Genomic DNA, 112,521 nt, shown 5'->3' with positions numbered 1-112,521 from the left:
CGACACCGCGACCTGGTACGTCGACAACGTCCTCACCGACTACAACCCCGCCCCCGAGACCCTCCCCCTGACCAGCGTCCCCGACATCACGGGCCGTCCCGCGACCACCTTCGCGGAGTGGGCCGCCGCCAACGCGTCCCGCTTCGCCTAGTACGGGGCGGGCGGGAGCGAAATCGCGTTGCGACCGAGGCGTCAGGTCGGCCACGCTGGGGAGATGGACTGCACGCCGCCCCCAGCCCTGCCGCCGGGTGTCGGCCCGCCGGAGCGGATCATGCTCGGTGACATGGTGATCCGTCGCTGGCGGCCCGACGATCTGGACGCGAAGTTCGCGGCGCTCAGTGCGTCGTTCGACCATCTCCACCGGTGGATGCCCTGGGCCGCCGAGCCGCCCGACCTCGACACGCTGCGGGTCGAGCACGACAGACAGGTCGCCCACTGGCCCACGCCCGACGGCGGTTTCACCTACGGCATCTTCGACGGCACCGGCGCCGTGCTCGGCGCGGTCGGCCTGCACGACCGTGTCGGTCCGGCGACCCTGGAGATCGGCTACTGGTGCCACGTCGACCACCTCGGCCGCGGCATCATCACCCGCGCGGCCGGCTCGTTTGACCACCGTCGGCGGTTCGCTGCCCGGCATCACCCGTCTCGAAATCCGGTGCGACGCCGCCAACCTGCGCAGTGCGGCGGTGCCGCGCCGTCTGGGCTACCGGTTGGAGAGCATCGGCCCGCGTGAGCGCCACACGCCCGGCGAGTCGGGCCGGGGCATGCGCTGGGTGAAGGAGATCCCCCGAACACGCGCAGGCCGCTGATCAGCCGACGTCGCGGCGCAGCCAGGTGACTTCGGCTCCGACGCAGTCGGTTCCCTGGCGGTAGGCCTCGAGATCGTCGTCCCATGCCGTGCCGAGCGCGCGGTCGATCTCGGCGGACAGGTCGTAGGTTCCGTGACCGCCCAGTTCTTTGGCGGCTTGCAGTAAGGCACGTAATCGCATCTCGCCCAGCATCACATCGCCGTTGGCGCCGGTGGAGCCGTGCCACAGGCCGAGGGCGGGGACGAAGCTGTAGCGCTCGCCGTCGACGCCCTCGCTGGGGTCCTCGGTCACCTCGAAGCGCAGAACCGGCCAGGCGCGCAATGATTGGGCTATCCGCGACGCGGTGCCGACCGGCCCGATCCAATCGCTGCTGGCGCGCAGTTGTCCGTCGGTGGGTTGCACGGTCCAGCGCAATTTCGCGGGCGCGGAGAGCGCGGTGGCCAGCGCCCATTCGACGTGCGGGCACAACGCGGCGGGCGATGAGTGGATGTAGACCACACCCGCCGTCGCATCAGCGAACTGACTCGATGCGCGCACTACACAACACCTCCAGCCTCGACAAGGAGCGTCTTCCCCAACGACCCGTCGGACTGGCGTGGCCCGAGTGTACTGAAGTGCTCGGTGTTGCGGGTGTTACTTCACAGCGTGTTGTGTGTCTCTGCGATCACGGAATCGCTGAATTTCGGCCACGCCGCTCGGGCCCAGTCCCCGAAATTCTCGTCGCTCAGCGCGATCGTCGCCACCCGGATTTCGGGGTCGACCCAGAGGAACGTGCCGGACTGGCCGAAGTGCCCGTAGGTGCGCGCGGAATTGGTGTCCCCGGTCCAATGCGGGGTTTTCCCGTCGCGGATTTCGAATCCCAATCCCCAGTCGTTCGGGCGCTGGGAACCGAATCCGGGCAGGATGCCGTCGCGGCCGGGGAATTGCACCGAGGTCGCCTCGTCGAGGGTTTGCGGAGATATCAATCGGGGTGTCAGCAACTCGGCGGCGAATCGGGTGAGATCGTCGACCGAGGCGCGGCAGGCGTGGCCGGCGGAGCCGTCGAGGACCGCGTCGCGCATACCGAGCGGTTCGAACACCGCTTCGCGCAGGTAGGCCGGGAAGGCGATGCCGGTGCTCGCGGCGAGGAAGTCGGCGAGCAGTTCGAAACCGGCGCTGGAGTAGATGCGACGGGCGCCCGGCTTCGCGATCACCTCCGGGGTGGCGAAGGCGACGCCGGAGGTGTGGGCGAGCAGGTGCCGCACGGTCGATCCGGGCGGCCCGGCGGGCTGGTCCAGTTCGACCGCGCCCTCCTCCACGGCCACCAGCGCGGCGTAGGCGACGAGCGGCTTGGTGACCGAGGCCAGGCGGAACACGCGCGCGGTGTCGCCGGTGGTGGAGACGCCGTCGGGAGTGACGACCGCGGCGGCGGCGTTGGCGACCGGCCAGTGCTGTACCTGTTCGAACGAGCGCATATCGGCAGCGTACGAGACGCCGCTACGATCGTGGTCACCATGAGTCCCGCACCATCGATCCACGGCGACGTGGCGGCCGGTTTCGGCCCCGTCGCCGACGCGTTCCGCCGCAACTTCACCCACCACGCCGAGATCGGCGCCGCCGTCGCGGTCTACGCCGGTGACGAGCCGCTGGTGGATCTGTGGGCCGGGCACCGGGACCGCAGGCGCGAGGTGGCGTGGGAGCGCGACACGATCGTGCCGGTGTTCTCCTCGTCGAAGGGGATGTCGGCGTTCGCGATCGCCACCGCCGTCGCGCGCGGGCTGCTCGACTACGAGACGCCGGTCGCCACGTACTGGCCGGAATTCGCCGCCAAGGGCAAGGAGCGGATCACCGTGCGGCAGCTGATCGATCATCAGGCCGGGCTCTCGGGCCTGGACCGGATCGTCAAGCTGGGTGAACTGGCCGACCGCGACACCCTCGCGACGGTGCTCGCCGCGCAGAAGCCGGCGTGGCGGCCGGGTACGCGGCACGGCTATCACGCACTGACCCTCGGGCTGTATCAGAGCGAACTGCTGCGCCGGGTGGATCCGGCGGGCCGCAGCCTCGGCCGGTTCTTCGCCGAGGAGATCGCGAAACCCGTCGACGCCGACCTGTTCATCGGGCTGCCCGAGTCCGAACCGATGGAGCGGGTCGCCCAGCTGTCGGCGACCAAGGGCCTCGACATCCTGCGCTACGAACTCGCCGACATCCCGCTGCGCATCGGCGCCGAGGTGTACGCCAAACGCGGGCTCTCCTATGCCGCGCTCACCAATCCGCGTCCCGGCGCTCCGGCGCGTGCCGCGCGGCGGGAATTCCTCCAGATCGAATGGCCGGGGATGAACGGTGTCGGCAATGCCCGTGCGCTGGCCCGCGTCTACGGCGCGGCGGCGGGACGGACCGGCGCGCTGCCGATCAGTGACGCGGTGCTCGATCAGCTCGCGGCGGCCGAGACCGCCGAGGAGGTGCCCGCCGAGGACCTCGTGCTGCACACCAAGAGCCGGTATCACCTCGGCTTCCGCAAGTCGCGCGGCAGCTTCCGCTTCGGTTCGGACAAGCGCGCCTACGGCACCACCGGATTGGGCGGCTCGTTCGGTTTCGCCGATCCCACAACGGGACTCGGCTTCGGCTACAGCATGAACCGGCTCGGCATGGCCATCCTCGACGACGTCCGCAGCCGCAATCTGCGCGAGGCGGTCCTGCGCTGCGCGAGGTGATCGGCCGCCGGGGAGCGCCGGTCAGCGCACCGAATGCGGTGAGCACGACAGTGCGCACCGGGTTCGGATCCCCGGTGCGCACCACTGTCGCGTCGATCAGTGACCGGCGACCACGCCGCTGATCTCGTTGGGTGCCGCGGCCAGAGTCGCGGTGGCCGTGACCTTTCCGTCGGCCAGGTCCACCCGGTGCACCTGCTTGGTCGCCGGGTCGGAAACGTAGGCGATGCCGCCGCGCACGAACAGCGCGGGGCGCGGGTCCTGCCAGTCGAGCGGTTCCTGCCAGGTGCCGAGCACCGGGATGGTCCGGGTGACGGTGCCCGCGACCGGGTCGATGACATGGATCTTGCCGTCGGTGCCGAGCACCAGCGCCTCACCGGCCGGGCCGCGGCCCAGCGAGCGGAAGGTGTAGCTGGTGCCGATGTCGACCAGGCGCAGCGACCCGTCGGCGGTGTTCACCAGCGAGATGCGCTGCGGCCGTTCGAGTTCGGCGTCCTTGTCGACCTTGTAGTCGCCCAGCACGATCGGTGAGACCTCGCTGCCGGACATGTTGCCGATCCGGCCGTAGGCGTCGGGGCTGGCGACCTTGGTGAACTTTCCGTCGCGGAAGACCAGCGCGCCGGTCTGGCAGCCGATCACCACGGCCTCGCCCTCGGCGGTCGCCTCGCCGTGCACGCCGGGGCAGTCCTCGTTGCGCGCGATCTCCTTGCGGGCGCCGTCGAGCGCGACGGCGCCGACGCGCTTGTCCTCGGTGCCGAGGGTGACGATCAGCTGCTCGGTGCTCAGTTCGATGGCGACGCCGTGGTGCGGGGCGGCCGCCCGGTACACCTCGGTCTCGGGCTTGCCGCCGACCTTGTCCGAGTCGAAGACGGTCACCTCGCCGGAGCCGTCGGCGAACAGGACGGTCTTGCCCGCGTGCCGCACGACGTGGCCGGGCTTGCTCGCCGGGAAGTCGGTGCCGGTGAATTCGCGGTCGTAGGCGTCGAAGACGCGGAAGCCGTCCTTGGTCGAGACCAGGAGGTGATCGTCGTCGCCCGCGGGGTTGAGCCGGTTGAAGCCGTCGAGCTTCACCTCGCCCTGCTGTGCCAGGCTCGCTCCGTCGAGGACGTAGATGCCGCCATCGTAGGTGAGCGCGATCGGCTCGGCGCCCGGCGTGTGCTCGTGCTCGTGGGTGCCGGAATCGTCGGCGCCACAACCACTCAGGGCGACCATCGCGGCGATGGCCACCACGGTGGCGGTCCGTGACCTGTGCATGTACTACTCCATTCTGCTGCGTGAACTACGGCGTCGGCCCGGACAGACCACGGGCGATGGCCTCGGTGTTGGTGCGCGCCATCTCCAGATAGGTGGCCGCTCCGCCGCCGGGCTCGGAGAGCGACTCGGTGTGCAGCCCGATCACCTGCACGTGCAGGCCGGTATGTTCGGCGAGCACACGCGAAAGCCGGTCGGGCTGAGCGGAATCGGCGAAGAGCGCGCTCACGCCCGCGGCCCGGATCGCCGACGCGAGGCCGTCGAGATCCGCGGCGCTCGGCGAGGCCAGGGTGGTACCGCTCGGGATGACGGCGCCGATCACCCGGAAGCCGAAACGCTGGGCGAGATAGCCGAAGACGTGGTGATCGGTGACCAGCTGCCTGCGCTCGGGCGGGACGGCGGCGAAGCGGTCGGTCATCCAGCGGTCCAGCTGGTCGAGCTCACCGAGGTAGCGGTCGGTCGACGCGCGCACCGACGCTTCGTCGACCCCGTCGACCTCGGTGAGCACGGCGGTCCTGATCGCCTCGACCGCCTTGCGTACCCGCTGCGGGTCGGTCCAGAAGTGCGGGTCCGGTTTGCCGGCGGACTCGTCGGAGGTGTACTCGATCGGGTCGACGTGGTCGGCCACGGCCAGCGTGGGCACACCGGCCTCGCTCGCCGCCCTGACGTGCCGGACGATGCCCTCTTCCAGCCCGAGGCCGTTGTGCACCACCAGTGCCGAGCGTTCGAGATCGGCGGCCTGGCGAGCGGAGATCCCGAACGAGTGCGGATCGGTGCCTGCCTGCATGAGGACCGTCACCGGGACGGCGTCACCGACGACCGCTCTGGTCAGGTCGCCGAGGATGTTCGTGGTGACCACGATGCCGGAACGGTCGCCGTCCGCGGAACACGCGGCGACCAGCGGCAGCATCGCCACCAGCGCCGCGATCACCGCCAGGACCGCCCGTAGCGGAGTGCCGGCTGCGACGCGCTTCCGCCGTGGGGCCGGGTCGCCCTCCTGACGGTGGGGGCCAGGTGCGGTCACGGCGACGAACCGGTCGCCGACGCGTGGACGCGGGCCGCGCGCGGAAGAACCTCGGCCGCAGGGTGTTTCGTCGCTGGTGTTCACAGTCCGGTCTCCACGATCTGCGAGGGCGCGACGTCCAGCGGGAAGCTCCGGGCGGCGCGCAGGTTGTCGTTGTAGGCGATCTCGTGGACGGTGCGGGCGCGGGAGTCGTTGACGTAGGCACGATCCGGGTCGACCCGGATCGCCGCGGACGAGTCGACCGGGCCGGTGAGCAGCGCGAGACGTGCCGTCTCCGCGCCGGTTTCGGGGTCGAGGCCGTGCAGCACGCCGTCGCGGGTGAGGACGAGAACCGACGCCCCCTCGCCGGCGGTGTTCACCGCCACCGGATCGACGACAGCCGTTCTGGTCCAGGTCTTCTTCCTGATGTCGAGGGTCCACACACCGTCGCGGCCGGCGAGCGCGGTCAGCGTGGTGCTGCCCGGTCGGTGCGTGAACGCCGTGGCACGGTCGGCGGTGGGCGCGGGGTAGGCGATCTTCTCCGCGACGAGGTCGCCGTCGTGCTGCGCCACCACCAGTGCGCCGTCGGCACATCCGAAGACGACACCGCGCCGGGTCACCGCCTGGCCGCGCGGCTGCGGGCAGGGCTCGGTCAGGGTCTGCCCGGCCGCTCCATCGCGGCCACGGGCTTCGACACGTCCGCTGCCGTCGGCCACGAGGAGTCGTTCGGCGTATGGCACGGCGATGCCCTCGACGCGACGCGGTGCCCGCACCTCGCCCTGATCCAGAGCGGTGCGGTCGAAGGCGAGAGACTGCCCGCCGTCGAGAACCACGGCCGCCAGGGCCGGGTCGCTGTGCGCCGCGACGACCGCGCCGGGCGCGTCGACGGTGCCGATCGCGCGGATGGGCGCGGCGTAATAGTGCTTGTGATCGTCGTGGTCGACCGTCCACGCGCCGCTGTCCACGATCGCGAGTTGCCCGCCCGCGGACACGTAGCCGAACCGGCCGTCACCGGCGAGTCGCACACCGGCGGCCGAATCAGGCTGCGGGAAGGCACCTTCCAGCTCGATCGGCGTGACCTTCTCGCCGAGCAGGTCGACGACGCGCACCGCACCGGTCTGCGCGTCGGCGACGATCAACCGGTGCTGCGCCTCCGGCATCTCCTCGGCCCCGGCGACGAATCCGTGCGGGGTCTCCGCCACCACCGGCGGGGTCTCCCCCGATCCGCACCCGACCAGCGGCAGCGCCGCGAGCGCGGCCACCGAGGCCGCGCCGACCCGGCGGGCGCCGAAGCGATCGCGCAGCGCGGCCAGAATCGCCGACAGGAAGAAGAAGCCGACCGCGACCGCGGCGATGGTCGCGCCCGCCGCGGTTCCGGCGTGCCAGGAGACGAGCAGCCCCACCGCCGTGGACAGCCCACCGATCACCGCGGCGATCAGCATCACCAGCGGAATCCGGTCCGACCAGTACACCGCCGCGGCGGGCGGCGCGATGAGCAGCCCGAACACCAGCAGCGTGCCGACGACGTGGAACGACGCCACGATCGCCAGCGTCACCAGCCCGACCAGCGCCACCTGCGCGGCCCTGGGGTGCAGGCCCAGCGTGTGCGCCTTGCGCGGATCGAAGGTCGAGGCCACGAACGCGCGATGCCCGAGCACCGTCACCACCAGCGCGATCGCCAGCGCCACACCGAGGTACAGCAGATCGACGGTCCGCACCGCGAGCACGTCACCGAACAGGAACCCGGTGAGGTCGACGGCGAAGGACTGCGAGCGCGACACGATGATCACCCCTGCCGCGAGCATCCCCACGAACAGCAGCCCGATGGCGGTGTCGGGCGCGAAGCGCTTGCTGCGCCCGAGCACCGAGACGCCGAAAGCCATGGCGGTGCAACTGATCGCGGCGCCGATCAGCAGATTCCCGCCGAGCAGCGCGGCCACCGCGACACCGGGCAGCATGCCGTGCGCCATCGCGTCACCGAGAAAAGCCATGCCGCGCACGACAACCCACGTTCCGGCGAGGGCGCAGACGCACGAGACGAGCAGTCCGCCCCACAGCGCCCGTTGCACGAAGGCCACCTCGAACGGGGTCATCAGCCAATCCATAGCGCGGAACGATATACTGAAAACGATTATCGTTTCAATTGAGGTGAGATGCAACACACTGAGGGCACAGCGGTCGAGATCGAGCAGGTCACAGCGGGCTACGGCGCGACGCCGGTACTGATAGAGGTGTCGGCGACGATCCCGCGCGGGCAGATCACCGCGATCGTGGGACCCAACGGATCGGGGAAGTCGACACTGCTCGGCGTCCTCGCCGGGACGGTGCCGATCCAGTCGGGCACCGTGCGCAACACCGTCGCCGGGCGCGCGGCATTCGTGGTGCAGCACACCGCGATTCCGCCGACGCTGCCGATCACCGTCGGGGAGACGGTCGCGATGGGACGGTGGGCGCATCGCGGACTGTGGCGCCGCCTCACCCGGGCGGATCGCGCGATCGTGCGCGGGGCACTCGAGCGGATGGATCTCGTCGCGCTGGCGTCGCGGCGGCTCGACACCCTCTCGGGCGGCCAGCGCCAGCGCACACTGCTGGCCCAGGCACTGGCCCAGCAGTCCGAGCTGCTGCTGCTCGACGAACCGGCGGCGGGCCTGGACGCGGCCTCGCAGAAAGCCATCTCCACCGCCTTGCGCGAGGTGGCCGCCACGGGAGTCACCGTCGTGCAGGCCACGCACGATCCGGCGGAGGCCGAGCGGGCCAAGCAGTCCCTGCGGCTCGAGCACGGTCGCCTGACCGCGAGTCGGCCGGATGAGGTGGCCGCGCGGACTTAGAATCGCCGGGCACGCAGGTCACCGGCGCAGCGCGCAGCAGGAGGACAACCATGGCCGCGACACCGACCTCGGTCGAGGAGTACCTGGCCGCCCAACCGGCCCCCGCTCGCGCCGTGCTCGAGCGGATGCGCGAGACGATCCACCGCGCCGTGCCGGGTTCCGGCGAGAAGATCAGTTACGCCATGCCCGCGGCCACCCTCGACGGCCGGGCGTTCATGTCCTTCGCCGGATGGAAGGCCCATGTGAGCGTGTACCCCATCCCGAGCGGGGACGAGGCGTTCGACCGTGCCGTCGCGCCGTACGTCGCGGGCCCCGGCACGTTGAAATTCCCGCTCGGTGAACCGATTCCGTACGACCTGATCGCGCAGATCGCGGTGCGGCTCGCCGAACGGGAACGACGGGGCTGACCTACCAGTCGGCCTCGGTGTAGCGGATGATGCCGCGAATGTTCTTGCCGTCCAGCATGTCCTGGTAGCCCTGGTTGATCTCCTCGAGCGAGTAGCTGCGGGTGACCATGTCGTCGAGGTTGAGCTGACCGGACTTGTACAGCGACAGCAGGCGCGGAGCGTCCTGCCGGGCGTTGCCGCCGCCGAAGATGCAGCCCTTCACCGTCTTCTGCAGCATGGACAGCAGGAAGCTGTTCATCTTGACGTCGCCTGCGTCCATGCGGCCCATCGAGGTGACGACCAGGGTGCCCGCCTTCGCAGTGAGGATCAGGCCCTCTTCGACGTAGTCGCCGTGCATCTCGCCCATGGTGAGGATGACCTTCTCGGCCATCCGGCCCTCGGTCGCGTCCATCAGCGGCATGATCGCGGCGGCCATGCTCTCGTAGGTGTGGGTGGCGCCGAACTTCTGCGCCTGCTCCCGCTTCCACGGATTCGGGTCGATCGCGACGACCTTCGAGGCGCCCGACAGCACCGCGCCCTGCAGCGCGCTCATGCCGACGCCGCCGATGCCCGCGATGACCACGGTCTCGCCCGGCTGCACCTCGGCGACGTGGGTCGAGGAGCCGAAACCGGTCGGCACGCCACAGCCGACGAGGCACGCGACCTCGAACGGAATGGTCGGGTCGATCTTCACCACCGAGGTGTGGTGCACGGTCATGTACGGCGCGAAGGTGCCAAGCAGGCACATCGGGATGACGTTCTCCCCGCGCGCCTGGATGCGGTAGGTGCCGTCGGAGATGGCCTGGCCCATGAGCAGGCCCGCGCCCAGATCGCACAGCGCCATGTGGCCCGCCACGCAGGCGGGACAGCGGCCGCAGGCGGGGATGAACGACAGGATGACGTGGTCGCCCACGGCCAGGTCGCTCGGGCAGTTCGGGCCCAGCTTGGTGATGACGCCCGCGCCCTCGTGGCCGCCCATCACCGGGAACGCCGGCATCGGCGTGGCGCCGGTGACGATGTGATGGTCGGAGTGGCACATGCCCGCCGTTTCCATCCGGATCTGCACTTCACCGGCGACGGGGTCGCCGACCTCGATCTCCTCCACCGACCACTGCTGATCGGTGCCCCACAGGATCGCGCCCTTCGTCTTCATCTCGTGTAGACCTCTCGCCAAGCTGGTGCCTCGTTGTGACTGCACTCACCCTAACGAAGAATCGGCCAATTCTGAAACACGTTCTAGAAATATTGCCGAGAATTATCTATCCGCGCACGTCATGCACGTGATGGACGAGGTCGTGCAGGAAGTAGCGAGCCAGCGAGGTGACGGTGAAGAGCGATCCGTCGCTGCGCGCGCCCCGCAGCCCGAGGCTGTCGGCCGGGACCGCGGCGAAGGCGGCGGCCACCGTCTCGGCCGCCACCGCGAGCTCGCCCGCGACGGTCGCCGGATCCTGCTCGCCGTAGCGGTCGGCGACGGCGGTCGCGTCCTGATCCCAGTTCTCGAAGGTCGGCGGCGCCACGCCGTCCCCGGCGCGGATCAGCGCCAGGCGCGTGTCGAAGATCCGGCACACATCGCGCACGTGGGCGCCGTACTCGAGGACCGACCAGGTCGCGTCGTCGGGGCGCGAGCGCGCGCCGGACCGGGTCAGCGCGGCGCCGATGCGGGCGGCGCTGTCGAGGGTGCGCTCCGGCACGCTCGCGTAGGCGATCGCCTCGGCGTCGAAACCGCATTCGGCGCAGGGGCGTTCGAGGACCCAGGTCCAGTTCTTGATGTCGGGAACGATCATGCGGTCAGCCTAGGGTGTCCGCATTTTGTGATCCATCAATATTGCGCCAAGTTCCGGCGAGATCCGGCATCACTCGATCAGGCGGTTGGCCTTCTCGAACAGTTCCATGGTCACCGCGTGCAGGAAATCGCCCACCGGCTTGGGCGCCTTGCCCGCGAAGGCACGCGCGTGCGTGCCCTCGAGCACGATGCCCAGCTTGAAGCAGGCGAGCACCTCGTACCAGGTGACAGCACCCAGATCGCGGGTGGAGAACTCGGCGTAGTGCGCGATCATCTCCGCCGGCGTCGGCAGCCCGCCGACGGTGCCGAGCGTGCCCATCAGCCCGGCGCCGACCGTGCCCGGCACGGGCCTGGTCGCCAGCTGCCAGCCGAGGTCGAGCAGCGGGTCACCGATGGTCGACATCTCCCAGTCGACCATCGCCGCCACCTGCGGGCCGTCGTACTCGAACATCATGTTGGCCAGGTGACAGTCACCATGCATGATGCCCGGCGTCCACTCGGTGGGGCGGTGCTTCTCCAGCCAGTCGCCGACCCGCTCCAGGCCGGGAATCGCCGGACCCGGATAGCCCTCGTTGGCGGTGTAGGAGTCGAGTTCACGCAGCCAGCGCGGCACCTGGCGTTCCAGGAACCCCTCGGGCTTGCCGTAGTCCTCGAGGCCGAGCGCCCGGTAGTCGAGCGCGCCGAGCCGGGCGATCGCCTCGACCGCGGACAGGCCCATCCGGCGCCGGATCTCCGGGTCGTTCGCGTGCAGTTCCGGCAGCTCGGTCTGCGGGTTGAAGCCGTGGATCGGCTCCATCAGATAGAACACCGCGCCGATCACCGAGTCGTCGTCGCAGGCGGCGATCACCCGGGGCGCGCGCACCTCGGTGTCCTCGATGGCGCCGAGCAGGCGGGATTCGCGGCGGATCACGTCGTTGCTCTTGGCGCGCAGGTGCTGCGGGCCGCGGCGCAGCACGTACTCGCGGTCACCGCGGGTGAAGCGCACCATGATGTTCTGGGTGCCACCCCCGATCGGGGTGACCGCGCCGAAAGCTCCGCCGGGCAGGCCACGCTCGTCCATCCACCGCCCGATCGCCGTGAAATCCGCGATCGTCGGGTCGACCTCGACCGGTTGCGAAACAGACATGGCGATCATTGTGCCCGAGGCGAGCCGCCCGTGGGCCCGGCGTAGGGTTTCTGCCAGGATGCGCACGCTGTTGATCGACAACTACGACTCGTTCACCTATAACCTCTATCAGCTGATCAGCGAGGTCAACGGGAACGAGCCGACCGTCGTGCGCAACGACGAGGCCGCCGAGCTCGGCGAGCTCGGGCTCGACCGCTTCGACAATGTGGTGATCTCGCCGGGGCCCGGCCGTCCCGATCGCGCGCGCGACATGGGGATCTCGACCGCGGTGATCGCGGCGACGGAACTGCCGCTGCTCGGTGTCTGCCTCGGTCATCAGGGCATCGTGATCGGCGCGGGCGGCACGGTGGGCCGGGCGCCGCGGGCCAGGCACGGGTACCTCGACCGGATCACCCACGACGATCGCGACCTGTTCGCCGGTCTGCCGCAGGACTTCACGGTGGTGCGCTACCACTCCCTCGCCGCCGGGGAACCGCTGCCCGAGGTGCTCGAGGTGACCGCCTCGACCAGCGACGGCGTGGTGATGGGCGTGCGGCACCGGGAGCGGCCGCAGTGGGGTGTGCAGTTCCATCCCGAGTCGGTGTCGAGCGAATTCGGGGCGGCGCTGCTGCGTAATTTCGCGGCGCTCACCAAGGCCCGTACCCACGACGGCGCCCCGCTACTCGTGCGCGGGCCACGCGAGGCCGTGCCGCCGCTCGCGCCGCCGGAGCGGCGATTCCGGTTGCGGCACAAGGTCATCGAGCGCGCCATCGACACCGAGGTGATCTTCCTGCGCCGCTACGCCGACTCCCGCACGGCGTTCTGGCTCGACAGCGAGCACGTCGAGCCCGGCCTGGACCGGTTCTCCTTTCTCGGGGACGCGTCCGGACCCGGGGCCGAGATCGTCACCTACCGGGTCGGCGACGGTGCCGTCACGGTGACGGACGCCGCGGGCACCAGAACCGTGCCCGGCACCGTCCTGGACCATCTGGATCGCGAGCTCCGCCGACGGCACTGCGAAACCCCTGCGCTGCCTTTCGATTTCGCCGGTGGTTACGTCGGCTACCTCGGGTACGAGGTGAAGGCCGACTGCGGCGCGCGCGCGGCGCACCGCGCGGCCACCCCCGACGCGCAGTGGATCTTCGCCGACCGGCTGATCGTGGTCGACCACGAGGCGGGCCGCACCCACCTGCTCGCGCTGACCGAGGACGGGTTCGAGGCCGCCGACCGCTGGCTGGCCGAGACCGACGCCGCCTTGGCCGACCTGCCGACCTGGGCGAACCCGGCCGACCTGACCGTTCCCGCCGACCCGGACGCCGTGCCCGCCCACCTGATCCGGGGCCGGGACCGGTATCTGGCCGACATCGCGGTCTGCCAGGAGCGGTTGCACGCGGGCGAGTCCTACGAGATCTGCCTGACCGACGCGGCGGCGGTGGCCGCGACGCCCGGTGACGGCCTGGCCGTGTACCGGCGGCTGCGCCGCTGCAACCCGGCGCCCTACGCCGCCTACCTGCGGTTCGACGGGCTCGACGTGGCGTGCTCGTCGCCGGAGCGGTTCCTCAAGATCGACCGCGAGCGCGTGGTGGAGAGCAAGCCGATCAAGGGCACCGCGCCGCGCGGGCGGACCGTCGCCGAGGACGCGCACCAGCGAGGCGCGCTGGCCGACGATCCGAAGACCCGCGCCGAGAACCTGATGATCGTCGACCTGTTGCGCAACGATCTGGGCCGGGTCTGCGAAGTGGGCTCGGTGCACGTGCCGGAGCTGATGGCCACCGAAACCTACTCCACCCTGCACCAATTGGTGTCCACCGTGCGCGGCACGCTGCGCCCTGACGCGGGCGTGATCGACTGCCTGCGGGCCTGCTTCCCCGGCGGTTCGATGACCGGCGCGCCCAAGCTGCGCACCATGGAGATCCTCGACGAGCTCGAGACGCAGGCGCGCGGGATCTATTCGGGCACCATCGGGTTCCTCGGGCTCGGCGGGACCGCCGATCTCAACATCGTCATCCGCACGGCGGTCCGCTACGACGACGAGTGGCGGATCGGCGCGGGCGGCGCCATCGTCCTCGACTCCGACGCCGAGGACGAATACGCCGAGATGGTGCTCAAGGCCGCGGCGACCTTCCGTGCCGTGACACCGGCCGGGTCCTAGCGCCGAGGCCGCCTCTTCGGTTCGGGCTCGGGTGGGGGTTCCTCGCCCCCGCGGCCTGCGATCCGGCCGAGCAGCCCGACGCCGGGCAGTTTCGCCAGGGCGCCGAACAGGTCCTCGCCGAGGGAGATCATCGCCTCCAGCCGGGGCAGCAGGCGGTCGTAGGTGGCGAAGACCGGGTCGGCCAGCGCGAGGGTGCGATCGAGCCGGTCGATGGTGCTGTTGAGGCGGTCCACCGCGATCGACAGGTTCTCGACCAGGTCCGGCAGCTGCGCGGCCAGCTGCGCCGAGGCCGGTGGCAGCCGCACCGCCGCGTCGAAGGCGTATCCCGCGGTCTGCTGCGCCGCGTCGATCGCCTGCCCCGCCGCTGTCTGCGCGGCGCCGACAGCGGCCTGCGCCGCCGACAGCAGATCAGCGCCGGGCACCTTGCGCGCCTGCGGCTCCGGCACCGGCTCGCCACGCCCCCGCTTCTTCGGGTTGGTCATGACACCACTGTGCCCCACCACGGCCCGCTACGCCGGGAGGAACACTCCCCGGCCCACCGCCGACTCGGGCGCGCCCCTGCCGGCTCAGGACGGTGACGCGGGTTCGGGAGCGATCCGCAACAGTTGCTTACCCAGGTTGCGCCCCTCGAAGAGGCCGCGCAGCAGGGCGGGCGCACGTTCGAAACCCTCGGCGACATCTTCGGCGTAGACGATGCTGCCCTCGGCCAGCCAGCCGTGCAGCCGACCGAAGGCCTCGGGAAAGCGGTCGAGGTAGTCCAGGAAGATGAAGCCCTCCATGCGTGCCCGTTTCAGCCCGAGTTGCAGGTAGTTGCGCGGCCCGGGTGGTGGTTCGCCCGCGGTGTAGCCGGAGGAGACGGCGCCGCAGACCACGATGCGGGCACGCTCGGCGATGTTCGCCAGCCCGGCGTCGAGGACGGTTCCGCCGACATTGTCGAAGAACACGTCGATGCCGTCGGGCGCGATCTCGCGTAGCCGCGCCGCGACGTCCTCGGAGCGGTAGTCGACGCACGCGTCGAATCCGGCGGTCCCGGTCACCCAGGCGCACTTCGTCGCGCCGCCCGCGATCCCGATGACCCGGCACCCCAGCGCTTTCGCGATCTGGCCCGCGATGGAGCCGGTGGCCCCCGCGGCGCCGGACACCAGCACGGTGTCCCCCGCCGACGGCTTGCCGATGTCGACCATGCCGAAGTAGGCCGTCAGCCCCGTCGCGCCGAAGATCCCCAGCATCGCCTTGGGATCCACCCCCGGCGGAACGACATTCAGCCCCAGCAGACCCTGCCCCGCGGCGAGCGCGTAGTCCTGCCAGCCGACCATCCCGTAGACCCAGTCCCCCACCGCGTATTCCGCGCTGTCCGACGCGACGACCTGCCCCACCCCGCTGCCACGCATCACCGCACCCAGCGGCACCGGGTCGAGGTAGTTGGGACCGTCGTTGAGCCATCCCCGCTGCGTCGGATCGAAACCCAGCCAGACCACCCGGACGAGCGCCTCCCCCGGCCCCGGCGACGGCACCGGCGAACTCCTGAGCTCGAAACAACTGTCGTCGACCATGCCGGTCGGCCGCTCGACAAGTACCCACTGGCGATTCACGCGCCGACGCTAACCCGCGGCGGGCGAGGGTGTCATCCGCATTACCAAGGGACGGCGATCCGGAGCCGCCCGAGCCTGACCGCACTCCCAGCCCCCACGACCCGACCTCGAGGAGGGTCCGCCGCGCAGCGGCGGTCGGGACACCAGGGGGCCGCGACTCGAGCGCGCCAGCGCTCCGACAACCCTGTCGGTGTGGCGTGGCATCATGCGGGGACCATGGAACTCCGTAAGGGCGCGCACGCGCCGGTGCCGACATCGCTTCTCGCCGTGGTTCTTTCATGGCGGTCGGCGCATGCTGTCGACGCGCACGCGCTGCTGGTCACGGAGTCGGGGCTGGTGCGTGACGATCGGGATTTCGTGTTCTTCAACGCGCCGCGGCATGCCTCGCAGGCGGTGACGCTGGATCAGGAGCCCGCGCCGGGGACGGCGCGGTTGAGTGTGTCGCTGCCGCGAACGGAGGCCGGGGTGGCGCGGATCGTGGTGAGTGCCTCCCTCGACGAGGGCACCTTCGATCAGCTCGCCGAGCTCACGCTCACGGTGCACGCCGCCGACGGCCCGGTGGCGCGGTTCGTGCTGGACGGCATCGAGGACGTGCAGGCGATGATGTTCGGCGAGTTCTACCGGCGCGACGGCGGCTGGCGGTTCCGTGCGATCGGCCAGGGGTGGGCAGGCGGGTTGCCCGGGCTGGCAACCGAGTTCGGTGTCACCGTGGACGAGCCCGGCGAGGCCCGGCCCGATCCCGGTGCGCATCGTGCCCATCGCGGACCGGCGACGCCGTTCGCGCAGACACGCGCGCACGATCCGCGCGCCGGATCAGCGGAGCGCGGCGGACACGACCGCCCGCGCGAAGCTCGGGTGGGATCGATGCCCGAGCACTCGTGGGAACCCACCCGCTCGGTGGGGACCGAGCACGCGGCGGAACCCCCCGGAGAGTTCGACGAACAGCGTGGCCTGCGGTATGCCTCACGCACCGCGGGATCAGCGGTCGATCACGAGTCTCCGGAAGACGCCCCGCACCTGTCGGCGCCTGCTCCCACGGCGGCAGTTCCAGAACCTGATCCCGACCCGGCCCACCGGAATCCGGCGCGTCCCCCGGCGCTGACCCGGCGCGTCATCGATCTCCCGCCGCCGCCCCCGCCGGATCCGGAACTGGCCGACTGGCATCCGGACCCGCAGGTCCCCGACCGGCTGCGCTGGTGGGACGGCGAGGAGTGGACGACGAGCACCCGCCCGCACATCCAGGATCACCGGGTCCGCTGTGCGCGCTGCACCGCCCCGCTGCGCCGCAAACTCTTCGGCGGCCACGGCCCCTGCAAGTCGTGTGCCGGCGAGGTGGAGGAGTTCCTCACTCATTGGCGCACCAGGGCGCGGCGGGTGCTCACCGGTCCCGGCACGCTGTCGGAGGAGTGGCTCGCGGTCTGGGCGTCGTTGCGCTACCAGCGCATCGACGAGGAGCGCGGGCGCGCGGTCCTGCGCGAGGCCGGCCTGACCCAGGTGGAGCGGATGGTCGCGTTCGCCTTCGCCGACGGCGAGGTGTTCGCCGACGAGCTCGACGCGTTCGAGCACGTGGTGAGCGAGCTGGCCCTGTCGGGCCCGATCGTCGACGATCTGCGCAGGCGGATGCACCGCGGCCGCACCCTGTCCCGGCTACGCGCGGGCGAACTGCCCACCATCGACACCCCCGGCCTGCATCTGGACCCCGAGGAGCGCGTGCACCTCGATCTGCCCGCGGTGCACATCAGAATGCTGGCGCGCGGACCGCGCAACACCGAGGGCCGGTTGATCGGCAGCTCCAAGAAACTGCGGTTCGTCGGCGACGGCACCGGAATCGAGCTGCCGTGGAATCGGGTGGTGTCGGTGCACCCCGAACACGGCACGGTGGTGCTCGCCGCCACCTCGGCCCGCGGCGGCGCGACGTTCGGGGTCACCGATCCCGACTATGTGGCGGCCGCGCTGGAAGGTGCGCTGCGCGTGGCGAAACGCCTGGTCCTGACGCCGGGCCAGCGGGACAGCCGCAGCATCCCGCAGGACGTGAAGGCCCAGGTGTGGCAACGCGACGGTGGTCGCTGCGTCGAGTGCGGCGACGGCCACTACCTGGAGTTCGACCACATCATCCCGCTCAGCCGCGGCGGTGCGACGAGCGCGGCGAACCTGCAGATCCTGTGCCGGGCCTGCAACCGCGCCAAGGGTGCCCGGATCTAGCCGAGAATCGCGTTCATGATGGTGCCACCGCTGGTGGCCACCACGCCGCCGATCATCGCGCCGGCGATCATCTTGGGCGACTCCATGGCGCTGCCGTTCCACTTCTCCCAGGCGAACTTTCCACCGGCGACGGTGATGGCGAGCACACCGGACAGGATCATGAACCAGGTCAGGTACTGGACCATCTGCATGATCTTGTCCGACAGCGGTGGCGCCTCGGGCGTGGGGTTGCCGACCTGCGCGAACGTCGTGACGGTCTCGGCCATCGACGTCAGAATGATGCTCATAGCCTGCTCCCCTTTTCGCGTGATGCGAACTGCGTTCCAGCACTGTCGTATTCGAACGAGTCCAGGATAAGGGCGCGAACCCCCAGCACACCAACAAAACCGCGTGGTCCGCTCCGGGTGGGCGGCTGCGGCGCCCGATTCGACCGGATACCATCAGCCTCAGCAGTCCGTCGCCGTTCCTCCGAGTACCGAGTGAGAGCAAACATGATTCTGGCCGCCGTCACCGATACCTTGGCGCAGATCGGCAATCCGACGCCCGAAGCACCGCCGATGTCGGACAAGATCCTGCAACTCGTGCGCTATTTCACCTGGTTCATTCTGCTCTCCGGTGTGATCGCCATCACATACGCGGGTGGTAAGTTCGCCTGGGAGAAGTGGACCGGCGGCGGCCTCGAATCGCCGAAGATGATCGCGGGCGCGATGATCGGCGGCGCGGTGGCCACCAGCGCGGGCACCATCATGAACGCGATGCTCTAGATTCCTTTCCGCTCGCGACGGCCCGTGGGTGCTCCGGGCCGCCGCGACCGGCGAGGAATCGGCCCGGGTTCGATTGCGGGGCAACAGAACCCGGGTCGTCCGGGAGTTCCGGGTGTCGAGTGTCGGCGCATGGCATCTACCTCCTTGTGTTCGCGCGGCCGGGTCGGACTAGGTGTCCAGGCGATCCAGGAAGGCGTACAGGTTCTCGCGGACCCGCTGCGCCTTCTCCTCCGCCGTCAGGTCCTCGCGGTACCTGCTGCCCAGCGCGGGACGCTTCTTGTTCCTGGCGTACAGCGAGCACGCCAGGTCGGTGCACATGTAGCTGCCGACCGTGTTGCCGCGACGGCCCGATTCCCCGGTCTTGTTGGCGGTCATCAGCGCGACGCCGCCGCCGGTGTGGGTGGTCAGGCAGATCGCGCACATCTGCGTCTTGCCCGAGCCGCCGGTCTCGTGCCGCATCGCGACCGCGACCAGCCTGCCGTCGCGCGGCACGGCGATATAGCAGCGCCCCGCGTACGACGGGTCGGTCCAGCCGAGGAAGTCCAGGTCGTCCCAGGGGCGGTCGGCGAGATCACGCGGCACGGACAGCCGTTTGGCGTCGCCCTTCGAGCAGTTGACGAACGACGACCTGATGTCGCGTTCGGTGACGGGTTCCATGGTGGTGCCCTTTCGGTTGTCGGTGAACAAACGGTAGACACGCTAACGATGCACCCTGACCACTGACAACCGAGTTTCTACCCGCCGACGATCCCCGCGGTGCGCGCGGCGCGGAGCCAGTCGGGGAATTCACCGAGCAGGCGGCGGTAGAGTTCGGCGTCCTCGACACGGTCGATGTCGTCGATGGCGAAGAAGCCCGCGTTGTCGACGACGCGGCCGTCGAGTTCGTCGAGGGTGCGCAGCACGCCGAAGTTGCCGGTGCCGAGGCCGATGAACTGCCAGAACGCGGGCAGGTGCGCGGCTTCGCGCATGAGGGCGGCGATCTCGCGCTTCTTGGCGAAACCGCCGTCGGTGAAGAACAGCACCAGCGTCGGCTCGATGGTGCCGGCGAGGGTGTCGATGACGGCGCGCATGATCGGCAGCTCGTCGTTGCGCCCGCCCATGGCGTCGTAGTCGATGCCGTCGTGGGTGCCGGTCAGGTGCAGGTAGGTCTGCGCCCAGTGGTCCCCGCTCGCGACGGTGATGTCGGGCAGCCGCGCGTAGCGCAGTGCGTACAGGTAGGCCTCGAGCGTGCCGTCGTCGTCGAGCTGGGTGGCGATGGGGATCATCCGTTCGACGACCCGGTGCACGGTGCCGCCGCGATACAGCTTCTGCATGCTGCCGGTCTTGTCGATCACCAGCACCACCCGCGCCCGCACCCCGAACGCGCTCTTGTCGATGAGCACCTTGGCGACTTCGCGCTTGCGCAGATCGAGCCGCTCACGCTTCTCGAACGACAACGCCGCCTCACCCGGCACCGTCCGCACCTGCGGCGGGGCAGCCACCGCAGGCGGCGCCACAACCTCCGGCTGCGCCGCCGCGACCGGCTCGTCGTCGACACTCACGCCGTGATCGGTGACCAGGTCGGCGAATCCGCCCGCGTAGCCCTGCCCGACCGCACGCACCTTCCACTGCTCACCGCGCCGATACAGCTCCACCGCGATCACCACCGACTCGCGGTCGAGCCCGTCGATCACGTACTCGTACAGCGGGTTCCCCGTCGCGTCGGCGACCGACGCGACGGGTGCGACGGACCCGCCGAAGGTGTCACCCTCGGTCGCGACGGTGAGCACCGCGCGGATCTGCGCGATCTCGGCGGGCACGGCGGCGAACGTCACGGCCAGCGCCGTACCGTCGAGCCGGACACCCGGCGCCGCGGGCTGATTGAAGAACACGAAGTCGGCGTCCGAGCGCACCTTTCCGGCGGCGGTCACCAGTAGCGCCGACAGGTCCGCCGCGACGCCGCCGCGCACGCTCAACACCACCTCCGGTGGCGTCGGCCCGGCGTTCTGACCCTTCACCAGCGCAGCAGTCACCGCTACTCCCTCATCCGTCGGCCGTGCTGCCCACACCCTAGACCGCGGCGAGCTCAGATCCAGCCCTTCTCCCTCGCTTTGAGGGCGGCCTCGTAGCGGTTGGCGACCCCGAGCTTGCTCATCGCGGAGGACAGGTAGTTGCGGGTGGTGCCCGGCGACAGATGCGCGCGGCGCGCGATGTCCTCGACCGAGGAACCGTCGGCGGCGAATTCGAGCACATCGGCCTCGCGCGCGGTGAGCACGGTGTCGCCTGCGCTGATCGCCTCCGCGGCGAGTTCGGGATCGACGTAGCGGCCGCCGGCGTGGACGCTGCGGATCACCTCGGCCAGGGTCGCCGCGGAGGTGGTCTTCGGCAGGAATCCGCGCACGCCTGCGGCGAGCGCGCGTTTGAGATAGCCGGGCCTGCCGTGACTGGTGACGATCACCGTGCCCGCGCCCGGCGTGATCCGCTGCAACTCCACGGCGGTGTCGATGCCGTCGATGCCCGGCATCTGCAGATCGATGACAGCCACGGCGACCGGCTCCCCCGCCGCCGCGCGCCGCCGCCAGAGCTCGACCAGTTCGGTCCCGGAGCCGACGTGGGCGATGACCGCCAGGTCGGCCTCCAGGTCGAGCATGGTGGCCAGCGCGGCCCGGATGAGGGTCTCGTCGTCGGCGAGGTAGACCGGAATCACAGTTTCTCCCAGTGGATTTCGAGGGCGAACTCGTCGCAGGTCGCGGTGACGTCCAGGGTCGCGCCCACGGCGGCGAGCCGTTCCCCGAGGCCGCGCAGCCCCGACCGTTCGCCGATCGCGGCGTGCGGGTGGTCGTTGCGCAGCGACATCCCGGCGCCGCCGAGTGCCAGGGTCGCCACCGAGGCGGCCGAGTGTTCGACGATATTGGTGGTGCCCTCGCGGACCACCCAGGCCGCCACCTCGTGGTAACGCGGTGGCACCTTGGCCGCGTCGCCTTCGACGACGAGGTCGCAGCCCACCGCCGACAGCAGCGACCGCGCGCCCGCCACCTCGCCGCGCAGGTCGATGTTGCGGTAGCCGCGCACCAGGGTGCGCATCTGGCCCATCGACTCGACCGCGAGCACGCGCACCTCCTCCATCTCGGCCTCGGCGCGCTCGTGGTTCCCCGACCGGGACAGTGCCACGGCCAGTTCGCTCTTCACCGCGATCGCGGAGAACCCGCGGCCCACGACATCGTGCAGGTCACGCGCGAAGCGCAGGCGCTCCTCGGCGACCTGTAGTTCGGCTTCGACGAGCTTGGCCCGGTCGAGTTCGTCGATGATGCCCAGGCCCCACACTGTGAGCACGGTGACCCCCACGGCGCAGGCACCGGTGAACAGGAAGACGAACGCGGCCCGCGGCCCCTCCCCCTGCGGTAGTCCGAAGACGGCCGCGGTGGCCAGGCCGAACCCCACCATCACCCACCACCGGTGCCGCACGAACGGGACGACGGCGAACATGGCGAACAGCGTCGCGAATCCACCCGCGGCGCGCGCGGTGCCCACGATCGACTCGTCGGCCGACACGAAGCTGAGCACCACGCCGATCACCCACAGGGCAGCCAGGAGCAGGGTTCCCACCGGCAGCATCCAGGGTCGCCGCACCTGCCCGCGCACCGTGGCGAACTCCGGTTGCGCCTCCACCGCCATGCACGCGGCGAGCCCGCCGAGCAGGATGACGACCACCACGGGCGCCGAGCCCGCGGTGGTCGCCGTCGCGACGATCACGCCGACGATGGCCGCCTGGTAGGCCAGCCGCGAGTACAGCCGGAACTTGGCCGCGCTCGACAGCTGGTGCCACCAGGCGGTCCACCGGCTCACCCGCGGTCGTCCCAGCGGAAGCTCTTGCGCGTCAGCGCGAACGCCAGGACGGTCCATAGCGCCAGTGTCGCAAACGGGCGGGCCGAGGCGGTGAGGGTGTCGGCGAGGCTCAGTACCGGATCGGACTCGGCCGCGGTCGCCGTCCGGCCCGCGGCGCCGAGGAAGACCAGGTCGGAGACGGCGGCGAACGGTGTCCAGTCGGCGAGGGCGGCGAGCCGATCGGGCAGGACGTTGCGCAGCGACATCATGCCGAGCATGGCCAGGATCATCACCGGCATGGAGGTGATCTGGGCGGCCTCGGCGTTCTTGGTGACCGCGCTCGTGGCCAGGGCGAGCAGCGCGAACACCACGGTGCCGCCGGCCAGGGCCGCCACCATGAGCAGCGGATTCACCGGTGCGGGCGCGCCGCTGCCGTAGACGCCCAGCGTGACGACGGCCGTGCAGCCGAGGGTCGCCAGGACCCCGGGCACCATGGGCGCGAGCTGGATCTGCCAGTCGGCGGCCTCGCCGGTGCGCAACCGTTTCAGCACGCCCTCACCGCGGCGGGTGGTCACCATCGACAGCACCGAGTAGTACTGCACGAACAGCAGGGCCATCAGCGCGAGCAGTTCGAAGGCGATCGCCGCCATCGCGGTGGTCGGCTCGTTGTCCTTGCGGACCAGGAAATAGGTGACCAGCGGGATGCCGATCGGGAACAGGGTCGCCAGGTAGACGAGGGTCTTGTTGCGCCGGAACTGCAGCCATTCGCCCTTGGCGAGGGCGGCGAGCGGGCGCGGGCGAGCCACGGTGAGGGTGGTCATCGGCGTGCTCCGATCAGTTCGGGAGTGGTCGGGCGCGCGCCCGCGATGTCGAGGAAGACCGATTCGAGGGAGGCCGCGCTGGCGTCGAGCCCGGCCAGCCCCACCCCGGATTCCCGGGCCCAGGCGAGCAATTCGTACAGGTGGCCCTGCAGATCGTCGGTGGTGACGGTGACGCGTTCGCGGGCCTCCACGCGGGCGCCGCGCAGGTGCGGCAGCGGCAGCCCGGGGTGGTCGAAGACGATCCGGGCCGGATGGCCCGCGACGATCTCGCGCAGCGTCCCGCGCCGCGCGACGGCGCCCTTGTCCATGATGGCGATGCGGTCGGCGAGCGATTCGGCCTCGTCGAGGTAGTGCGTGGTGAGCACCATCGTCACGCCCGCCGCCTTCAGGTCGGTGAGCAGTTGCCACGTGCGACGGCGGCTCTCCGGGTCGAGGCCGGTGGTCGGCTCGTCCAGGAACAGCAGCCGGGGCTGCCCGAGGAGCGCGCACGCCAGGTCGACGCGCCGCTGCTCGCCACCGGAGAGCGAGCCCACCCGCACCCCGGCGCGGTCGACCAGCCCCACCTGGGCGAGCACCGCGTCGACGGTGGTCGGGTTGCTGCACGTGCCCCGCCACATCTCGAGTGTCTCGGCGACGGTGAGTTCGGCGGGCAGCCCACCGGACTGCAGCATGATGCCGACCTGCGCCCGCACCTGCGCCCGGTCGCGCAGCGGGTCGAGCCCGAACACCTCGATCCGCCCCGCCGAGGGCGCGACGAGCCCTTCGAGCATGTCCAGCGTCGAGGTCTTGCCCGCGCCGTTGGTGCCGAGCAGCGCGAACACCTCCCCTTCGGCGATCTCGAGATCGACCCCGCGTACGGCCTCGAATGCCTGCTCCCCACGCCCGTAGCTGCGCCGCAGCCCCCGCGCGGAGACAACGATGTCTGTCATCGCGTTCCCCTTTCTCATGACCTCTACGGTCCCCGGAACGCGCGTCCGCCAGTAGTACGCGCGATCACCGGTTCCCGATGAGTTCCGCACGGGTGGGCGATGACAAAAGTCATTCCGGCTCAGCGGCCGGTGGCGCCGTCGATGAGCTCGCGGAGGATGTCGGCGTGGCCCGCGTGGCGGCCGGTCTCCTCGATCATGTGGGTGAGGGCCCAGCGCAGGGTGGGGGCCGGGCGGTTCGTCTTCGGGCGCGGGACGGCGGCGGTGAGGCCGGTGCAGCCGTCGATGACGGCGTTGGCCTCGGCGACGGTCGCGCGGTAGCGGGCGACGATGTCGTCGACGGTGTCGGTGGGCGACGGCGTGAACGTCGCCTGCCAGTCGGTCACCGTGCGCCCGAGGAACATCGCCGCCTCGACCTGGGTGAGATGCTCGAGCAGCCCGAGCAACGTCGTCCCCGACGCCACCGGCGAGGTCCGGGCCTGCGGCTCCGGCGCGCCGTCGACCTTCGCCGCGATGGAGTCACGCAGATAGTCGAGAAACCCGCGCAGCGTCTCGATCTCACTCCCCCCGGTCCGCGGCGGCGGCGTATCGCGGCGACGACCACTCGACATCGAATTCTCCTTCGCAGACGGCATCACCGACGAGCCTAGGCGCGTGGTCGCCGCGCCCGACTCGGGCCGCCGGTCAGCGGTCGCCGGCCTCGGTCGTCAGGAACACGACGAGGTCGCGGGGCAAGCCGTGCGTGTCGTGGAGGTAGTGGAAGTCGTCGTCGGTCAACGGACCGGTGAAGCGACTGTGGGACAAGATCTTTCGTCCGCGTTCGAGCAGCAGACGGAATTTGCGCTCCTCGTCGAGCAGGATCGGGCGGATCTCGCCGTGGTGGACGGTTTGCCGGAAGTGGTCGAGGGTGTGGTCGACGAGTTCGATCGGTAGGTCGGACAGGGTGCGGGTGGGGTCGTCGCGCCACAGGGTGGTGAGGGTGCGGCGGAGCAGGCGGCGCAGGATGTGCCCGCGCCCGGTCGGCGAGGGGGTGACGCCGTCACCGAGGACGACGATGCTCGATCGCAGATGGTCCGACAGCACGCGCAGCGACGGCTCGTCGAGCGGGCCCCAGATCCTGGGCAGGATGTCCATCCACGGCTGGAAGACGTCGATCTCGTAGACGGAGCGGGTGTTCCGCAGGACGCGCACCAGCCGCTCGAGCCCGAGGCCGGTGTCGATACCGGGTCTGCGCAGCGGTTCGAGGCTACCGTCCGGATGCCGGACGTAGCGCATCATGACGTGATTCCACACCTCCACCCACCGGTCGTCCGAGGTCGGGGTGCCTTGCGGCGGGCCATCGCCGGTCCATACGAAGATCTCCGAGTCCGGGCCGCAGAGCCCGGTCGGACCGTTCGACCACCAGTTCTCGTCCGTGGTCGGTTCGACCGGAACTCCCAATTCGTCCCAGGTGCGCCAGGATTCGTGGTCCGGCTCGACGCCGCCGCCCCCGCCGAACACCGTCACCGACAGCAGGTCCGGCTCGATGCCGAAGCCGTCCCGCAACAGCTCGAATCCCCAACGCAGACTTCGCGGCCCACCGTAGTCGCCGAGCGACCAGGACCCGAGCATGCCGAACACGGTGAGGTGGGTGTCGTCGCCGACCTCGTCGAGATCGGTGGTGCGCAAACACCGTTGGACGCCGGTGAGGCGCCTGCCCCGCGGATGCGGCTGTCCCATGAGGTAGGGCGTCAGCGGGTGCATTCCGGAGGTAGTGAACAGCACCGGATCCCCCGGCGGCGGAATGAGTGAGCCCCCGGGAATGTGTTCGTGCCCACATTCGCGGAAGAAGTCGAGAAAATTCTGAATGGTCTGTTCTGTGGTGATCATGGCGATTGCTCCTCGAAAGGGAAATCGACCGGAAAACGACCACACACGGCGGAACGGATACCGAAAACCGAGGCACACCAGCGGACCGTTTCCGGTCGCCGGGCGGGTGAAGAAGGTCAGGCGGCGGCAACCGGCGAGCGGAGAGCTCGCGCGGCGGCGGTGCGGCAAGTGGGATCGACCTTCATGGACGGCACGGTAGCAAGCACACGGCCCTGAGCACGACCGATTTTCGCGCGATCCGGGCACACGCGGCGTCGGCGGAAATCCCTGGGTCCACCAGCCGGAGACCCGTTCCACGCGGTCGCCATTGGCGGGATATTCGCTGGTCAGAGCAGAAAAGTGGGGCGGGTGGGGCTCGAACCCACGACCAGCGGATTATGAGTCCGCGGCTCTAACCGACTGAGCTACCGCCCCTGGCCGCGGGAGTCCGCGGGCGTGTCGCATGGTACCCGGTGGGGTGCGAGATTGACCACTCGGCGAGGGGGTGACGCACGGTGCCCGGTCGGCGCGGCGGCCGTTGCCCGCGTACCGACCGGGCACCGTGCGATCAACTCCTGTCGGCGCGCTCCCGCGCGCGTTCCCGATCACGGCGCTCGATATTTCCCCCTGGATTGCTGGCCAGCTTGATGACGCCGCCGACCAGCAGGAGAACCGCAACTATTACTGCGATAACAATCAGTCCCTGCACAGTATGAACTTATCGTGTATTCCGTTGCGGCGCACAATAAGTTACAATGACGCGCCGATCGTCAACAGGGTACGGCCCAGGGCGGAGCGGTTTTCGATGGCCGCGTGCGCGTCGGCGACCCGATCGAGCGGGAACGTCTGCCCGACAATCACTTCCACCCGGCCGTCGGCGACCGCGCGCTGCGCCCGCCGGGCGAGCGACGCCCAGTCGACCTCACCGCCGACGATGTCGAACAGCCCGAGCACCGAGACATCACGCGCGGCAGCGGCTTCGGTGTCGACCTGCGCGAAATCGCCTGCGGCGGAGCCGTACCCGAGGAACAACCCCTTGTCCGCCGCCGCGGTGAGCGCGCTGCCGCCGATCGCCCCGCCCGCCCCGTCGAAGACGACATCGGCTCCCCCGCCGGTGATCTCACGCACCTGGTCGGCCCAGCCGTCGACGGAGTAGTCGACGACCGCGCTCGCCCCGAGCCTGCGCGCAAGCGCCAGCTTCTCCGCGCCCCGCGCCGCGGCGACCACCTCGGCGCCGGCGGCCACGGCCAGCTGGGTGAGCAGGGTGCCGAGTCCGCCCGCGGCCGCGGTGATCAGGACCCGGTGGCCCGGCGCGAGGGCGGCACGGTCGAAGACCGCGAGCCCGGTGCGTCCGTCATGGGCGAGCGCGACGGCCTGCTCGGTGCTCAACCCGGATTCGATCTCGACCAGCGTGTCCGCCTTGGCGCGGGCCTGCTCGGCATAGCCGCCGATCGGCAGCCCGCCACCGACGCCGCTGGCCGCGGTCTGGGTGACGACCCGCTTGCCGAGCCAGCGCGGATCGACCTCGGCACCGACGACGGAGACGACACCGCCGACCGCGCCGCCGGGCACGTACGGCAGGCTCAGCGGGAAGAAGTCCTGCCCCCAGCCGCCGCGCAGCCTGGTGTCGAGGAACATCACGTCCGCGACCTCGACATCGACGACGACTTCCGCCGAACCCGGTCGGGGCGTGGGGATCTCACGCACCTCGAGCACTTCCGGACCGCCGAATTCCTTGACCTGCACCGCACGCATCGTGCCTCCTCCATGGTCTGCACCGGACGAAGTCCAGCATGGAACCTGAAGACAAGTTGAGGTCAACCGCGTGCGGCGTGGATCACACGATCAGGAACCGCCACCGCAGCTACTGCTGCTCCCGCCGCCACAGCTACTACTCGAGCCTCCGCCGCAACTGCTGCTCGAGCCGCCACCGCAACCGCTGCTCGAGCCGCCACCGCAACCTCCGGTGGACCCACTGCGGCAACCGCTGTTCGACGACCCGCCACCGCACCCCGGCCCGTGCTCGTGCGGCGGACTCGAGGACCCGCCGTACACCCCGTAGGTGCCCGCCGACCAGCCCGGGTCGGCGGCCTCGCGACGGCTTCTCGGGTCGGTCCGCCCGGCCAGGGAGATCACGAGCGCGACCAGCCCCGCGACAGCCAGCCCCGCGAGCAGGACGAACAGGATGATCAGCATCAACACCATCTCAGCAGGCTAGCCGCCGACGGCGACCTCGACACCACCGCGCGTAGTGGCCTTACAGTGAATTCGTGGTGCTCTCGTTCCTGCGACGCGGTCCGCGACCGATCGATCTCGATGTGGTCGACCGTGTCGTCGCCGATCTGCGGTTCCCCGACGCGATCTTCAAGACCTGCCCCTGGCAACCGCGCGAGCTCGTCGAAACCGGGCTGCGCCAATGGTTGCGCTGCTGCGGCGCGGCCCTGCGCGACGACCAGGTGATCGGCATGCCCTCGCACGCCGTCGACGAGGCCTGGCACGGATTCATCCTGTGCACCCAGCAGTACGCGGCGTTCTGCGCCGCGGCCTACGGCCGGTTCCTGCACCACTTCCCCGACGGCGCGGGCGACAGCGCACCCGACCACGGGTCGATGCTGGAACAACTCGGCCGCACGGTCGTGGCCTGGTCGCTGGTGGCCGGGCCGGACGAGCGGTGCGTGCTGTGGGATCTGGACCGCCACGTCGGCGTGGCCGAACCCTGGGGCGTGGACGCCCGGCACGTCGCCGCCGTGGAGGAGCGACGGCGCCGGGCCGACCTCGACTAGACGAGCTTCATCCGCCGGGCCGCGAGCCGGACCACACCGGGCGCGATCCGGTTAGCCCGGTACTGCAGCCAGGACTCCGGGGTCACCGGCACGATGTCGCGGCGCTTGCGCACCGCCTTCACGATCTGCGCGGCCACCCGGTCGGGGGTGTAGCCGCGCCGCTCGTAGAGCTTGTCGAACTTGGACTGCGTGGCCGCCTCCTCCTCGGCGGAGACACCCGAGATCCGGGTGGTGGCGACGATATTGGTGTGCACGATGCCGGGGCACACGGTCGAGACCGAGATGCCGCGATCGGCCAGTTCGGCCCGCAGGCAGTCGGAGAACATGAACACCGCCGACTTGCTGGTGGCATAGGCGGCCATGTCACGCTGCGGACTGTAGGCGGCCATGCTCGACAGGTTCACGATGTGGCCGCCGAGGCCGCGATCGGCCATCGCGGCGCCGAACGCGCGGCAGCCGTGCACCACGCCGTCGAGGTTGATCCGCAGCACCCGGTCGAACTCCTCGGTCGGGGTGTCGAGGAACGCGCCCGCCTGGCCGACGCCCGCGTTGTTGACCAGGATGTCGGGCACACCGTGGGTGGCGATCACCGTCTCGGCGTGCGCGCGCACCGCGTCCTCGTTCGACACATCCAGCGAATAGGGATGCGCCACACCGCCTTCGGCGGCGACCAGCTCGGCGGTCTCCTTCGCGGCGTTCTCGTTCACGTCCGAGACCACCACCTCGGCGCCGAGACGGGCGAAGGCCAGCGCCGTCTCGCGGCCGATGCCGCTGCCCGCGCCGGTCACGACCACCAGGTTGTCGTCGAACTCGCGCCGCGTGCGGCCGACCTCGGCCCTGGCCAGCCCACGCGGGACGCCGTTGCCCGCGAGCGCGTCGACGAGTTCGACGGTCGCGGTGGCCAGCAGTTCCGGATGCGAGAACGGCATCCAGTGCCCGGCGGGCACGTCGCGGCGCCACAGCCGGTCGGTCCACTTGCCCGAGTCGTCGTAGCCCGCGGGCCGCACGGCGACATCGCGGCCCGCCACGATCAGCTGCACCGGCACCTCGGTGCGCCGCTCACGAGGCGAGAGCATGCGCTGGACGATGTTGGCGCGGTAGATGAGCAGGCCGTCGACCATGTCGCGCCGGAAGGTCGGGCCGAGCCGCACATTGCTCGGCGCGGTGTCGTTCATCAGCGCGACCGCACGCTGCCAGACCTTTTCGGTGCCGATCGCGGTGAAGGTGGCGCGCGGCAGCACCGGCGTCATGAAGAAGGCGGTGTAGGCCGAGGACAGCGCCTGGGTGATCGGCTGCCAGATGTTGCGCGGAGTCGGCCGGGACAGGCGGGCCCGCACCCAGGCGGCGAGATGGTCCAGGTTGGGTCCGGACACGGAGGTGAACGAGGCGACGCGCTCGGTGGCCTGCGGCTCGCACACCGCCTCCCACACCTGCACCGAGCCCCAGTCGTGGGCGAGCACGTGCACCGGGCGGTCCGGGCTCACGGCATCGATGACGGCGTAGAAGTCGCGGGCGAGTTCGTCGAGGCGGAAGTCGGCGGTGCGCTGGGTGCGGGTGGACTCGCCGTGGCCGCGGGTGTCGTAGGCGACCACGTGGAAGCGCGTGGCCAGCAGCGGAATCACCTTGTCCCACAGGTGATGGGTGTCGGGCCAGCCGTGTACCAGCACGACGGTGTCGGCGGCGGCGTCACCGTATTCGAACACGGCGAGGTCGAAATCGCCGTTGCGGACGGTGCGCCGGTTCACGGGCGCTGGGGTATCGGCGGTCATTTCTGGTCGGACTCCTTGTCCTGGAACGGAACTCACAGGTCGAGCACCAATCGCTCACCGTGCGAACGGGATACGCAGGCGAGCATCACACCGGCGGCGTGCTCGTCGGCGGACAGCGTGTTCTCCCGATGATCGGGGTCGCCCGCCAGCACGCGCACCACACAGGTCCGGCAGAAACCCTGGCGGCACGAGTACGGCTGGTCGGGGCGGGCGGCGAGGATGACGTCGAGGGCGCTGCGGTCGGCGGGCACCTCGAGCACCGTGCCGGAGGCGGCGAGTTCGATCTCGAAGGCGGTGCCGTCCACGATGGGGGGCGGGGAGAACCGTTCGAAATGCAGCTCGACCTGGGGCATCGTGCGCACCGCGGCGACGATCGCCGAGGTCATCGGGGTCGGGCCGCACGCGTAGACGGCGGTGCCCGCGCCGACACCCGGCAGCAACGCGGCCGCGTCGGGCAGGCCGTGCTCGTCGTCGGTGCGCACCAGCACGTGCTCGCCGAAGCTCGCCAGCTCGGCCAGGAACGGGATGGTGTCGCGGGAGCGCCCGGTGTAGACCATGGTCCACGGCACGCCGAGGCGGTGCGCGAGCCGCGCCATCGGCAGGATCGGGGTGATGCCGATGCCGCCTGCCACGAAGTGCAATCGCTCGGCGGGCGAGCCGTGCCCCGGCACCGCGAACGGGAAGGCGTTGCGCGGCCCACGGACCACGAACTCGCTGCCGACCGGGAGCTCGTCGTGCACCTCGACCGAGCCGCCGCCGCCGTCGGGGATGCGGCGCACCGCGATCCGGTAGGCGCGGGTGTCGGCGGGGTCGCCGCACAGCGAGTACTGCCGCAGCCGACCCGAGGGCAGCTCGAGGTCCAGGTGCGCGCCCGCCCGCCAGGCGGGCAGCTCGCGGCCGTCCGGCGCGGCCAGCCGCAGGCTCACCACGTCCTGATCATGGGCGACGATCCGGCGCTCGGTCACCACCACGGGGAACCGCCGATCGTCGACGCGCGGACGCAGGTCGCGTCGATTGATCAGCGAGCTCCAGCGCAGCCGGGCCGTCGCGATCGCGTCGAGCACCCTGGTGCCGGGATCGTGCCGATGCTTGCCGTACAGGTCCCCTGGCAGCGCGTCCGGCACCTCGCGCACGGTCACGAGGCCGCCGCCCGCGCGGCGGGCGACTGGGCGAGGTAGGCGACGGCCTGCGCGGTCGAGCCGACGTTCTCCGGGCTGTAGCCGGGCTGGAACGTCGACAGCGCGCTGACCAGCAGCGACGGGATGCCGGGCAGCGCGCCCCGCCACATCGCGCCGAGCACCGAGGCGATGACGCGCGGATAGCCGTGATCGGGCAGTCGCGGATCCTGGTGCACCAGGAATTTCGCGCCGCGCACCACCAGGGCGATGAAGATCGGGAACACCAGCACCATCGAGGCGCAGCGCCGCACGTAGCCGACGCCGAAGTACTCGGCGACATCGTGGGCGACGTTGCGGTGCTCGACCTCCTCGGCGCCGTGCCAGCGGAACAGGTCGGCCATGCGCGGGTCGGCGCCGAACTTCTCCAGGTCGGCGTTGATCACCCAGTCGCCGAGCCAGGCGAAGAAGTGCTCGAGGCAGGCGATGAACGCCAGCCGTTCGACCAGCATCTGCCTGCCGGCGCGGTCGTCGCCGCCGCGGGGGCCCAGCGTCTTGCGGAACAGATATTCCATCTGGCGCACATAGGGTTCGGCGTCGATGCCGTTGGCGACGAGCACCTCGCGCAGGACCTTCTCATGGGTCTCCGCGTGCATGGACTCCTGCCCGATGAAGCCGAGCATGTCCTCGCGCAGTTTCTCGTCCTTCACGTAGGCCAGCGCCTCGCGGTAGGTGACGATGAACATGCGCTCACCCTCGGGCAGCAGCATGTTCAAGGCGCTGATCAGGTGTGACGCGTAAGGTTCCGCCGACATCCAGTGCAGGTCGACAGCCGACCAGTCGAAGGCCACATTGCGGGCCTGCAGCGCGACCTTTCCCGGATCCAGTTCCGGTCGCCGCGCGCTACGCCGAAGCAACTTCATCGGTACTCCTCGTCCTCCCGCGATACTCGTGCGAGTACCCGGCGCGCCGCTGCGCCGGTGATGCGGTTGGCACAATGATACACATATGTAGTATTCGAAGTAACAGTTAATTCTTCACCGCGGCGACCATCGGCCCGCGCTGTTTCCGTTCGCGATGCCCGGGTAGACGGCAGGCAGAAGCACCCGTCGAGATGTGGAGGTGTAGCGATGCCGCAGCAAGCATGGAGTGACAAGCGCGAACGGCAGTACAAGCACATCAAGGAGTCGCAGCGCGAGAAGGGCGTCGGCGAGGACCGGGCCGAGGAGATCGCGGCGCGCACGGTGAACAAGAACCGGGCGCAGTCCGGGGAGGCGAATCGGTCGAGCAAGCTCTCGCGCACCGACACCTCGCCGCAGCGGCGCGGTGGTCAGCGCGCCCATCGCAAGGGACCGCGCGGGCTCACCCGCGACCAGCTCTACGAGGAAGCCCGCCGTCGCAACATCGACGGCCGCTCGAAGATGAACAAGCAGGAGCTGGCCCACGCCCTCGGTCGCGACTGACCCCGCAACGAAAGGCGCGGCATGCAGATCGGATTCAAGTTGGCCGCCGAGGCGTTCGGCCCGAACGAGCTGGTGCGCCAAGCTGTTCGGGCCGAGGCCGCCGGCTTCGACTTCGTCGAGATGAGCGATCACTTCCATCCGTGGCTCGACGAGCAGGGCCACTCCCCCTTCGTCTGGACCGTGCTCGGAACGCTCGCCGCCCGCACCGAACGGATCGGCCTGGCCACCGGCGTGACCTGCCCGATCATCCGCTACCACCCCGCGATCATCGCGCAGGCCGCCGCGACCACCGCGCTGGTCTCCGACGGGCGCTTCACCCTTGGCATCGGCTCGGGTGAACGGCTCAACGAGCACGTCGTCGGCCGGGAGTTCCCGCCCGTGGCGACGCGGCAGGCGATGCTGCGCGAGGCGCTCGAGATCATCCGGCTGCTCTGGCAGGGCGGATATCGCAGCTACGACGGCCGCTACCTGTCGCTGTCGGACGCACGGGTGTTCGACCTGCCCGACCGGCTGCCCGACATCGCGGTGGCGGCGGGTGGCGCCGCGGCCGCGCGGATCGCGGCCGAACTGGGTGACGGGCTGTTCAGCACGGAGCCCAACGGCGAACTCGTGCGGACCTACCAGCACGCGGGCGGCACGGGACCACGCTACGCCGAACTCGGCGTCGCCTTCGCCGAGACCGAGCGCGAGGCCGCGGCGGCCGCGCTGTCGACCAATCGCTGGGCGGTCGGCGGCTGGAAGGTGATGAGCGAGCTGCCCAATCCGGCGAACTTCGCCGCCGCGACGACGACCGTGCGCGAGGACGACATGCTCGATGCCTTCGTCTGCGGCAACGACCCCAAACACTATGTCGAGGCGGTGCGGCAGTACACCGACGCGGGATTCGATCGCGTGGTCCTGATGAACGCGGGCCCGGACATGGACGCGTTCCTCGACTTCTACGCCGGCGAAGTCGATCCGCTCCTGCGCGCCGCGTCCGGCTGACCACAGGAAAGGGAGGTGACGCGGTGATCCGGGTGGGAACCTCCGGCTGGCAGTACCGCGACTGGCGCGGGCTGCTGTATCCCGACAACATGCCGGTGCGCCGCTGGCTCGAGCACTACGCCGAGTCCTTCGCGACGGTCGAGTCCAACAACGCCTTCTACCGGCTGCCGAGCCGGGACACCTTCGGCGCGTGGCGAACCCGCACCCCGAAGGACTTCCTGGTCTCGGTGAAGGCCAGCCGCTACCTCACGCACATCAAGCGCCTGCGCGACCCCGAGGAACCGGTACGCCGCCTGCTGGATCGGGCCGAGGGCCTCGGCGGCAAACTCGGTCCGATCCTGTTGCAGCTGCCGCCGACCCTGCGCGCGGACGCGCCCCTGCTCGACGACTGCCTGAGCTGCTTTCCGCGCTCGGTACGGGTGGCGGTGGAACCGCGCCACGAGTCCTGGTGGACCGACGACGTCCGCGGGGTGCTCGAATCGCACGGCGCGGCCCTGGCCTGGGCCGATCGGGACTCGCACCCGGTGACGCCGCGCTGGCGCACCACCGACTGGGCCTATCTGCGGCTGCACGCGGGCCGCGCCTACCCGCCGCCGCACTACGGTCGCCAGGCCCTCGACAGCTGGGTGCACCGGCTGCTCGACAGCTGGCCCGCCGAGGCCGACCTGCACGTCTACTTCAACAACGATCCGGGCGGGGCGGCGGTCGGCGACGCGATCACCTTCGCGCGGCTGGCCGACCGGGCCGGCGCGCCCGTCACCCGGGTGCCCGAACCGGCCAAGGCCACGGCGGGGCCGTCCCGATGACGAAGTATCCGGGTGCGGCGCAATACGTTCCACGCACCGACGACCTCGCGACGGTGCGTGCCGCCGCCGCACGGTGTCACGGGTGCGATCTCTATCGCGACGCCACCCAGACCGTCTTCGGCGCGGGCTCCACCACGGCCGACACGGTGCTGGTCGGCGAACAGCCCGGCAACGACGAGGATCTCGACGGGCACCCGTTCGTCGGCCCGGCGGGGCACCTGCTCGATCGCGCGCTCACCGAGATCGGCGTCGACCGCGACACGCTGTATCTGACCAACGCGGTCAAGCACTTCCGGTTCGTCGAACGCGGCAAGCGCCGCATCCATCAGCAACCGCGCCGGACCGAGATCGTGGCCTGCGCGCCGTGGCTGGCGACCGAACTGGAACTCATCGCTCCGAAGCTGGTGATCTGCCTCGGCGCGATCGCCACCCAGTCGGTGCTCGGCCCGCAGGCGAAGGTCACCGAGCTGCGCGGACAGGTCGTCGACGGCGAGCACCACCGGGTCGGGGTGACCGTGCACCCCGCCTCGGTCCTGCGCGCGGAGGACCGAGCGCGGGCCTACACCGCGTTCGTCGACGACCTGCGGCGCCTGTTCGCGGCAGGGTGAGACCGGGTCACCAGCCCGGATCGGTGTCCATCGGCACGTTGATCCAGCTCGGCCGCGCCGGATCGAGCTCCAGGTGCTGGGTGCGCAGGCCGCTCTCGTTCAGCAACGGCCGCAACGGGATTCCGCTGGGGAAGTTGCTCGCGAACACGTCCACGCGCAGCCGGTGGCCGGGCTGCAGCACGCCGTCGGTGGCGCGGACGCCGATGTCGATGGTGGTCGGTTCTCCCGGCACCACCGGCTGGCGGGTGTCGAGGGTGAGGATCGGATACGGATCGGTGTAGTCGCCGTTGGGCGAACGGGTCGACTTGCCGTCGTCGACCGCGCGCAGCGAGGCCATCAGCTGACCCTGGGTCCACACGGTCGAGCGACCGTCGGGGGCAACATCGTTGACCGTGACGGTCCAGTACCCGTCGGTCGCATCGAGCACGGTGTTCAGGTGCGCGGCGATCGCGCCGGAGATGCGGGTCGGCTGGGTGACCGGGGCGGAGGTGAAGGTGAGCGCGGCGCCCTCACTGATCCTGGCGTCCTCCACGCAGACATCCGGCAGCGGCACCAGGCCCGCCGTGCCCTGCGCGGCGTCGCGCGAGCAGATCGTGGTCAGGCTCGGGTCGACCGAGATCCGCTGTGCCGCACCGGGCGCGGCGACCAGGCTGCCGTCGTACCTGGCGCCCGGCGCGGTCCCCGACGGCGCGCCGTCCAGGTAGAGCCGCCGGTGCTGCATCCCCGGCCGCGGGAAGGCGACGTCGGAGGTCCACTGCTCGCTGCCCTGCTGCCACAGGGTGACCGGCTCGTACCGGTCGACGCCGTTGTCGATGCCCTTGAGCCACTTGTCGAACCAGGCCCGCTGCAACGATTCCAGCGGTGCGGGCGCACCGGCCTGGCCGAGGCCCGAGCTCACCGTCACGTGGTAGACGTCGCCCATGATGAGCTTCTTCTGCTCGGCGGGCACGTCGACGGCGTTGTAGATGCGCGGGGTCGAGTAGGTGAAGATGTCGTGCCAGCCGCCGTAGAGGAACGTCGGCACCCGCACCTGCTCGGGGTCGCCGACCCAGGCGGTGCGCAGCGGGCTCTCGTCGTCGAGGATCGAGGCCATCTCCGGCGGGATCTGCTCCACGGTCGGCGTGGTCAGCGCCGCGATGAGGACATTGAAGAAGGTGAACGGGTCGCGCACCCGGTCGGCCAGCCACTGCCAGTCGAACTTGCCGCTCAGGATGGAGACCAGATCCGGCAGCAGTTTCGCGCCGTCGACGGCGAGCAGCCAAGCGGGGATGAAGCCGATGCCGAGCGCGCCACCGGGCGCGGCGACATCGCGGATGAGGTCGCTGCCCGGCACGATCGGGAAGATCGCCTTCAGCGCCTCGGGTTGCCGCTGCGCGGTCTGCAGCTGATTGATCCCCGAGTAGGAGATGCCGCTCATGCCGATCTTGCCGTTCGACCAGCCCTGCTTCGCGGCCCAGTCGACCACCTCGACGCCGTCGAGCTGTTCGCGTTCGCCGAACACCTGCCAGGTGCCCTGGGAGAATCCGGTGCCGCGCACGTCGACGACGACCTGGGTGTAGCCGCCACGGATCAGATTGCGGTCGACACCGAAGGTGCGGGCGGCGCCGCCGGGCAGCGCCTTCATCATGTCGCTGAGGGTGCTGAAACCGAACGGGGTGAAGTCCAGATTCTGCAGCACCGGCATGAGCAGGTCCGACAGCCCTGGCACCGACAGCGTCGAGTCGGCGATGTTGGAGACCAGCTTGGTGTAGGGCGTCATGTTGACGATGGTCGGGGTCGGCTCGGTGATCGGCTGACCGTCGGCGCCCGCCGGGTGATAGACGTTGGCTTTCAATACCGTTCCGTCACTCATGGTGATCGGCACGTCCCATTCGATGAAGACGTTCGGGTATTGCTGTGGCCCGTTGTGGGTGGCGACGAACTGCGCGTCCAGGCCACCGTTGGCAGGCAATGCCCGGCCGACCGGGGCCGAGGCGACCGCCCCCACCAACACCACGACAGACGCGACCAGGGCGGCGAATCGCCCTCGATGTTTGATCATGCTTCGGTCTCAGCCCTCCACCATCGGGAACCACGACGTTCCCGTACCGGGAAGTAACGTAGCCTGCGTCACGTTCGATCGCAAGAACATGTTCCCGGCGATCCCCACGCGCGCGGCGGCCCCGAGACCGCACCTGACAGAATCGGTGTCGTGAGCGCGCCCGAACTCGATCCCGACGGACGCAGGTACCGCGGTGCCGCGCCCGGACAGCGGCAGCGGGAGCGCCGGACCCGGCTGATCGAGGCCGCGACCGAGGCCTTCGGCACCGAGGGTTACCGCAACACCACCGTCATCACGCTGTGCACCGCGGCCGGGGTCGGCAAGCGGTACTTCTACGAATCCTTCACCGACAGTGAGGATCTGCTGCTCGAGGTGTATCGCGAGGTCACCGCGCGCATGCTCGGGGCGATCCATCTCGGCATCGGCGACACCGACGCCGACATCGACACCAGGGTGCGCGGCGCGCTGACGGCGTACTTCCAGCTCATCCGCGACGACCCCCGGGTGCCGCGGATCGCCTTCTTCGAGATCCTCGGCGTGAGCCCGACGGTCGATCGCGCCTATCACGACGTCCTCGACGCGCTGGTCGACATCTGCCTGGCCCTGCTCACGCCGTATGTCGACCTGGACAACCACCCCGAGGCGAGCGTGCGGATGGTCGTCCTCGGCCTGGTCGGCGCCATCCTGATCATCGCCCAGAAGTGGGTCCTCGACGACTACCGCCAGCCGCTGGCCGACGTCGTCGACAGCGGCTTCCTCGTCGTCACCGCCGTCCTCGCACGCATCGCGTCCACCACCGAATAGTGCCGCGTCAGAACGTCGTTCGCGCGCCGATACCGTCCAGCAGCGCGGCGAGCCCGAACCGGAAGGTGCTGTCGGGAGCGGCGTTGTAGCCGGTGCCGGCGGCCCGCTCGATGCGGGCGCGCAGGTGCGGGAACTCCCCCGCGATCGCGGTCGCCTCCGCCATCGCCGCCGCCAGTGGAGTTTCCGGGTCGGCGCCGCCCTTGCTCAGCCGTCGGCGCAGCGAGACATTCGCCGCGGGGCCGGTGGCGTTGCCGAGGACGAACAGGAAGATCGCGGCCACGGCGCGATCGGCGGCATCGTCGTCGAAGCCGGCCGCCTCGAACAGCGCCAGCGCGTGCTCGTCGTGCCGGGACTTGTTGGGGCCGTACAGCAGATGACTCGCCTGGGCCTGCACCAGCCAGGGATGCCGGGCGAGCACGGTGTACATCCCGGTGGCCATCGCCTCCGCCGCGGCACGCCAGTCGGTGGCGGCGGGGTCGGGCAGGGTCATCTCGCCCCACACCTCGTCGACGGCGAGGCGAACCAGGTTGTCCTTGTTCCGCACGTGCCAGTACATGGCGGTCGGGGCGGAGTCGAGACGCTGGCCGAGGCTGCGCATGTTCAGTCCGTCGAGGCCGTCCGCGTCGAGCAGTTCGATCGCCGCGCCGACGATCTGCTCCCTGGTCAAGGTGTCGCGTGCCATGCCGCCACGATAGGCGCGCGCCGCCGACTTTCACAAAGTTCAAGCAGGCTCTTGCACTTAGTTCAAGTGAGGCGCTATGGTTCTTTTACTTAGTTCAAGTCGGATCGGAGCACCCCATGAACACCCTGGTCGCCCTCATCGAGATCGCCATCGCCGCCGCGTTTCTGAGCATGCCGGTCGTGCGGCACCGCTACGGCAAGGCCGCCATGGCGACCGCGCAGGCCGAGTTGGCCAGGCAGGGCGTGCGCACCACCGCGCTGCACGAGCACGGCATGCGCTTCGACGCCAGCGGTCACGAGAGCGCCGCCCCGCTCGGAGTCGCCGCGATCATGCTCACCGCGGCCACGCTGAACCTGGCCGGTCTCGACCTCGCCCGCCCGGTGAACTGGGTCGTACTCGGGCTGGTCCTCCTCGGCAACTGCGTGATCGTCTACAGCAATCTCACCGCGGCGAAGTCGGTGACGGCCGCGTTCGCCAGGACCGGCGATCCCGAGCTGGCCCGCATCGATGTCCCCGCCCTGCTCGACCGCGCCGAGGCCGGCTTCCCGGCCTGGACCTGGACCCTCCAGAAGGTCCGCAACACCGTGGTTTTCGGCGGCGCACTGCTCGGGCTCGCGGTCTCGATCCTCGGCTGAGTACCCGGACGACGACGCCACGGCCGCACGGCCGTGGCGTCGTCGCGTGTCGCACTAGGGCACGACGAGCACGGCCACCCCGACCACGATGTCGATCAGACCGCAGAACTCCGCGAAGCTTCCGGCGACGGTGCGGCGGGCGTGCCGGTGTTCGTAGTCCCACAGTCCGTGCCCGATCCACCCGGCCGCCACGAGCGCCCTGGCCACCCCGAGATCGGCCCGCTGGGCGAGCACGGCGACGGCGGTGAACACCACGAATCCGGCGAGCTGCAGCAGGAACACCCGATCGATCCGCCCGGTGGCCGCGGCGTACCCGACGACGAGCACCGCGATCGCCGCCAGCACGGCCGTGGTCGGCACCCGATCCCACACCCCGAGCAGCGCCACCAGCAGGGCGAGGGAGCCGAAGACGAGCCAGGTCCGGTCCGGTCTGCCGAGCGCGGCGGTGACCAGGTAGATCAGTGGGAGCACCACCAGTAGTTCGGCCAGTGCGCGCACCGTGTTCTCGGCCCCGGTGGGCCAGATCAGGACGAGCAATACCAGCGCGATCGCACTCGGCCAGCGCCGCACCAGGTGGAACCGCCGGTCCCACTGCGTGATTCGTTCCCTGGTCACCGTCATGACCCACCTCCGTCGAGCACCATGGATTCAGCCTCGCGTTCGTCGCGGCGAGCGTCCACGGCCGTGCCGGATCAGGTCTGTTTTCTTGGGATTCCCGTCGGTACGGACCAGCGCGGCGACCGCGGGACGGCCCTACACTGACGCTATGAGCACACGGACCGTCGCCGTCATCGGGTACGACGGCGCCGAACTGCTCGACCTCGCCTGCATCACCAGCACGCTCGAGGCCGCGAACCGGATCGGCGCCGAGCCGCCGTACCGGATCGAGCTGGCCACCAGGGGTGGGCGCACCATCACCTGCGATTCCGGACTCCGCCTGCACGGGCAGACCCGGCTCGAGCGCATCACCGGACCGCTGGACACCCTCGTCGTCTCCGGCGGCCTCGGCCATCAGGAGGCGGCGCGCGACACCGCGCTGCTCGCCCACGTCCGCAGGCTGGCCGCCGTCACCCGGCGGGTCGCCTCGGTGTGCACCGGCGCGAGCGTCCTGGCCGCCGCCGGCCTGCTCGACGGCAAACGGGCGACGACGCACTGGATCGCCGCCGACGAATTCGCCGCCGAATACCCCACTGTCACCGTCGATTCCGATCCGATCTTCATCAGGGACGGCCACATCGCCACGGCCGCGGGCGTCACCAGCGCGATCGACCTCATGCTCGACTTCGTCGAGGAGGACCACGGCGCCGAACTGTCCCGACAGGTCGCGCGCGGACTGGTGACCTATCTCCAGCGGCCGGGTTCCCAGGCGCAGATGAGCATGTTCATCGCGCAACCCCAGGCCGAACACGCGCTCGTGCGCCGGGTCACCGCGCACATCGCGGCGCACCTGGCCGACGACCTGTCGACCGCGGCGCTGGCCGCGCGCGAGGGGGTGAGCGCTCGCCACCTGACCCGCCTGTTCGGCCGGTACCTCGGCGTCACGCCCGGTCGACACATCCGCCGCGCGCGGGTCGAGGCGGCCGCGCAGTTGCTCGTGCACACGACGACACCGGTCGCGGTGATCGCGACGCGCTGCGGTTTCGGCACGGCGGAGTCGCTCCGGCAGGCCTTCACGCGGCAGTTCGGCGTGGCGCCCGCCCACTACCGGGCCACGCTCACGCGGCACGGCGACCAGGGATCGGTCAGAGCGTCGCCGTGAATTCGGCGAAGCGGCGGGCGATCCGTTCCGGGTACTCGCCGTTGATCGCGTGCGAGGCGTCCGGCCACACCTCCACCTGCGCGCCGGGAATCAGCCGCGCGGTCTCGGCGGCCTTCGCCGCGTCGTGCACGATGCTGCGACCGGCGAACAGGGCGAGCACCGGGACGGTGAGACCGCGCAACTGCTCCTCGGTCGGGCGCGGCAGCAGCGGCTGCGCGCCCCGGTAGTCCTTCATCCCCGACGCGATGAGCTGCCCCTCCGGCACCGTCTCGTCGACCGGGGCGCCGCCGGAGATCCAGCTCAGCAGCCGGTGGCGCAGGCCGTCCGGCATCATCGGCACGGTGCTGCCCAGCGACACCGCGATCATCTTCCAGCTCAGCGGCGCGAACGTGTTGGCCGGATCGAGCAGGGTGATCGAGGCGACGACGTCGGGCCGGTGCAGCGCCGTGTGCACGGCCAGGTTGCCCCCGATGCTCACCCCCAGCAGGTGCGCGCGCGAAAGGCCCAGTTCGGCAAGGGTTTCCGCGATCCAGGTCGCCTGGTCCCGGCCGTCGGCCACTTCGCGGTGCTGGGCGCTCGCGCCCGGTTCGCCGATGCTGTCGATGGCCCACACGGTGCGCTCGGCCCGCAGGCTCGGCAGATTCGCCGCCCACATCGGGGTGCTGGCCTGCCGTCCGGCCAGCAGCACGAGGGGGGTGTCGCCGCCGGGACCGAAACGGTAGGCGCGGACCGGGCCGAAGGACGTGGCGACCGCGGCGATGGCATCGGGGCGCGGCAACGCGGCCATGGCGGCGTTGTAGGCGGCGGCGAACCGGTCGAAGGCCCACCGATCGGGAAAGTAGCCGATCTTGATCGCCGGTCGCCCGATCACGGGGTCAAGGAACAGCGCTTCCTCCGCCATGGAAAGAGGATAGTCCGCGCAGGTGAACGGCGGTACGGCTCAGCGTCCGCGCAGCAACGCCACGATGGCGTCCTGGCCGAGGCGTTCGGCGTTCTGCGTCGCGGTGCGCCCGTCCGCGTCGCGGATCCCCGGGTCGGCGCCCGCCTCGAGCAGGGCGGTGACGGTCTCCTGGTAGCGCTGGGACCCGTCGCCGTAGACGATCGCCTCCTGCAGCGCCGTCCACCGCGGCGTGTTGACGTGGTTGACGTCGACCCCGGCGGCGATCAGCATCCGCACGGTGCTCACGTGCCCGTGCTCACTGGCGGGGATGAGCGCGGTGCCGCCGTAGCGGTTGACGCTGCGCACGTCGGCGCCGTGCGCGAGGGTGGCGGCGAGGATGTCGTCGATGCCCTCGGCGCCCGCGTACAGGTACGCCGAGTCCTGCAGATCGTCCTTGGCGTTCACGTCGGCACCCGCGTCGATCAGCACGAGCGCGGCCGCGCTCGCGCGGTTCTTGGTGGCCTCGACCAGCGGGGTGCGGCCGTCGTCGTCGCGGGCTTCGAGGTCGGCGCCGCGCGCGATCAGGTCGCGCACGCGGTCCGCGTCGTTGTCCTCGGCCGCGTCGAGCAGGTCGTCGTCGAGGCTGTGGTCGAGCTGACGGGTGGTCTGCGGCGCCTGCGCCGTCGTGCCCACGGGCGCGGGCGCCACGGCCGAGGTCGAGGTCGCCGCCGCGGGCGGCTGCGGGTCGGCGGAGCAGGCGCCGATGCCCACCGCGAGCACAGCGAGGGCGAGCACACTCGCGCGGGCGCCACGGACTGTCGATCGAGCGGGATGCATGGTTTCTCCTCTGGTCAGCTCGCTTCCACCGTGCCCACCAGCGGCGATCGCGTCCAGGACGCATCACCGATCACCTCGATCGACGCCGTCTATGGGCGACCGGGGTGACCGCGGCGTGAACAGCGGGAAAACCATCGAGGTGGCCGTATTGCCTTGCGCGCCAGCGCATATCCAGACTGGGTGCGGTACGCCCGCGCGGCCGCCCGGCGCCCGCCCGCCCCGCGCACGAGACGAAGGACACGCGATGCCGTTTCTGCTGATCTCCGGAGTTTTCGTCGCCGAGGGCGCCCAGCCCGACGGCGATTCGGTGCGCTTCCGGCCCGACGACCCGACCACATGGGACCGCGTGCCCGGCCCCCATCGCGTCAAGCGCAATGCCTCCGGCGCCGCGCAGCTGCGCCTGGACGGCATCGACTCGCTCGAGACGCACTACACGCCCCGGCACGGCACCCGCACCCACCAGCCGCTGCCCCTGGCCCACGCGGCCGCGGCGGAGCTGCTCGCCTGGCTGGGCTTCACCGGCGTGGTGCGCAACGAGGCGGAGACGGTGACCGCCACCGACCAGGACATCGTCCCCGGGTACATCCTCACGCGCGGCGCCGATCTGCACGGTCGCTGCGTCGCCTTCGCCGGTCGCGGGGCCGCCCCGCAGGCCTCGGGCAGCGAGATGTTCGTCGACGTCGCCCTGCTGCGGCTCACCCTCAACCACCACCAGCTGGCGACCGGACTGGCCTATCCGACGTTCTATCGCAGCCTGTTCCCCACCCTGCGCGCGGAGTTCGCCGCGGTCTCGGCGGCCGCGGCCACCGCGCCGACCCCGCTCGGGGTGTGGGCGGCCGACGTGACGACCACCGGCGCCGCGGTGACCTCCCCGACCTCGCTCACCGACGACGTGGTGCTGCTGCCCAAGCTCTTCCGCCGCCTGGCCGACTACCTCGAGCTCGGCGACGGCGACCTGTCGCTGGCCGGATTCCCCGCCTTTCTCGCCCAGGCCGCCGACCGCTTCTTCATCCTGTCCACCGGGCACTCCACCACCGGCCTGGACACGATCACCGTCGTCGAGGGCGACACCGTGCGCCTGACCCATCCGCCCGCCGATCTGGTCTTCGACGAGAAATGACGTGTTGACCCGGCGGGGTCAGCGGGTAACCCTGAGATATGACTACTCACGAGGATCAGCAACTCGACGAGGTCATCGAACGGTTGACCATCCGTTATCCGACAATCGCCCCCGCCGAGATCGCCGACATCGTCCAGCACGCCTACGACCATTTCGCGAAGGTGCACGTCCGGGACTTCGTGCCGCTGCTCGTGGAACACCATGTGCGCGAGGAACTCGGCACGCCGACCGGCGAGATACCACCCATCCCCGACTGAGCGAGCGGGCGCGGCGCTAGCGTGGGAGGAGATCACGCCGACCCGAGGAGTACCGCATGCCCGAGACCGTACGCGCCGTCATCGCCCGAGCGCAGGACGCGCCGGTCGAGACCGTCGACATCGTCATCCCCGATCCGGGGCCGCACGATGTGGTCGTCCGCGTCCAGGCCTGCGGCGTCTGCCACACCGACCTGCACTACCGCGAGGGCGGGATCAACGACCAGTTCCCGTTCCTGCTCGGCCACGAGGCCGCGGGCGTGGTGGAGACCGTCGGCGCCGCGGTCACCCACGTCGCCGAGGGCGATGTGGTGGTGCTGAACTGGCGCGCGGTGTGCGGGGAGTGCCGGGCCTGTCGCCGTGGCCGCCCCTGGTACTGCTTCGACACCCACAACGCGAGCGTCCCGATGACGCTCACCGACGGCACCCCGCTCACCCCGGCGCTGGGCATCGGCGCCTTCGCCGACAAGACCCTCGTGCACGAGAAGCAGTGCACCAAGGTCGATCCCGAGACCGATCCGGCGGTGGCGGGCCTGCTCGGCTGCGGCGTGATGGCCGGCATCGGCGCCGCGATGAACACCGGCGCCGTCTCCCGCGGTGACAGCGTCGCGGTGATCGGCTGTGGCGGTGTCGGCGACGCGGCCGTGGCCGGGGCCAGGCTCGCCGGCGCGGGCACCATCATCGCGATCGATCGCGATCCGCGAAAGCTGGAGTGGGCCAGGGAGTTCGGCGCCACCCACACGATCGACGCGAGCGCCGAGGACGTCGTGGAGCGGATCAAGGAGCTCACCGACGGCTGGGGCGCCGACGTGGTGATCGACGCGGTCGGCAGGCCGGAGACCTGGAAGCAGGCGTTCTACGGCCGCGACCTGGCGGGCACCGTCGTGCTCGTCGGCGTCCCGACCCCGGAGATGACGCTGGACATGCCGCTGATCGACCTGTTCTCGCACGGCGGCGCGCTGAAGTCGTCGTGGTACGGCGACTGCCTGCCCGAACGCGACTTCCCGATGCTCGTCGACCTCTACCGGCAGGGCAGGCTGCCGCTGGAGCGCTTCGTCACCGAGCGCATCGGGCTCGACGAGGTCGAGGCGGCGTTCGCGGCCATGGGCGCGGGCAAGGTGCTGCGTTCGGTGGTGGTCCGGTGACCGCCCGCATCGAGAAGGTCGTGACCTCGGGCGTTTTCGCGCTCGACGGCGGAACCTGGGAGGTCGACAACAATGTCTGGCTGATCGGCGACGACGACGAGGTCCTCGTCGTCGACGCGGCGCACGACGCCGAGGCCATCGCGGCCGCGGTCGGCTCCCGGCACGTCGCCGCGATCCTGTGCACCCACGGCCACAACGACCACGTCACCGTCGCCCCGGAACTGGCCGCGCGCCTCGACGCGCCGGTCCTGCTCCATCCGGGCGACGAACCGCTGTGGCGGATGACCCACCCCGACGCCGCGTACCGCTCCCTGGCCGACACGAACCGGATCACGGTGGCGGGCACCGACATCGACATCCTGCACACCCCGGGCCACTCCCCCGGCTCGGTCTCCCTGCACCTGCCGGAGCTGGCGGCCCTGTGCACCGGGGACACCCTGTTCGCCGGTGGACCCGGCGCCACCGGCCGCTCGTTCTCCGACTTCGACACCATCATCGATTCCCTCCGCGACCGCCTGCTCACCCTGCCGGAGCAGACCACGGTCCACACCGGTCACGGCGACACGACCACCATCGGCGCCGAGAAGCCGGCACTGGCGGAATGGATCGCGCGCGGTCACTGAGGGCGACGGGTGCCGCCCGCGTGGGTCAGCGGGCGGCATCGAGCAGGGCGCGTCCAGGAGCATCCGCGCCACAACACCGTGTGTGCCGTGAACGACGCCTTCCGTCAGGCATATTCGGGACAGAACTGGCTCTCCGCGGCGGCGACGAGATAGGCCGCGTCGTTGATCGAATAGCCCTTCTCCGCGAGGGCGGTGACCATCTCGACTTCGGAGACACCGGCCGCGCGTTCATCGCAGACCGCGGTCGCCAGGTCCAAGGCGGCCTGCCGGGACGAGTAGTAGATGCCCTGCTCGTCCAGGGTGGCGATGTACACCTGCTCCGCCAGCTCGCGGTCGAACGTCGCGTTCGGCGTCGATGTCGCGGGGCGCGGTGCGCTCGAGCGCGGGGGCGTGGTGGGTGACGGTACGCCGGGACCGCCGCTCGGCGGGGCGACCTCGGTGCTCGGGCGCTGCTCCACGCCGTCCGCGGCGACGAGCACCGCGGCGGTACAGCCGCCGAACACCAGGAACAGCACGCCGAAGACCGCGAGCAACACCCACAGTGTCGTGTTGGTCCGGCGCGGCGGCTGCGGCGGGTAGGGTCCGACCGGCCGATGTGGATACTGCGGGTGACTCACGGATCTCCTTGGGTACGAAGCGAACAGCGTGACAAGATCGCTGTTCCTCGCCGCGGTGTTATCACCCGGCCCCGGTGGATCGTCGCGTGGTCAGCGCACCTTCTTCGCGGTACGGATCGAGGTCGCCAGGCGTTCCAGGAGCGGGGCGGTGGCGGCGTGGGAGAAGCGGAAGATCGGCGACCACGGGGCGACCTGGCCGGCGGCGACCGCGGGGAGATTGCGCCAGACCGGGCGGTCGGCGAGCGCGGTCGGCTGCAGACCGGAGTCGCGGTCGTCGAGCAGGATCAGGTCGGCCGGATAGCGGTCGGCCATCTCCCAGCTCAGGGATTGGAAGTAGCCGCCGGGGTCCACCTGGTCGGGGACGACGAGGTCAACGCCGAGCTCGGTGAAATAGCTCAGATCGGCGGACGCGCGCGGGTCGGACGCGTAGAACAGCTCGGGACTGGCGGAGGCCGCGAGCACACGCACGCCGGGATTCGCCGCCACGGCGTCGCGCACGGCCTGCGAGGCGGCGGCGAAGCGCTGCTCGGCGGCCGCGACCGCCGGGGACGCGATGTCGCCGCCGAGCGCCTCGGCCAGCGCCCGGTACCGCGCGATGATGTCGGGCAGGCGGTGACCGGCGATCTCCACCGCGACCACGTTCGGGTTCGCCGACTCGATCTTGGCCAGGTTGTCGTCGGGGACGTACCAGAGCCGCCCTGGCACATAGGAATCGGTGACGAGCAGGTCGGGTTCGAGGGTCGCGTACTTCTCGATGTCGAACTGACCCCAGGCGTCTCCGATCACCGTCACCGAGGTCGGATCGAGCTCGCCCAGCAGATCCGCCGACCGCGCCTCACCGAAGATGCCCGTGATGCGCTCGCGCACGCCGTAGTCGACCAGCGCGCCCGCGGACCCGGTGAACGCCACGACCCGGCCGGGTGTCTGCCCGGCCCGAACGGTGCCACCGCGCCCATCGGGAAACTCCCAGCTCCCCGCGCCGTCGGCCGACTCGTCGGCGCCGCCCGCGCAGGCCACCAGTCCCGCGCCCAGCCCGACCGCCCCGGCCACCGCGAAGAACCGGCGGCGGCTGAGGGCACTGCCCTGTCGATCCTTGTTCGCGATGACGACCCTCCTCGATGTGGCTACCGTTCCGCGAACCCTAGGACATCGAGTAAGGCAAGGCAACCCTTATGGTGTCGCGCTGCCGATCGATCCGGCCAGGAACGGCCAGGAGGTCTTCAGATCGTCCTCCCAGTAGCCCCAGGAATGCGTGCCGACCGGGCGTTCGTCGACCGTGACCGGGATGTCCAACGCGTGCAGGCGATCGGCGAGATTGCGGGTGCACACACGCACCGCGGCCTCGATCGGCCCGCCGAAGGCGATCTGGACTGGGAGCGGAATCCGGCCGTCCTGGACGCGCGGGTCAGCCGGGGTGTCGTGCGGAGCCGCGGGAATTCCGGTGCCGGTACTGAGATAGACCGCGGTGCCGCGCAGCTTCTCCGCGTTGAGCAACGGATCGTTCGCCCGCCAGATCGCACCGCCGCGCGGCCCCCACATGTTCTCGACGCTCTGCCCACCGCCCCAGTTCTCGACGGTGATCCGCACGAACTCCTGCCCGATCGGGTCCGAGGTCTGGGCGCACCCGCTGTAGGAAGCCACCGACTTCCAGAAGCCGGGCTTGGCGATCGCCAGATTGAGCACGGAAGTGCCGCTCATCGACACACCCGCCACCGCACGGTCGCCGTTCGCGGCCAGATAACTCTCGACCACGGGTGGCAGTTCATCGTTCAGGAAGGTCTGCCATTTGTTGCGCCCGAGCACCGCGTCGTCGCGCAGCCAATCCGTGTAGTAGGAACTCGCGCCGCCGACGGGGGTGACGACGTTGACATCCTTGCCGCGCAGGAATTCCTGGGCATCGGTCTGCGCGTCCCAGCCGCTGCCGTTCGGCCCGCCCTGCGAGCCGTTGAGCAGATACAACGTCGGACGGCCGGAGTCCGCCGCCCGGATCACCTGCACCGTGATCGGTCTGCCCATGGCGGGTGAGTAGACCGCGATGTCGTCGCGGCGCTCACCGATCGAGGACACCGAGACGATGCGGGCGGATTCCGGATCCGCGTGCGCCGCCGCGGCCGGGATCAGCGCGCAGGCGATGGCTACGGCGTTCACGATGGTCAGCGGCAGCAGTGGGCGTCGTCGCTGTGTTCTCACGGCAGGGTGATCCTCTCGTCGCTGGGTGGGAGTACGTGCCGGGAACCCCGCGGTTCGGGGCGCGCGGCAGAGCGGGGTGGCGGTTCGACCGGGGACGGCCAGTCGCGCGGGACGTCCAGGATCGCGCTCACGCTCCGGATCGCCGACAGCACGGCGCGCACGTCGTCGAAGCCGTGGCCGAACGCTTCGGTGCGGTCGGCGATGCGGAACGGGCACAGGCAGGTGTGGGTGCGGTTCGGATCGCGGCGGGGGCGTCCGAGCACGACCACCACCGGACCGTGCGCTGTCTCGACCGCGCGGGCGCCCAGCGGCGGCCCGAACTCGCGGGCGTTGGGCACGTGTGCGGCCGAGTCGCCGCCGGGTCGGCGGCCCACCGGCGATTCCCGGCGGCCGTCCTCACCCCGCCGTTGCGCGAGGGCGAAAAGGACTGCGGGACTGTCGACATCGATCAGCGCCGCGTACAGGGCGGCCAAGCGGTCCGGGCCGCGCACGCGGCGCGTCCGCGTGCCGTCCACCCGGTAGGTGCACTGCCAGCCCCGGGTGGCCGCGTCCTGTTCCGGTTCGGAGATCTCTATGCCGAATTCGCGCTCGCCGTCGCGGACGGTGCTCGCGACAATGATCTCGCCCATCCAGTACTCCCTTCGGTTCGTTTCCGCCGACGTCGCGTCAGCGCACTGTCACCACCCGGTTGTGCCACCCCGTGGCGCCGTCGGGGAACGGCGGTGTCCTGGCGTCGGTCTGCACCGTCCCGGTGCCGTCGATCGCGCGCACGCGCAGCGTGTGGGTGCCGGGCGAGGCATCCCACGACCACGTCCACTGCCGCCAGGTAACCCGGGAGTACGCGGCGGCGAGGGTGGCAGGCCGCCACGGGCCGTCGTCGACCCGCACCTCGACCGCCGAGATTCCCCGTCCCTGCGCCCAGGCGACTCCGGCCACCGTCACCGGGCCCGGCGCCAGCGTCGCGAACGCCGCGGGGACGTCGATCCGCGACGCGGTCTTGATGGGCGCCTCTGCCGCCCAACCGCGTTCGGTCCAGTACGCCCGAGCGCGGTCGAACCGGGTGAGTTCCAGCTCGACCACCCACTTGGTGGCCGAGACATAGCCGTACAGGCCGGGCACGATCAGCCGCGCCGGATATCCGTGCGCGACCGGCAGCGGGGCGCCGTTCATTCCCACGGCCAGCAGCGCGTCCGGGTTGGCGAGGATCGTGTCCAGCGGTGTGCCCGCGGTGAACCCGTCGACGCTGCGCGAGAGGACCATGTCGGCGCCGGGGCCGGGTTCGGCCTCCGCCAGCAGGTCGGCGAGGCGGTAGCCGGTCCAGACGGCCGTGCCGGCGAGGTCACCGCCGACCTCGTTCGACACGCAGGTCAGCGTGATCAGCGACTCGACGGCAGTGCGCGAGGTCAACGCGTCGAAGTCGAGCTCGATCTCGCGCCGCACCATCCCGTGGATGCGCAGCCGCCACCGCGCACGGGTCAACGACGGCAGCTGTAGAGCCGTGTCGATGCGGTAGAAGCTCGCCGCCGGCGTGACCATACGGGTCAATCCGGGCACCGCGAGGTCCATCTCCGGCAGCACCGGCGCGGCCGGCGCGCTCACCCGTGGCAGGACGAAAGCCGCACGGTCGGCGGCGATATCGCGCAGTCTCGCCCCGACGATCCGTCCCGCCGCACCCGCCGCCGCGGCTCCGGCCGCGACCGCGGCCACCGCGAGCAGGAACCCGCGCCGCGTCGGCCCGTCCGCACCGCGCGGCGCCACCGGCGCCGAGACCAGCAGACCGAACGCGGCGGTCCCCACCGCCGTCCCCACCAGGGCCGGGACGGCGAACAGCGGACCAGCGCCCGGCCGCAGCAGCGCCAGACCCGCCACCGCGACGCCCAGGGCCGCGAGCACACCCGCGGCGAGCCACGGTGCACGCCGCGCGAGCAGCCCGATCAGCACCGCCGCCGCCACCATGACCACCGCCATCGTGATCGCCAGCGCGAGTTTGTCATTGGTGCCGAACCAGCGGATGGCACTGTCCTTCAACCACTTCGGCGTCCGGTCGACGACCGTGGCGCCGAGGACGAAGAACGGGGAGGCGTTCGGATCGACGAACGCCGCGACGAGGTGGCCGACGCCGAGTATCGTCGCCGCGGCCGCCGTCGCCGCCATCGCCGCCGCGGTGCGGCCGAGCTCGCGGGCACTGCGAACCATGCTGTCACTCCTGAGGTTTCGAGTGCCGGCACGGCCCGCCGGGGGCGGGTCAGCCGACGGTCATGCTGACGATCGGTGAGGTGGTCGGCCCCGGCGAGCCGCCGGCGGGTTCGACCGTCACCGCGAGGGTGTCGGCGGGATCGACGGCGGTGACCACGGAGGCTTCATCGGTCATGACGGCCACCGACTTCGGCGCGCTTCCCGTCGGGATGCGCCACAGCTGATACGCCCGGTCACCCGGCAACGCGGGCATGTCCTGGAAGGACACCGCCGCGGCGCCCAGCGTCGCGGACTGCGACACCGTCATCGCTCCGCCACCGTCGATCGGGACCGACGACTCGCGACTGTCGGGCTCGTCGAGCACCTGCTGTGCGGTGATCTCGCCGGAACCGCCGTCGGGCCGGTCAACCACCACCGCGAGCCAGGAACCCGCGCCGATCGCCACGATCAACGCGGCCGCGGCCAGCAGCCACCGCAGCGGCCACCGATCGCCGTTGTCCCGCCGGGTGAGCGGGCGTACCTGCGGGTCGAGCTGGTCGAGGGCGCGCATCAACGCGGCCTCGAGCCGGGCCGGGGGCGCCACCGCGTCGGTGACGGTCATCGCCGCCGTGGTCTCCTGGATGCGGCGAACAACGGCACGGAACTCCGCGGCCGTGTCGGGGCCCGCGGCGTCGAGCCAGTCGTCGACCGCGCGGCGCTGGTCGTCATCGAGCGCGTCGAGTGCGTAGGGATAGGCTTCGTCGAGCCATGGTCGCGGTGTCCGCCACTCTGTCTCGCTCATCGGGCGTCACCTCCGGTCAGGCAGTTCTCCAGGCGCTTCAACCCGTCCCTGATCCGGCTCTTCACCGTCGGCAACGGCACCGCCAAGGTCTCGGAGACCTCGGCGTAGGTGCGCCCGCTGTAGTAGGCCAACGCCACCGCTTGGCGTTGGAGTTCGGTCATGGTGTCGAGGCAGTCCAGCACGGATTGCTCGTCGAGCCGCTGGCCGACCTCCTCGGCCACGATGTCGTGATCGCGGCCGAGGTGCGCGTGGCCGAACACCAGGTCACGGTTGGTGGCGGACTGTTCGGCCCGCACCCGGTCGACCGCGCGGCGGTGGGTGAGCATCATCAACCAGCCGATCGGACTGGCCTTGCTCGCGTCGTACTCCCCCGCCAGCGACCACACCTGCAGGAACACTTCCTGCGCGATGTCCTCGGCGGCGCCGTGGTTGCGCACCACCCGCAACGCGAGCCCGAAGACCCGCGGGCTCGTCGCCCGGTAGAACTCGGCGAACGCGCGACGGTCACCGGCGGCCACCTCGTCCAGCAGGGTGATGAGCCGGGCCTGGACGGCGTGGTCGGGCTTGGCGACGGCGGGGCACGCGGGCGCGGGGTCGGTCACCGACCGCAGCCGGATCGGTACGGCGCGCTGCCCGTTCGTCATCGTCTGGTACCTGCTCGCATCAGCATGAGAGGGACTTCGGCCAGCGCCGTGGTTCGGATGGGCGCTGTCGGCAACTTTCTTCGCTGCCGCCATCATCCTCTCTCGTCCGACCGCCGGAGCGGTCATGCGGCAGGCGGCATGAGCACGCTGTCGATCATGTAGACGGTGGCGTTCGCGGTCTCGACTCCACCGCAGACGACCTTCGCGTCGCCGACCGCGAGCGAGTCACCGGAGCCGGTCACCGTCACCTCGGCGCCTTCGACCGTCTTGTGCGTGCCCGCGATCGCCTGGGGTGCGATCTGGCCCGGCACCACGTGATAGGTCAGGATCTTGGTGAGGGTGGCCGAATCGGTCTTCAGCGACTCGATCGTGGCCGGATCGATCTTCGCGAACGCCGAGTCGACGGGCGCGAACACGGTGAACTGGCCGCCGTTGAGCGTGTCGACCAGGTTGACCTCGGGATTGAGCTTGCCCGACACCGCCGAGACGAGGGTGGTGAGCATCGGATTGTTGGACGCGGCGACGGCCACCGGGTCCTGGGCCATGCCGCTCACCGAGCCGGGCCCGCTGGGGACCTGGGCGGCGTAGTCGGCACAGCCGGGACCGACCGGGCCCGCGGCCGCGGAGTCCATCGAGGTTGCCGGGGCCGTGGTCGTCGTGGAGGTCGGCGCCGAGGTGGTCGAGTCGTCGTCGGAACAGGCCGAGGCGCCGAGCACGGCACCGAGCAGAGCGGTCGCGGCGAGCGTGGTGCGCAGGGTTCGCATGATCGATCCGTCACTTCCGTCGAGCGGCCGAGGAGCCGCACTGGTTTGGATGCCATGGAGTTCGGCCAGCGCACCGCTGTGGATGGCCGCGATCCCGGAATACTTCGGCCCGACCGCGCTCAGCCGATCGGCGCGGGCAGCAGGCCCGCGGCGATGAACCCGTCCACATAGCGGCCGAGGACGTCCTCGTCGATGCGTGGGCACCGCACGCCGAGCTCGGCGAGGACGGCCCTGGTGGCCGTGTCGTCGACGAGCAGGGCGTCACCACCGCCCTGGAGATAGTTCTCGGCGATCAGGGCCGCGCGCATCAGGTCGGCGTGTTCGGAGAGCCGGCCGCTCAACCGGTCGGCGGCGGTCTCCACCGACACTGTCTCGATCGGGAAACCCTTGCGGCGCAAGGTGTTCAGGATGTCCCCGACGCCGGTCGGCGCACTGTTGACGAGGTGGTGCACCTCGCCGCGCGGCGGCCGGTGGGTGGCCAGCGCCACCAGGGCGCGCGCCACGTAGTCCACCGGGGCCAGGGTGACCTCGGCGTCCTCGATGTCGGGCGCCACCCCCAGGTGCGCGGCCGAGCGGATGAGCGTCCAGAACGCGTCGTCGGTGCTGATGGCGCCGCTGCCGATCGCGCCGGCGACCAGCCCGGGCCGGTGGATGGTCACCGGCAGCCCGCGTTCGACCGCCGCGACGACGAGTTCCTCGGCCACCCACTTGGTGGCCAGGTAGCCGTTGCGCGGCACCTGCGCCACGGTGATGCGGCTGTCCTCGGTGACGACACCGGTGTGCCCGGTGGCGACCGCGGCCGACACCGTGGACACGTAGTGCAGGGTCTTCACCCTGGTGTCCACCGCCAGCCGCAGGATCTCCACGGTGCCCGCGATGTTGGCGGCACGCAGCGTCGCGTACGACTCGAGATGGTTGACGCGGGCGCCGTTGTGATAGATCACCTCGACGCGCTCGGCCAGCTCGGCCCACTCGGCGTCGCCGAGGCCGAACCGGGGCGCGGCCAGATCGGCGGGCACCGGGACGACGCGTGCGAGCCCGTCGGTGGCGAGTCCGTACCGGTCGAGGGTCGCGCGGAGCCTGTCGCGCCCGCCGTCGGCGTCCTGGGCGCGCACCAGGCACCAGATCCGCGCGGCGGTGCGGTCGAGCAGTTCGCGCAGCAGATGGATGCCCACAAATCCGGTCGCGCCGGTCAGCAGCACCTCGCCGGCGTCGATCGGCGCTCGGTCGAACTCCGCGGGTGGGGCGATCGCGGGATCGAGGCGGGCGTCGGCGGTCAGGGTCGCGAGCCACTGCACGTCGGACGCCGCGATCGATTCCGCCGAGACCGCCGCCGTCACCGCGCGGGGTGTCGGCGATTCGAACAGCGTGCGTGGGTCGGCGTCGATACCGAGCTGGGCGCGCAGTTCGGCGCGCAGCGTGAACACCAGCAGCGAGGTGCCGCCGACGGTGAAGAAGTTCTCGTCGACCCCGATCGAGTCGCGTTCGAGCACGTCGGCGAAGACCCTGGCGACCGCGAGCTCGCGCACGGTGGGCGGCTCCGCAGGCGCCGCGGCCGCCTCGACGGTGGGCGCGATCGCCACCGTGCCTCGGTTCGGTGTCCCGTGTCCGGCGGCGATGCCGTCCCACAGCTGTGCGACCGTGGCGTCGGGCCGGGCGAGGATCTCGGCCAGGAGGCGCTCGAACCGCGCCGCGAAGCCCTGGACCGTCGCCGGGTCGAACAGGTCGGTGGCGAAGTGGAAGCTGCCAGCCAGCCCGTCGCTGCCCGCGTGTGCGCGCAGGGTCAGCGAAAGGTCGAAGTGCGTTGTCCCGGTAGGAGTTTCGATGATGTCCACCGATGCCGTACCCAGCCGCAGCGGCGGCGGCTCGGGGAGGTTCTCGTAGGAGAACACCGCGTCGAACAGCGGATGCCTGGTGTCGTCGCGGGGCGGGTTGACGGCCTCCACGATGTGGTCGAAGGGCACCTCGGCGTTGTCGAGGGCCGCGAGGGTGACCTCGCGCGCCTGCGACAGCACGGCGGTGAAGCGCGCGGCGGGGTCCATGGTCAGCCGCAGCGGCAGCGTGTTGACGAACATGCCGACCAGCGGGTCCAGCGCGGGATGCCCACGCCCGGCCACGGGGGTGCCGACGGTGACATCGGTCGCGCCGGCGAGGTGGCCGAGCAGCACGGTGAACGCGCTGTAGCCGACCATGAAGGGGGTCGCGTCGTGCTGCCTGGCCAGGTCGGCCAGGGCCGCCGCGGTCCGGGTGCCGATCGCGAAGTCCACTGTCGCGCCCGCCCCGCCGCCGGGTCGTCCGGCGCCGGGGGCGCGCACCCGATCGGTGGGCAGCGGCGGCCGCTCGGGCGCGCCGTCGAGCGCGCGCACCCAGTGCGCGAGCTGACGCGCGGCCAGCGACCGCGAGTCGCCGCGGTCGCCGAGTCGCCGGTGCTGCCACAGGGTGTAGTCCGCGTAGTGCAGCGGCAGCGGGTCCCACCGCGGTGGAGTTCCGGCGACCCTGGCGGCGTAGGCGGTGGTCAGGTCGGCGACGAGCGGGCCGTAGGACCAGCCGTCGGCCGCGATGTGGTGCGCGACCAGCGCGAGGACGTGCTCCTCGGCGTCCAGCCGCCACAGCGCCGTGCGGATGGGCAGGTCGGTGGTCACGTCGAACGGTGCGGCGACGATGCCCGCGAGCTCGGCGTCCAGCTCCGCCGCGGTGACCGCTCGCGCGACGAGCGGCGCGTCCGCGGCGCCGGCGGGCAGCACGCGGACCCGCGGCCCGGTGCTGCTGTCGGGATACACGGTGCGCAGCACCTCGTGCCTGCCCACCACATCGCGGGCGGCGGCGGCCAGCGCTGCCACGTCCACCGGTCCGCTCAGGCGCAGGACGAGCGGCAGATGGTAGGCCGCGGACTCGCGGTAGAGCTGGTTCAGCAGCCACATCCGCAGCTGCGCGGGGGCGGGTGCGAGAACTTCGGGTCGTGGCATCGGGGCCGGCGCCGGGGTACCGGCGGAGGCCGGGTCGTCGAGCCGCAGGGCCAGCGCCGCCACCGTCTGCGCGTCGAAGACCGTGCGGACGCCGACGCCGAGGCGGGCCGCGAGCGCGGTCGCGGTGAGCGAGGTGCCACCCAGTTCGAAGAAGTCCTCCTCCGCGCCGGGCGCCTCGATCGCGAGGACCTCGGCCACGGCAGCCGCGACGGTCCGCTCCGCCGCCGTCGTGGCGGCGCGGGATCCGTTGTGGGCGAACACCGGTGGGGGCAGCCGTCGGCTGTCGAGTTTGCCGTTGGGCGTCAGCGGCAACGCGTCGAGCACCATGTACGCGCTCGGCCGCAGGTAGGGCGGCAGGTTCTCGGCGATCCGCGCGCGCACGGCGTTCACCTCGAGCGGCCCGTCGGGCACCAGGTACGCCACCAGATGGGTACCGCGCGCGTCCTCGTGCGCGGTGACGGCCGCGCGGGCGACCCCGGACAGACCCGTGAGCGCGGTCTCGATCTCCCCCGGCTCGATCCGGTGCCCACGCACCTTGATCTGGAAATCGCTGCGGCCGTGGTAGATCAGCTCGGGCCGGTCGCCGGGCGTGATGGTGACGAGGTCACCGGTGCGGTACACCCGGCCGCCGGGCGGGCCGAACGGGTCGGCGACGAAGCGCGCCGCGGAGAGCGCGTGCTTGCCGTGATATCCGCGGGCGAGCGCGGGGCCGCCGATGTAGAGCTCGCCGATGACGCCCGGCGGCACCGGCCGCAGCCGGGCATCGAGCACCAGCGCGTGAAAACCGCGCAGCGGGGCGCCGATCGTCACCGGGCGGTCGGGCTCCAGCTCGGCGATGGTGGCGATGTCGGTGGCTTCGGTCGGCCCGTAGCCGTTGCGCATCAGCCTGGTTCGCGACCACGCGGCGACCAGGTCGGGACGGATCGCCTCGCCGCCGACCCCGAGGACGCGCAGGTCCGGCAGCTTGCCGGGATCGAGCGTGGCCAGAACGGCCGGGGTGATGATGGCGTTGGTCAGGCGTTCCCCGCGGATGAGCTCGGCCAGGTCGGGTCCGGCCATCACATAGCGCGGGGCCACGACGAGCGTGGCCGCACCCGCCAGGCCGCACAGGATCTCACCGACCGCCATGTCGAATCCGGGCGAGGCGTGGTGCAGCGTGCGCGCGCCGGGACGGAGCGCGTAGCGGTCGCGCCGTTCGGCCGCGAGGTTGGCCAGGCCGCCGTGCGTCACCAGCACGCCCTTGGGGACGCCGGTCGAACCGGAGGTGTAGATCAGGTAGGCGGGGTTCTCCGGACGGATGACGGGCCGGGCGCGGGGCGGGGCGGGCGCGGTGTCGCCGGGGCCGGGGCCTGCCGGGTCGAGCAGCGTCCACGCCACCGAGTCCGGCACGCTCGCGCGGTGTTCGGCGGTGGTCACGCCGACGCTCGCCCCGCAGTCACCGAGGATGTGGGCGATGCGTTCGGTGGGATATCCGGCGTCGATCGGCACGAACCCGGCCCCGGTCTTGGTGATGGCCCAGACGGCGCCGACCGAGGCGGCGGAGCGCTCCATGACCATGGCGACCAGGGTCTCCGGGCCCGCGCCCGCGGCACGCAGCGTCTCGGCGATCCGGTCGGTCCACGCGTCGAATTCCCGGTAGGTCCAGCGCTTTCCGTCGTAGGCGACGGCGATGCCGTCCGGGTTCTCCGCCACGGCGGCGGCGATCAGTTCGCTCAGCGTCGCCGGTGCCACCGTCCGCGGACCGCGCCACGGCACCAGCGTCTCGCGTTCGGCGTCGCTGAGGACGGGCAGGTCTAGGATCGGCACGTCGTCGGCGGCGGTGGCGAAGGCGGTGAGGAAGCCGACGAAGCGGTCGAGATGCGCCGCGACCTCGGCGTCGGTGTACCGATGACGGTTCGCCTCGAACTCGACCCGCAGCCCGGCCCCGCCGACGGGATACACATTGAGCGCGAGGTCCTCGACCGGTCCGGTCGACAGCAGGTGGATCGTGCCCCGCGCCTGCCCCAGCACCTGCTCGGTGTGGAAGTTCATGATGTTCACCGCGGGTCCGAAGCCCAGCGAGCGCGCCTGTCGGCCGCTGTCACGGAGCATGTCGGCGCCACGATAGCGCTGATGCCGCAGCGCCCCGCTCAGCGCGGCGCGCGCGGAGGCGACGGCAGCGCCGACGGTCTCGCCCGAGCAGCACAGCGGCACGATATTGGACGTCATGCCGCCGCATTCACGCAGCGCGGCAACGGTTCTCGCGGTGACAGGCAGACTGAGCGGCACCGGATCGGCGTCGGTGAGCCTGCCGAGGAACGCGGCGAAGGCAGCCACCAGGACCACGGCGTTGCCGGGCAGACCACCACGGTCGGCCAGCCGCGCGACCAGCGATTCGGGAAGGTCGGCCCGGGCGTGACGCGGGAGCGGATCGGGATCGCCAGGCCGCGCGGCGAGGCTGACCGGCGCGGGCAGCTCGCCCAGCCGCTCGCTCCAGTACCGCCGGTCGGTCTCGTGCCGGCGCGAGGCCACGTAGTCGCGTTCAGCGGCGGCCAGCACGGCCGTCGAATCGGTGGCGACCACGGGCAGTTCTTCCCCGGCCAGGGCGGCCTCGTAGTGCCCCGCCAGCAGCTGCTGCATGCGCAGGGCGCCGTAGCCGTCGAGCGCCAGGTGGTGGGCGCGCGTGTAGAGCAGGTGCCGAGTCGGACCCAGCCGCAACACGGTGGTGACGATCGGCGGGTCGACGGCGAGGTCGAACGGCGCGCACTGATCCGCGCGCATCCAGGCCGTCGCCGCGGCGTACGGGTCCGGCTCGGCGGAGTGGTCGCGCACGACGACCCGGTCCTCGATGCCGTGATCGAGCTGCTGGCCCGGCTCGCCGTCCACGGTGGTGAACCGCAGGTAGGCGCCGAGTTCCCGGGCCGCGGCGCGGGCGGCGCGCTGATACAGCTCGAGGTCGAGCGGCCCGGTCAGGTCGACGTACTGGGCCACGGTCAGCGGCACCGGCCCGAGCAGCTGCTGAGCCAACCACACCTCCCGTTGGGCCGCGGTGAGCGGTCGGCGGGCGTGGCTGGTCTCATCAGGGTGGGTCATGGTGCCTCTGGAGCTGGGAGCGCGAACCGGTGCCCGCGCGCGGGCACCGGACTGAGCGAGGGGTCAGGCGGGGTCGTCGGTGAGATAGCCACCGCGGGCGAAGAATTCGGCGCCGTCGTGCTCGGTGCCGTCGGCCGTCCTGACCCGGGTGACGACCAGCGCGGGATTGCCGCCGCGGTGCGTGTTCGCGCCGCAGACCACCGCGCCGCCGCCTTCCTGCACGATGACCCGCCCGGCGGTGCCGCCGTAGCGTGCCTCGGAGATCACCGCGTCGAGCACCTCGACGCGCTCACCGCGGTAGTGGGAGTAGGCGCGCGGGTAGGGCGCCGACAGCGCGCGCACGAACCGTTCCAGGTCGACCGCGTCCCAGGACCAGTCGATGCGGCTGTCCCGATCGGAGCGCTTGTGGAAGTAGGTGCGCTCGGCTTTGTTCTGCGGTGTCCAGACGGCGGTGCCGTCGGTCAGTGCCGCGAGCGCCTCGTGCACGGCGCCCGGGATCAGTTCCATGCCGGCGAGGACGAGTTCGGTGCCGGTGGCGTCGGCCGGGATCGGCAGCCGCTTCTGCACCAGGATGTCGCCGGTGTCGAGCTGCTCGTCCATGCGGTGCACGGTGAGGCCGAATTCCTCGGCGCCGCTGATCAGCGCCCACAGCACCGGCGAGAAGCCGGTGAACTTCGGCAGCAGCGAGTCGTGCAGGTTGAGGGTGCCGTGCGGCGGCATGTCGTAGAGCTCGGCGGGCATCCAGGTGTACCAGCTGTTCACGACGATCACGTCGGGTTCGGCCTGCTTGACCAGCGCGATGGTCTCGGCGTCGGCGCGCTCGGTCAGGTGCACCGGGATGTCGTGCTCGCGGGCCAGCTCCTCGACCGAGTCGTTCCAGATCGCCTTGTAGGCGGAGTCCGCGGCCGGGTGGGTGACCGCGAGGACCACCTCGTGCTCGGAGTCGATGAGTGCCTGCAAAGTCTTGCGACCCCAGGTTTGAAAGCCGAACGACACGATACGCATGAACTCACCTCTCGTATTTTGCGTAGGCTTACCTTACATTGCGTAGAGAAGGCTACGGACCACGGCGGAGGCCGCACCCGGTGCGGCGGTTGTCGTCGCCTGGGCCGCGAGCTGCGGATACGCGGCTACCATGGCAACGCCGATCGCCGCCACCGCGCACCGCGGTCAGGAACCGCCTGGTCGGCGAGCTCGCGAATTCCGTTCCCGACCCCACGCCGGCCACCCGGGTCGGCGGCGCATTGGGCGAGCTCGGATTCACCGACCCCGCGGTGATCGCCGCGTCGGTCCCCGTGCTGCGCCGGTTCCTCGACCGGGTGTGCCCCGGCGACGGCGCCGCCCTCGACGCCGTCCTCGGTGGCTTCGGCACCGGCTTCGCCGGCGCACTGTGCGCGGCCCGCGCCGAGAACGAGCGCTACGAGATGATCTTCCGCCACGCGACGATCGCGATCTCCGTCAGCGACGAGCACGGCCGCATCCTCGACGCCAACCCCGCCTTCGAGCACCTCACCGGCCGGAGCCTGCCCGAACTACGCGCGGCCGACAGCGGCTACGCGCTCATGGACCAGGAGCGACGGGCGGAGATGCGCCACCTGGTGCAGTCCGGGATCGAGACCTCGCACGCCGACGCCTTCACCGTCGAGGGCAGCTTCCCGCGCGCCGACGCGTCGATGGCGATCGTCGCGTGGACGATCCACCGCTGCCGGTCCGCCGACACCGACCGCGGCTACCTGCTCGCCTTCGCCGAGGGACATCACCGAACGCCGCACCGCGACCGAGCAACTGCACTGGCAGGCCATGCACGATCCGCTCACCGCGCTGCCCAACCGCCGCTATCTGCTGGACCGCCTCGCGGCGATGATCGCCGCGGCCGACCCGGACGCGGTAGCAGGCATCTGCGCCCTGGACCTCGACAACTTCAAGCAGGTGAACGACACCTACGGCCACACGGCGGGCGACCGCGTCCTGACCGCGCTGTCGGCGCGACTGGAATCCACCGCCGCGCACCACGAGTGCCTGCTGGCACGCACCGGCGGCGACGAGTTCATCGTGCTCGTCGGCCCACCGGCCGACGCGGAACGGCTCGACCGTGTCGTCGCCTCCCTGCGGGCCGCGCTGCGCGAGCCGTTCGTCCTCGACGGCACCGCATCGGTCATGACCATGAGCATCGGCGCGGTTCTCGTCCAGCTCGCCGGCGCCGAGGTGTCGACGCTGCTGGATCGATCCGACCGTGCCCTCTACGCGGCCAAGGCACCGAACAGCAGCACCCGGCGGTGAACCGAACCCCCGCCGGGTGACTGTTCGCCGGGCCTACCGCGCGGAATGCTGGACGACGGTGTCGGGACCCGGCGAGAACACCGTCTCGTGCCCGTCCTCGAACCGCACCCGGAACAGCGGCTCGCTGCCGGAGCCGAGCACCTCGATGATCTCCGCCTCTTGGTCCTGCTGACCGACGGTCCTGCCGTGCAAAACGAGCCGATCGCCTACGTTTGCCTGCATGAATTCAGTGTAGAGAGCGGACGCGGGCCGGGACCAGAGCGAACCCTCACGGCGTGACGATCGCGAAATTCGGGTCGGGGTCGTCGAGCAGACCGAGCAGTCGCTGCAACACGCCCGGATCACCGCTGTGGTCGATCCCGTCGAGCCCCTTGCCCGCGAGGATGCCGAGCAGCTGCTGCTTGGTGAGGGTCAAGGTGAGGTCGATATCGGCCTTGGATCGCGGGTCGACGGTGCGGACGAGGACGCCGTTCGACATCGTCAGGCGCATGACCGTGTCGAGATCGGTGAAATGCCATTCGATCCGGAAGGATTCGGCCGCCGCGCGCGGACCGTTCACCCGGATCGCGAGGGTGTCGAAGAGCTGGTCGATCGACAGGGCCGCGGCCATGCCACCGCCCAGATTCAGCACGGTCGGGCGGACGCCGTTGCGCAGCTCCTCGTCACCGGTGAGGTAGAAGCATCGCCATGTCGCGTTCTCGGCGCCGAACCCGAGCTGCCGGTAGGTCTGCGCGAGCGCCGCTTTCGCGTCGGCGTTGTCCGGTTCGGCGAACACCGCGTGCTTGAGCAGCTCGGCGGCGAAGCGCAGGTCGCCGCTGTCGGCATAGGCCCTGCCCTTCGCGATCACCGCGTCGATACCGCCGATGGTCTCGACGTAGCGCACGGCCTTCTCCTGCGGCGGCCACTCCCACAGCGAGCTCGGGTTGCCGTCGAACCAGCCGAGATAGCGCTGATAGATGGCCTTCACGTTGTGGCTGACCGAGCCGTAGTATCCGCGCGCGCTCCAGGCGTCGGCCAGGCTGTCGGGCAGTTCGATCGTCTCGGCGATCTCCGGGCCCGTCAGGCCGGCGTTCAGCATGCGCAGCGTCTGATCGTGCAGATACATGTAGAGATCGCGCTGCAGCGACAGGAAGGTGATGATGTTGTCGGTGCCCCAGGTCGGCCAGTGGTGCGAGGCGAAGGCGGCGTCGGAATCGACGGCGAACATCTCGATCGCCTCGTCGATGTAGTGCGACCAGACCCGCGGGTCACGCACCAGCGCGCCGCGCAGCGTCAGCACGTTGTGCAGGTTGTGCGTCGCGTTCTCGGCCAGGCAGAGGGCGCGGTGGCGCGGGAAGTAGAAGTTCATCTCCGCGGGCGCCTCGGTGCCCGGCGTCATCTGGAACGTGATCGGCACGCCGTCGACGGTCTCCTGCTGGCCGGTGTGGGTGATGTCGACCGTGGGCGGGATCAGGCCGAACGTTCCGCCCGAGGTCTGGATGCCCAGGCCGGTGCTGCACTGGCCCTCGGGTCCCGGCGTCATCCCCATCCCGTACATGTAGGTGCCGCGCCGGGTCATCGCGGTCCCGGCGTAGACGTTCTCCGACACCGCTTCGGCCATGAAGCCGACCGGCGCCAGGATCGGGACATCGCCCCTGCCGTCGGGCAGCACGCCGTCGACACCGCCGAAGTGGTCGCCGTGCGAGTGCGTGTAGATGACGCCGGTGACGGGCCGATCGCCGCGATGTTCGCGGTAGAGCTTCAGCCCGGCCGCGGCGCACTCGGCCGAGATGAGCGGATCGATGACGATGACGCCGGTGTCGCCCTCGACGATCGTCATGTTGGAGATGTCGAAGCCGCGGATCTGATAGATGCCGTCGACCACCTCGTACAGCCCGTTCTTCACGCACAGCTGGGCCTGCCGGAACAGGCTGGGGTTCACGGTGTCCGGGCAGGGGCCGTCCAGGAAAGAGTAGGCGGTCGTGTCGAAGACCGGCTCGCCCGCGGCGTCGGTGATCCGCATCGGCGTCAGTGTCGCGATGAACCCACGATCGGCGTTCTCGAAATCGGTGCGGTCGTCATAATCCAATGCCATCGGATCTCAGCTCCCTCAGCTCGGCCCACTGTGCCCCGATCATCGGCGAATCCCCCACCCCGCCACCTCATCCGCTGCGGGTGAAATCCGCGGCGGTCGCTAGCGATGGGCTCCGTCGAGGACGGTCAGCGCGAGCGCGGTGACCTGGTCGACGGCGCGCGGCCGCGACAGTTCGGGATCGATGAGGAAGGCGAGGGCGATCCGCACCACCGAGCCCGCCGCCAGCCGCGCCTCGACCGGGTCCATGGCCGGCTCGATCGCGCGGATCAGCCGCGCCACCCGGGTGCGGACCCGGTCGTCCGGCGACCGTCCTGGGCACAGTTCAAGGAAGCTCCCGTCGACGGTGTCGAACACGAACTGGAACGCGTCGCGCACCCCGTCCGCGAGCGTCGGACCGTATTCCATCGCCGCCTCGATCTCGAGGAGCAGGTCGTCGATCCGGTCGGCGGACATCCGTGCCCCGGGTCCGGTCACCGCGGCTGTCGGGACTCGCTCGACGCGGCGGCGTCGTCGATGCCGCGCCATGGCACGAACGCCGGGATGTCGGCGGGCACGCGCCCGGGGAAGTCCGGGCGACGCCGCTGCAGGAACGCGGTGACACCTTCGAGCGCGTCGGCGCTGCCCGCCAGCCCGCCGATCAATTTCGAGTCGAGCGCGTGGGCGGGGTACGGGCTGTCGAAGGCGCTCAGCCGCAACAACATCTGCCGGGTGACCGCGACCGACACCGGCGCGGTGTGCTCGATGAGCTCGCGCGCGTACGCCTCGGCGGCGGGCAGCACCTGGTCGGGTTCGACGACCTCGTGCACGAGCCCACCGGCCAGCGCTTCGGCCGCCGGGAACACCCGGCCCGACAGCATCCAGTCCATCGCCCGTCCCATGCCGACGACGCGCGGCAGATGCCAGGCCGAGGCACCCTCGGGGAAGAAGCCGCGCCGGGTGAAGACGTAGCCGAACCGGCTGTCGGTGGCGGCGATGCGATAGTCCGCGGGCAGGATGATCGTCGACCCGGCGCCGACGGCGGCGCCACGGATCGCGGCGATGACAGGCTTGGTGCTCTCGAAGATCCGGCGCGAGCACTGCCCGGCCGGTTCGAGCCACTCGTCGTCGACATCTCCGCCCGGTGTGCCGCCGGACAGGTCCATGCCGACGCAGAAGTCGGTGCCCTCGCCGGTCAGGATGATCGCGCGCACCTGCGGATCGCGGTCCGCCTCGGTGAAGGCGTCGGCGAGTTCGGCGGCGATGGTCAGGGTGTACCCGTTGCGTGCCGCGGGGCGGTTGATGCTGATGGTGGCGATGTGCTCGCGCACCGAGTACAGGATCTCTTCGTAGGCCATGACGTCCTCGGGGTGTCGAATCACTGGACCGGCAGCAGGCCGTGTGCGGTCAGCTCGGCCAGACGCTGCCGCGCTTCGGCGTATTCGCGCCTCAGCCGGTCGACCAGGGTGGCCACGGGCACGACCGCGTCGATCGGGCCGATGCCCTGGCCGGAACCCCAGATGTCGCGCCAGGCCTTGGCCTCGGTGTTGCCGCCGGAGCCGAAGTTCATCGCGGACGGATCCGAGACCGGCAGGTTGTCCGGGTCCAGACCGGCGGCGACGATGCTGCCGCGCAGGTAGTTGCCGTGCACGCCGGTGAACAGGTTGGTGTAGACGATGTCGGCGGCCGCCGAGGTGGCGATCTGCTCCTTGTAGGCGTCCGCGGCGTCGGCTTCGTCGGTGGCGATGAACGCCGACCCGACATAGGCCAGGTCGGCGCCGGCGGCCTGGGCGGCGAGCACCGAGCGGCCGTGCGCGATCGCGCCGGACAGCAGCAGCAACCCGTCGAACCACTGCCGGATCTCGGAGAGCAGGGCGAAGGGCGACAGGGTGCCCGCGTGCCCGCCCGCGCCGGCGGCGACCGCGATCAGACCGTCGTATCCCGTGTCGGCGGCCTTGCGGGCGAAACGGTTGTTGATCACGTCGTGCAGGACGATGCCGCCGTAGGAGTGCACGGCGCCGACGACCTCGGAGCGCAGGCCGAGCGAGGTGATGACCACCGGAACGCGGTGGTCGACCACCGCGGCGAGGTCTTCCTCCCAGCGCGTGTTCGACCGGTGCACGATCAGGTTGGCCGCGTAGGGAGCGCCCGCCACCGACTCGCCGATCTCGGCCAGCCACTCCCGCAGCGATGCCACCGACCGCGCGTTCAGCGTCGGGAACGCGCCGATGATCCCGGCGCGGGCCTGCGCGATCACCAGTCTCGGCTTGGAGATGAGGAACATCGGGGCCGCGACCACCGGCAGGGTGAGCGAGCGCGCGAGTTCGGAGGTGTCCAGCACGGTGTTCCTTTCCGGCACTACTGCGCCGAGACGGTGGGAGTGGGGGTTGCGCCGCGGACCTTGCGCCCGGCGGGCAGGAAACGGCCGGGCCCCCAGGCCTTTCCGAGACCGTCGGCGAAGGCGCCGTCGCGGTAGACGACGCGCCCGTTGACGATGGTCGCGGTGACCGCGCGATCGTTGCGGTTGACCATGCGGCGCAGGCCGCCGTATTCGGGGACTTCCTGTTCGGCCAGCTCGTGCACCTCGCTGTCGAGGCCATCGGGGTCGACGATGACGATGTCGGCACGGTCGCCGACGCGCAGGTGACCGGCGTCGAGGTTGTACCAGTCGGCCAGTTCCCCGGTGAGCCGGTGCACGGCGTGTTCGAGGGTGAGGAACGGCTTGCGCTCGCCCTGCGCGGACTGCACGCGCTCGAGCAGCCGCAGGTGATAGTTGTAGAAGGCCATGTTGCGCAGGTGCGCGCCCGCGTCGCCGAAGCCCATGTGCACGTTCTCGTTGGCGGCGAGCTTGTCGGCGTACTTCGGCCGGTGGTTGGCGATCGTGGTGCGCCAGCGGATCTTTCGGCCGTGCTCGACGACCAGGTCGAGGAACGCGTCGACCGGATGGATGCCGCGCTCGTCGGCGAGCTGCCCGAAGCTCTTGCCGATGTGATCGGGGTCGGGGCTGTCGACGACGGTGGCGTCGTAGAGGTTGCGGTGCCAGATCTTCGGGGTGAATTTGTTCTCGTAGTCGCGGCGGAACCAGCGCCGGTACTCCTCGCTGCGCAGCAGTTCGTTGCGCTCGACCTGGTCCTTGATGTCGAGAGCGGCCGCGCCGGAGCCGAATTCCTCGAAGACGACCAGGTCGATACCGTCTGCGTACACCGTGAACGGCACCGGCAGATGCTGCCAGCGGAACACCCCGTTGAGCAGGCGGTTGATGATCGGCGCGCCGTACATCATGAAATACACCAGCGGCGGATACGCCTTGGAGTCGGCGGCGGCGAGCAACGAGACCTTGAGGGCCTTGCGGCGGAAACGGCCACCCGCGGCCAGGAAGAACTTGGGCAGGTTGGGGGTGAGCGAGATCTCCGGCGTGCTCTGCAGGATGCGCTCACGATCGCGCAACACCTTGTTCAGCGCGCGGAATTCGCGGCGCTTGACGAAGGTGGTCGGCAGCGAGCGCGAGCGGTAGAGGTCGCCGTCGAGCTTGTCGATCCAGTTGGTCGTGGCCGACATGCCGAGGAATCCGGCGTCGAGCGCCTCGTTCAGAATCGCGATCATCCGCTCGAGTTCGGCGGCGGTGGGCTTGACCTCGTCGTCGACCGCGCGGTCCATGCCCATGACGTGGATCCGCATGTCGGACTGGCCGAGGAACGTCGCGACATTGGGCCCGATGTTCAGCTTGTCGATGGCGTGCGCGTACTCGGTCGGGGTGGACCAGGTGCGGTGCTCGCCCAGGGTGCCGATCACGATCTCGCGCGGCACCGCCTCGACCCGGCTGAAGATGTCGGCGCATTCGACATCGGTGGCCAGAATCGTGGTGAGCGAACAGTTTCCGATGACGGTGGTGGTGACGCCGTGGCGCAGCGACTCGGTCAGCGCGGGCGCGGCGAGCATCTCGACGTCGTAGTGGGTGTGGATGTCCACGAAGCCGGGCATCACCCACTTGCCGCCGGCCTCGATCACCTCGTCGGCCGCGCCGACGTCGAGCGGCCGGGAGCTGATCTCGACGACCTCGCCGTCCTTGATGCCGATATCGGCGGTGCGCGCCGCCGAGCCGGCGCCGTCGAACCAGATCCCGTCGCGGATCAGCAGATCGTAGCTACCCATATCGGACTCCCTTCATGCTTCCATGCATGTCATTCAGATCGAGACTAGAGAACCCATACAGCTCGATCACTGCGTCTAGCTGGGAACTTATGGCTTCACGATTGACGCGACGCGAAGTAACATGTAAAACCATGCACTAGTGAATGTCGAAATGCAAGGCCTGTCCCGGCCACGGACCGAAAGGGCACGCATGTCTTCGCCCACCCCGGAAACCCGACGGTTCCGGTCGAAAACCGCCGAGCTGGAGGCGCTCACCTGGGGCGACCCCCGTGATCCCGCCGCGCTGCTCGTGCACGGTTTTCCCGACAGCGCCTGGACCTGGGAGGTGCTCGGCCCTGCCCTCGCGGCGACCGGCCGCTATGTCGTCGCCCCGTTCACCCGGGGCTACGCGCCGAGTTCACTCGCGACCGACGACGACTACTCGATCGGCTCGCTGGTGGGCGACATCGTCGCCATCCATCGCGAGATCGGCGCCGACGAGCGCGCGATCGTGATCGGCCACGACTGGGGCGGCGCGATCGTCAGCGCGCTCACCGCGGCCCACCCGGACCTGTTCCACCGCAGTGTCCTGATCGCCATCCCGCCCTTGGCCACGATCAAGGCGCTGTTCGCCCCGTCGCGTGTGCGCGCCAATGCCGCGCGACTGGCCCGCCAGGCCCCGCGCAGCTGGTACATGACGCTGGTCTCGACGCCCTGGGTGTCGGAGGCGATCGGCGCCTGGGTGATCGACCGCCTGTGGCGGGCATGGGCGCCGAACTCGGTCGCGGCCGTGGCCCGGCAGCGTGAGCAGGGCCTGCTCGCTTTGGCGGGCCGCGCGCGGCGCCGCGCCGCGTTCAGCTACTACCGCGCCGTCTGGAACCCGCTCTACCGCCGCTCCCGCGCCCATCGCTACGAACAGCTGGCCGCCTTCCGCGCGCCCCAGGTCCCCACGCTGTATCTGCAAGGGGCCGAGGACACCTGCGGGCTGGTCGACACCGGCGCCGACGCGCTGGACCATCTCCCGCCGGGCAGCCGACGCCTCGTCGTCGCGGCCGCTGGCCACTTCGCCCACCTGGAACAGCCCGAGATCGTCGCTCGGCACATCATCGATTTCGTCGGCAAAGGAGCCTGACATGAAGTTGCGCAAGCGGACCCGGCCCGTGCTGGACACCGTCGACATCGGACCGCTCCAGCTCAAGGCCCGCCAGGTGGCCTTCGATCTCACCGACACTCCCCTGCACTGGATTCCGGGCCGTCCGGTCGCCTCGCACGCGGTGAGCTCGTATCACCTGCTGTTCCCCGAGGTCGAGCGCTTCTTCATCGACGCGTTCAAGGAGGCGCTGCCCGATGTGCGCGATCCGCGGCTGCGGGAGGACGTGCTGGGGTTCATCGGCCAGGAGACCATGCACGCGAACGCGCACGACGATTCGCTCGGCGACTACTTCCAGCGCAACGGCATCGACCCCGAACCGCTGCTTGCCCAGGCGCGCTTCTTCCTGCGCCGCGTACTCGGACCGCGCGCCTACCGCAATCCGCGACGCACCAGGCAGCACCTGATCAACCGGTTGGCGATCACGGCGGCGCTGGAGAACTTCACCGCGTTCCTCGGCCACTACGTCCTGAACTGCACCTGGGACGAGTACGACGCCGACCCCGACATGACCGCGCTGTTCCGGTGGCACGGCGCCGAGGAGATGGAACACCGCACCGTCGCCCACGAAATGGCCGAATACTTCGACGACAGCTATCTCCGGCGCCTGCGGACCATGCTCGTGGTGTTCCCGGTGACCGTCTGGATCTCGAGCCGGTTCATCTGGTACCTGGTCAAGAACGACCCCGCCGCGCCCGACTCCCGGCTGCGGGTGCTCTACGAGATCATCCGCGACGGGCGACGGGGGCTGCTGCCGACCCCGGCCACGGTGCTGAGCTCGGTCTGGGACTATCTGAAGCCCAGCTACCAGCCCGACGACACCGGTTCGATGGCGCAGGCGCTGTCCTACCTGGCGACCATCGAATCCCGGACCGCGGCATGAGGGGCACCGATCGCCCGCGCCTGCGCGAGATTCCCGCCCACGCGCACGGCCGCTTCCGCCACGATCCGCTGATGTGGGTCCTCGCCCGGGGCATGGAGGCGCTGAACTGGATCGACGGCTTCGCCGCGCTGCCCGACACCGGGCTCGGGCGACCGCAGCAGTTCTTCGATGTGGTGGTCAACGAACGCCGTGTGGTGGCGCGGGACGAGAACGTCGTCGCGGTGACCTTCGCCCTGCCCGACGGCGCCGACCTGCCGCCGTGGCGGCCCGGCGCGCATCTCGACGTCGAACTGCCCTCGGGCATCACGCGGCAGTACTCGCTGTGCGGTGACCCCGCCGAACGCGATCGCTACCGCATCGCGGTGCGCTTCATCCCCGACGGTCGCGGCGGTTCCGCCGAGGTCCATCAGGGTCTGCCGGTGGGTGCCCGGCTGCGGATCGGCTTGCCGCGCAACGCCTTCCCCCTCGCCGTCGGCGGCTACAACCAGACCACGACCGCGGTTCGCCTCATCGCGGGCGGCATCGGCATCACGCCGATCCTGCCGATGCTCGCGGTCCTCGACCAGGTCGGGATGCCGTGGACGATGATCTACTGCGGACGCAGCCGGGAGTCGATGGCCTTCCTGCCCGAGCTGGCGGCGTACGGGGACAAGATCACCGTGCACTGCGACGACGAGGACGGCCTGGCCGCACCGGAGCTGCTGCTGGGCGAACTGGCCGGTTCGCTCGCGGTCTACACCTGCGGGCCGCCACCGATGGTCGACGCCCTGCGCGCCGCGTTGGCAGGCCGACCCGAGGTCGAGTTCCACTACGAGCGCTTCTCCCCCGCCCCGGTGGTCGACGGCGAGCAGTTCGACATCCGCCTGGCGGGCACCGGCGAAACCCTCACCGTCGGCGCCGAGCAGACAGCGCTGGACGCCATCCTCGCCGCCCGGCCGGACGCCACCTACTCCTGTCAGCAGGGCTTCTGCCGATCGTGCGCGGTGCGGGTGCTCGACGGCACGCCCGAGCACAGGTCGACCGCCCTGAGCCCCCAGGAACTGGACGCGGGATACTTTCTCCCATGCGTGTCACGTGCCAAGGGAACTCTGACCGTCGACCTGTAGGCCGGCGATGACGGCGAGCGCGCGACGCGGACCACAGAACGAGAACGGCGTCGCCACCCACCAGCGCATCGTCGACGCAGCTCTGGACGTGCTCGCCACCCGCGGCTGGCGCAATGCCAGCGTCGCCGAGGTGGCCGAGCGCGCCGGGGTGACCCGCGGCGCGATCCAGCACCACTTCAAGGATCGCGACGGCCTGTTCACCGCGTCGGTGCAGCACATCATGGAAACCCGCGTCCAGGAGATCGAGGCTTTCCAGCACACCGTCGCGCCCGGGGCCGACACCACGCGCGAGACGGTCCACCGCGTGGTGGAGCTGCATCAGGGCCCGACGTTCAAAGCCGCCCTGCAACTGTGTATCGCGGCCTCCGGCGACCCGGTGCTGGCACCCCGGGTCGCCGCCATGGAGCTGGAGGTCGGCGCCCGCAGCTTCTGGGCGCTCATCGAGTTGCTGCGGCTGGACGGCAACAACCCGACCGTGCGGACCACCGTCCAGGCCTTCCTCGACAGCGCCCGAGGCCTCGGCCTGGCCGGCATGCTCAACGACGACTCCCGCCGCCGCGGCCAGGTCGCCGACCGCTGGGCGCAGATGCTCGACGACCTCCGCTGACCTCAGCCCACCAGTCCGCCACTGCAGGCCAGCACTTCGCCGGTGACGTAGTCGGATTCGGGCAGGCACAGCAGGTAGACCGCGCCCGCCGCCTCCTCCGGCGTGCCGAGGCGCCCGAGCGGGGCGATGTGCTGCGCCGCCTGCAGGATCATCGGATTGACACCGACCTTCAGTTCCCGGCCGTCGATGTCGATGGTGGCGTCGCCGTCGGCGGCGGACTCGGTGAGCCGGGTCTTGATCAAGCCGAACGCGACCGCGTTGACGGTGACCCGATAGCGACCCCATTCCTTGGCCATCGCCTTCGTGACGCCGAGGATGCCCGCCTTGGCCGCCGAGTAGTTGATCTGCCCCGCGTTGCCGTACAGACCGGCGAGCGAGGAGATGTTGACGACCTTGCGGGTGACGGCGACACCGTCGGCCTTCTCCTGCTTGGCCGCCGCGCTGATCACCGGCTGCGCGGCCCGCAGGATCTGGAACGGCGCCTTCAGGTGCACGTCGAGGATGGCGTCCCACTGCTCGTCGCTCACCTTCTGCACCACCCCGTCCCAGGTGTATCCGGCGTTGTTGACGATGATGTCGAGCCCGCCGAACTCCCGCACGGCCGTCTCGACGAACCGGTCGGCGAAGCCCGCCTCGGTGATGTTGCCCGCGCACGCCACCGCGGTGCCGCCCGCGGCCTCGATCTCGCGCACGGTCTGTTCGGCGGCCGCCGGGTCCAGGTCGTTGACCACGACCCGCGCGCCGTGCGCGGCGAGTTTGTGGGCGATGGCGGCGCCGATCCCGCGACCGCTCCCGCTGACGATTGCCGACTTTCCGGCGAGACTGCTCATTGCTCGGTGATTCCTTTTCCGTCGTGGTCGAACGCGCCGTGCCTGCCCGCGCCGCCGGCGAAGCGGGTCGCGCCGGCGAGGGTGTCCTGGGATATCGAGATCGCGCCGTGCTCGAATTCGTTGGCCAGCGCGGCTGTTTCGGTCAGGCCGTCTTGTTCCAGCAGCGAGAGCCGGTCCTGGCGCAGGCAGGTCTGCGGGAAAGCGGCCAGTTCACGGGCGAGTGCCTGCGCGGCGGCGGTCGCCTGCCCGCTCGGCACGACCCGGTTGACCAGCCCCATCCGCAGGGCCTCCGCGGCCTGCACCGGTCGCCCGGTGAGGACCAGATCCATGGCGTGACTCGTCCCGATCAGCCGGGGCAGGCGCACGGTGCCGCCGTCGATCAGCGGCACGCCCCAGCGGCGGCAGAAGACGCCGAGCACCGCGTCCTCGTCGGCGACCCGCAGGTCGGCCCAGATGGCCAGCTCGAGACCACCGGCGACGGCATAGCCGCTGACGGCGGCGATCACCGGCTTGGACAGCCGCAACCGGGAGACGCCCATCGGGGCGTCGCCGTCCGGCTGGAACCGATTCGGGTCACCGGCGGCCACCGCTTTGAGATCGGCTCCGGCGCAAAAGGTTCCGCCCTCGCCGCGGAAGACGGCCACCGCCGCGTCCGGATCGGCGTCGAAGGCGCGAAAGGCGTCGGCGAGCGCTTCGGCCGTCGCGCGATCCACCGCGTTGCGGGCGTGCGGCCGGTTGATACTGATGGTGGTCACTGGACCGTCGTGTGCGACGGTCACGGTGTGCTCGGTCATGTCGGCATCACCGCTCGAACTGGGCGCGCTTGTGGTCACCGTAGGGCTCGTCGCGTTCGCGTACGGCCTCCCGGAAACCGGCAGTGGCCGAACGGGTCTGGAACGCGTAGCCCTCGCGGGTGTGCCGGGAGATGCCGTCGAAGACGGTGCTGATCATGGCCGAGTTGGCGACGCCTTGGGTGTTCAGCGCGGAGTTGAGCGCGAGCTTGGCCATCATCAGCTGGTTGACCGGCATCCGGGCGATGCGCTCCACCAGTGCCTCGGTGCGCTCGTCGAGTTCCTCGGCGGGGCACGACTCCACCGCCAGACCCCATTCGGCCGCCTGCTTGCCGCTGATGCAGTCACCGGTGAACAGCAGCCGCTTGGCGCGCTGATCGCCGAGCCGGTGCGCCCACAGGCCCGCCGCCGGAATGCCCCAGACGCGGGTGGGCGGATAGCCGATCTTGGTGTCGTCGGCGCAGATGATCTGATCGGCGTGCAGCGCGATGTCGGTACCGCCCGCGATCGCGAAGCCGTGCAGCTTCGCCACCGTCGGCTTGTTGGCGTGCATCAGGCTGGCGAAACCCTTGGTGAATCTGCTCATCATGGCGAAATCGATCATCGGATCCCACACCCCCTGCGGGTTGTGGTTGATCGCGTTGACCACCGGGTCCAGCACCGTCCCGGTGACCTCGTCCGGCCCGTCCGCGCCCGCGAAACTCTGCTCGGCGAACATGTCCAGGTCGTAGCCGCCGCAGAACCCCTTGCCGCGCCCGGACACGACGATCACGTGCACGCGCGGGTCCAGGTCGGCCCGCTCCACCGCGTGCGCCAGATCCCGCGGGGTGTGCGGGGTGATCGCGTTGCCCTTGTCCGGGCGGTTGAAGGTGATCCGGGCGATCCGGCCGTCGCGTTCGTAGGTGAGCGTGGAGTACTCGCGCTCGAAGTCCGGATCGGGGCGGTGCTGCCACGGCGAGTCGGGCCCTTCGGCCCAGCTCTCGTACCAGGCCGCCGGTCGTCCGCCGGATTCGGGCTCGGGGTGGGACACAGTGCGCTCCTTCGGGTTCGACGGGTGGAGATCAGCCGGCAGCTCGGGGCGCCGGTTCACGGACCGGCTCACCGCGATAGCGCGTGGGCGGCCCATCGATGCCCGCCAGTTTCCAGACACCGCGCGCCACCGGGTTCATGAGTCCCACCTCGTGGGCGAGCGCGCGCACGTCGCCGAAGTATCCGCGCCGTTCGCGGCGCGATCCGGCCGACGCCCAGAACAACTCGCGCCGCACGTGATCGGGCACATCGAAGCGGGACCAGAACTCCCGCGAGGGCGGAACGATCAGCTCGCACGCCACCCGCATGGCCACCGGCAACAGCACCGACAGCGCGCCCCGCGCGAGGCGCCCCGACTCCGGCACGTGCCTGCGGACGAACTCGTGCGCGAACGAGATGTGGCGCGCTTCCTCGGCCACGTGAATCCGCATGACACCCTTCAGGATCGGGTGGTAGTCATCGGGATGGCCGCGCAGGAAGGCCTTCTGGATGTGATCGATCGGCTCCTCACCGGCGAGGATGCACAGGAAGAAGAAGGTCGGCGAGACCCGGGCGATCAGCGGGATCAGCGGCGCGACGCCGCGGAAGAGCCTGCCGAAGCCGACCACATCCGCCCCGGCCCGGTTGACGGCCTGCTGGAACATCAGCGTGTGATTGCACTCTTCGATGACTTCGTGAGTGGCGTAACGGAATTCGGCCGAGCCGTTGGGCAGGTTCAGCAGATACAGCATGACCCCGGACATCAGCAGCTGCTCGAACTGCAGCCCCACCTTCGCCATGCCGGCCTGCCGGTACATGCCGACCTCGATCCGCGTCGACTCCGGCAGCGATTGATACCAGGGGTGGCGGCCGATGAGGTCGGATTCGGGCAGAATCCAGCGCCGGTCGCCGGGTACCACCTGGAATTCCGGTGCGTCCCAGTCGATGTCGTGATACGGGCTGAAGCCGCGGTCGACCGAGGCGTCGGCCAGCGCGTGCAGCATCTCGGCGTAGTCGATGGCCTCGCCCGCGGCATTGCGTCCGGGTGTGATCGTCATTGATCGCGCTCCTTGTCCGGGGCTCAGGCGAGCTTCGGGGTGGATCGTTCGAGAATCGCCGCGGTGTCGATGCCGAGCGGGAGGGTGCCGAAGACGTCACCGCGGTCGCCCGCGAGCCGGGTGCGCAGGTACCCGTCAGCGACGGCCGGGTGTCCGTAGCGGACCAGCAGCGAGCCCTGCAGCACCTGCGCCATCTGCCCGACGACCCGGCGGGCCCGGTACTGCATGGTCTCGAAGTCGCCGAATTCCCGCTCGAGGCGGGCGATCGCGGCGTCGAGTTCGGCCGAGGAACCCGCCGTCGATTTCACCTCGTCCAGGAAAACGCCGAGGGTCTCGGGCTGTTTGGCCATGGCGCGCAGGGTGTCCAGGGCCGCGACATTGCCGGAACCCTCCCACACCGACATCAGCGGCGCCTCCCGGTACAGCCGCGGCATCCGCGACTCCTCGACGTACCCGTTGCCGCCCAGGCATTCCAGCGCCTCGGCGGCGTGGATCGGACCGCGCTTGCAGACGTGATACTTGGTCACCGCCAGCGAGATCCGGCGCAGCGTCGCGGCCTGCTCGTCCCCGGCCACCGCGCGGTCGGTGAGCTCGGCCAGCCACAGTCCGGCCAGCGTCGCGGCCTCGGCCTCCACGGCCAGATCGGTGAGCACGTTGCGCATCAACGGCTGATCGATGAGGGTCGCGCCGAAGGCGCTGCGGTGCGCGGCGTGATGGGCCGCGTTGGTGACCCCGACCCGCATGCCCGCGGCGCTGCCGAGAATGCAGTCGAGGCGGGTGAGGTTCACCATCTCGACGATGGTCGGCACGCCGCGGCCCTCGGCGCCGACCAGCCAGCCGACGGTGTCGTCGTATTCGACCTCGCTGCTGGCATTGGAGTGATTGCCCAGCTTGTCCTTCAGCCGCTGCAGGCGGAACGGGTTGCGGGTGCCGTCGGGCAGCACCCGGGGCACGAAGAAACAGGACAGGCCGCCTGCCGCCTGCGCGAGCACCAGGAAGAAGTCCGACATCGGCGCCGAGGTGAACCACTTGTGGCCGGTGATCCGATACGAACCGTCGGGTTGCGGCACGGCGGTGGTGGTGTTCGCGCGGACGTCGGAGCCGCCCTGTTTCTCGGTCATCGACATGCCCGCCGTGAGGCCGAGCTTGCTCGTGGGCACCCGCAGCTCGGGATCGTAGACCGCACTGGTGAGCAGCGGCTCGTAGCGTGCGGCGAGTTCGGGATTCGCCCGCAGCGCGGGCACCACCGCGTAGGTCATCGACATCGGGCAACCGTGGCCCGCGTCCACTTGCCCCCAGATGCTCATCTTGGCCGCCCGGACCAGGTGCGGCGCCGGGCGCTCGTCGGCCCACGGCGCGGCGTGCAGGCCGAAGCCGATGGCCTTGGTCATCAGCTGGTGATAGCTGGGGTCGTAGACGACCTCGTCGACGCGATGGCCGTAGCGATCGTGGGTCTTCAGCACCGGCGGGTGCGCCTCGGCGAGGTCGCCCCACTCCTGCGCCTGCGCGCTGCCCGCCAGCCTGCCGACCTCGCGCAGCTCGTCGAGGGCGTGGCCGGCGTCCGCCCGGCGCAGCGCTTCCAGCACCACCGGGTATTCGGCCGCGTCGTAGTCGACCAGCGGCGGTACCTGATTCGTCACCTCGTGGGTTGCCATGCTGATCCTTCCGGCAGTCCGTGTCGCGGCTCACTCTCGACCGATATTGCAAGTTTGCATCGCATGACGAAAATTTGCAATGCCCGGTGGCGGTGCCGAAAATTTTGATTCATCGATTAGAATTCTGACTATGGCATCAGCAGGGGTGAAGACCAGCTTCATCGAGCTGGCACGGCGGCGGCAACTCGTGGATGCCGCGATCGAGACGATCGCGGAGGTAGGACTGACGAAGGCGTCGAACGCCGCGATAGCGGCGCACGCGCGGGTGAGCCCGGGACTGATCAACTATCACTTCGGGTCCCGGCAGGGCCTGATCGATCAGATGCGCGCGACGATCCAGCAGCGAGTCGACGAAGCGATGCAGCCCGTCGAGGTGGACGACAGCTACGTCTCGGCGCTGGAAGGGATGCTGCGGCGGTTCGCCACCTACTGCCTCGACAACTTGCCTGCCATGCTCGTGTTGACCCAGTTCACTCGCCACGACCAGGCGGGTGGGGTGAGCGAGGACGCGGAGCGGGTCAAGGGCCTGACGGAATTGCACTCGTTCATCATCGAAGGACAGGACTGCGGCCAGTTCCGCCCGACAGACGCCCGCCTCGTCGCCTCGGTGCTGATGAACGCGATGACCGACCTGCCACGGGAGATCCGCGAGCGCGGCGATGTCGATCGCGCGGTGTTCGAACGCGATTGGCCGTCGCTGTTCGTCGACGGCATCGCCATGACGGTCAGGGGGACCGATCATGATGCGACGTAGTGGCCGCTTCAGCGGGCGGCGCGCGCGTTCTCAGCGCTCTTCCACGACCGCGCTGCCGGTCTCGGTACTGTTCGTGTTGTCCCCGGTGATCGGCGAAATCGTCGGGGCGGCATTTCGATTCAGCTATCTAGCCCAACCGCTGCGGGCCGTGGCGATCCTCTGCTTCTACGGTGCGGGCGCACTGCTGATCCGGGAAGTAGTGCAACGCCTTGGCCTGAACGAGTGGGGGCTGTTGCTGCTCGCCGTCGCCTTCGCCGTCCTCGAGGAAGGGCTCGGGCTCCAGACGATCTTCAATCCGCAAGGTATGGACGGTGAGACCGTCTACGGGCGGGCCTTCGAGGTGAACTGGCTGTGGGCGGTCGTTGTCACCGGATACCACGCGGTGTGGAGCATCGTCATACCGATCGTGTTGACGCACCTGATCTTTCCGGCCCAGCGGCACACCGCCTGGCTGTCGCGTTCGATGCTGAACGTCTTCGCGGGTGTGTTCGCCATCGGGTTCGCCGTGTTCGTGTTCATCTCGCTCGTTCGGTCCGATTTCCGCCTGTCCGCCGCGCAGGTCATCGGCGGTGCCACCGCGGTGATCCTCCCGGTGTGGTCGGCCTGCAGGTGCCGCCGACCGTGGGCCACCACGTCGCCGAAGCGGTGCCCCGGGCCCGCGACCGTCGGCTGGGTCGGATTCGGTGCGGGACTGGCGTGGCTGATGCTGTATCTGGTCGCCTTCATCGGCACCCCGGCACCGTTCGTGGTGTGGACGCTGGCCGCACTGGCGTTCGCCGCGGCCCTCGCCGCGATTCTGCGCCGCTGGGTGGCGCGACCGGGTTGGAGTGCACGGCATCAACTCGACGGCTGCCTCGGCGCCGTGCTGGCCCTGTGGCTGTTCGGCCTGTTCCTCGTCGCCAACGGCGGACGGACCGACGACATCGTTTTCCACTTCCTCGTTCTCGTCGCCGTGATCGTCGGCTACCTGTGGCTGCGCAGGCGGCCCCGGCGCCTGGTGGCGTCGTAGGCCGCCTCGGCCATGTCCGGGCCGGTCCGGGTCGGGCAATCAGGTGCCGATCGAGATCGGTGGCGGAGACGCACCGCCGACTGGCTACCATCGACCGATGGTGCGGAACTCGCTGCCGCTGCGCCGGCTGACGGCTCGATCGGCGATCCTGAGCGTGCTGCTCGGCGCGCACCCGGCGCAGGCGCCCGCGGCGACGATCGTGCACCTGGCGACCGAACTCGGCCTGCAGGAGTCGACGGTGCGCGCGGCGCTGACCCGCATGGTGTCGGCGGGCGACCTCGAACGCGACGACGCGACCTACCGGCTCACCCCGCGACTGCTGCACCGCCAGAAACTGCAGGACCTCGCCCTCGACCCGGTCCTGCGTCCCTACGACGGCGACTGGCGTCTGGCGATCGTCACCACCGGCGCCGAGGTCGCGGCCGATCGGACCCTGCTGCGGGAATCACTCCAGGCCAACAAGTTCGGCGAGATCCGCGAGGGCGTCTGGGGCCGCCCGGACAACCTGGGCGCCGCCCAGATCACCGCGGCCCACCGGCTGACCTACGTCACCGGCCGCCCCGACGACCCCGCCGAGCTCGCCACCCGCCTGTTCCACCCCACCGACTGGGCCGACACCGCGACGAAACTCCTGGCCGCCCTCGACACCGCCGACGCGATGCGCGACCGCCTCGAAGTAGCGGCCGCCGTCGTCCGCCACATCCTGCACGACCCGATCCTCCCCCCGGAATTCCTCCCCACGCCATGGCCCGGCGCCGACCTCCGCCACGCCTACCGCGAATTCCGCACCGAATTCACCACTTTCGCCACCACCTACGTGCCGTGACGGCACCGCGGCAGGCCGAGGGAACCTGCGAGCGGGCCGAGCCCGGCCGATCAGCGCTCCGGCAGCTAGTTGTTCGCGCGTTGGATGGAGCGCCGGACCAGGCCACGGATCCCCGGCAGCTGGATGGCGCGCAGCATCATCTCCCCCGCCCACACATGCGCGCGTGACGGCGGGGCGAATCGGCCGATTCCCCTCCGCGCCAACGCCTGTCGCTTGGTCACCTCTGGGCGCATCGTCGCCTCCCAGGACGCGAGGGCGGCGGGGATGTCGTCGCCGTGCGCTGCCAGGGCGGTGCCCAGCCGGTCGGCACCGTCGAGGGCGAGGGCGGCGCCGTAACCCGCGAACACCGTGACGCACCAGGCCGCGTCGCCGAGCAGGACGACCCGGCCCTGGCTCCAGTCGTCCATCACGATCTGGCCGACCGAGTCGAAGTAGGCGGTACCGGGCGCGGCATCGAGCTGCCGAACCGCCTCGGCGACACCGCCACCGAGATCCCCGAACGCCCGGCCGAGGGCGGGGGCGGCACCGAGCGCCAGTTCGGCGTCGGTATCGGGGCAGCGGTAGGCGAAGAACGCCGAGGACCTCGCCGGGCCCAGGTTCATCACCGCGGCCGTGCGTCCGGGACCGATGTACGTGGTGCCGACACCGTCGGGCATCTGGGCGGGCGGTTCTTCCAGCGGAAATGCGCCGACCATATGGCCCAGGTCCACGAAATACTCCGACTCGGCACCGAATACGAGTTCTCGAACCCCGGAGTGCACGCCGTCCGCACCGACGAGGAGTTCGGCCCGGAGGCGGGTGCCGTCGTCGAGGGTGACGTCGACCTCCCCTGGGGTCTGGGTGATGGCCCGGACCGTGGCGCCGAAGCGGATATCGGCGAACTCGGCGACAGCGGCGTACAGCGCCGACTCCAGATCGCCGCGGAACAAGCTCAGAGCCCGGCTCCCGACGGCGGCCTCGGCGACCGCGGCGGGAATTCTCAGCTTCTCCCGGCCGTCGGCGTGCACGAGAACGGAGGTGAAGAAGCCGATATCGCGCGGGGCCAACGCCGGAACCAGCCCGAGCCGCTCGGCCGCGTCGAATCCGGGCCCGTGCAGATTCACCAGGTAGCCACCACTGCGGCGACCGGGCGCGCGTTCGACCACGACGACATCCCACCCCTCCTGCCGCAATCTCAACGCCGCAGCCAATCCGGCGATCCCCGCCCCGATCACCGTCGCCCGCCTGCCGGAGGGTTCGGCGTGCCGACGCGGTGCGCTGTCGATGGGTTCCATGCACGACTCCTCGATTCGATGTGCTGTCGGCGAGTTCCGCTCACGCCGCCTTGCGTCAACTAGTAGTTGACGCAAAGGCAATCGTCAACCCTTAGTTGACGTACGGTTCGATCAACGACAGCGAAACGCTCACCGCGCGATAATCCGGACAGAGGGCCGAGAAGCCCGAGAAGGAAGGCGCCTACCTAGCGGTCGCTGCCCATCAACGAAATCAGGCCAGGCACATATACTGTGCCTGGCCTGCTGATTGCGCTCCCCCATCTGGACTCGAACCAGAAACCTGCCGATTAACAGTCGGCTGCTCTGCCAATTGAGCTATAGGGGAATGGTGCCCCGAGTGGTTAGACTCGGTCGGTCTGCCTTGGCGGGCTGACCGAGATGAAACTTTAGCGCATGGGATCGCCGGTTCCCAAATCGGGGCACTACCTGCGGACATGCGGCGTTTTGTGGTGCGTGGGCGGGTCGACAGGGGTGGGGCCGCTGGGGCAGGATGGAGCGCGCACACAGACGTGGGAGGAGCTCCAGGAGATGCTGCGGTTGATCATCGGCGTAGCGGCCGGTTATGTGCTGGGCACCAAGGCCGGGCGCGCGCGCTACGAGCAGATCAGTGCGGCGACCAGAGCCGTCACGGGAAGCCCGGTCACCAGGAAGCTGGTGTCGGTGAGCAGGCAGAAGCTGTCGGACAAGTTGAGCACCCGCCCGCAGCTCGAGCCCATGGAGCCGATCGACGAGCGCACCACCGTGCTGGTGCCGCACGACCAGCTGCGCCGCTGACTCAGACCCCGGCGGGGTCGGTCTCGCTGCCCATCGCCTGGGCGGCGAGGCTCTTGCGGTACTGCTCGAGCGCAACGAGGTCGCCGAACAGGGTCATGTAGGTGTCGGGTTCCTCGCTGGCCGAGAGGCGCTGCAGCTTGGATTTGAGCTCGGCGATCTGCCTGCCGACCCAGGCCTCCTGGGTGCGCGCGAGAATGCCGGTGATGAAGCGCGGCACATCGTTCTGCGAGCGCACGGGCAGCTGCTCGTTGGCGAGTTCGGAGACGAGCGCGCGGATCATCAGGTCGTCGGTGTGGTCGGCGACGGCGGCGACCCATTCGGCGCCGCCGAGTCCGGCGGCGGTACCGCCCGCCTGCGCGATCATGATGCGCACCGCGACATAGGCGGGGTGGGTGAACGCCGCCGCGTCGATGGAGTCGAAGACGGCGCCCGCGATGCCGGGGTATTGCAGTGCGGCACTGAGGGTTTGCCGCTGGGCGTAGAGCGCCGGATCGTTCGGCGCCGGACGCACCGAGGAATCCTCCGCGACCTTGGGCGCCGCGAACGGCGCGGCGCCGGGCTTTCCGGCCGGCGCGTTGGCGCCCATGCGGTTCTTCTTGGCTTCCTCGCCGACGCGGCGCACCACGAGCTGGATGTCGTCCCAGCCGACCCAGCCGGCCAGCTTGGTCGCGTAGCCCTTGCGGGTCGCGTTGTCCTTGATCTGGGCCACTACGGGCACCGTGCGGCGCAGCGCCTCCACGCGGCCCTCGACATCGTCGAGGTTGTGTTCGGCGAGCAGACCGCGAATCACGAACTCGTAGAGGGGGGTTCGGCGCGCGACCAGGTCGCGCACGGCCGCGTCACCGGAGCGCTGACGCAGCTCGCACGGATCCTGGCCGTCGGGCGCGACGGCGATGTAGGTCTGGCCCGCCAGACGCTGGTCGCCGCTGAACGCCTTCAGGGCCGCGGCTTGGCCCGCCGCGTCACCGTCGAAGGTGTAGATGATCTCGCCGCGCCAGAAGTTGTCGTCCATCAGCAGCCGGCGCAGCACCTGCAGATGCTCCTCGCCGAAGGCGGTGCCGCAGGAGGCCACGGCGGTCTTCACCCCGGCCAGGTGCATCGCCATCACATCGGTGTAGCCCTCGACGACGACGGCCTGGTGTCCCTTGGAGATCTCGCGCTTGGCGTGGTCGAGCCCGAACAGCACCTGAGACTTCTTGTACAGCAACGTCTCCGGCGTGTTCACGTACTTGCCGGGCATGGTGTCGTCGTCGAAGAGCTTGCGCGCACCGAAGCCGATCACCTCGCCGCCGAGATTGCGGATCGGCCACAGCAGGCGGCGGTGGAACCGGTCGATCGGGCCGCGCTTGCCCTGCTTGGACAGGCCTGCCGCTTCCAGTTCCTTGAACTCGAAACCCTTGCGCAGCAGGTGCTTGGTGAGCACATCCCAGCCGCCGGGGGCGTAACCGCAGCCGAACTGCTGGGCGGCGGCGCCGTCGAAGTTGCGGTCGGTGAGGTACTTGCGGGCCGTCTCGGCCTCGGGCTCGCGCAGCTGCGCCATGTAGAACTCGTGCGCGGCGGCGTTGGCGGCGACCAGCCGGGAGCGGGTGCCGCGGTCACGCTGGACCGAGGTGCCGCCGCCCTCGTAGTTGATCTGATAGCCGATCCGGTCGGCCATCTGCTCGACGGCCTCGACGAAGCCGATGTGCTCGATCTGCTGCAGGAACTTGTAGACGTCACCGCCCTCGCCGCAGCCGAAGCAGTGGAACAGGCCGTGGTTGGGCCGCACATGGAACGACGGCGACTTCTCGTCGTGGAACGGGCACAGGCCCTTCATCGAGTCGGCGCCCGCTCGCTTGAGCGCGACGTACTCACCCACCACGTCTTCGATCCGGACGCGTTCACGGATCGCCGCGATATCGCGATCTGGGATTCGTCCGGCCACGAGAGAAGTCTAGTCGGCCGGTCTCAGCGGCAGTCCAGCGAGGCGGCGACGCGCTCGAAGCGGCTCTCGGTGTAGGAGGCGATCTGGTCGATCACCACGCGGACGCGGGCGGTGTCGTCGGTGGCGGCGTTCCACCAGGGCAGCATCAGCGCGTCCAGGTGGGCGGGCGCGGTGGTGACCAGCCGGTCGGCGACGGCCTGCACCCGATCGCGCTGGGTCTGCTGCCTGGCCAGGTGGCCGCGGTCGGAGCGCACGTAGCGCAGGGCGACCGTCTTGAGCACGGCGACCTCGGCGGCGACGATCGGCGGCACGATCAGATCGGCCTGGTACCGGGTGAGCGGGCCGCTGCCCTGGTGCTCGCGGGTGGCGGCGATCGCGGCGGTGGCGAAGCGGCCGACGAGCTCGCTGGTGAGGCGCTTGAGAGCCACCGAGGCGGCGAAGGTGCCGTCGTAGTCGGCGGCGTCGGCCACCACGTCCAGTTCGGACAGGCGCTGGGCGGCGGCGGCGAGCGCCTCGATCGACTGGTCGGGGTGCTGGCCGTGGCCCTGTTCGGCGAGGGCGGCCTGCTCGGCGGGGTCGGCCATGGCGCGCAGGTCGATCCGGCCCACGATCACGCCGTCCTCCACGTCGTGCACCGAATAGGCGACGTCGTCGGACCAGTCCATGATCTGGCATTCCAGGCTCTGCTTGCGCTCCGGGGCGTCCTTGCGGATCCAGGCCAGGCGTTCGAGGTCGTCCTCGTAGGCGCCGAACTTGGTGCCGGAACCGGTTCGGCCCCACGGGTATTTGAGGGTCGCGTCCAGGGCGGCACGGGTCAGGTTGAGGCCCGCGCTCTCCCCCTCCGCGTCGAGCACCTTCGGCTCGAGCCTGGTGAGGATGCGCAGATTCTGCGCGTTGCCCTCGAAACCGCCGTATTCGTCGGCGAATTCGTCGAGCGCGCGTTCGCCGTTGTGGCCGTAGGGCGGATGGCCGATGTCGTGGGCCAGGCCCGCCAGGTCGACCAGGTCCGGGTCGGCGCCGACGCCGTCGGCGATGCTGCGGCCGATCTGGGCGACCTCGAGCGAGTGGGTGAGCCGCGTGCGCGGGGTGTCGCCCTCGCGCGGTCCCATGACCTGCGTCTTGTCGGCCAGGCGGCGCAGCGCCGCGGAGTGCAGGACGCGGGCGCGGTCGCGGGAGAACTCGCTGCGGTGGCCCTTGCCCGCGGCGCCGGGCCACGCGGTCTTACCCGGTTCGTGGACCATCCGTTCCCGGTCGTGCGGAGTGTAGCTGTCGCTCATCGGATCTCACTGTCCCGCCGTGTAAGAGAAGTCTGCCGAGAAATGGGTGAGCTGGTACCACAGCAGCGCGCCGGTCTCGCGGGCGATGCCGTGGAACTGTGATTCCCTGGTGTAGACCGCCGGTCCGGTGCGGGTCGGCGCGGTCCACGCGTCCAGTCCGGCGTCGCGAGCCATCGTCCTGGTGCGCAGTGAATGCCACGGATCGCTGACGAGTACGGCCGATGACATGTCGCGCGCCCGCATGGCGGTCGCCACCGCTTCGACGCTGCGCAGCGTGTCGGAGCCGGTCTCGACGGCGAGGATGTCCGCGCTGGGCACGCCCTTGTCCTCGAGATAGCGCTTGCCGGAGGCGGCCTCGGTGTAGAGGTCGCCCTCCTGCTTCCCGCCGACGGTGATCACCCGCGGCGCCACGCCCGCCTCGTAGAGCCGCCAGGCCTGGTAGAGGCGCGCCTCGAACACCGACGACGGAGTACCCGAGTACTGCGCGGCGCCGAGCACCACGATCGCGTCGGCGGTGGTGTAGTCGTCGATGCGCGCGACCTGCCAGACCCGGACCGCGGTGCCGGCGACCAGCACGATCCCCATCAGCACCGCCCCGGCGATCAACCGGCCGATCCAGCGCGACACCGAGGACCCGAACCCGCGCGGACGGGTAGCGGCCGGGGCGGGAGCGGTCGTGCGCGGGAAACCCGATCTCATCCTGATCAGTCTGCCAGGTCGGGCCGACACCCGATGAGGCCAGCGGTCACCGCCGGGTTCCGGTCCGGTGAACGAGCGTCGCCGGCCCAGGACGCGGTCGCGGCCGGCGCCACAGACGAGCGCACGGGTGGCTGGGCACGCCTCGGCCGCGGACCGGCACTTCTCCTGCGCCGAGTGGACGCCTCACCAACCGCGTTCGCGCCATTCGGCCAGGTGGGGGCGTTCGGTGCCGAGGGTGGTGTCGTCGCCGTGGCCCGGGTAGACGACGGTGTCGTCGGGGTAGCGATCGAAGAGCTTGGTGGTGACATCGGTGAGCAGGGTGTCGAAGTCGGCCGGGCTGTGCGTCTTTCCCACGCCACCGGGGAAGAGGGAATCGCCCGTGAAGAGGTGGGTCCGGTTGTCCTCGTCGACCAGGGCGAGCGCGATCGAGCCGGGGGTGTGGCCGCGCAGGTGGATGACGGCGAGGGAGAGCTCGCCCAGTTGCACCGTGTCGCCGTCGGCGAGGAGGCGGTCGGGTGGGACGGGCAGAGACCCCGCGTCGAGGGGGTGGGCGGCGGTTTCCACGTCGAGAGCCGTGCTGACCTCGGCGAGGGCCTGCCAGTGGTCGGGATGACGGTGGGTGGTGATCAGCAGTTCGACCCGGCCCGGCGCTTCCTGGCCGACCAGCTCGAGGATGCGGGTGGCGTCGTTGGCGGCGTCGATGAGGACGGCGGCGCCGGTGGCCGAGTGCTGGACGAGATAGGTGTTGTTGTCCATCGGGCCGACGGACATCTTCACGATGCGGGCGCCGGGGACCTCGCGCTGCTCGGCGGCGCCGTCCGCGGTGACATGACCGGTGTAGGAACGATCGACTGTGACCATGCGCCGATCGTAGAAGCCACGCCCCGCGCCGTCGTACCCGCGTGGTCGGGCGCTGCCCGTTAGATTCGACACATGCCGCCGTCGCAGAAGAGTTCGGCCGTTCCCCTGCTGTGCGCGCTGCTCGCCGCGCTGAGTCTGCTGTGCGCGCCGACGGCCGCGGCCGAGCCGCCCTCGCGGATGGGTCCGCAGGTGGTCGACTCCGCCGAGGTGCTGAGCGGCGCCGACGAGAGCCGGGTCCTCGACGCCGTCGACCGGCTCTACCGCGATCACCAGGTGAAGCTGTGGGTGATCTACGTGCGCGACTTCGCGTCGATGGCGCCACGGGACTGGGCCGCGCGCACCTCGGAGCTGTCCGGCTTCAGCGATCGCGATCTGCTGCTCGCCGTCGCCGTCGACGACCGCGGCTACTGGCTGAACGGCACCCTGCCCACCGAGGTCAGCGACGGCGAACTGGACTCGCTGCTGGCCGGGACGGTGGAACCCGCGCTGCGCGAACGGAAATGGGCGCAGGCCGGGGTGGACACCGCCGACGGGATCGGCGCGGCGATGCGCGGCGCCGGTGTGCCGTGGGGCTGGCTGCTCGGCATCGGGCTGGCGGTCGTCGCCGTCGCGGGCGCGCTGATCCTGTTCTCCCGCAAGCGGCGCCGCGACGCCGACCGCGCCGAACTCGGCACCGCGCGCGGGCTCGACCCCGCCGATTCGGCGGGCCTGGCGAAGCTGTCGCTGCCCACCTTGCACGCGCTCTCGCGCGAGCGTCTGGTCGAGATCGACGACGCCGTGCGCACCAGCGAAGAGGAACTGGCCCTGGCCACCTCCGAATTCGGGGAGACCGCGGTGACCCCGTTCCGCACCGCCCTCGACGCCGCCCGCGCGGCGACGGCGAAGGCGTTCACGATCCGCCAGCAACTCGACGACGCCATCCCCGAGACACCCGACCAGCAACGCGCCATGCTCGTCGAGCTGCTGTCCACCGCGGGCAGGGCCGACCGCGAACTCGACGCCCAGGTCGCCGATTTCGACGCCATGCGCGACCTGCTCATCGACGCGTCCGCCCGGCTGGAGGGATTGACCCGCGACATCGTCGACCTGATCGCACGGCGACCCGCCTCCGAAGCCGAACTGGCGCGGCTGCATTCGGCCCATCCCGCGACTGTCCTCGCCCCGATCGCGGACAACGTGCGCATGGCCACCGAGCGGATCCGCTTCGCCGAGCACAACATCGACACCGCCAGGACCGCGCTCGCCCAGCCGGTGGGTCGGCAGGGCGGCGCTGTCGCGGCGATCAGGGGCGCCGAAGCGGCCATCGGTCAGGCCCGCGCCCTGCTCGACGCGGTCGACCAGGCCGCGACGAACATCCAGCAGGCGCGCGACGGACTGCCCGCCGCCCTCGACGAGCTGCGCGCCGACCTCACCGCCGCCGCGGGTCTCACCGAATTCGGCGGCCCCGAGCTGACGGCCGCGGTCACCGCCGCCACCGCGACGGCGGATCGCGCCTCGGCCACGGCCGACACCGACCCGCTCGGCGCCTTCCACGACGCCGTGTCCGCCGACGCCGCCCTGGACCGGGCGATCGCGGCGGCCTCGGATCGCAAACTCGCGGTGGAGGACCTGCGCCGCAGGCTCGAGCGCGCGCTCACCGACGCGGACGCGCGGGTGGCCGCCGCGTCGTCGTTCATCACCACCCGGCGCGGGGGTGTCGACGCCGAGGCGCGCACCCGGCTCGCCGAGGCGCAGCGCCACCTCGACGAGGCGCGCGGGCTCGCCGCGGCCGCCCCGGATCGCGCGCTGACCAGCGCACAGACCGCCGCCGAACTGGGCGGGCGAGCGCTGCAGCAGGCGCAGGCGAGCGTGCGGGCCTGGGAGTCGCGGCAACCCGTGGCGGGCGGCGGTTCGCAGGCAGGCGCGATCCTCGGCGGCATCCTGCTCGACGGTTTCCTGCGCGGCTCGATCGGCGGCGCGACGCGGCGTGGCGGCGGCGGATTCGGTGGTGGCGGGTACCGGCCGGGGTCCTACGGTGGATCCTCGGGGTCGCGGCGGGTGAGCCGGGGCGGCCGATTCTGACCGGCGCTTGACCCTGACACCGTGTGAGGTCCTACACCTGGGGAGGTCATGTTCAGTATCGGAGATTTCGCCAGACACGGTCAGGTGTCGGTGCGCATGCTGCGCCACTACGACGCGGTCGGATTGTTGCGGCCCGCCCGGGTCGATCCGGCCACCGGCTACCGGTTCTACGCGGCCGCGCAGCTGGCCCGGCTCAACCGGCTCGTCGCGCTGAAGGAGCTCGGGTTCAGTCTCGAACAGGTGGGCCGAATGCTCGATCCCGGACCCGAACTCGGGGAACTGCGCGGCATGCTCGCGTTGCGCCGGGCCGAGCTGGAGCAGCGGATCGCCGCGGACCGCGGCAGGCTGACCGAGGTCGAAGCGCGTCTTCGCATCATCGAGAAGGAGGGCGTCATGCCCGATCAGGACGTCGTGATCAAGTCGCTGCCCGCGGTGCGGGTGGCCGAATCGACCGGGGTCGCCGCGGGTTTCGAACCGGGCGCGATCAGCCCGGTGATCCAGCCGCTGTGCCATGGCCTGTGGGAACGGATCACCGAGGCGGGCATCGCGGTGGTCGGCCCGGCGATCGCCTACTACCGCGAGCTGCCCGACGGCACCGTCGGTGTCCACGCATGCCTGCCGGTGAACGTGGAACCCGCGGCGGCGCCGGGCTTCTCGATTGTCGATCTGCCCGCTCAGGAACGCGTGGCGACGACGATCCATCGCGGCAGTGTCGACGGCATCGGCGCGGCGTGGCAGGCACTGGGCCGCTGGGTGGAGAACAACGGCTACCGCACGGCGGCGCCGTTCCGCGAGGTCACCCTGGAATGGACCCCCGACCCCGCAGGCTGGGTCACCGAACTCCAGGAGCCGATCACACCACGCTGATCCGCGCCGGGCATGGGCACGGAGGGTGGATTCACCGAGCCGCAGACGCGCAACCGCATGGGCGCGGCCACCCGCGGATTGTGTCCCAGCACGGTGACGCGCTCATGACGGCGTTCGATCAGATGGTTGCCGGCAGCTAGGCGCTGGCGGCGACCGCCGCCTCGGCGTGGCCGGTCAGCTCGGCGGCGAGCGCGGGCAGCAGTTCGGTCGCCCGCGGTCCGCCGCCGAGCCTGGCCAGGGTGAGGCGGCCGAGATAGGTGTAGACGAGGAAGGTCACGGCGGCCGAGGCGCCGGTGGACGGACGGGGGTGGGCCGAGAGGTAGACGATCTCGTAGTCGTCGAGGATCAGGCCCGTGGGGGCACGAAAAGTGGGGACCGTGCCGGTGTTGGTCAGGGCGATGTGCCCGGCGGTGGAGTGCACGCGGGTGGGCCCGAAGAAGTCGGGGAAGTGCAGGACCGACTGTTCGATCACCCCGCCGGCCAGGTCGTCGTGCAGGGCGGTGCCGATCCGGCGGGCCAGCGCGACGAGGTCGTCGGTGGCGGTCACGTCGGTGGTGAAGGCGGCAAGGCCGGAGATGTTGGTGCCCGCGGCGGGCGCGAGCGGCGGGTCAAGGCGCCTGCGCAGGTCGACGGGATAGAGGCAGCCGACCTGCTCGACGCCGTAGAGCGTCGCGAACGCGCGCAGGGCGGCCGCGGTGACCAGTCCGTTCACACTCACCGCGTGGGTGCGTGCCAGCTCGAGGACCCGCGCGGTCTCGGTGGGGTCCAACTGGATCCGGGCGGGCCGGGCCAGGGCGGGCGTGGCGGGTGGCGACGGCTCTATCACCCCGACGGCGTCGGCGACGACCAGCGGCCGGACGACTGCCTCGAGGCCGGACCGCGACCCGCGCACGGTCCCCCGCTGGGCCAGCAGCGATTCCAGCGACACCGGGTACTCCCTCGCGGCGGCCGCGATCGTCCCGGTCTCCACGTGGTCGGTGTAGTACCCCCACAGCCGCGCGAACAGTTCCACGCAATGTCCCGCATCGGCGACGGCGTGATGCACGAACAGCGTGATCCTCGCCCGATCCTCCTCGGCGAGAACCACATCCAGATACGCCAGCTGATCGGCGGGATCCATCGACTCGGTCGGGATCCGCACCTCGTCCGGATCACCGAAACTCACCCACGCGCCGACCGGATCGATGTGCCCGGGGCGCAACAGGATTCCGTTCTCCTCGGCGTCCTCGACGATGCGGGCCACCAGGATCGGGAAGGCACGCTGCAGGGCGGCGAAGGCCGCGCCGAGCGCCGCCGCGTCGAGTTCGCCACGCACCGTCACCGATCGTCCGGTGTAGGTGGCGTGCCGCACGAATCGCTGTTCGGAGGGGTCGAGCACCCGCACCACGTCTTCCGGTTCCCACAGCACATCGGACACTGTGCGGCACGCGGCCACCGGACGCAAACCGTCGGGTACGCAGTGTGATCGCCTCCACGGCGCGCGGCCGTCGCTACCGGCCCGCGACGCGACGAAGCCCGCGCCGGCGGACGGCGCGGGCTTCGGTCAGCGACTGATCAGGCGCCGAGCAGGTGGGTGGCCAGGTAGCTCTCCACCTTGTCCAGGGCGATGCGCTCCTGGGCCATCGAGTCACGCTCACGGATCGTCACGGCCTGGTCGTCGAGGGTGTCGAAGTCGACCGTGATGCAGAACGGGGTGCCGATCTCGTCCTGGCGACGGTAGCGGCGGCCGATGGCGCCCGCGTCGTCGAAGTCGACGTTCCAGTTGCGGCGCAGCTGGGCGGCGAGATCCTTGGCCTTCGGGGTGAGGTCGGCGTTGCGCGAGAGCGGCAGCACCGCGGCCTTGACCGGCGACAGGCGACGGTCAAGGCGCAGCACCGTGCGCACGTCGACGCCGCCCTTGGCGTTGGGCGCCTCGTCCTCGGCGTAGGCGTCGACCAGGAACGCCATCAGCGAGCGGGTCAGACCGGCCGCGGGCTCGATGCAGTACGGGATGTAGCGCTCACCGGAGGCCTGATCGAAGAAGCTCAGGTCGGTGCCGGAGTGCTCCGAGTGCGTCTTGAGGTCGTAGTCGGTGCGGTTGGCGATGCCCTCGAGCTCGCCCCACTCGCTGCCCTGGAAGCGGAAGCGGTACTCGATGTCGGTGGTGCCCGCCGAGTAGTGCGACAGCTTTTCCTTGGGGTGGTCGTAGAGGCGCAGGTTCTCCGGATCGATGCCGAGGTCGGTGTACCAGGCCAGGCGGGTGTCGATCCAGTACTTGTGCCACTCGGCGTCTTCGCCGGGCTTGACGAAGAACTCCATCTCCATCTGCTCGAACTCGCGGGTCCGGAAGATGAAGTTGCCGGGAGTGATCTCGTTGCGGAAGCTCTTGCCGATCTGGGCGATGCCGAACGGCGGCTTCTTGCGCGCGGTGGTCTCGACGTTCTTGTAGTTGACGAAGATGCCCTGCGCGGTCTCGGGACGCAGGTAGTGCAGGCCCTCTTCGTCGTCGACCGGGCCGAGGAAGGTCTTGAGCAGACCGGAGAAGTTCTTGGGCTCGGTCCACTTGCCGGGCTGGCCGGTCTCGGGATCGTTGATGTCGGCCAGGCCGTTGGCCGGCGGGTGGCCGTGCTTCTCCTCGTAGGCTTCGAGGAGGTGGTCGGCGCGGTAGCGCTTGTGCGTGTGCAGCGACTCGACCAGCGGGTCGGAGAAGGTCTCGACGTGGCCGGAGGCCTCCCAGACCTGGCGCGGCAGGATCACCGAGGAGTCGAGGCCGACCACGTCGTCGCGGCTGGTGACCATGCTGCGCCACCACTGCCGCTTGATGTTCTCCTTCAGTTCGACGCCCAGCGGACCGTAGTCCCAGGCCGACTTGGTGCCTCCGTAGATCTCACCGCACGGGTAGACCAGACCCCGGCGCTTGGCGAGGTTGGCAACGGTGTCCACCTTCGACTTGGGTGCCACGCGAGATTTCTCCATCCCTAGGGAGTCGGACAGTATTGATGACAAGGGTATCGGCACCGGCCGAACGGTTTCGCACCGCACGTCGGAATGCGGCCGGACACGGATTCACCCTGTTCCCGGTGGCGTCGCCGCGCGCCTCATTCGACATGCGCACTTTTGCATGTCAAAATGGCATCGGTTTCCATTAAGGAGTTGGTTGATGACCACCGATGCCACGGCCGCCCACGCGCACAGCCCGTATCACTCCCCCGCCCCGGCGACGGTTCCCGCCCGCCAGGTGCTCGAGGACGCGGGTGAGCTGTTACGCGCGCTGGCCGCGCCGGTGCGGATCGCGATCGTGCTGCAGTTGCGCGAGTCGCCGCGCTGCGTGCACGAGCTGGTCGACGCGCTCGGGGTGACCCAGCCGCTGGTCAGCCAGCATCTGCGCATTCTCAAGTCCGCGGGCGTCGTGCACGGCGAGCGGTCGGGCCGCGAGGTGCTCTACGAACTCGTCGACGATCACCTGGCGCATATCGTCATCGATGCCGTCGCCCACGCCGAGGAAGGGTAAACCGTTGGCAGACAATCCCGCCGCGAAGCAGGTCGGAGTTCGCAGCACTCGTCAGCGCAGCGCGATCTCCGCGCTGCTCGGCGACATCGACGAATTCCGCTCGGCCCAGGAGCTGCACGACGAGCTCCGCAAACGCGGCGAGGGTATCGGCCTGACCACCGTCTACCGGACCCTGCAGTCGCTGGCCGACGCGGGCATGGTCGACGTGCTGCGCACCGACTCGGGGGAATCGGTCTACCGCCAGTGCTCCAGCGGCCACCACCATCACCTGGTCTGCCGGCACTGTGGCCGCACCGTCGAGGTGGCCGGCCCGACAGTGGAGGCATGGGCCGAGGCGATCGCCGGCGAGCACGGTTTCACCGACGTCAGCCACACCCTGGAGATCTTCGGCACCTGCCGCGAGTGCGTGTGCGAGCACGCGGCCGCGACGAAGGACCAGCCCGCCTCCGTCTAGCTCATGTGACTCATATCACACCATGGAACCCCCGCTTCGCGTGCCCCGTCCAACCTTCACGAAGAGACCGATCCGCGCGGCAGGGGGATTCGTGAGCACGCTGGGTGTGGAACCTGATCAGTTGACGACGATGGCCACGACGTGGCGGCGGGAGGCGGGCGAGGTCGGCGCGCTGCCGTGGACCGCGAGCGGCGAGGCCACGGGGGACGGCAGCGATGTCCTCGCCGCCGCCCGCGCACTGGCCGACCCGGCACACCAGGCCATGACCGCCATCGCGACCAGGTTCACCACCCTCGCCGATCTCCTCGACACGTTCTCGGCCGACATCCAAGCCGCGGACGGCGCGATCGCGGACGAGATCGGGAAGCTGAGCCCCCGCTGATGCGGCCGACGATCCCCCAGCTGGACGGCTGGAACCTCGCCGGCCTGCAGCGCACCGCCGACACCGCCCGCGCCAACGCCGATGTCGTGTCCGCCTCGGTCGACGACTGCTCCCGCGCGGTCTCCTCGCTCGGCTCCTGGCACGGCCGCACCAGGGACGCCGCGGGGCGGCGCATCGATGAGGAAGTCGACCACGGATACGAAGTGCGCACCGTGCTCCTGCGCATCGCCGACGCGGCCGCCGACGCCCATCTCGGCCTGAACCACGCCAGGACCTACGTGCTCGGCCAGCGGGATCTCGCCGTCGGCCAGGGGTTCTCGGTCGAGCCCGACGGCCGGGTATCGCACCCCGACCCCGACAAGGAGGGCGCGGCCGGTGTCTTCCAGCTCAACCTCTTCGGTGGGCTCGACGAGATCGAGCGGCTGGACAACCAGTTCGGCACCAGCCTGAAGGAATCGCTGGCCGACCTCACGGCCATGCGCGACGGCCAACCCGACATCACCCTGGCCGACGGCACCGTCCGCGACCCGGACGCGGTCGCGATCCAGCTGGCCGCGATGTCGGCCGACGAGCGCGCAGCCTTCCTGTCCGGGCTGAGCCCGGAAGCGCAGCGGCAGTTGGTGATCGCGGCGCCAGAGAAGCTGGGCAATCTCAACGGGGTACCGTTCGCGATGCGCGTCGAAGCGAACGAGATCGTCATCCGCAACGCGCTGACCACCGAGAAGGCGAAAGTGGACCCGGACGAGTCCCGCGTGCGGCAGCTCGAGGCGATGCTCGCGCCCATCCCGAATCCCGAGGGCACGGGCACGCTCGACACCACGGCCGCCGCGACCGCGACCCCGCGCCTGGACATGGTCGACCGCAAATTCGTCATGTTCAGCACCGAGGGCAACGGCCGGATGATCGAGATGCTCGGCGAGATGAAGACCGGCGCGTCCGGCGTCGGGGTGTATGTGCCCGGCACCTCGACGAACTTGAACGGCTCCGGGTCCAACCATGTCGCCGCCTGGAATCTGGCCGACAAGACCGGCGGCCCGGTGTTCCTGTACATGGAGGGCGATTTCCCGCAGAGCCTGACCAGCCTCTCCGACGGAGCGCCGAGCCCGCGTTTCGCCGCCGACATGGCGCCGCGGCTTGTCGAGTTCGGCCGTGAGATCGACCGCGAGGTGGCCACGAGCGCGCCGGGTACCCCGGTGACCTATGTGGGGCACTCCTACGGCGGCTCGATCGTCGGCTCCGCCGAACAGCTCGGTCTGCGCGCCGATCGGATCCTGCACGCCTCGTCGGCGGGGACCGGCGTGTTCGACACGGGCTGGAACAATCCCAACCCCGATGTCCAGCGCTATTCGATGACCGCGCCCGGCGATCTGATCGGCGTCGTGCAGTCCTACCCGGAAGGCGGGCTCACCGTGCCCGGCGGCATCCAGCTGCCGGGGAACCCGCACGCTTCCGAAGCCCTGGGCGGCGACCCCGACGAGGCTCCGGGCGTCATCCGGCTCGACACCGGGTTCTACGGGAGCGCCCGCGACGGTCACGAGGCAGGCGAGGTCATCTTCGGCACCGACGGTCACGGCGGCTATTGGAACGATCCGCGGTCGACGGCGTTCGAGAACATCGCGGGCGTCATCGCGGGGACGGGGGCGACCGCTTACGTGGAACGCGGCATCGAGACCGATGTCGTCGATATCGGCTTGGGCGACAACGGAAACGGCGCCAAGGAAGGATTCGACGCCGCGAAGGCGGCCGCTGCGGCGCAGACGGCCGGGGCCCTCGGCATCGAGCTCGACCCCTACGCCGATCCCCGGATCACCGACAATCCCGGTCTCGGCGCCAGGATCGGCATCCGATGAGGGCCCGCGTCGCGCTGGCCGCCCTCGCGATGCTCGTCCTGACGAGCTGTTCGCCGGAGGAGACGTTCAACGGCGAGAAGGGTCCGGACAACGACGAGGTCCTGGCCGGTACCGGCCTCACCGTGGCCGCGGCCCGCCCGATCGTCGCCGAGAATTTCTCGCTCGTCTGGCCGGAGCCCGTGACCGTCGACCCCGCGACGGTCGACGCGAGCCAGGGCTGTCGATCCAAGATGACCGACATCGCGGCCGCCGGGCCGCCGTGGCGGCCACGCTACGAACAGACCGTGATCGACCCGCCGCAGGAGTTCATCTACCGCGCGCTGACCAACCTGGCGGCGATGACCGCGCGCGGCTACACCTTCACCCCGAGCCAGAACCCGGCCCAGGATCCGGCGAGCAAGACCTACACCGATGCCAGGGGATTCTCGATCTCGTCGTGGCGCGAGACGGTGGGCCCGAAGCGGGAAGTGCGGTTCTCGATCACCTCCACCGCCCCCTGCGCGGCCGAGTGAGGGAGCACGCCACCGACTAGACTCGACACCGCCGTCACCGCTCGAGACGAGCGCTGCTGTCTATGCCAGGAGGGGATAGGTCGAGATGACAGTGCGGGAACGTGCACGGACGGCGGTCGAACCGGGCGTCAGAGGGTGTATGGGTGTCGAGATCGGTGGAGACCGCGACAGTGCAGCACGCTGAGTTCACCGGCTCCGAGTTCGAGATCCTGTGGTCCGGCTACGGGCGTGACCGGCTCCCCTATCCCCTGCAGTACCGCACCGACATCGCCGAGTTCGACGCGTTGAAGGCCCATCGCGAGGCCGCGGTCGAGAGCCTGTTGCGCAAATACGATCCGGCGATCGAGCACGCGCTGACCGTGCTGCTCGACCCCGACGCCAGGGTCGAGTCCAAAGGGTTTGTCGGCAAGGATGATTCGAATGTCATCCGCTTCCACGGCGCGATCCGCGGCAATCGGGGCGCGACGCTGGCGCAGGCGCCGGGCACCGCGGCGGACACGGGCGGGGACGTGACGCTGACCTACTGCACCGCGGGGCAGGTCGCCGCGCTCACCGTCGCCGCGCTGCCGCGCGCGAGGCCGGGCACCAAACCGCCGGTGGAGGTGCGGCGCGAGCAACTCGCGGCCGAAGAGGAACATTTCGAGTACCGCGCGGGCAGGCTCAGCTCCGCCGAGCAGCTCAACCGCATCTTCCATCGCGAACGTCGCGCGTTCGGCGAGATCTCCGCGTTCTCCGGGCCCGCCGTCGACGCGCGCCCCAGCCCCGGCCGCGCCTTCTGGTGGATGGACTACGACGACGGGCGCTACTACGTCAAAACCGGCGACCCGATCATCGCCGAACCGCTGCCCGCCGAGCGGATGATCGCGGGCATCCAGCGGATGCTCGCCCGCGCTCAGCGCTACCACCAGGAGTTCGGCGGCGACGACGAGATGCTCGCCTGAACCCGGTCACCAACTGCCCGCGAAGAGCGCCAGCAGCGCGGGCGCCGGGTCGGCCACCGTGCTGATGTTCGCCAGCGCCACCACCGCCGAGGCCGCCGCGGCCGCGACGGTCACCGCCGCCAGCGCGGCGAAGGTCCGGCGGGCCCGCCGATCCTCCGTGCCGGTCCGTCCGCGCTGCCGCCACAGCAGGACACCGGCGGCGGCGAACGCGACGGCGGTGAGGCAGGCGATCACGATCATGGCCTGGTGATAGCGCACGAAGCCGTCGAGCAGGACCGCGACCGCGGGCAGCATCGCGGCGTCGGTCTGGATCGCGGCCTCCAGATTCCCGACCACCTGATCGAGGGCCCCGGCGAGTTCCGGGTCGACCGGCGGCTCGGTCAGCATCGGCAGCGTCGAGGCGAAGGGCGCCACCACACCCTGGATGTTGGCCATCGTCGCCACCACTGCGAACAGCGCGGGCAGCGTCACCAGAGCGCTCACCACCCCGAGCCGGACCGGCCGCTCCGCCACGAGAAACGCCCGCCACAGCCGGACGGCCAGCGCCACGAGGACGATCACCAACAGTCCCGCGAGCACCGCCTTGGCCAGGTGATAGCGCGACCAGTAGTCGACCGTCGCGCTCAGCGCGGGTGTCAGCGCCCGATCTCCGGAGCCCCAGTATTCGACGAAGCCCGCGCGCAGCGCGTTCCGGACGTCGCCCTCGTCGCCGATTCCGCCACCCGGCACGCTGCCGGCGAGCCACCGCGGAGCGAGGACGAAGGCGCCGCCGAGGACGACGGCCAGCGCGCCCAACAGCGCGACGGGACGCCCGTCCAGACCTGCCCGAGTCTCGGTCTCCGAACTCATGCGACACCCCTGTTCTCGGCGACCATCCGCCTGAATGCGATCGTACCCAGAACGGCCTGCGCGGCAGGCCCACCGGGCAGGGCACCGAACAGGCGGCCCCACAGAGTGTTTCGCACCGGCGCTCGCTCAGCAGTCGAACGAGTGCTCGGGCTGCCAGACGTGCAGTGGTGACGGGAGATAGCGGACGATCGCGTCCAGGAGCGGGGCGACATCGTCGACGGCGGGCGCCGCGTCACACAGAACGGGGACGGCTTCGCCGATGTGGGTGAGGCGGCGGATCCGGTCGGTCAACTGGTCGGCGGGGAACCCTGACTCGATGCTGTCCTGCTCCAGCACCGCCGTCACCAGGTCGCGGTAGCGCCGCTCGGCGACCTGCCAGTGGTCGCCGAAGAATTGGGCGGCCATCGGCGCGAGCGACCACATCGGGACCACGTCGATCACCCCCGCGAAACCGGCGCCGGCGCCCATCGGCGAGTGCACCGCCAGCGGCACCGCACCGCGGATGCCGGCGATGGCCCGCACGCAGCGGTCGAAATCGGCGGCGGGATGGTCGAGTCCGGTCACCAGGCAGAGGCGGGCGACCTGATGGTCGTCGGCCATGCGCAGGAGGGACTCGAGGCGCGGTGCGCGCCGGACGGCGGCGGGCACGACGGCGATCACCCCGTCCGCGACCCGGATCGAGCGCTCGAGCTCGGCCACGGGCGCGCGGCTCGACAGTTCGGCGAGGTGGACGGTGTGCTCGATGCCCTCGACCGACCAGCGGATCGGGCCGTCCTGCGGGCCGCCACGGTGCAGTCGGCGCCGCAGGCGCGCGGTCTCGTCGGGGTCTCCGATGATGGTGACGTTGCAGATCGTCTGCGGGTCAATGGCGGCGGCGCCCAACGGTCCTCCAGATCGACTCGAGGGTGGTGGCCATCGGTGGTTTCCGGCTTCACGGTAGCGCCCGCCGGGCCCCGGTGGTGCGGGTTTCCACACCAAAATAGAACGTGTTCCTATATCGTCGGCCGGGTGCAGAAAGAACAACGCCCCGCGGTAGCGGGCTGGTTCACCGCGGACGACGGCGCGGTACGCCTCCAGGGCAGTCGCTGCGACGTGTGCGGCACACCGTACTTCCCCCGGAATACGCTGGCGTGCCGCAATCCGCAGTGCGCGGCCCCCAAGGACGGCTCCGAACTGGCCGACTACCAGTTCTCCACGCGCGGCCGGATCTGGTCCTACGCCGACGCCCGCTACCAGCCGCCACCGCCGTATGTCTCGCCCGAGCCGTTCGAGCCCTACATCGTGGCCGCGGTGGAGCTCGAGGTGGAGAAGATGGTGATCCTCGGGCAGGTGGTACGCGGGATCTCCGTGGACGACCTGTCCGTCGGCATGCCGGTCGAACTGACCGTCGGCGTGCTCTACGAGGACGAAGACGCCGAACACACGGTGTGGATGTGGAGGCCCGTCGATGCCTGAGACGAATCGCGATATCGCCGTCCTCGGTGCCGGCATGCACCAGTGGGGCAAGTGGGGCCGTAACTTCGTCGAATACGGGCTGGTCGCAGCCAGGGCCGCACTCGCGGACGCGGGGATCGACCACCGCGATGTCGGCTACATCGCCGGCGCCGACACCATCCGCAACGGGTACCCGGGCTTCGTCGCGGGCGCGACCTTCGCCCAGGCCCTCGGCTGGTCGGGCGCCCGGATCTCGAGCAGTTACGCCGCCTGCGCCTCGGGCGCCCAGGCCATCGCCAACGCCCGCGCGCAGATCCTGGCCGGGCTCACCGACGTGGCACTGGTGGTCGGCGCCGACACCACCCCGAAGGGGTTCTTCCAGCCGGTCGGCGGCGAACGCCGCGACGATCCGGACTGGTTGCGTTTCCACCTGCTCGGCGCGACCAATCCCATCTACTTCGCGCTGTACGCCCGCAGGCGGATGGCGCTGCACGGCGCCACGCTCGAGGACTTCGCCGCCGTCAAGGTGAAGAACGCCAAGCACGGCCTGAACAACCCGTACGCCCGCTACCGCAAGGAGGTGACGGCCGAGGACGTCGCCGCCTCGGCGATCGTCTCGGATCCGTTGCGGCTGCTCGACATCTGCGCCACCAGCGACGGCGGCGCCGCCCTGGTGCTGACCTCGATGGACTACGCGCGCAAGCACGGCATCGCCGAACCGGTGCGCATCCGGGCGCTGTCGACCGTCACCCCCACTTTCCCGAAGACTGTGCTCGACCTGCCGGATTTCGCGACGGACTCCGCGGTGGCCGTGGCGCCGCCGGAGCGTCCGTTCCGTTCCGATCTCGCGCACGCGGCCTATGAGGAAGCCGGGCTCGGTCCCGACGAGCTGTCGTTCGCGGAGGTCTACGACCTGTCCACGGCGCTCGAGCTCGACTGGTACGAGGACATCGGCCTGTGTGAGACCGGCGGCGCGGAGGAACTGCTCCGCAGCGGGGCGACCACCCTCGGCGGCCGGGTACCGGTGAACCCCAGCGGCGGCCTCGCCTGTTTCGGCGAGGCGATCCCCGCCCAGGCGATCGCCCAGGTGTGCGAGCTGACCTGGCAGTTGCGTGGGCAGGCCGAGGGTCGTCAGGTGACCGATGCCCGCGCGGGCATCGCGGTCAACCAGGGCCTGTTCGGCCACGGGTCGGCCCTCATCGCGACCCGCTGACCCACCAGACACGCGAAAACCCGGGCGATGCCCGGGTTTTCGTGCGTTTCGCGCGGATCAGGCCGAGACCGCCACTCGCTCGGATCCGCCCTCGACGACCGGTCGACGCGCGCGCAGCGCACCGACGCCGAGCAGCGCGAGACCGGCGGCCGACCAGGTCAGCAGGACGGCGAGCGGGGCGAGCGCACCGGCGCCGTCGAAGTAGGCGACCGCGCGCAGCAGCGAGGCGGCGGCACCGGGCGGGCACAGCTGACCGATCGTGCCCCAGGGCTGGGGCAGCAGTTCCGGCGCCGAGGTGGCCGCGGAGAACGGGTTGCCGATCAGCAGCATGGTCAGCGCGCCGAGACCGATACCGGCGCGCCCGATGGCGGCGGCCAGGCCGACGATCGTGGCGGCGACCGCGAAGGCGGACAGGCCGGCGATGGCCGACAGTTCCAGATACCCGCCGGGCACGATCGACAGCCAGGTGTGGAACACCAGGGTGCTGAGCAGACCGCCCACCACGGCGAAGGTGACCAGCCCGACGAGCCTGCCGCCGAGCGTGGACACCAGCAGGGTGAGCAGCACGCCCGCGGCGATGCCCGACATCACCAGGGGCAACACCATCGACCCGAAGCCGGCGCCGCGCGGATCGTCGGGATCGGTCGCGACCACGTCCTCGACCGGGGCGGGGGTCGCGCCACCGAGCTGCTGGGCGACGGCGGTGAGCTGCTGGGCGACCGCGGGCGAGGCGGCGGAGGCGATCAGGACCCGGGGCGCGCCGTCGCCGGTGACGATCGCGCCGTAGATCTCGTTGTCGGCCAGCGCCGTTCGGGCCGCCTCCGCGTCGGCGACGGTGGTGATGCTGAAGGCCTCGGGACTGCGCTGGTGCAGTTGCCTGCTGAGCTGGGTGGCTTGCGGACCGCTGACCGCGATGGGCAGGTCACGCGGCGCGAGGTTGACGGCGGGCCACGCGAAGGCGATCAGGAGCAGCGCCTGCAGCAGGGTGGCCGCGAGACCGAGCGCGACTGCTCGTCGGGTGATCAACATGACATTCTCCCTTAAAGCGAATGTTCGTTCTTTATTGGGTTCCACGGTGACACCGCCGGCCGTAGCTTGTCAAGAACGGATATTCGTTTTATTTTGGAACCATGCCCCGAGTCAGCGAAGAGCACCTGGAACGCCGCCGGAAACAGATCCTCGAGGCCGCCCAGCGGTGCTTCACGCGCAAGGGATTCCACGAGACGTCGATGCAGGACGTCTTCGCCGAGGCCGGGCTCTCCGCGGGCGCGGTCTACCGGTACTTCGCGAGCAAGAACGACATCATCTTCGCGCTGATCCTGGAGACGATGACCCCGTTGCGCGGGCGCATGGCCGAGATCATCCGCAGCGAGCAGGCCCCCACCCCCGCCGAGGTCGTGCGGCTGGTGACCGCCGAGGTGATCCAGCGCGGCGGGCCGGACGGACCACTGCGGCTGGCACCGCAGGCCTGGGCGATGGCGATGGTCCAGCCGGAGGCGAGCGTCCCGGTGCGGGCCGCCATCGCGGGCATGCGCGAACTGTGGCGCGAGTACGCGGTGCGCATGCGCGAGCTCGGCTGGATCGCGCCGGACGCCGACGTGGACGCGATGGCCAAGTCGATGATCAGTTTCCTGCCCGGATTCATGCTCCAGCACCTGCTGCTCGAGGACGTGAACCCGGACGACTTCGCCCGCGGCGTGGAACTGATGCTGGGCATCAGACCGGCCCCGCGGGGTTAGAAACGTCACTGTTATGAGCGCGGGCGAACGGGTAGGTTCGGGTGCGGTGCCGGTCGGGGTCTAGCGCCGAAAATCACCGAAACGAATCGACCAGGGAGTTTCCTGTGGCATTTCACCGTCGACACCTTCGATCACGCACCGTCGCCGCGCTCGCGGCCGCCCTCGTCCTGCCCGCGGCCGTCGCGGGCACCGCACAGGCACGCATGATCGGCGGCTTCGAGGTGGGCGGCGCGATCGAGATCGAATACGACCAGGCGGGCGGCGCCGCGCTCGGCGACCCCACCTCCCCCGAATCCGACGCGGCGGCGGGCGGCAAGTACCAGACCTTCGCCAACAACGCGGCCATCTACTGGCACCCCGACACCAACGCCAACACCGTCGCCGGGCAGATCAGGGACAAGTTCGCCGAGCACGGCAACGAGTCGGGCAAGCTCGGCTACCCGGTCACCCGCGAGCAGTCGACGCCCAACGGCGCCGGGCGCTTCAACCACTTCCAGAAGGGCTCGATCTACTGGTCCGTCGGTACCGGCGCGCACGAGATCAGCGGCCCGATCCGGGACAAGTGGGCCGCCCTCGGCTGGGAGTCGAGCCCGCTCGGCTTCCCGCTCAGCGACGTCGCCAAGGCGGGCAAGGGCGACGGCCAGTTCACCATGTTCCCGACCGGCGCCATCTACTGGACCTCGGCCACCGGCGCGCACGCGGTCTGGGGCAGCATCCAGGCCGACTGGATCCGCGCGGGCGCCGAGGGCGGCCGCTACGGCTACCCCACCAGCGACGAGTACGACTACCAGGGCGGCAAGGCCCAGGATTTCCAGGGCGGCAAGATCACCTGGAAGCCCGGCAACTGACGCCTACGGCGCGAGCAGGCCCTGCCTGGCCCTGCTCGCGCCGGACAGCGCGAGCAGCAGCATGGTGGTGAGCGCGCTGTCGTCGAGACCCTCGGCGGGGAACGTGTAGCGCAGGATCACATCGCCCAGCTTGCCGCGCCCGATCAGGGTGACCGAGCCGAACTGCATCTCGTTGTTGCGCTCGGCGACCCGCTTGTGCAGCTGCGGCTTGAGCGGGCGGTCCCAGGCCAGCACGCTGGTCAGCGACAGCACCGTGAGGCCGGGCGCCAGGGTGACGGCGCGGATCGAGCACAGCGCGCCGTCGTACTCGAAACCGAGCGACCCGTCGGCGTCGACGCGCACGTCGATGTCTTGCATCTGCAGGCAGGCGCCGGTGCGCGCCTGCAAATCGAGGTCGGGGGTGACCGCGGCGTCCATGTCGGCTCCCTCGCTCATTTGGTGCCGCCGAAGCGACGATCGCGCTTGGCGTATTCCAAGCACGCGTCCCACAGGTTACGCCGGTCGAAATCGGGGAAAAGCGTGTCCTGGTAGACGAATTCGGCGTAGGCGGCCTGCCAGATGAGGAAGTTCGAGCTGCGGAACTCCCCCGACGGACGCAGGAACAGGTCGACATCGGGCATGTCGGGTTCGTCGAGGTAGCGGGCGACGGTGGCCTCGTCGATCTTCTCCGGATCGATCTCCCCCGCGGCCACCCGGCGCGCGATTTCGCGTGCGGCGTCGGCGATCTCGGCCCGGCCGCCGTAGTTGACGCACATGGTCAGCGTCATCACGTCGTTGTCCTTGGTGAGCTCCTCGGCGACCTCGAGCTCCTTGATCACGCTGCGCCACAGGCGCGGTCGGCGCCCCGCCCAGCGCACCCGCACACCCATCTCGTGCATCTCGTCGCGGCGGCGGCGGATGACATCGCGGTTGAAGCCCATCAGGAAGCGGACCTCGTCGGGGCTGCGGCGCCAGTTCTCGGTGGAGAAGGCGTAGGCCGACAACCACTTGACGCCGATCTCGATGGACCCCTCGACCGCGTCCATGAGCACCGCCTCGCCGCGTTCGTGCCCCGCGGTGCGCGGCAGGCCACGCTCCTGCGCCCAGCGGCCGTTGCCGTCCATCACCAGCGCGACGTGGTTGGGCACCAGCTCCGGCGGGATCGCGGGCGGCCGCGCGCCGGAGGGGTGCTGCGACGGCGGGCGGATGTCGCGGGCCGTCTTGCTCGCGGTGGATGAGTCACGACGCAGGATCACGGCGTCCATCCTGCCTGATGGCCGCGGGGCGCCGGTTCGCGGGCGGCGCGATCAGCCGGCGACGACGGGCCGGTCCACCGCCGTGCCGACGGACCGTTCGATCAGCGGCAAGGTGCGCAACTGCCGTTCCAGATGCCACTGCAGATGGGCGGCGACCAGACCGCTCGCCTGGCGGCGGACGTTGTCGGGCACACCCGCGATGTAATCCCACTCCCCCTTCAACAGGGCGACGAGCAGATCGAGCACACCGGTGGCCGGGGTACTCGCACCCGGCGGCCTGCAGTGCACACACACCGCGCCGCCCGCCGCGACGTGGAACGCGCGATGCGGTCCGGGGGTGGCGCAGCGGGCGCATTCGTCGAGTGCGGGCGCCCAGCCGGCGAAACCCATGGCGCGCAACAGGTACGCGTCGAGGATCAGTTCGTGCGGGCGCTGTTTGGCGGCGATGGCGCGCAGGGCGCTGGCGGTGAGCGCGTGCAGTTTCGGGGCGGGGGCGCGTTCCTCGCCCGCGAGGCGTTCGGCGGTCTCGAGGATCGCGCAGGCGGTGGTGTAGCGGCCGTAGTCGTCGATGATGTCGGCGGCGAACGCCTCGACGGTGGTCACCTGGGTGACGATGTCGAGCGTGCGGCCCGGATGCAGCTGCACGTCGATGTAGGCGAACGGCTCGAGCCGGGCCCCGAACTTCGACTTGGTGCGCCGAACCCCCTTGGCCACCGCGCGCACCAGCCCGTGTTGCCTGGTCAGCAGCGTGACGATGCGATCGGCCTCGCCCAGCTTGTGCTGACGGACCACCACCGCCTCATCCCGATACAACCGCACGGGCCCAGTCTTCCACGTCGGCCCGACACCGCGCCCACGGACACACCCCGGCGTACCGGCCTCAGTTCTGCCGCAGCAGACCCGCGAGCAGCAGGAGCAGCGACTGCTGGGTCTCGAGCCGCGCGCGGTCCGGATCCTCGGCGTGGGCGACGATGAGGGCGGCTTCGGAGATGGCGCTGAGCAGCAGCTGGGCCAGCACCGCGACGGGCGCGGCCGGGACGAGGCCCGCGTCGGTGGCGCGTTGCAGCTGGGCGGTGATCAGGCCGAGGCCGTGCCTGGCCTCGAACTCGCGGAAGGCGGGCCAGCCCAGCACGGTCGGGGCGTCCATCAGCACGATGCGCAGCATCTGCGGGCGGGCGCAGATGTCGAGGAAGCGGGCCAGCCCCGCGGTCATGCCCGCGACCACGTCGTCGGGGTCGACCGCGGCGACCGCATCCTGGATCTCCGCGGTCGCCTCGGTCTCCACCTGTTCGAGCACGGCGAGGAACAGTCCCCGTTTGTCGCCGTAGTGGTGATGGAGCGCGCCGCGGGTCACTCCGGCGGCCGCCACCAACTGCTCGGCGGAGGTCCCCGCGAAGCCGCGCTCGGCGAACAGGTCACGGCCTGCCCGCTCGAGCGCGGCGCGGGTGGTGCGGGAGCGGTCCTCCTGACTACGGCGCTGCATGCAGCCGAGTGAACTCCACGATCAGTTCGGCGAGCAACTCCGGCTGGTCCTCGGGCAGGAAGGTGTAGGAATCGCCGACGGTCCGCAGGCTCGCCCGCGGCAGGTCGGTGACCAGCCGCTGGGCCAGCGACATCGGGAACAGTTTGTCCTCGGTCGACCAGACCACGAGCACCGGCAGGTCGACCTCGGCGAATCGTTGCGCCGCGGCCATGGTGTGCCGCGTGTCCACGCCCGCGGCGAAGCGGCGCAGGTCCGCCCTGATGGCGGGGTCGCGCCGGGCCGGACCCAGGTAGGACTCCGCGATCGGTGCGGGCAGTGGGTGTTTGGTCACCCAGCCGAAGGCGAGCGGCAGCCGCTGGGCCGGCCGCCAGCGCAGCGGGGCGAGCAGCGGGGCGATCGCGCCGGGGATCTTCGCCAGGCGCACCAGGGCGGTGAAGGGCTTCGGCGGGAAGACCTCGTAGCAGTCGACCGCGGCCAGCACGACGCGGCCGATGCGTTCCGGATGCCGGGTCATCAGGATCTGGGTGAGCGCGCCACCGGTGTCGTTGGCGACGATCGTGACGTCGGTGAGGTCGAGCGCGTCGAGGAACTCGGCGATCAGGTCGGCCAGGCCGGTGGGCGTGAGGTCGGCGTCGGGCATCGGGATCGTGTGCGCGCCGAGTGGCCAGTCGGGGGTGAGGCAGCGGTGTCCGGCCGCGACGAGGCCGGGCACGACGTCACGCCACAGATCGGCGTTGACGAGCAGGCCGTGGACGAAGACGACCGGCGATCCGGTTCCGGTGTCGTGATAGCGGAGGCGCCCGGTCGAGAGCGTGCGGTCGTGTGCCGGGCCGAGTGCTGAGCTGATTCCCATGGGGTCCTCCCCTGGTCGAATGCTGGGCCTCTCCACTGTTACATACATACCGAATGTATGTCTATCCCAGATATCCACCCAGGGTATGTGGACGGGTGACCAGTTTCGCGGTTACGGTCGAGCACACCCCAGCAGAGACGGAGCTCACATGTCCGTGCCCGACCGCGTCGCGCCGAACTCCCCCGCCGACCTCGGCCTCACCGAACTGAGCGCGGCCATCGCCGACGGTCACCTCACCTCGGTCGCGGCCGTCGGCGACGCGCTCGACCGGATCGAGGCATCGCAGCCGACCCTCAACGCGTTCCGCGTGGTGCGGCGCGAGGCCGCGCTGCGCGAGGCCGCCGACGCCGACGCGCGCCGCGCGACCGGGACACGACTGCCACTGCTCGGCGTGCCGATCGCGGTCAAGGACGACACCGACATCGCCGGGGAGGTCACCGCCTTCGGCTGCGGCGGCGAGTTCACGCCCGCGACCGCCGACGCGGAATCGGTGCGACGACTGCGCGCGGCGGGCGCGGTGATCGTGGGCAAGAGCAACACCTGCGAGCTCGGTCAGCTGCCTTTCACCAGCGGCGACGCCTTCGGGCACACCCGCAATCCGTGGGACCGCACCCGCACGCCCGGCGGCTCCTCCGGCGGATCGGCGGCGGCGGTCGCGGCCGGATTGGTGCCCGCCGCACTGGGTTCCGACGGAGCGGGCTCGGTGCGCATCCCCGCCGCGTGGACCAACCTGGTCGGCATCAAGCCACAGCGCGGCCGCATCTCCACCTGGCCGCACCCCGAGGCATTCCACGGACTCACCGTCAACGGGCCGCTCGCGCGCACCGTGCGCGACGCCGCGCTCCTGCTCGACATCGCCGCGGGCCCGCACCCCGGCGACCTGCACACCCCCGCGCCGATCGACGCGGCCGCGGCGGTGGGCCGCGATCCGGGCAAGCTCAGAATCGCGCTCTCCCTGCGCATCCCGTTCACCGCGACCCGCACCGCCCTGGATCCACAGATCGCGGCGGCCGTGCACGACCTGGCCGCCACCCTGCGCGCACTCGGCCACACGGTCACGGTCGCCGATCTGCACTACGGCGTACTGATCGGCGCCTCCTTCCTGCCACGCTCACTCGGCGGGATCAGCAAGGTGCACCGGTCCATGCCCGCGGCGGTCGTCGACCCGCGGACCACGGCGAACGCGCGCGTCGGCCGGCTCCTCGGCGGACCCGCGCTCACCGCGGCCCGGATGCTGGAACCGTTGCTGCACCGGCGGATCGGCGCGTTCTTCGACGACTACGACGTGGTGCTGGCGCCGACGACGGCCACCCCGGCCCCGCGGGCCGAGGAGATCGACGGCATCGGCGTCGGCGCGACCAACGGCCTGATCACCGGCGCGTGCCCGTTCACCTGGCCCTGGAATGTCCTCGGCTGGCCGAGCGTGAACGTCCCCGCCGGGTTCACCGACACCGGGCTGCCGATCGGCGCACAGCTGATGGGCACGGCGAACACCGAGCCGATGCTCATCGCCCTGGCCGCGCAGCTCGAGGCGGAACGGCACTGGGATCGGGACCGGCCGACTCCGTGGTGGACCTAACGACCCGGTTCGGCCCACCCCTCGATATCGCTCTTGGTACCCGCCGGGCACCCGTCCTGCCCGGTCTGGCGCGGGAACATCATCAGGCAACGCTGCGGCCCCTGCCCGCCGACGGCCGTCGTGACGAGCACCGCGATGGATGACCCGTCGGCCACGCGCCTCGTCGAGTAGCCGAGTGTGCCGGTGACGCCGCGATAATCGCTCTCGCGCATCTGCACGGCGATGGCGGTGCGGTTCGGCGGCAGGTCGGCCAGCACGCCGCGACTGCTGCGCACCGCCTGCAGGAACAACCCGCTCACATCGAAGGCCAGTCCGGTGCGGTCGCCCGCCCAGGTGGGCCGGTAGTCGCCGAGTTCGGGGTAGCCGCGCAGCTCCTCGATCAGCCCGGCCAGCTCGACGCACAGCTGCTCGTGCTCGAACGGCACCGGCTGATCGCCGACTCTGCCCACGCCGCGGACGCAGTCGGCGCCGCCGAGCATCACCGGCGCCGCCTTGGACACGTAGCGCACGGTGAGATTCGCGGGCAGCGCCGCGGTCGCCTTGGGATCGGTGATCAGGCGGGTCACCGCGTCGTTGCCCAGGATCGCCGGCCCGTCCCCGCTGAGACAGCCGCGGCTCACCGCCTTGGCGAAGGTCGGGAAGTCGTCGTTGCGGCCCGCGAAGAACAGCAGGGTGTTCCGGTCGAATCCCTCGGTCTCGCAGGGCGCGGGGAATCGGTAGAGCTGTTGCTGCTCGCGCCAGCTCAGGCTCTCCTGAGCCACACCGCGTTCGGCGAGTTCGTCTTTCAGATCCGCGACCAGGGTCGTCACGTAGAGGTCGTCGGCCGCCTCCGGGTGGTAGATCACCACCTTGTCGTAGCGGCGGCCGCCGGTGTTCTCCCTGGCACCCTGCGCGTAGTCGGCGATGAGCCGCGCCTGCACCTTGTTGCTCGGCGCCGCCTGGAAGTACAGTGGCGAGGCCTGATCCAGGCCGTCGGCGGACAGCGTCGTCGCCACCGCGGGCACACCGAGTTCACCGAGCCGGGTGATCGCCCCGCGCGTCTCGTCGGTGCTGCGGTCGATGCCGACCACGCCGAGCACGCTGGGGTCCTCGGCCGCCAATCCGCGCAGCTGATGCTCGACCACCCACTGCGCCTGCCGCATGTCGGTGCCGCCGTTGGCGATGACGATCCGCAACAGCGGCTCGGACTCGTCCGAGGCCAGCAGCGCCCGACGCTGCTGCACCGCCAGCCCGGCCAGCTCCTCGACCTGGGCGTGCGGGTAGCGCACATTCGTGTCGGCGTAGCTGAGCCCGGCGAAGTACACCAGCGAAACCAGCGGCCGGTTCGGGTTGCTCTCGCGCGCCTCGGCCGCCGCCGCGTTGAGCCGGAACACCTCGCGCTGCATGGCGGTGAGCTCGGGATCGTCGGCGAAGATCTGCCGCGGATTGTCGCTGTAGCCGACGCACTCGCCGTCCCGCAGACTCACCGAGACACCGCCGGTCCACGGCCACTGCGAGCACGGCGCCCCGCGCAGCGGCGGGAAGTAGACGAGCGCGGCGCCCACCGCGAGGGCGATCGGGATCAGCACGCACAGCCCGACGAACCAGCTGCGCGCGGCCATCGGAGGCGCGGGCGGCAGGGCCATCCCCCGGAAGCGCGGATCGCTGATCCGCGGTGGCACATCAGCGGGCAGCAGCGCGCGCAGCGGCAGGAACCAGGCATCGGCCTGCCGGTGGGTGCGCCGGTTCTCGATCTCGCGGACCCAGCTCTGCAGCGGGTCCGGCGGCTGCGCGGTCGGCCGCTCGGCGATGCTCTCCAGGGTGCGCAGCTGACGCAGGTCCCCGATGTGGCCCAGCTCGCCGACCTCACGGCGCGGTCCCTCGTCGCGGAAGGCGACGACCACCAGCGGGTCGAAATGCCCGGTCTCGTTGCGGATCTCATTGATCCAGGTGAGGATTCGCGCGCCGTCGCCGTCCTCGGCCAGCCCGCCGAGCAGAGCCACCGGGTAGGCGGTGCGCCGCCAGCTCGACGGCCGCCAGATCCGGCGCCGGTAGGCATCGCGCAGGTCCTCGAGGAAGGCGTGGATGAGCAGCTTGGCGACCTGCTCCTCGTTCTCGTCGACCCGGTGCGAGGCGGTCAACCGGGACGCGAAACCCAGGAAACTGCCCGACAATTCGGGTGCGAGGTACCGCTGGTGCAGGAACCACCGCGTCACCTTCGACATGCCGGGGATGCGCCCGGACACCCACAGCCACAACCGCAGCACCGGCCACAGCGCCAGCACACCGAAGACCACCCGCGAAATCGTGTCGCCCGCGACCCCTTCGGCGGTGTCGGAGCGACTCGTCGGCGAACCGCTGCGCAACAGCTTGGGCAACCGGCGGCGCAATTCGTCGGGCGTCTCGGATTCGTCGCTGGTGACCCGCTGCCTGGTCAGCCAGTCGGCGGTGCGGTAGCGCGGGAACTTGATCGCGCCCATGGCGGTGTCGTCGGCGGCGAACCCGGCGACCAGCTGCTGGATGATCGGCAGACAGTGCCCGGCGAGCTCCTGATCGTCGACCGAGCTGACCGCGCTGAGGTCGGGCGTGAGCGCGGTGCGCGGCAGATCGGGTGCGTGCAGATCGATCTTGGCGCGCGGTGTCGCCCGCCTGCCGCCCGATTCGCCCAGCCAGCTGTACAACTCGCCGACCAGTGTCGGGTGCCCCTGCACCCCGACCACCTCGACGATCGGCCGCGGCAGGGTGCGCCGTCCGCGCCACAGCGCGCGCAGCACCCGCGGCTTGGCGTCGGGAATCTCGAGTACCCGCAGCAACTCCAGCAGCTTGCCGACATCATTGGCATCGGGCACTTCGACGGCCTCCCCGGGGCGAACAGCGAGCACACCGGATCACGCCCGGCGTATTCGCCGAACGATACCCCGTCCGGCCGACACTCAAACGGTCAAAAGCCCAGCTTCCCCAGCTGTTTCGGATCGCGCTGCCAGTCCTTGGCCACCTTCACGTGCAGGTTCAGGTAGATGCGGGTGCCGAGGATGTGCTCGATCTGCTTGCGCGCGTTGGTACCGACCTCCTTGAGCCGGGAACCGTTCTTGCCGATGATGATCGCCTTCTGGCTCGGCCGCTCGACATACAGCAGGGCATGCACCTCGAGCATGTCCTCGTTGGCCTCGTACGGCTGGATCTCCTCGATCACCACGGCCAGCGAATGCGGCAGCTCGTCGCGCACGCCTTCCAGCGCGGCCTCGCGGATCAGCTCGGCCATGAGGGTTTCCTCGGGCTCGTCGGTGATCTCGCCGTCGGGGTAGAACGCAGGCCCCTCGGGCATCTTCGACGCGATCACGTCGACGAGCACCTCGACCTGCTCGCCCTTCACCGCCGACACCGGCACGACCTCGGCCTCCGGCCCGAGCAGCTGGGAGACCGCCATCAGCTGGTGGGCGACCTGGTCGCGGCTCACCTTGTCGATCTTGGTGACCACGCCGAGCACGGTGGTCTTGGGCGCCATCATCTTGATCTGCTCGACGATCCAGCGGTCGCCGGGCCCGATCTTCTCGTCGGCCGGGATGCACACCGCGATCACGTCGACCTCGGAGTAGGTGTCCCGCACGAGATCGTTGAGGCGCTGGCCGAGCAGGGTGCGCGGGCGGTGCAGGCCGGGGGTGTCGACCAGGATGAGCTGGGCGTGCTCGCGGTGCACGATGCCGCGGATGGTGTGCCGGGTGGTCTGCGGACGCGAGGAGGTGATCGCGATCTTGGTGCCGACCAGCGCGTTGGTCAGCGTCGACTTGCCGGTGTTCGGGCGGCCGACGAAACAGACGAAGCCGGAACGGAACTCGGACTCAGCCACCGCGCACCTCGCTCAGCACGGCGCCGCCGCGATCGGTGCTGATCACCGTGGCCGACGGCGAGACCTCGTGCAGCGCGGCGATTCCGGCGTCCTCGGCGTCACCGGCGACGACGACCGCCGCCTCGAAACCCTCGGCGCCGCTGGAGATCGCGGCCGCCACGGCGGCCTGCAGCGCGGTCAGCCGCAGGCTCGACAGCGCGACCTCCCCCGCGGCGTAGGTGCGGCCGTCGGTGTCGCGCACCGCGGCACCGCTCGCACCGCCGGTGCGGCCCAGCGCGCCACGCGCCAGCACCAGCAGCTTGTTGTCTTCGGCATCCAGTTCACTCATCGGCTTCTCCGTTGTGGTCGGGCACGCTGACCTCGGCGGACTCGGCGCCCGCACCGGTCTGCGTCCTGTTCTTCTTCTCCTTGTCGGGCGCGCGGCGCACCAGCACGGTGTTGACCCGCATGCGGCCGCGC

The 112,521-nt window shown here is 70.6% G+C and carries 111 protein-coding genes, 2 tRNA genes and 1 pseudogene (2 of these 114 cut by a window edge); 43 read left to right on the top strand and 71 right to left on the bottom strand.

The features are described 5' to 3' along the window. Positions 1-151 carry the end of an NAD(P)H-binding protein gene (locus tag AB0H56_RS08445; RefSeq protein WP_357159146.1) on the top strand. Its footprint begins 659 nt before the window's first position, so only the last 151 of its 810 coding nucleotides appear in the window; its start codon lies beyond the left edge, outside the window; its stop codon occupies positions 149-151. Between the two features lie 63 nt (positions 152-214). Further along, the gene (locus tag AB0H56_RS08440; RefSeq protein WP_357159143.1) at positions 215-733 is read left to right on the top strand and encodes a GNAT family N-acetyltransferase; all 519 of its coding nucleotides are present in this window, start codon (positions 215-217) and stop codon (positions 731-733) included. Between the two features lie 76 nt (positions 734-809). Here AB0H56_RS08440 and AB0H56_RS08435 read toward each other — a convergent pair whose 3' ends face one another. Together AB0H56_RS08435 and AB0H56_RS08430 are read right to left on the bottom strand one after the other, a co-directional pair. Next, on the bottom strand, positions 810-1,346 hold the full coding sequence (locus tag AB0H56_RS08435; RefSeq protein ID WP_357159140.1) for a DUF3145 domain-containing protein: 537 nt from the start codon (positions 1,344-1,346) through the stop codon (positions 810-812). A gap of 101 nt (positions 1,347-1,447) precedes the next feature. Continuing rightward, positions 1,448-2,263: a serine hydrolase domain-containing protein gene (locus AB0H56_RS08430; protein ID WP_357159137.1), complete on the bottom strand. Its 816-nt coding sequence runs from the start codon at positions 2,261-2,263 to the stop codon at positions 1,448-1,450. A 39-nt stretch (positions 2,264-2,302) separates the two neighbouring features. Here AB0H56_RS08430 and AB0H56_RS08425 point away from each other — a divergent pair, with 39 nt between their 5' ends. Next, the gene (locus AB0H56_RS08425; protein ID WP_357159134.1) at positions 2,303-3,499 is read left to right on the top strand and encodes a serine hydrolase domain-containing protein; all 1,197 of its coding nucleotides are present in this window, start codon (positions 2,303-2,305) and stop codon (positions 3,497-3,499) included. Between the two features lie 96 nt (positions 3,500-3,595). Here the strand turns inward: AB0H56_RS08425 and aztD are convergent, their stop codons facing one another. The 3 genes from aztD to aztB form a co-directional block, all read right to left on the bottom strand. After that, entirely contained in the window at positions 3,596-4,750 is a 1,155-nt protein-coding gene (gene aztD / locus AB0H56_RS08420) for a zinc metallochaperone AztD (protein WP_357159131.1), read from the bottom strand. A 25-nt stretch (positions 4,751-4,775) separates the two neighbouring features. Then, positions 4,776-5,657: a zinc ABC transporter substrate-binding protein AztC gene (gene aztC, locus AB0H56_RS08415; RefSeq protein ID WP_357159205.1), complete on the bottom strand. Its 882-nt coding sequence runs from the start codon at positions 5,655-5,657 to the stop codon at positions 4,776-4,778. 194 nt (positions 5,658-5,851) lie between these two features. After that, positions 5,852-7,855 (bottom strand): zinc ABC transporter permease AztB, encoded by a 2,004-nt coding sequence (gene aztB / locus AB0H56_RS08410; protein ID WP_357159128.1) that lies wholly within the window; start codon positions 7,853-7,855, stop codon positions 5,852-5,854. A gap of 48 nt (positions 7,856-7,903) precedes the next feature. On the opposite strand from aztB, the gene aztA reads away from it, so the two are divergent. Together aztA and AB0H56_RS08400 are read left to right on the top strand one after the other, a co-directional pair. Then, the gene (gene aztA / locus AB0H56_RS08405) at positions 7,904-8,578 is read left to right on the top strand and encodes a zinc ABC transporter ATP-binding protein AztA (RefSeq protein ID WP_357159125.1); all 675 of its coding nucleotides are present in this window, start codon (positions 7,904-7,906) and stop codon (positions 8,576-8,578) included. Between the two features lie 50 nt (positions 8,579-8,628). Next, positions 8,629-8,985, top strand: a complete 357-nt coding sequence (locus tag AB0H56_RS08400) for a DUF1801 domain-containing protein (protein ID WP_357159121.1) — start codon at positions 8,629-8,631, stop codon at positions 8,983-8,985. A 1-nt stretch (position 8,986) separates the two neighbouring features. Here AB0H56_RS08400 and AB0H56_RS08395 read toward each other — a convergent pair whose 3' ends face one another. From AB0H56_RS08395 to AB0H56_RS08385, 3 genes are all read right to left on the bottom strand, one after another. After that, complete coding sequence (locus AB0H56_RS08395) at positions 8,987-10,117, bottom strand: NDMA-dependent alcohol dehydrogenase (RefSeq protein WP_357159118.1); 1,131 nt, start codon at positions 10,115-10,117, stop codon at positions 8,987-8,989. Between the two features lie 106 nt (positions 10,118-10,223). Beyond that, complete coding sequence (locus AB0H56_RS08390; RefSeq protein ID WP_357159115.1) at positions 10,224-10,748, bottom strand: DinB family protein; 525 nt, start codon at positions 10,746-10,748, stop codon at positions 10,224-10,226. 69 nt (positions 10,749-10,817) lie between these two features. Beyond that, complete coding sequence (locus AB0H56_RS08385) at positions 10,818-11,807, bottom strand: phosphotransferase family protein (protein WP_357159202.1); 990 nt, start codon at positions 11,805-11,807, stop codon at positions 10,818-10,820. 124 nt (positions 11,808-11,931) lie between these two features. Here AB0H56_RS08385 and pabB point away from each other — a divergent pair, with 124 nt between their 5' ends. Beyond that, complete coding sequence (pabB, locus tag AB0H56_RS08380; RefSeq protein WP_357159112.1) at positions 11,932-14,004, top strand: aminodeoxychorismate synthase component I; 2,073 nt, start codon at positions 11,932-11,934, stop codon at positions 14,002-14,004. Here the strand turns inward: pabB and AB0H56_RS08375 are convergent. Then, complete coding sequence (locus AB0H56_RS08375) at positions 14,001-14,486, bottom strand: hypothetical protein (protein WP_357159109.1); 486 nt, start codon at positions 14,484-14,486, stop codon at positions 14,001-14,003. The genes pabB and AB0H56_RS08375 overlap by 4 nt on opposite strands. An 84-nt stretch (positions 14,487-14,570) precedes the next feature. Further along, positions 14,571-15,596, bottom strand: a complete 1,026-nt coding sequence (locus AB0H56_RS08370) for an NADP-dependent oxidoreductase (RefSeq protein WP_357159106.1) — start codon at positions 15,594-15,596, stop codon at positions 14,571-14,573. Between the two features lie 216 nt (positions 15,597-15,812). Between AB0H56_RS08370 and AB0H56_RS08365 the strand changes: the two genes are divergently transcribed. Continuing rightward, positions 15,813-17,798, top strand: coding sequence for a TerD family protein (locus AB0H56_RS08365; protein WP_357159103.1), 1,986 nt, complete (start codon positions 15,813-15,815; stop codon positions 17,796-17,798). Here the strand turns inward: AB0H56_RS08365 and AB0H56_RS08360 are convergent. Further along, entirely contained in the window at positions 17,795-18,085 is a 291-nt protein-coding gene (locus AB0H56_RS08360; protein ID WP_110040221.1) for a hypothetical protein, read from the bottom strand. The two genes, AB0H56_RS08365 and AB0H56_RS08360, sit on opposite strands and share 4 nt — an antisense overlap. A gap of 204 nt (positions 18,086-18,289) precedes the next feature. On the opposite strand from AB0H56_RS08360, the gene AB0H56_RS08355 reads away from it, so the two are divergent. Next, on the top strand, positions 18,290-18,562 hold the full coding sequence (locus AB0H56_RS08355; RefSeq protein ID WP_110040220.1) for a hypothetical protein: 273 nt from the start codon (positions 18,290-18,292) through the stop codon (positions 18,560-18,562). Between the two features lie 168 nt (positions 18,563-18,730). Here the strand turns inward: AB0H56_RS08355 and AB0H56_RS08350 are convergent, their stop codons facing one another. From AB0H56_RS08350 to AB0H56_RS08305, 10 genes are all read right to left on the bottom strand, one after another. Beyond that, complete coding sequence (locus AB0H56_RS08350; protein WP_357159099.1) at positions 18,731-19,219, bottom strand: FBP domain-containing protein; 489 nt, start codon at positions 19,217-19,219, stop codon at positions 18,731-18,733. A 77-nt stretch (positions 19,220-19,296) separates the two neighbouring features. After that, on the bottom strand, positions 19,297-20,574 hold the full coding sequence (locus AB0H56_RS08345; protein ID WP_357159096.1) for a VWA domain-containing protein: 1,278 nt from the start codon (positions 20,572-20,574) through the stop codon (positions 19,297-19,299). 53 nt (positions 20,575-20,627) lie between these two features. Further along, complete coding sequence (locus AB0H56_RS08340) at positions 20,628-21,248, bottom strand: response regulator transcription factor (protein ID WP_357159093.1); 621 nt, start codon at positions 21,246-21,248, stop codon at positions 20,628-20,630. Next, the gene (locus tag AB0H56_RS08335) at positions 21,245-22,387 is read right to left on the bottom strand and encodes a histidine kinase (protein WP_357159091.1); all 1,143 of its coding nucleotides are present in this window, start codon (positions 22,385-22,387) and stop codon (positions 21,245-21,247) included. Before AB0H56_RS08335 ends, AB0H56_RS08340 begins: the two co-directional genes overlap by 4 nt. Continuing rightward, the gene (locus tag AB0H56_RS08330; RefSeq protein WP_357159088.1) at positions 22,384-23,187 is read right to left on the bottom strand and encodes an ABC transporter permease; all 804 of its coding nucleotides are present in this window, start codon (positions 23,185-23,187) and stop codon (positions 22,384-22,386) included. Before AB0H56_RS08330 ends, AB0H56_RS08335 begins: the two co-directional genes overlap by 4 nt. Next, positions 23,184-24,116 (bottom strand): ABC transporter ATP-binding protein, encoded by a 933-nt coding sequence (locus AB0H56_RS08325; RefSeq protein WP_357159085.1) that lies wholly within the window; start codon positions 24,114-24,116, stop codon positions 23,184-23,186. Before AB0H56_RS08325 ends, AB0H56_RS08330 begins: the two co-directional genes overlap by 4 nt. 119 nt (positions 24,117-24,235) lie before the next feature. Further along, the gene (locus tag AB0H56_RS08320) at positions 24,236-24,724 is read right to left on the bottom strand and encodes a DinB family protein (RefSeq protein ID WP_357159082.1); all 489 of its coding nucleotides are present in this window, start codon (positions 24,722-24,724) and stop codon (positions 24,236-24,238) included. Between the two features lie 73 nt (positions 24,725-24,797). Continuing rightward, on the bottom strand, positions 24,798-25,982 hold the full coding sequence (locus AB0H56_RS08315; RefSeq protein WP_357159079.1) for an alanine--tRNA ligase-related protein: 1,185 nt from the start codon (positions 25,980-25,982) through the stop codon (positions 24,798-24,800). A gap of 340 nt (positions 25,983-26,322) precedes the next feature. Next, a tRNA-Ile gene (locus AB0H56_RS08310) sits at positions 26,323-26,396 on the bottom strand. A 315-nt stretch (positions 26,397-26,711) separates the two neighbouring features. Beyond that, positions 26,712-27,716, bottom strand: coding sequence for a zinc-binding dehydrogenase (locus AB0H56_RS08305; RefSeq protein ID WP_357159076.1), 1,005 nt, complete (start codon positions 27,714-27,716; stop codon positions 26,712-26,714). A 515-nt stretch (positions 27,717-28,231) separates the two neighbouring features. Between AB0H56_RS08305 and AB0H56_RS08300 the strand changes: the two genes are divergently transcribed. Further along, a complete protein-coding gene (locus tag AB0H56_RS08300) occupies positions 28,232-28,744 on the top strand; it encodes a hypothetical protein (RefSeq protein ID WP_357159073.1) in 513 nt (170 codons plus the stop codon). Here AB0H56_RS08300 and AB0H56_RS08295 read toward each other — a convergent pair. Genes AB0H56_RS08295 through AB0H56_RS08285 form a run of 3 tightly spaced genes read right to left on the bottom strand, consistent with a single transcriptional unit; the run spans position 28,741 to position 32,551 of the window. Continuing rightward, positions 28,741-30,513: an SDR family oxidoreductase gene (locus tag AB0H56_RS08295; protein ID WP_357159070.1), complete on the bottom strand. Its 1,773-nt coding sequence runs from the start codon at positions 30,511-30,513 to the stop codon at positions 28,741-28,743. The two genes, AB0H56_RS08300 and AB0H56_RS08295, sit on opposite strands and share 4 nt — an antisense overlap. A 32-nt stretch (positions 30,514-30,545) precedes the next feature. After that, positions 30,546-31,652 (bottom strand): PDR/VanB family oxidoreductase, encoded by a 1,107-nt coding sequence (locus tag AB0H56_RS08290; protein WP_357159067.1) that lies wholly within the window; start codon positions 31,650-31,652, stop codon positions 30,546-30,548. Beyond that, positions 31,649-32,551 carry a metal-dependent hydrolase gene (locus AB0H56_RS08285; RefSeq protein ID WP_357159064.1) on the bottom strand — a complete coding sequence of 301 codons (903 nt, stop codon included), beginning with the start codon at positions 32,549-32,551 and terminating at the stop codon, positions 31,649-31,651. The genes AB0H56_RS08290 and AB0H56_RS08285 overlap by 4 nt, the downstream gene beginning before the upstream one ends. 207 nt (positions 32,552-32,758) lie before the next feature. Here AB0H56_RS08285 and AB0H56_RS08280 point away from each other — a divergent pair, with 207 nt between their 5' ends. Genes AB0H56_RS08280 through AB0H56_RS08265 form a run of 4 tightly spaced genes read left to right on the top strand, consistent with a single transcriptional unit; the run spans position 32,759 to position 35,489 of the window. Next, on the top strand, positions 32,759-33,091 hold the full coding sequence (locus AB0H56_RS08280; protein WP_357159061.1) for a plasmid stabilization protein: 333 nt from the start codon (positions 32,759-32,761) through the stop codon (positions 33,089-33,091). A 21-nt stretch (positions 33,092-33,112) separates the two neighbouring features. Continuing rightward, positions 33,113-34,075, top strand: coding sequence for a TIGR03557 family F420-dependent LLM class oxidoreductase (locus AB0H56_RS08275; RefSeq protein ID WP_357159058.1), 963 nt, complete (start codon positions 33,113-33,115; stop codon positions 34,073-34,075). A 23-nt stretch (positions 34,076-34,098) separates the two neighbouring features. After that, positions 34,099-34,881 carry a DUF72 domain-containing protein gene (locus AB0H56_RS08270; RefSeq protein WP_357159055.1) on the top strand — a complete coding sequence of 261 codons (783 nt, stop codon included), beginning with the start codon at positions 34,099-34,101 and terminating at the stop codon, positions 34,879-34,881. Next, positions 34,878-35,489, top strand: coding sequence for a UdgX family uracil-DNA binding protein (locus AB0H56_RS08265; RefSeq protein WP_357159052.1), 612 nt, complete (start codon positions 34,878-34,880; stop codon positions 35,487-35,489). Before AB0H56_RS08270 ends, AB0H56_RS08265 begins: the two co-directional genes overlap by 4 nt. 7 nt (positions 35,490-35,496) lie before the next feature. On the opposite strand, the gene AB0H56_RS08260 is transcribed toward AB0H56_RS08265, so the two are convergent. Beyond that, positions 35,497-37,530, bottom strand: coding sequence for a CocE/NonD family hydrolase (locus AB0H56_RS08260; protein WP_357159049.1), 2,034 nt, complete (start codon positions 37,528-37,530; stop codon positions 35,497-35,499). Positions 37,531-37,680: 150 nt separating this feature from the next. Between AB0H56_RS08260 and AB0H56_RS08255 the strand changes: the two genes are divergently transcribed. Next, positions 37,681-38,334: a TetR/AcrR family transcriptional regulator gene (locus tag AB0H56_RS08255; protein ID WP_357159046.1), complete on the top strand. Its 654-nt coding sequence runs from the start codon at positions 37,681-37,683 to the stop codon at positions 38,332-38,334. Positions 38,335-38,341: 7 nt separating this feature from the next. Here AB0H56_RS08255 and AB0H56_RS08250 read toward each other — a convergent pair whose 3' ends face one another. Next, the gene (locus AB0H56_RS08250; protein ID WP_357159043.1) at positions 38,342-39,016 is read right to left on the bottom strand and encodes a TetR/AcrR family transcriptional regulator C-terminal domain-containing protein; all 675 of its coding nucleotides are present in this window, start codon (positions 39,014-39,016) and stop codon (positions 38,342-38,344) included. Positions 39,017-39,132: 116 nt separating this feature from the next. Here AB0H56_RS08250 and AB0H56_RS08245 point away from each other — a divergent pair, with 116 nt between their 5' ends. Next, a complete protein-coding gene (locus tag AB0H56_RS08245) occupies positions 39,133-39,651 on the top strand; it encodes a hypothetical protein (RefSeq protein WP_357159040.1) in 519 nt (172 codons plus the stop codon). Between the two features lie 54 nt (positions 39,652-39,705). Here the strand turns inward: AB0H56_RS08245 and AB0H56_RS08240 are convergent, their stop codons facing one another. After that, entirely contained in the window at positions 39,706-40,272 is a 567-nt protein-coding gene (locus AB0H56_RS08240) for a hypothetical protein (RefSeq protein WP_357159037.1), read from the bottom strand. 145 nt (positions 40,273-40,417) lie between these two features. On the opposite strand from AB0H56_RS08240, the gene AB0H56_RS08235 reads away from it, so the two are divergent. Beyond that, positions 40,418-41,410 carry a GlxA family transcriptional regulator gene (locus tag AB0H56_RS08235; protein WP_357159034.1) on the top strand — a complete coding sequence of 331 codons (993 nt, stop codon included), beginning with the start codon at positions 40,418-40,420 and terminating at the stop codon, positions 41,408-41,410. Here the strand turns inward: AB0H56_RS08235 and AB0H56_RS08230 are convergent. Together AB0H56_RS08230 and AB0H56_RS08225 are read right to left on the bottom strand one after the other, a co-directional pair. Then, positions 41,394-42,311, bottom strand: coding sequence for an alpha/beta fold hydrolase (locus AB0H56_RS08230; RefSeq protein WP_357159031.1), 918 nt, complete (start codon positions 42,309-42,311; stop codon positions 41,394-41,396). The genes AB0H56_RS08235 and AB0H56_RS08230 overlap by 17 nt on opposite strands. Positions 42,312-42,350: 39 nt before the next feature. After that, positions 42,351-43,127: an ankyrin repeat domain-containing protein gene (locus AB0H56_RS08225; RefSeq protein ID WP_357159028.1), complete on the bottom strand. Its 777-nt coding sequence runs from the start codon at positions 43,125-43,127 to the stop codon at positions 42,351-42,353. Between the two features lie 244 nt (positions 43,128-43,371). Here AB0H56_RS08225 and AB0H56_RS08220 point away from each other — a divergent pair, with 244 nt between their 5' ends. Genes AB0H56_RS08220 through AB0H56_RS08205 form a run of 4 tightly spaced genes read left to right on the top strand, consistent with a single transcriptional unit; the run spans position 43,372 to position 46,269 of the window. Continuing rightward, complete coding sequence (locus AB0H56_RS08220) at positions 43,372-44,247, top strand: hypothetical protein (protein ID WP_357159025.1); 876 nt, start codon at positions 43,372-43,374, stop codon at positions 44,245-44,247. 38 nt (positions 44,248-44,285) lie between these two features. Beyond that, positions 44,286-44,504 carry a three-helix bundle dimerization domain-containing protein gene (locus AB0H56_RS08215; protein WP_357159022.1) on the top strand — a complete coding sequence of 73 codons (219 nt, stop codon included), beginning with the start codon at positions 44,286-44,288 and terminating at the stop codon, positions 44,502-44,504. 56 nt (positions 44,505-44,560) lie between these two features. Continuing rightward, complete coding sequence (locus AB0H56_RS08210; RefSeq protein WP_357159019.1) at positions 44,561-45,646, top strand: S-(hydroxymethyl)mycothiol dehydrogenase; 1,086 nt, start codon at positions 44,561-44,563, stop codon at positions 45,644-45,646. Beyond that, positions 45,643-46,269 (top strand): MBL fold metallo-hydrolase, encoded by a 627-nt coding sequence (locus tag AB0H56_RS08205; RefSeq protein WP_357159016.1) that lies wholly within the window; start codon positions 45,643-45,645, stop codon positions 46,267-46,269. Before AB0H56_RS08210 ends, AB0H56_RS08205 begins: the two co-directional genes overlap by 4 nt. Before the next feature lie 104 nt (positions 46,270-46,373). Here the strand turns inward: AB0H56_RS08205 and AB0H56_RS08200 are convergent, their stop codons facing one another. The 11 genes from AB0H56_RS08200 to AB0H56_RS08150 all read right to left on the bottom strand — a co-directional run bounded on the left by AB0H56_RS08200 (position 46,374) and on the right by AB0H56_RS08150 (position 61,007). Next, positions 46,374-46,886, bottom strand: coding sequence for a DUF732 domain-containing protein (locus AB0H56_RS08200; RefSeq protein ID WP_357159013.1), 513 nt, complete (start codon positions 46,884-46,886; stop codon positions 46,374-46,376). Positions 46,887-46,976: 90 nt separating this feature from the next. Then, positions 46,977-47,936, bottom strand: coding sequence for an ABC transporter substrate-binding protein (locus tag AB0H56_RS08195; RefSeq protein ID WP_357159010.1), 960 nt, complete (start codon positions 47,934-47,936; stop codon positions 46,977-46,979). 120 nt (positions 47,937-48,056) lie between these two features. Continuing rightward, entirely contained in the window at positions 48,057-49,076 is a 1,020-nt protein-coding gene (locus AB0H56_RS08190; protein WP_357159007.1) for an alpha/beta hydrolase family protein, read from the bottom strand. Next, complete coding sequence (locus AB0H56_RS08185; protein WP_357159004.1) at positions 49,073-49,705, bottom strand: hypothetical protein; 633 nt, start codon at positions 49,703-49,705, stop codon at positions 49,073-49,075. The genes AB0H56_RS08190 and AB0H56_RS08185 overlap by 4 nt, the downstream gene beginning before the upstream one ends. Positions 49,706-49,742: 37 nt before the next feature. After that, entirely contained in the window at positions 49,743-51,272 is a 1,530-nt protein-coding gene (locus AB0H56_RS08180; RefSeq protein WP_357159001.1) for a molybdopterin-dependent oxidoreductase, read from the bottom strand. A gap of 49 nt (positions 51,273-51,321) precedes the next feature. Next, positions 51,322-52,053: an anti-sigma factor gene (locus AB0H56_RS08175; RefSeq protein ID WP_357158998.1), complete on the bottom strand. Its 732-nt coding sequence runs from the start codon at positions 52,051-52,053 to the stop codon at positions 51,322-51,324. Then, entirely contained in the window at positions 52,050-52,697 is a 648-nt protein-coding gene (sigK, locus tag AB0H56_RS08170) for an ECF RNA polymerase sigma factor SigK (RefSeq protein WP_357158995.1), read from the bottom strand. Before sigK ends, AB0H56_RS08175 begins: the two co-directional genes overlap by 4 nt. A 122-nt stretch (positions 52,698-52,819) precedes the next feature. Further along, a complete protein-coding gene (locus AB0H56_RS08165) occupies positions 52,820-53,461 on the bottom strand; it encodes a fasciclin domain-containing protein (protein WP_357158992.1) in 642 nt (213 codons plus the stop codon). Positions 53,462-53,580: 119 nt separating this feature from the next. Further along, positions 53,581-59,499: an amino acid adenylation domain-containing protein gene (locus AB0H56_RS08160; protein WP_357158988.1), complete on the bottom strand. Its 5,919-nt coding sequence runs from the start codon at positions 59,497-59,499 to the stop codon at positions 53,581-53,583. A gap of 63 nt (positions 59,500-59,562) precedes the next feature. Beyond that, on the bottom strand, positions 59,563-60,504 hold the full coding sequence (locus AB0H56_RS08155) for a methionyl-tRNA formyltransferase (protein ID WP_357158985.1): 942 nt from the start codon (positions 60,502-60,504) through the stop codon (positions 59,563-59,565). 125 nt (positions 60,505-60,629) lie between these two features. Continuing rightward, positions 60,630-61,007 (bottom strand): hypothetical protein, encoded by a 378-nt coding sequence (locus tag AB0H56_RS08150; RefSeq protein ID WP_357159211.1) that lies wholly within the window; start codon positions 61,005-61,007, stop codon positions 60,630-60,632. Between AB0H56_RS08150 and AB0H56_RS08145 the strand changes: the two are divergent. Both AB0H56_RS08145 and AB0H56_RS08140 read left to right on the top strand, forming a co-directional pair. Next, a pseudogene (locus tag AB0H56_RS08145) lies at positions 60,924-61,184 on the top strand (PAS domain-containing protein); the annotation flags it as partial. The gene AB0H56_RS08150 and the pseudogene AB0H56_RS08145 sit on opposite strands and share 84 nt — an antisense overlap. Before the next feature lie 70 nt (positions 61,185-61,254). After that, the gene (locus AB0H56_RS08140; protein ID WP_357159199.1) at positions 61,255-61,779 is read left to right on the top strand and encodes a GGDEF domain-containing protein; all 525 of its coding nucleotides are present in this window, start codon (positions 61,255-61,257) and stop codon (positions 61,777-61,779) included. 33 nt (positions 61,780-61,812) lie between these two features. Here the strand turns inward: AB0H56_RS08140 and AB0H56_RS08135 are convergent, their stop codons facing one another. The 6 genes from AB0H56_RS08135 to AB0H56_RS08110 form a co-directional block, all read right to left on the bottom strand. After that, on the bottom strand, positions 61,813-62,001 hold the full coding sequence (locus AB0H56_RS08135) for a DUF1918 domain-containing protein (protein ID WP_357158982.1): 189 nt from the start codon (positions 61,999-62,001) through the stop codon (positions 61,813-61,815). Between the two features lie 46 nt (positions 62,002-62,047). Then, positions 62,048-63,853, bottom strand: coding sequence for an alkyl sulfatase dimerization domain-containing protein (locus tag AB0H56_RS08130; RefSeq protein ID WP_357158979.1), 1,806 nt, complete (start codon positions 63,851-63,853; stop codon positions 62,048-62,050). Positions 63,854-63,952: 99 nt separating this feature from the next. Continuing rightward, positions 63,953-64,306 (bottom strand): hypothetical protein, encoded by a 354-nt coding sequence (locus tag AB0H56_RS08125; protein ID WP_357158976.1) that lies wholly within the window; start codon positions 64,304-64,306, stop codon positions 63,953-63,955. 17 nt (positions 64,307-64,323) lie between these two features. Next, positions 64,324-65,187 carry an enoyl-CoA hydratase-related protein gene (locus AB0H56_RS08120; RefSeq protein WP_357158973.1) on the bottom strand — a complete coding sequence of 288 codons (864 nt, stop codon included), beginning with the start codon at positions 65,185-65,187 and terminating at the stop codon, positions 64,324-64,326. Positions 65,188-65,207: 20 nt separating this feature from the next. Continuing rightward, a complete protein-coding gene (locus AB0H56_RS08115; RefSeq protein WP_357158970.1) occupies positions 65,208-66,170 on the bottom strand; it encodes a nitronate monooxygenase family protein in 963 nt (320 codons plus the stop codon). A 17-nt stretch (positions 66,171-66,187) separates the two neighbouring features. Further along, the gene (locus AB0H56_RS08110; RefSeq protein WP_357158967.1) at positions 66,188-67,981 is read right to left on the bottom strand and encodes an amidohydrolase family protein; all 1,794 of its coding nucleotides are present in this window, start codon (positions 67,979-67,981) and stop codon (positions 66,188-66,190) included. A 190-nt stretch (positions 67,982-68,171) separates the two neighbouring features. On the opposite strand from AB0H56_RS08110, the gene AB0H56_RS08105 reads away from it, so the two are divergent. From AB0H56_RS08105 to AB0H56_RS08090, 4 genes are read left to right on the top strand one after another with little or no spacing between them, the layout of a single operon-like run. Then, entirely contained in the window at positions 68,172-69,092 is a 921-nt protein-coding gene (locus tag AB0H56_RS08105; RefSeq protein ID WP_357158965.1) for an alpha/beta hydrolase, read from the top strand. 1 nt (position 69,093) lies between these two features. Then, positions 69,094-69,993, top strand: coding sequence for a metal-dependent hydrolase (locus AB0H56_RS08100; protein ID WP_357158962.1), 900 nt, complete (start codon positions 69,094-69,096; stop codon positions 69,991-69,993). Beyond that, complete coding sequence (locus AB0H56_RS08095; RefSeq protein WP_357158959.1) at positions 69,990-71,099, top strand: PDR/VanB family oxidoreductase; 1,110 nt, start codon at positions 69,990-69,992, stop codon at positions 71,097-71,099. Before AB0H56_RS08100 ends, AB0H56_RS08095 begins: the two co-directional genes overlap by 4 nt. Before the next feature lie 7 nt (positions 71,100-71,106). Beyond that, positions 71,107-71,706, top strand: coding sequence for a TetR/AcrR family transcriptional regulator (locus AB0H56_RS08090; protein ID WP_357158956.1), 600 nt, complete (start codon positions 71,107-71,109; stop codon positions 71,704-71,706). 2 nt (positions 71,707-71,708) lie between these two features. On the opposite strand, the gene AB0H56_RS08085 is transcribed toward AB0H56_RS08090, so the two are convergent. Genes AB0H56_RS08085 through AB0H56_RS08065 form a run of 5 tightly spaced genes read right to left on the bottom strand, consistent with a single transcriptional unit; the run spans position 71,709 to position 77,048 of the window. Beyond that, on the bottom strand, positions 71,709-72,536 hold the full coding sequence (locus AB0H56_RS08085; protein WP_357158954.1) for an SDR family oxidoreductase: 828 nt from the start codon (positions 72,534-72,536) through the stop codon (positions 71,709-71,711). Continuing rightward, the gene (locus AB0H56_RS08080; RefSeq protein ID WP_357158951.1) at positions 72,533-73,330 is read right to left on the bottom strand and encodes a crotonase/enoyl-CoA hydratase family protein; all 798 of its coding nucleotides are present in this window, start codon (positions 73,328-73,330) and stop codon (positions 72,533-72,535) included. The genes AB0H56_RS08085 and AB0H56_RS08080 overlap by 4 nt, the downstream gene beginning before the upstream one ends. Positions 73,331-73,337: 7 nt before the next feature. Continuing rightward, positions 73,338-74,357 carry a crotonase/enoyl-CoA hydratase family protein gene (locus tag AB0H56_RS08075; RefSeq protein WP_357158948.1) on the bottom strand — a complete coding sequence of 340 codons (1,020 nt, stop codon included), beginning with the start codon at positions 74,355-74,357 and terminating at the stop codon, positions 73,338-73,340. Between the two features lie 31 nt (positions 74,358-74,388). Beyond that, a complete protein-coding gene (locus AB0H56_RS08070; protein ID WP_357158945.1) occupies positions 74,389-75,393 on the bottom strand; it encodes a diiron oxygenase in 1,005 nt (334 codons plus the stop codon). A 23-nt stretch (positions 75,394-75,416) separates the two neighbouring features. Next, entirely contained in the window at positions 75,417-77,048 is a 1,632-nt protein-coding gene (locus tag AB0H56_RS08065; protein ID WP_357158942.1) for an acyl-CoA dehydrogenase family protein, read from the bottom strand. A gap of 145 nt (positions 77,049-77,193) precedes the next feature. Here AB0H56_RS08065 and AB0H56_RS08060 point away from each other — a divergent pair, with 145 nt between their 5' ends. From AB0H56_RS08060 to AB0H56_RS08050, 3 genes are all read left to right on the top strand, one after another. Beyond that, positions 77,194-77,802, top strand: a complete 609-nt coding sequence (locus AB0H56_RS08060) for a TetR/AcrR family transcriptional regulator (RefSeq protein ID WP_357158939.1) — start codon at positions 77,194-77,196, stop codon at positions 77,800-77,802. Then, positions 77,789-78,811, top strand: a complete 1,023-nt coding sequence (locus AB0H56_RS08055) for a hypothetical protein (protein WP_357158936.1) — start codon at positions 77,789-77,791, stop codon at positions 78,809-78,811. Before AB0H56_RS08060 ends, AB0H56_RS08055 begins: the two co-directional genes overlap by 14 nt. A gap of 97 nt (positions 78,812-78,908) precedes the next feature. Next, on the top strand, positions 78,909-79,637 hold the full coding sequence (locus AB0H56_RS08050; RefSeq protein ID WP_357158933.1) for a PaaX family transcriptional regulator C-terminal domain-containing protein: 729 nt from the start codon (positions 78,909-78,911) through the stop codon (positions 79,635-79,637). Positions 79,638-79,702: 65 nt separating this feature from the next. Here the strand turns inward: AB0H56_RS08050 and AB0H56_RS08045 are convergent, their stop codons facing one another. Further along, the gene (locus tag AB0H56_RS08045) at positions 79,703-80,911 is read right to left on the bottom strand and encodes an FAD-dependent oxidoreductase (protein ID WP_357158930.1); all 1,209 of its coding nucleotides are present in this window, start codon (positions 80,909-80,911) and stop codon (positions 79,703-79,705) included. A gap of 252 nt (positions 80,912-81,163) precedes the next feature. Continuing rightward, positions 81,164-81,236: transfer RNA gene (locus tag AB0H56_RS08040), tRNA-Asn, on the bottom strand. 203 nt (positions 81,237-81,439) lie between these two features. Between AB0H56_RS08040 and AB0H56_RS08035 the strand changes: the two genes are divergently transcribed. Beyond that, positions 81,440-81,685 (top strand): hypothetical protein, encoded by a 246-nt coding sequence (locus tag AB0H56_RS08035; protein WP_110039640.1) that lies wholly within the window; start codon positions 81,440-81,442, stop codon positions 81,683-81,685. A 1-nt stretch (position 81,686) separates the two neighbouring features. Here the strand turns inward: AB0H56_RS08035 and dnaG are convergent, their stop codons facing one another. The 4 genes from dnaG to AB0H56_RS08015 form a co-directional block, all read right to left on the bottom strand. Further along, entirely contained in the window at positions 81,687-83,609 is a 1,923-nt protein-coding gene (gene dnaG, locus AB0H56_RS08030) for a DNA primase (RefSeq protein ID WP_357158927.1), read from the bottom strand. A gap of 23 nt (positions 83,610-83,632) precedes the next feature. Beyond that, the gene (locus AB0H56_RS08025) at positions 83,633-84,886 is read right to left on the bottom strand and encodes a deoxyguanosinetriphosphate triphosphohydrolase (protein WP_357158924.1); all 1,254 of its coding nucleotides are present in this window, start codon (positions 84,884-84,886) and stop codon (positions 83,633-83,635) included. A 6-nt stretch (positions 84,887-84,892) separates the two neighbouring features. Beyond that, positions 84,893-85,585, bottom strand: coding sequence for a YdcF family protein (locus tag AB0H56_RS08020; protein ID WP_357158921.1), 693 nt, complete (start codon positions 85,583-85,585; stop codon positions 84,893-84,895). Positions 85,586-85,768: 183 nt separating this feature from the next. Continuing rightward, positions 85,769-86,446, bottom strand: coding sequence for an MBL fold metallo-hydrolase (locus AB0H56_RS08015; RefSeq protein WP_357158918.1), 678 nt, complete (start codon positions 86,444-86,446; stop codon positions 85,769-85,771). 72 nt (positions 86,447-86,518) lie between these two features. Between AB0H56_RS08015 and AB0H56_RS08010 the strand changes: the two genes are divergently transcribed. Both AB0H56_RS08010 and AB0H56_RS08005 read left to right on the top strand, forming a co-directional pair. Continuing rightward, positions 86,519-88,507 carry a TPM domain-containing protein gene (locus tag AB0H56_RS08010; RefSeq protein ID WP_357158915.1) on the top strand — a complete coding sequence of 663 codons (1,989 nt, stop codon included), beginning with the start codon at positions 86,519-86,521 and terminating at the stop codon, positions 88,505-88,507. Positions 88,508-88,555: 48 nt separating this feature from the next. After that, the gene (locus AB0H56_RS08005) at positions 88,556-89,374 is read left to right on the top strand and encodes a MerR family transcriptional regulator (RefSeq protein WP_357158912.1); all 819 of its coding nucleotides are present in this window, start codon (positions 88,556-88,558) and stop codon (positions 89,372-89,374) included. Positions 89,375-89,510: 136 nt separating this feature from the next. On the opposite strand, the gene AB0H56_RS08000 is transcribed toward AB0H56_RS08005, so the two are convergent. Both AB0H56_RS08000 and AB0H56_RS07995 read right to left on the bottom strand, forming a co-directional pair. Next, positions 89,511-90,782: an acyltransferase gene (locus tag AB0H56_RS08000; protein ID WP_357158909.1), complete on the bottom strand. Its 1,272-nt coding sequence runs from the start codon at positions 90,780-90,782 to the stop codon at positions 89,511-89,513. A 146-nt stretch (positions 90,783-90,928) separates the two neighbouring features. Further along, positions 90,929-92,314 (bottom strand): glycine--tRNA ligase, encoded by a 1,386-nt coding sequence (locus AB0H56_RS07995; RefSeq protein WP_232997466.1) that lies wholly within the window; start codon positions 92,312-92,314, stop codon positions 90,929-90,931. 199 nt (positions 92,315-92,513) lie between these two features. Here AB0H56_RS07995 and AB0H56_RS07990 point away from each other — a divergent pair, with 199 nt between their 5' ends. The 6 genes from AB0H56_RS07990 (at position 92,514) to AB0H56_RS07965 (ending at position 97,003) form a co-directional block, all read left to right on the top strand. Next, complete coding sequence (locus AB0H56_RS07990; protein WP_110039590.1) at positions 92,514-92,864, top strand: metalloregulator ArsR/SmtB family transcription factor; 351 nt, start codon at positions 92,514-92,516, stop codon at positions 92,862-92,864. Next, positions 92,836-93,318: a Fur family transcriptional regulator gene (locus tag AB0H56_RS07985; RefSeq protein WP_280344869.1), complete on the top strand. Its 483-nt coding sequence runs from the start codon at positions 92,836-92,838 to the stop codon at positions 93,316-93,318. Before AB0H56_RS07990 ends, AB0H56_RS07985 begins: the two co-directional genes overlap by 29 nt. 91 nt (positions 93,319-93,409) lie before the next feature. Beyond that, the gene (locus AB0H56_RS07980; protein WP_357158906.1) at positions 93,410-93,700 is read left to right on the top strand and encodes a type VII secretion target; all 291 of its coding nucleotides are present in this window, start codon (positions 93,410-93,412) and stop codon (positions 93,698-93,700) included. Then, complete coding sequence (locus tag AB0H56_RS07975; protein WP_357158903.1) at positions 93,700-95,550, top strand: alpha/beta hydrolase; 1,851 nt, start codon at positions 93,700-93,702, stop codon at positions 95,548-95,550. Before AB0H56_RS07980 ends, AB0H56_RS07975 begins: the two co-directional genes overlap by 1 nt. Continuing rightward, positions 95,547-96,062 carry a hypothetical protein gene (locus AB0H56_RS07970; RefSeq protein ID WP_357158900.1) on the top strand — a complete coding sequence of 172 codons (516 nt, stop codon included), beginning with the start codon at positions 95,547-95,549 and terminating at the stop codon, positions 96,060-96,062. Before AB0H56_RS07975 ends, AB0H56_RS07970 begins: the two co-directional genes overlap by 4 nt. Positions 96,063-96,232: 170 nt before the next feature. Continuing rightward, positions 96,233-97,003, top strand: coding sequence for an ESX secretion-associated protein EspG (locus AB0H56_RS07965; protein ID WP_357158897.1), 771 nt, complete (start codon positions 96,233-96,235; stop codon positions 97,001-97,003). 6 nt (positions 97,004-97,009) lie between these two features. Here AB0H56_RS07965 and AB0H56_RS07960 read toward each other — a convergent pair whose 3' ends face one another. Both AB0H56_RS07960 and AB0H56_RS07955 read right to left on the bottom strand, forming a co-directional pair. After that, the gene (locus AB0H56_RS07960; RefSeq protein WP_357158894.1) at positions 97,010-97,852 is read right to left on the bottom strand and encodes a hypothetical protein; all 843 of its coding nucleotides are present in this window, start codon (positions 97,850-97,852) and stop codon (positions 97,010-97,012) included. A gap of 126 nt (positions 97,853-97,978) precedes the next feature. Beyond that, positions 97,979-98,734: a GTP-binding protein gene (locus tag AB0H56_RS07955; RefSeq protein ID WP_357158891.1), complete on the bottom strand. Its 756-nt coding sequence runs from the start codon at positions 98,732-98,734 to the stop codon at positions 97,979-97,981. Between the two features lie 126 nt (positions 98,735-98,860). Here AB0H56_RS07955 and AB0H56_RS07950 point away from each other — a divergent pair, with 126 nt between their 5' ends. Both AB0H56_RS07950 and AB0H56_RS07945 read left to right on the top strand, forming a co-directional pair. Continuing rightward, entirely contained in the window at positions 98,861-99,307 is a 447-nt protein-coding gene (locus tag AB0H56_RS07950; protein ID WP_357158888.1) for an OB-fold domain-containing protein, read from the top strand. Continuing rightward, the gene (locus AB0H56_RS07945; RefSeq protein WP_357158885.1) at positions 99,300-100,499 is read left to right on the top strand and encodes a lipid-transfer protein; all 1,200 of its coding nucleotides are present in this window, start codon (positions 99,300-99,302) and stop codon (positions 100,497-100,499) included. The genes AB0H56_RS07950 and AB0H56_RS07945 overlap by 8 nt, the downstream gene beginning before the upstream one ends. 57 nt (positions 100,500-100,556) lie before the next feature. Here AB0H56_RS07945 and AB0H56_RS07940 read toward each other — a convergent pair whose 3' ends face one another. Then, positions 100,557-101,528 carry a hypothetical protein gene (locus AB0H56_RS07940; protein WP_357158882.1) on the bottom strand — a complete coding sequence of 324 codons (972 nt, stop codon included), beginning with the start codon at positions 101,526-101,528 and terminating at the stop codon, positions 100,557-100,559. Between the two features lie 101 nt (positions 101,529-101,629). On the opposite strand from AB0H56_RS07940, the gene AB0H56_RS07935 reads away from it, so the two are divergent. Together AB0H56_RS07935 and AB0H56_RS07930 are read left to right on the top strand one after the other, a co-directional pair. After that, the gene (locus AB0H56_RS07935) at positions 101,630-102,238 is read left to right on the top strand and encodes a TetR/AcrR family transcriptional regulator (protein WP_357158879.1); all 609 of its coding nucleotides are present in this window, start codon (positions 101,630-101,632) and stop codon (positions 102,236-102,238) included. Positions 102,239-102,342: 104 nt separating this feature from the next. Next, complete coding sequence (locus AB0H56_RS07930; protein ID WP_357158877.1) at positions 102,343-103,086, top strand: hypothetical protein; 744 nt, start codon at positions 102,343-102,345, stop codon at positions 103,084-103,086. Between the two features lie 3 nt (positions 103,087-103,089). Here AB0H56_RS07930 and AB0H56_RS07925 read toward each other — a convergent pair whose 3' ends face one another. From AB0H56_RS07925 to AB0H56_RS07905, 5 genes are all read right to left on the bottom strand, one after another. Beyond that, positions 103,090-103,443 carry a YbjN domain-containing protein gene (locus tag AB0H56_RS07925; RefSeq protein WP_233001717.1) on the bottom strand — a complete coding sequence of 118 codons (354 nt, stop codon included), beginning with the start codon at positions 103,441-103,443 and terminating at the stop codon, positions 103,090-103,092. 74 nt (positions 103,444-103,517) lie between these two features. After that, the gene (locus AB0H56_RS07920) at positions 103,518-104,330 is read right to left on the bottom strand and encodes an isoprenyl transferase (protein WP_110039578.1); all 813 of its coding nucleotides are present in this window, start codon (positions 104,328-104,330) and stop codon (positions 103,518-103,520) included. 42 nt (positions 104,331-104,372) lie between these two features. Further along, complete coding sequence (gene recO / locus AB0H56_RS07915; RefSeq protein ID WP_357158874.1) at positions 104,373-105,140, bottom strand: DNA repair protein RecO; 768 nt, start codon at positions 105,138-105,140, stop codon at positions 104,373-104,375. Positions 105,141-105,201: 61 nt separating this feature from the next. After that, positions 105,202-105,804, bottom strand: coding sequence for a TetR/AcrR family transcriptional regulator (locus tag AB0H56_RS07910; protein WP_357158871.1), 603 nt, complete (start codon positions 105,802-105,804; stop codon positions 105,202-105,204). Beyond that, positions 105,791-106,657 carry an alpha/beta hydrolase gene (locus AB0H56_RS07905; RefSeq protein ID WP_357158868.1) on the bottom strand — a complete coding sequence of 289 codons (867 nt, stop codon included), beginning with the start codon at positions 106,655-106,657 and terminating at the stop codon, positions 105,791-105,793. The genes AB0H56_RS07910 and AB0H56_RS07905 overlap by 14 nt, the downstream gene beginning before the upstream one ends. A gap of 148 nt (positions 106,658-106,805) precedes the next feature. Here AB0H56_RS07905 and AB0H56_RS07900 point away from each other — a divergent pair, with 148 nt between their 5' ends. Beyond that, positions 106,806-108,236: an amidase gene (locus tag AB0H56_RS07900; protein ID WP_357158865.1), complete on the top strand. Its 1,431-nt coding sequence runs from the start codon at positions 106,806-106,808 to the stop codon at positions 108,234-108,236. Here AB0H56_RS07900 and AB0H56_RS07895 read toward each other — a convergent pair. From AB0H56_RS07895 to AB0H56_RS07880, 4 genes are all read right to left on the bottom strand, one after another. Continuing rightward, the gene (locus AB0H56_RS07895) at positions 108,233-111,064 is read right to left on the bottom strand and encodes an ABC transporter substrate-binding protein (RefSeq protein WP_357158862.1); all 2,832 of its coding nucleotides are present in this window, start codon (positions 111,062-111,064) and stop codon (positions 108,233-108,235) included. The two genes, AB0H56_RS07900 and AB0H56_RS07895, sit on opposite strands and share 4 nt — an antisense overlap. Positions 111,065-111,156: 92 nt before the next feature. After that, positions 111,157-112,062 carry a GTPase Era gene (gene era / locus AB0H56_RS07890; protein ID WP_110039574.1) on the bottom strand — a complete coding sequence of 302 codons (906 nt, stop codon included), beginning with the start codon at positions 112,060-112,062 and terminating at the stop codon, positions 111,157-111,159. Further along, positions 112,055-112,390 (bottom strand): cytidine deaminase, encoded by a 336-nt coding sequence (locus AB0H56_RS07885; protein ID WP_357158859.1) that lies wholly within the window; start codon positions 112,388-112,390, stop codon positions 112,055-112,057. The genes era and AB0H56_RS07885 overlap by 8 nt, the downstream gene beginning before the upstream one ends. Next, positions 112,383-112,521: the end of a hemolysin family protein gene (locus AB0H56_RS07880; RefSeq protein WP_357158856.1), read on the bottom strand. Its footprint extends 1,205 nt past the window's final position; only the last 139 of its 1,344 coding nucleotides appear in the window; its start codon lies off the right edge, out of view; the stop codon is at positions 112,383-112,385. Before AB0H56_RS07880 ends, AB0H56_RS07885 begins: the two co-directional genes overlap by 8 nt.

It is taken from the genome of Nocardia sp. NPDC050717 (genome assembly GCF_040654275.1).
Lineage (GTDB): Bacteria > Actinomycetota > Actinomycetes > Mycobacteriales > Mycobacteriaceae > Nocardia.
Note: the sequence above shows the minus strand (reverse complement) of the source record. Positions and strands in the feature narration are given on the sequence as shown.

Coding starts and splice junctions, on each gene's coding strand:
- AB0H56_RS08330 (WP_357159088.1), bottom strand. CDS start 23,187: ATGACCACCCTCACCGTGGCTCGCCCGCGCCCGCTCGCCGCCCTCGCC.
- AB0H56_RS08105 (WP_357158965.1), top strand. CDS start 68,172: ATGTCTTCGCCCACCCCGGAAACCCGACGGTTCCGGTCGAAAACCGCC.
- AB0H56_RS08325 (WP_357159085.1), bottom strand. CDS start 24,116: ATGACAGACATCGTTGTCTCCGCGCGGGGGCTGCGGCGCAGCTACGGG.
- AB0H56_RS08295 (WP_357159070.1), bottom strand. CDS start 30,513: ATGACCGCCGATACCCCAGCGCCCGTGAACCGGCGCACCGTCCGCAAC.
- AB0H56_RS08130 (WP_357158979.1), bottom strand. CDS start 63,853: ATGGCATTGGATTATGACGACCGCACCGATTTCGAGAACGCCGATCGT.
- AB0H56_RS08430 (WP_357159137.1), bottom strand. CDS start 2,263: ATGCGCTCGTTCGAACAGGTACAGCACTGGCCGGTCGCCAACGCCGCC.
- AB0H56_RS08210 (WP_357159019.1), top strand. CDS start 44,561: ATGCCCGAGACCGTACGCGCCGTCATCGCCCGAGCGCAGGACGCGCCG.
- aztA (WP_357159125.1), top strand. CDS start 7,904: ATGCAACACACTGAGGGCACAGCGGTCGAGATCGAGCAGGTCACAGCG.
- AB0H56_RS08395 (WP_357159118.1), bottom strand. CDS start 10,117: ATGAAGACGAAGGGCGCGATCCTGTGGGGCACCGATCAGCAGTGGTCG.
- AB0H56_RS08175 (WP_357158998.1), bottom strand. CDS start 52,053: ATGAGCGAGACAGAGTGGCGGACACCGCGACCATGGCTCGACGAAGCC.
- AB0H56_RS08155 (WP_357158985.1), bottom strand. CDS start 60,504: ATGCGTATCGTGTCGTTCGGCTTTCAAACCTGGGGTCGCAAGACTTTG.
- AB0H56_RS08110 (WP_357158967.1), bottom strand. CDS start 67,981: ATGGGTAGCTACGATCTGCTGATCCGCGACGGGATCTGGTTCGACGGC.
- AB0H56_RS08375 (WP_357159109.1), bottom strand. CDS start 14,486: ATGACCAACCCGAAGAAGCGGGGGCGTGGCGAGCCGGTGCCGGAGCCG.
- AB0H56_RS08425 (WP_357159134.1), top strand. CDS start 2,303: ATGAGTCCCGCACCATCGATCCACGGCGACGTGGCGGCCGGTTTCGGC.
- AB0H56_RS08390 (WP_357159115.1), bottom strand. CDS start 10,748: ATGATCGTTCCCGACATCAAGAACTGGACCTGGGTCCTCGAACGCCCC.
- AB0H56_RS08225 (WP_357159028.1), bottom strand. CDS start 43,127: ATGCATCCCGCTCGATCGACAGTCCGTGGCGCCCGCGCGAGTGTGCTC.
- AB0H56_RS08265 (WP_357159052.1), top strand. CDS start 34,878: ATGACGAAGTATCCGGGTGCGGCGCAATACGTTCCACGCACCGACGAC.
- AB0H56_RS08385 (WP_357159202.1), bottom strand. CDS start 11,807: ATGGACGAGCGTGGCCTGCCCGGCGGAGCTTTCGGCGCGGTCACCCCG.
- AB0H56_RS08285 (WP_357159064.1), bottom strand. CDS start 32,551: ATGAAGTTGCTTCGGCGTAGCGCGCGGCGACCGGAACTGGATCCGGGA.
- AB0H56_RS08275 (WP_357159058.1), top strand. CDS start 33,113: ATGCAGATCGGATTCAAGTTGGCCGCCGAGGCGTTCGGCCCGAACGAG.
- AB0H56_RS08125 (WP_357158976.1), bottom strand. CDS start 64,306: ATGTCCGCCGACCGGATCGACGACCTGCTCCTCGAGATCGAGGCGGCG.
- aztC (WP_357159205.1), bottom strand. CDS start 5,657: ATGCTGCCGCTGGTCGCCGCGTGTTCCGCGGACGGCGACCGTTCCGGC.
- sigK (WP_357158995.1), bottom strand. CDS start 52,697: ATGACGAACGGGCAGCGCGCCGTACCGATCCGGCTGCGGTCGGTGACC.
- AB0H56_RS08260 (WP_357159049.1), bottom strand. CDS start 37,530: ATGATCAAACATCGAGGGCGATTCGCCGCCCTGGTCGCGTCTGTCGTG.
- AB0H56_RS08135 (WP_357158982.1), bottom strand. CDS start 62,001: ATGCAGGCAAACGTAGGCGATCGGCTCGTTTTGCACGGCAGGACCGTC.
- aztB (WP_357159128.1), bottom strand. CDS start 7,855: ATGGATTGGCTGATGACCCCGTTCGAGGTGGCCTTCGTGCAACGGGCG.
- AB0H56_RS08365 (WP_357159103.1), top strand. CDS start 15,813: ATGGAACTCCGTAAGGGCGCGCACGCGCCGGTGCCGACATCGCTTCTC.
- AB0H56_RS08320 (WP_357159082.1), bottom strand. CDS start 24,724: ATGTCGAGTGGTCGTCGCCGCGATACGCCGCCGCCGCGGACCGGGGGG.
- AB0H56_RS08045 (WP_357158930.1), bottom strand. CDS start 80,911: ATGGAACCCATCGACAGCGCACCGCGTCGGCACGCCGAACCCTCCGGC.
- AB0H56_RS08240 (WP_357159037.1), bottom strand. CDS start 40,272: ATGACGGTGACCAGGGAACGAATCACGCAGTGGGACCGGCGGTTCCAC.
- AB0H56_RS08010 (WP_357158915.1), top strand. CDS start 86,519: ATGCCGCCGTCGCAGAAGAGTTCGGCCGTTCCCCTGCTGTGCGCGCTG.
- AB0H56_RS08180 (WP_357159001.1), bottom strand. CDS start 51,272: ATGGTTCGCAGTGCCCGCGAGCTCGGCCGCACCGCGGCGGCGATGGCG.
- AB0H56_RS08220 (WP_357159025.1), top strand. CDS start 43,372: ATGCCGTTTCTGCTGATCTCCGGAGTTTTCGTCGCCGAGGGCGCCCAG.
- AB0H56_RS07900 (WP_357158865.1), top strand. CDS start 106,806: ATGTCCGTGCCCGACCGCGTCGCGCCGAACTCCCCCGCCGACCTCGGC.
- AB0H56_RS07975 (WP_357158903.1), top strand. CDS start 93,700: ATGCGGCCGACGATCCCCCAGCTGGACGGCTGGAACCTCGCCGGCCTG.
- AB0H56_RS08055 (WP_357158936.1), top strand. CDS start 77,789: ATGATGCGACGTAGTGGCCGCTTCAGCGGGCGGCGCGCGCGTTCTCAG.
- AB0H56_RS08350 (WP_357159099.1), bottom strand. CDS start 19,219: ATGGAACCCGTCACCGAACGCGACATCAGGTCGTCGTTCGTCAACTGC.
- AB0H56_RS08035 (WP_110039640.1), top strand. CDS start 81,440: ATGCTGCGGTTGATCATCGGCGTAGCGGCCGGTTATGTGCTGGGCACC.
- AB0H56_RS08095 (WP_357158959.1), top strand. CDS start 69,990: ATGAGGGGCACCGATCGCCCGCGCCTGCGCGAGATTCCCGCCCACGCG.
- AB0H56_RS08215 (WP_357159022.1), top strand. CDS start 44,286: ATGACTACTCACGAGGATCAGCAACTCGACGAGGTCATCGAACGGTTG.
- AB0H56_RS08100 (WP_357158962.1), top strand. CDS start 69,094: ATGAAGTTGCGCAAGCGGACCCGGCCCGTGCTGGACACCGTCGACATC.
- AB0H56_RS08065 (WP_357158942.1), bottom strand. CDS start 77,048: ATGGCAACCCACGAGGTGACGAATCAGGTACCGCCGCTGGTCGACTAC.
- AB0H56_RS08090 (WP_357158956.1), top strand. CDS start 71,107: ATGACGGCGAGCGCGCGACGCGGACCACAGAACGAGAACGGCGTCGCC.
- AB0H56_RS08250 (WP_357159043.1), bottom strand. CDS start 39,016: ATGGCACGCGACACCTTGACCAGGGAGCAGATCGTCGGCGCGGCGATC.
- AB0H56_RS08245 (WP_357159040.1), top strand. CDS start 39,133: ATGAACACCCTGGTCGCCCTCATCGAGATCGCCATCGCCGCCGCGTTT.
- AB0H56_RS08050 (WP_357158933.1), top strand. CDS start 78,909: ATGGTGCGGAACTCGCTGCCGCTGCGCCGGCTGACGGCTCGATCGGCG.
- AB0H56_RS08120 (WP_357158973.1), bottom strand. CDS start 65,187: ATGGCCTACGAAGAGATCCTGTACTCGGTGCGCGAGCACATCGCCACC.
- AB0H56_RS07905 (WP_357158868.1), bottom strand. CDS start 106,657: ATGGGAATCAGCTCAGCACTCGGCCCGGCACACGACCGCACGCTCTCG.
- AB0H56_RS08160 (WP_357158988.1), bottom strand. CDS start 59,499: ATGACCCACCCTGATGAGACCAGCCACGCCCGCCGACCGCTCACCGCG.
- AB0H56_RS07960 (WP_357158894.1), bottom strand. CDS start 97,852: ATGAGTTCGGAGACCGAGACTCGGGCAGGTCTGGACGGGCGTCCCGTC.
- AB0H56_RS08025 (WP_357158924.1), bottom strand. CDS start 84,886: ATGAGCGACAGCTACACTCCGCACGACCGGGAACGGATGGTCCACGAA.
- AB0H56_RS07985 (WP_280344869.1), top strand. CDS start 92,836: ATGCCGTCGCCCACGCCGAGGAAGGGTAAACCGTTGGCAGACAATCCC.
- AB0H56_RS07970 (WP_357158900.1), top strand. CDS start 95,547: ATGAGGGCCCGCGTCGCGCTGGCCGCCCTCGCGATGCTCGTCCTGACG.
- AB0H56_RS07925 (WP_233001717.1), bottom strand. CDS start 103,443: ATGCAAGACATCGACGTGCGCGTCGACGCCGACGGGTCGCTCGGTTTC.
- AB0H56_RS08355 (WP_110040220.1), top strand. CDS start 18,290: ATGATTCTGGCCGCCGTCACCGATACCTTGGCGCAGATCGGCAATCCG.
- AB0H56_RS07990 (WP_110039590.1), top strand. CDS start 92,514: ATGACCACCGATGCCACGGCCGCCCACGCGCACAGCCCGTATCACTCC.
- AB0H56_RS08315 (WP_357159079.1), bottom strand. CDS start 25,982: ATGATCACCACAGAACAGACCATTCAGAATTTTCTCGACTTCTTCCGC.
- AB0H56_RS08280 (WP_357159061.1), top strand. CDS start 32,759: ATGCCGCAGCAAGCATGGAGTGACAAGCGCGAACGGCAGTACAAGCAC.
- AB0H56_RS07945 (WP_357158885.1), top strand. CDS start 99,300: ATGCCTGAGACGAATCGCGATATCGCCGTCCTCGGTGCCGGCATGCAC.
- AB0H56_RS07885 (WP_357158859.1), bottom strand. CDS start 112,390: ATGAGTGAACTGGATGCCGAAGACAACAAGCTGCTGGTGCTGGCGCGT.
- AB0H56_RS08440 (WP_357159143.1), top strand. CDS start 215: ATGGACTGCACGCCGCCCCCAGCCCTGCCGCCGGGTGTCGGCCCGCCG.
- AB0H56_RS08080 (WP_357158951.1), bottom strand. CDS start 73,330: ATGACCGAGCACACCGTGACCGTCGCACACGACGGTCCAGTGACCACC.
- AB0H56_RS08070 (WP_357158945.1), bottom strand. CDS start 75,393: ATGACGATCACACCCGGACGCAATGCCGCGGGCGAGGCCATCGACTAC.
- AB0H56_RS08235 (WP_357159034.1), top strand. CDS start 40,418: ATGAGCACACGGACCGTCGCCGTCATCGGGTACGACGGCGCCGAACTG.
- aztD (WP_357159131.1), bottom strand. CDS start 4,750: ATGCACAGGTCACGGACCGCCACCGTGGTGGCCATCGCCGCGATGGTC.
- AB0H56_RS08360 (WP_110040221.1), bottom strand. CDS start 18,085: ATGAGCATCATTCTGACGTCGATGGCCGAGACCGTCACGACGTTCGCG.
- AB0H56_RS08305 (WP_357159076.1), bottom strand. CDS start 27,716: ATGCGTGCGGTGCAGGTCAAGGAATTCGGCGGTCCGGAAGTGCTCGAG.
- AB0H56_RS07940 (WP_357158882.1), bottom strand. CDS start 101,528: ATGTTGATCACCCGACGAGCAGTCGCGCTCGGTCTCGCGGCCACCCTG.
- AB0H56_RS08230 (WP_357159031.1), bottom strand. CDS start 42,311: ATGGCGGAGGAAGCGCTGTTCCTTGACCCCGTGATCGGGCGACCGGCG.
- AB0H56_RS07920 (WP_110039578.1), bottom strand. CDS start 104,330: ATGGACGCCGTGATCCTGCGTCGTGACTCATCCACCGCGAGCAAGACG.
- AB0H56_RS08085 (WP_357158954.1), bottom strand. CDS start 72,536: ATGAGCAGTCTCGCCGGAAAGTCGGCAATCGTCAGCGGGAGCGGTCGC.
- AB0H56_RS08185 (WP_357159004.1), bottom strand. CDS start 49,705: ATGGGCGAGATCATTGTCGCGAGCACCGTCCGCGACGGCGAGCGCGAA.
- AB0H56_RS08400 (WP_357159121.1), top strand. CDS start 8,629: ATGGCCGCGACACCGACCTCGGTCGAGGAGTACCTGGCCGCCCAACCG.
- AB0H56_RS07935 (WP_357158879.1), top strand. CDS start 101,630: ATGCCCCGAGTCAGCGAAGAGCACCTGGAACGCCGCCGGAAACAGATC.
- AB0H56_RS08015 (WP_357158918.1), bottom strand. CDS start 86,446: ATGGTCACAGTCGATCGTTCCTACACCGGTCATGTCACCGCGGACGGC.
- AB0H56_RS08020 (WP_357158921.1), bottom strand. CDS start 85,585: ATGAGATCGGGTTTCCCGCGCACGACCGCTCCCGCCCCGGCCGCTACC.
- AB0H56_RS08165 (WP_357158992.1), bottom strand. CDS start 53,461: ATGCGAACCCTGCGCACCACGCTCGCCGCGACCGCTCTGCTCGGTGCC.
- AB0H56_RS07910 (WP_357158871.1), bottom strand. CDS start 105,804: ATGCAGCGCCGTAGTCAGGAGGACCGCTCCCGCACCACCCGCGCCGCG.
- pabB (WP_357159112.1), top strand. CDS start 11,932: ATGCGCACGCTGTTGATCGACAACTACGACTCGTTCACCTATAACCTC.
- AB0H56_RS08005 (WP_357158912.1), top strand. CDS start 88,556: ATGTTCAGTATCGGAGATTTCGCCAGACACGGTCAGGTGTCGGTGCGC.